Origin of the sequence: Streptomyces eurythermus, from assembly GCF_014649115.1 — a bacterium.
GTDB lineage: Bacteria > Actinomycetota > Actinomycetes > Streptomycetales > Streptomycetaceae > Streptomyces > Streptomyces eurythermus.
This window is the reverse complement of record NZ_BMSK01000022.1, coordinates 1-113,846: the sequence shown is the minus strand read 5'-3', so window position 1 is coordinate 113,846 and position 113,846 is coordinate 1. Positions and strand designations below refer to the sequence as shown.

The following is a 113,846-nucleotide window of genomic DNA, read 5'->3' as shown; positions in this document are numbered from 1 at the left end:
TAGCGCGGCGGGTCAGCCGGCTACGCGTACGGCGAGCGCGTCGCCGATCTCGGAGGTGGAGCGGGCCGGCTTTCCGGCGCGCTCGGTCAGGTCGGCGGCCACGGCCGTGTCGATGCGGTCGGCCTCCGACTCGTAGCCCAGGTGGCGCAGCAGCAGGGCGACGGACAGGACGGTCGCGGTGGGGTCGGCCTTGCCCTGGCCGGCGATGTCCGGGGCCGAGCCGTGGACCGGCTCGAACATGGACGGGAACTCGCGGCTGGGGTTGATGTTGCCGGAGGCGGCCACGCCGATGCCGCCGGAGACGGCCGCGGCGAGGTCGGTGATGATGTCGCCGAAGAGGTTGTCGGTGACGATGACGTCGAAGCGGCCGGGGTCGGTGACGAGGTAGATCGTCGCCGCGTCGACGTGGATGTAGTCGGTGGTGACCTCGGGGTACTCCTCGGCCACCTTGGTGAAGATGTTCGTCCACAGGTGCCCGGCGAAGGTCAGCACGTTGTTCTTGTGGACCAGCGTGAGCTTCTTGCGCGGACGGGCCTGGGCGCGCTCGAAGGCGTCGCGGACGACACGCTCGACGCCGTAGGCCGTGTTGACGGACACCTCGGTGGCGACCTCGTGCGCGGTGCCCTTGCGGATGGTGCCGCCGTTGCCCGTGTAGGGGCCCTCGGTGCCCTCGCGGACCACGACGAAGTCGATCTCCGGCTGGCCGGCCAGCGGGGTGGCGACACCGGGGAGCAGCTTGGACGGGCGCAGGTTGACGTGGTGGTCGAAGGCGAAGCGGAGCTTCAGCAGGAAGCCGCGCTCCAGGACGCCGGACGGCACGGACGGGTCGCCGATCGCGCCGAGCAGGATGGCGTCGTGGCCCTTGAGCTGCTCCAGGTCGGCGTCGGTGAGGGTCTCACCGGTGGCGTGGTAGCGCTTGGCGCCGAAGTCGTACTCCTTGGTCTCCAGCTTCACATCCTGCGGAAGGACGGCGGAGAGGACCTTCAGACCCTCGGCCACGACCTCCTGGCCGATGCCGTCACCGGGGATCACTGCGAGATTGATGCTGCGAGACATGTCGGCACCCTACTCCTCGTCCCAGGTGATGACACGACCTGTCCGCGATGCGGACGGACGGGGGTCGCTCGGCACGCGCCGGCCCGGCTCAGTGGCCGGTCTGGCCGCCGTTGTCCCGGCGGTCGAGGGCGCGCTGGAGGGCGGCGGCGGCGTTCTTGCGGTCGGACTCGCTCGTACGGGACACGTGGCGGACTCGGCGGCGGACGGTGGTCTCGGCCATGGCAATCGACTCCTTCGGCATGCGTGGAGCACGGCAATGAGAGGGTGCGAGACGCCGGAAGGGGCGGGGAGCGCTCGGCCGCAGGGGTTGCCTGCGCGGGCCGGCTCACGACCGCCATTCGCTGGATGGAGCGAGACGTTCGGCTTCTTTCACGTTAAGGGAGCGGCCCGCGCCTGTCTGCACAATTACTCGGACTTCCTACTATCTGAGACGACGGCCCCGCTGAGCTGGGCTTTCGCCGGGCCCCCCGACACGGCGTCAGACGATGTCGCCGTCCCGCCAGTCGAAGACCAGTTCCCCGGACGCCTCCAGCGGACCGGCGAGCGCGGGCCGCACGTACACCCCGCCCTCCTCGTCCGGCAGCCGGACGACGCCCTCCGGGGAGAGGGCGTGCACCGGTCCGGGCCAGCACTGCCAGCCCCGGGCGGCGTACAGCAGGGCGCCCTCGTCGCTCGCCGACAGCGCGCCGAGGTCGTAGGCCCGGTCGATCATCCGCTCCAGCTCGGCCATCACCCGTCCCCCGAGCCCGGTGCGCCGTACGTCGGCCCGTACGGCGACGCCCTCGACGTACCCGGTGCGCAGCCACCGCCCCCGGTGCCGCACCCGGCGCATCACGAGGGCCCCGTGCGCGGCGAGGCCCGTGCCGTCCTCGATCAGCGCGTGCGTCCCGCCCAGCCCGTGGTCCCAGTCCTCGTCCGAGAAGTCCCCGTCGAACGCGTCGTCCAACAGGGCGCGTATCTCCCGCAGTCCGGCGGGTTCGAGGTCGGCGGTGTGGACGAGTCGGCAGCGAGGAGTCATGACCGCAGTATCGCCCCCCGGACATGGCGACGGCCCGGGAGGCCCGCTGCGGAAGCGGGCGTCCCGGGCCGGGATCGCGGGGGCGGTCAGCCCATGTGCGGGTAGGCGTAGTCGGTCGGCGGGACCAGGGTCTCCTTGATGGCGCGGGTCAGGGTCCAGCGCAGCAGGTTCTGGGGGGCGCCGGCCTTGTCGTTGGTGCCGGAGGCGCGGCCGCCGCCGAAGGGCTGCTGGCCGACGACGGCGCCGGTCGACTTGTCGTTGATGTAGAAGTTGCCCGCGGCGAAGCGGAGCTTCTCCATCGTGTACGCCGCCGCGGCGCGGTCGTTGGCGATGACCGAGCCGGTGAGGGCGTAGTCCGACACCGACTCCATCTGGGTCAGCATCTCGTCGTACTTGTCGTCCTCGTAGACGTACACCGCGAGGATCGGGCCGAAGTACTCGGTGGTGAAGACCTCGTTCTCCGGGTCGGTGCACTCGATGACGGTCGGGCGGACGAAGTAGCCCACCGAGTCGTCGTAGGAGCCGCCCGCGACGATCGTGCAGGTGGGGTCGGCCTTGGCGCGGTCGATGGCGGCCTTGTTCTTGGCGAACGAGCGGTCGTCGATGACGGCGCCCATGAAGTTCGACAGGTCGGTGACGTCACCCATGGTCAGGTAGTCGACCTCGGCGGCGAACTCCTCCTTGAAGCCCGAGTTCCAGATGGAGGCCGGGATGTAGGCGCGGGAGGTGGCGCTGCACTTCTGGCCCTGGTACTCGAAGGCACCGCGGGTCAGGGCGGTCTTCAGCACCGCGCGGTCGGCCGAGGGGTGGGCGACCAGGAAGTCCTTGCCGCCGGTCTCGCCGACCAGACGCGGGTAGGAGCGGTACTTCTCGATGTTGTTGCCGACCGTCTTCCACAGGTACTGGAAGGTCTTGGTCGAGCCGGTGAAGTGGATGCCCGCGAGGTCCCGGTGCTCCAGGGCGACCTCGGAGACCGCGATGCCGTCGCCGGTGACGAGGTTGATGACGCCCTTGGGCAGGCCCGCCTCCTCCAGCAGCTGCATCAGCAGCACGGCGGCGTGGGTCTGCGTCGGGGACGGCTTCCAGACCACCACGTTGCCCATCAGGGCGGGGGCGGTGGGCAGGTTGGCCGCGATCGCCGAGAAGTTGAACGGCGTGATCGCGTAGACGAAGCCCTCCAGCGGGCGGTGGTCCAGACGGTTCCACACGCCCGGAGAGTTCGCCGGGGGCTGCTCGGCGATGATCTGGCGGGCGTAGTGGACGTTGAAGCGCCAGAAGTCGACCAGCTCACAGGGCGAGTCGATCTCGGCCTGCTGGGCGGTCTTGGACTGGCCCAGCATGGTGGACGCGGCGATCGTCTCGCGCCACGGGCCGGCCAGCAGCTCGGCGGCGCGCAGGATGATCGCGGCACGGTCGTCGAAGGACATCGCGCGCCAGGCGGGGGCGGCGGCCAGGGCGGCGTCGATGGCGTCGCGGGCGTCCTGCTGGGTGGCGTGCCGGCCGGTGCCGAGGACGGACTTGTGGTTGTGCGGCTGGACCACCTGGAACGGCTCGCCGCCGCCCAGCCGCTTCTCGCCACCGATGGTCATCGGCAGCTCGATCGGGTTCTCGGCCAGCTCCTTGAGCTTGGCCTCCAGCCGGAGGCGCTCGGGCGAGCCGGGGGCGTAGCCGTGCACCGGCTCGTTGACGGGGGTGGGGACCTGGGTCACAGCGTCCATGAGATCCGTAACTCCTTGTACGTGAGCGGGTGGTGGGCTCAGCCCTTGCTGACCATGGAACGGAGGAAGAACCGGAGGTTCGCCGGCTTCTCCGCGAGACGGCGCATGAAGTAGCCGTACCAGTCGGTGCCGTAGGCCGTGTAGACGCGCATGCGGTGGCCCTCGGCGGCCAGCCGCAGGTGCTCCTCGCTCCGGATGCCGTACAGCATCTGGAACTCGTACTCGTCGAGCTTACGGCCGGCCTTGTGGGCCAGCTCCTGGGCGATGGCGATCAGGCGGGGGTCGTGGGACCCGATCATCGGGTAGCCCGCGCCCTCCATCAGGATCCGCAGGATGCGCACGTAGGCCTTGTCGATCTCGTGCTTCTGCTGGTAGGCGACCTCGGCGGGCTCCTTGTAGGCGCCCTTGACCAGGCGGACCCGGCTGCCGGAGGCGGCGAGGCGGCGGGCGTCGGCCTCGGTGCGGAAGAGGTAGGCCTGGATGACGCAGCCGGTCTGCGGGAAGTCCTTCCGCAGCTCCTCGTGGATGGCGAACATCGAGTCGAGGGTGGTGTGGTCCTCGGCGTCCAGGGTGACCGTCGTGCCGATGGCGGCGGCGGCCTCGACGACCGGGCGGACGTTGGCGAGGGCCAGCTCATGGCCGCCGTCCAGCGCCTGGCCGAACATGGAGAGCTTGACCGACATCTCGACCTTCTCGCCCAGTTCCAGGGCCTTGAGGTGGTCGATGAGCGCCAGGTAGGCGTCCCGGGCGGCGGTGGCCTGCTCCGGGGCGGTGATGTCCTCGCCGACGACGTCCATCGTCAGCTCCAGGCCCTTGGCCGTCAGGTCCTCGATGATCGGGACGATGTCGGCGACGGTCTCACCGGGTATGAAGCGGTCGACGACCTGCTTGGTCACCGGGGCCGCCGAGATCAGGCGTCGCATCCGGTCGCTGCGCGACGCGGCGAGAATCACGGGACCCAGCACGGGGCACCTCCACAGACAAGCACCAAAAGAGGCCGCCACCCGACGATTCGGGTACGGCACGGAGAACCACCGTGAAACCTAAGGATCTCTCCGATCCTGGGCCATCGACAGCTGTCACGCATCCGTGCCCGAGATCTCAGACAGATGTATGAAGGCGGCCGGGGAATGGGGGAGAATGCCCGGGTGGCGGCGGATTTCAAGGCGTTCAAGGCGGACTACCAGGAGCTGGTGGACGAGATCTCCGAGTTGCTGGGCGTGCCCGCGACCCTGGAGAACCGCGACTTCGAGCTGATCGCCTTCGGGGCCTACGACAGCGAGGACGAGCTGGACCCGTCCGCGCTGGACCCGGTGCGCACCCGCTCGATCCTCACCCGGCGCTCCACGGCGACCGTCCGGGCCTGGTTCGAGGGGTTCGGCATCACCCGGGCGACCGGGCCGGTGCGCATCCCGCCCAGCCCCCAGGCCGGTGTCTACCGGGGCCGGATCTGCCTGCCGGTACGCCACCGGGGCGTCGTCCTCGGCTACGTGTGGCTGCTGGACGGCGACCCGGGGCCGACCGACGCCCAGCTGACCGCCGCCATGCGGGTGGCGGACCGGATCGGCGCGCTGCTCGCCGACGAGGCGGAGGCCGGGGCGGGGCTGAGCCGGGAGCTGCGGGCGGTGCTCACCGCCGACCGGGGCTGGCAGCGGGACATGGCGGTGGCCGACCTGCGCACCGCGCTCGGCCCCCGCGCCGACGGCCCGCACACGCTGGTCTGCGTCGCGCCCTGGCCGGCGGCCGACCCGGACGACGTCCCCGCGCCGCGCACGGTCCCGCACGCCACGGCCCTGTGCGCCCTGCCCTGGGGAGCGGCCGGCCTGAGCCTCGCGGTCCTGGTGCGGCTGCGCACCCCGGACACGACGGCCCCCGCGGTGGCCGCCGCCACCCGGCTGCTGAAGGAGGCCGAGGAGTCCCGGGGCACGTTGGCGCGCGGCGCCGGGGCGCGGGCGGCGGCGGCCGTGGCGGCGCGGCCCGGCGGGGCGGCCGGGCTCGCCGCCCGGGCCACCGGCCACGCCGCCGGCGTCGGGGAGCCCGGCGCGGGCCTCGCGGAGCTGGGCACGATGTGGCAGCAGGCGTTCGACGCGGCGCGCGCCGCGCTGGCCGAGCCACGGCTCGGGCCGGTCGCCCAGTGGGCACGGATCGGGGCGTACCGGCTGCTGACCGCACTGCCGCCGGAGACCGCGCGGGACCGGGTGGTCGGCTCGCTCCTCTCCCCCGCCCACGCGGAACTCGCCCGGACGGCGGAGATCTACCTGGACTGCGCGGGCCAGGCCGGGCGCACGGCGTCCGAGCTGGGCATCCACCGCCAGACGCTGTACTACCGGCTGTCCCGGGTGGAGCAGCTGACCGGCCTGGACCTGGACGACGGGGAGGACCGGCTGCTGCTGCACATGGCGCTGAAACGGGCCCGGCTGTGAGTCCTGCCCGACCGAGTGGTCACGCTGTGCCGGTGAGCGCGGCGAGGGCGCGGCGGAGGCTGCCGGCGCCGGTGGGGCGGGCGGCGATGTGGCCGTCGGGGCGGACGAGCAGCGTTCCGTGCGGGCCGAGGCCGAGGGCTTCGGCGGGCCCGGCGGGCAGGGGCGCGATGCGCAGCGGACAAGGGGTGGCGGTCGGTGGTGTCGGGCGGGCCGGATCCGCGGTGAACAGGGTGAACCACTCGCCGCAGACGTCGAGCGTGGAGCGGCCGGGGCCGAGCCAGAGGTGGGGCATGCGACGGCCGGGGTCGGTGGTGGGGACGTAGTCCGGGCCGGTGTCGTCGGTGCGGCCGCCCGCGCAGAGGACGGCGCCGGAGCGGTAGGTGACGCCGAGTACGAGGCCCAGTTGCGCGAAGTACCGCTCCGACCAGGGGGCTTCGGCCGGCGCCGGGGTCGCCGTGCCGGTACGGAGCTGTTCCCGGCGCCGGTCCAGCACCCGGGCCGCCAGCCTGGTGTTGGCCACCGCCTGGCGGAGTGTCGTACGGGCGACGGGCCGGCGTTCCGCCTCGTAGCTGTCCAGCAGGGCCGGGGAGGCCCACCCCTGGAGCACTCCGGCCAGTTTCCAGCAGAGGTTGTGCGCGTCGGCGATGCCCGCGTTCATGCCGAGCCCGCCGATGATCGGCACCGTGTGCGCGGCGTCGCCGGCCAGCAGGACGCGGCCGCGGCGGAAGCGGTCGGCGACGAACGCGGTCATCACCCAGTGCTGGACGCGCAGCACGTCGGGCCGGACACCGGCGCCGGGGCCGAGGGCGCGCGCGACGACGGCCGGCCAGTCGGCGGTGTCCGCGTCCTCGGGCGTGGGTCCGAACCAGGCCCAGCCGCCCTCGGGGTACAGCGGCAGGAACGATCCGTGCGTGGTGAAGTAGACCCCGGCGGGCTGCCGGGCGCACCAGCGGCCGAGGTCGGCGTCGAAGACGACGGTGGTGAAGGCGCCCAGCTCCCCCGGTCCGCCGGTGCCGATGCCCAGCAGCCGGCGGACGGTGGAGTGCGCGCCGTCGGCGGCGAGGAGGTAGCGGGCCCGGACCCGCATCCGGGCGCCGGGTGCGGGCCCGTCGAGCAGCGCCACCACGCCGTCCGGGTCCTCGGTCAGCCCGACGAGTTCCGAGCCGAACCGCGGCGGGGTGTCCGCCGCGCCGAGCAGGGTGGGCTCCAGCCGGTCCTGCGAGGTGACGACACCGGTGACGGGGCTCTCCGGCACCGGCGCGCGGACCCCGGTCATGGCGGCGGTGGCGAAGTCGGGGCCGCTCAGGGTGTCGCGGAAGCGGACCCGGCCGTACTCCGGCGGAAAGGCGCGGGCGGCGACGCGGCCGGCCAGTCCGAGCCCGCGGAAGATCTCCATCGAGCGGACGTTGACCAGCCGGGAGCGGGGAAACGGCGACAGCTCCCGGCGCCTTTCGACCAGCAGGGCGGGTACGCCCCAGCGGGCCAGCAGGGCCCGCGCGGTGAGCCCGACCGGCCCGCCGCCCACGATCAGCACCGCCGTCTCCGCGTCCGCTACGGGCATCCCGGACGCCGTTCCGCGCGGCGGGTCCGCCCCATGGGTTCACTCTGGCGCGCCCGCCGGCCGCCCGCAAACCGGCGGATCAGCGCGCCCGGGCCGCGTCCATCACCCGCCGCAGGCCCTCCGTGAGCTGCTCGGCGGTGGTCGCGGTGCCGGGGTCGAAGAGCCACTGGACCATGAGGCCGTTGAGCAGGGTCTGGTAGAGCCGGCCCTCGGTCTCGGCCCGCTCCGGGTCGACGTCGGTCTCCGGAATTCCGCCGATCAGGGCGACGAGCCCGCTACGGCCCTCCGCCTGCGCCTCGGCCAGCAGCTTGCGGACCTCGGCCAGCCGCTCGTCCTGGAACATCAGCTCGAAGCTGAGCAGCCAGACCGGCCGGGCCTCGGGAACGGTGCGGATGACGGCGGCCCACACCTCTTGGAAGCGTTCCAGCGAGCCGGACGGCTGGGTCATCTCCTCGGCCGGTGGCGGGGCGAAGCGCTCGCCCAAGCCCTCGATCAGCGCGATGTACGCCTGCACCAGCAGCTCGTCCTTCGAGCCGTAGTGGTAGCCGATCGACGCCAGGTTGGTGCCCGACTCCTTGACGATGTCCCGCGCGGTCGTGCGCAGGAAGCCCTTGTGCAGCAGGCAGCGCTGGGCGCCTTCGAGCAGGTCCTCACGGTGTCCCATGCGCGCCACCCTAGCCGTTTTCATACGGCCGTCCTAGACAGACGACTTATACAAACGTTCTAGACAAGCGTTTAAGACGTCCGTACAGTCCTCGCCATGACCAACCCGACGAGCACCCTCCCCCTCGGCGCCCCAGGCGCCCCCGTCCGTGCCGGGCGCCGCGAGTGGACCGCGCTCGGTGTGCTGATGCTGCCGCTGCTGCTGGTCTCGATGGACGTCTCGGTGCTGTACTTCGCGACCCCCGCGATCAGCGCCGACCTGCGGCCGACCGGCACCCAGCAGCTGTGGATCTTCGACGTCTACGGCTTCGTCCTGGCCGGTCTGCTGATGACGATGGGCTCGCTCGGCGACCGCCTCGGCAGCCGCCGGCTGCTGCTGTGCGGTGCCGCCGCCTTCGGTGCCGCCTCGCTCCTCGCGGCCTACGCGAACAGCGCCGAGACCCTGATCGCGGCCCGCGCGGTGCTCGGCGTCGGCGGCGCGACCCTGATGCCGTCCACCATGGCCCTGGTGCGCACGATGTTCACCGACCCGGCCCAGCGCGCCAAGGCGATCGGACTGTGGTCCGGCGTGATGACCGGCGGCATCGCCCTCGGCTCGGTGCTGAGCGGCGTCCTGGTCGAGCACTTCTGGTGGGGCTCGGTCTTCCTGGTCAACCTGCCCGCGATGGCGCTGCTGCTCGTCCTCGGCCCGGTGCTGCTGCCCGAGTCCAGGAACCCCGCGCCCGGCCGCTTCGACTGGCCGAGCGTCCCGCTGTCCATGGCCGCCGTGCTCCCCGTGGTCTACGGCCTGAAGGAGATCCCCTCCGAGGGCTGGCACCCCCGGTACGTCGCCGCGCTCGCCGTCGGCCTGCTCTTCGCGGCCCTGTTCGCCCGGCGCCAGCGCACCGCCGCCGCCCCGCTGATCCCGCCGGCCCTGTTCCGCGGCCCCGCCTTCACCCCGGCGCTGGTGCTGACCCTGGTCTGCGCGTTCGGGATGATGGGCTCGGCGATCTTCACCACCCAGTACCTCCAGTCGGTCCTCGGCAAGAGCCCGCTGGCGGCGGCCCTGTGGAGCCTGCTGCCGTCGGTGCTCATCGGGATCGCCGGACCGGTCGCCGCCGGGCTCGTCCAGCGGGGCGTCCACCGCGGGCACGTCGTCACCGCCGGCTTCGCGATCGGCGCGGCCGGATACGCCCTGCTCGCCCTCGCCGGCACCGACTCCCTGTGGCTGGTGCTGGCCGCGGCCGGTGTCCTGGCCTCCGGGGTGGTCATGGTGATGTCCCAGCTGGCCGACCTCGCGATGAGCGGCGCGCCGGTGGAGCGGGCCGGCACCGCCTCCGCGCTGCTGGAGACCGGCACCGAGTTCGGCGGCGCGCTCGGCATGGCGGTCCTCGGCTCCATCGGCACGGCCCTCTACCGCCACGAGATGCCGGCCGGCGCCTCGGCCCAGGCCCGCGAGACCCTCGGCGGAGCACTGGCCGACGCGTCGCGGCTGCCGGGCCCGGCGGGCGAGTCCCTGCTGGCCACGGCGCGGGAGGCGTTCACCGGCGGGATGCGCGGCGCGGCGGTCGCGGGGGCGGTGCTGCTGGCGATGGCGGCCCTGGCGGCGGGAGCGACGCTGCGGAGGTCCCGGGCCGGGGACGAGTGAGCGGGTACGGCGAAACGCCGGACGGGCCGGGGTTCCCCCCGGCCCGTCCGGCGTTTCGCGCGTTGCTCAGACCAGGTTGACCGACCGGGCCGACGCGGCCCCGATCTCCGCGGAGAGCTCGGCCAGCACGGCGGAGCCCACCGTGTCGTCGACGGTCAGCACGGCCAGCGCCTCGCCGCCCACCGTCGCGCGGGCCACCTGCATGCCGCCGATGTTGATGCCCGCCTCGCCGAGGATGCGGCCGACGGTGCCGACGACACCCGGACGGTCCTCGTAGCGCAGCACCAGCATGTGGTCGGCGAGCGCCAGGTCGACGTCGTACCCGCCGACCGCGACGATCTTCTGGACGTGCTTCGGGCCGGCCAGCGTGCCGGAGACCGAGATCTCCTCGCCGGTGCCCAGCGTGCCGCGCACGGTCACCACATTGCGGTGGTCGGCCGACTCCGAGCTGGTGGTCAGGCGCACCTCGACCCCGCGCTCCTGGGCGAACAGCGGCGCGTTGACGTAGGAGACGGTCTCGTCCACGACGTCCTCGAAGACGCCCTTGAGCGCCGACAGCTCCAGCACCTTCACGTCGTGCTGGGTGATCTCGCCGTAGACCTCGACGTCGAGGCGGACCGCGACCTCGCCGGCGAGCGCGGTGAAGATCCGGCCCAGGCGCTCGGCCAGCGGCAGGCCCGGCTTGACGTCCTCGGCGATGACACCGCCCTGGACGTTGACCGCGTCCGGCACCAGCTCGCCGGCGAGCGCGAGACGGACGGACTTGGCGACGGCGATGCCGGCCTTCTCCTGCGCCTCGTCGGTCGACGCGCCCAGGTGCGGGGTGCAGACGACCTGGTCCAGCTCGAACAGCGGGGAGTCGGTGCACGGCTCCTTCGCGTACACGTCCAGGCCCGCGCCGGCGACCCGGCCCTCCTTCAGCGCCGCGTACAGCGCCGCCTCGTCCACGATGCCGCCGCGCGCGGCGTTGACGATGCGCACGCTCGGCTTGACCTTGCGCAGCGCCTCGTCACCGATCAGGCCGAGGGTCTCGGGGGTCTTGGGCAGGTGGACGGTGATGAAGTCGGAGACCTCCAGCAGCTCGTCCAGCGACAGCACCTTGACGCCCATCTGCGCGGCCCGCGCGGGCTGCACATAGGGGTCGTAGGCGACGACCTTCATGCCGAACGCGGACATGCGCTGCGCGACGAGGGCACCGATGCGGCCCAGGCCCACGACGCCCAGCGTCTTCTCGGCCAGCTCCACGCCCGTGTACTTGCTGCGCTTCCACTCGCCGTTCTTCAGCGCGGCGTTGGCCTGCGGGATGTTGCGGGCGGTGGAGAGGAGGAGACCGCAGGCCAGCTCGGCCGCGGTCACGATGTTGGAGGTGGGGGCGTTGACGACCATCACGCCGGCCTTGGTGGCGGCGGAGACGTCGACGTTGTCCAGGCCGACGCCGGCTCGTGCGACGACCTTGAGCTTCTTCGCGGCGGCGATGGCCTCGGCGTCGACCTTGGTGGCCGAGCGGATCAGGATCGCGTCCACCTCGGCGATGGCCGGCAGCAGCTCGGAGCGGTCCGCTCCGTTGCAGTGCCGGATCTCGAAGTCCGGACCGAGTGCGTCGACGGTGGCGGGCGACAGCTCTTCAGCGATGAGTACGACGGGTTTCGAGCTCACGTGAGTCCTCACATGTGCGATGCGGACGGCCGTCCCGACGGCCGCAGGCGGTGGAGGGGGGCTAGCCGCGGAAGACGCACGACGCTGTGGGCCTGACGCGTGTTGTGCAGAAGTGTAGTGGCGCGGCGCGTTCTGTATTACGCCTCCGCGGAAGGATCACCCGGATGAGAGGCTCCACTTTGTACGGGGCCCCGGCGGGAAGCCGCGTGGCGGTGTCCCCCGGCCGGGGAACACCGCCACGCGAAGCGGAGGTCAGGCCTCCTCGTCGACCCACGACATCAGCTTGCGCAGCTGCTTGCCGGTGGTCTCCAGCAGATGCTCGGAGTCCTGCTTCTTGTACTCGTCGTACTTCTTCAGGCCGCCGTGGTACTCGTCCATCCAGTTCTGGGCGAAGGTGCCGTCCTGGATCTCGGCGAGGACCTTCTTCATCTCCGCCTTGGTGGCGTCGGTGATGATGCGCGGGCCGGTGACGTAGTCGCCCCACTCGGCCGTCTCGGAGACGGACCAGCGCATCTTCTCCAGGCCGCCCTCGTACATGAGGTCGACGATCAGCTTCAGCTCGTGCAGGCATTCGAAGTAGGCGATCTCCGGCTGGTAGCCGGCCTCGACCAGGGTCTCGAAGCCCGCCTTGACCAGCGCCGAGGTGCCACCGCACAGCACGGCCTGCTCGCCGAAGAGGTCGGTCTCGGTCTCCTCGGTGAAGGTGGTCTTGATGACGCCGGCGCGGGTGCCGCCGATGCCCTTGGCGTACGACAGGGCGAGCGCGAAGGCGTTGCCGGAGGCGTCCTGCTCCACGGCGGCGATGCACGGAACGCCGCGGCCCTCCTCGTACTGGCGGCGGACCAGGTGGCCCGGGCCCTTCGGGGCGACCATGCAGACGTCCACGCCGGCCGGGGGCTTGATGAAGCCGAAGCGGATGTTGAAGCCGTGGCCGAAGAACAGCGCGTCGCCGTCCTTGAGGTTGTCCTTGATGGACTCCTCGTAGACCTGGGCCTGGATCGGGTCCGGGACCAGGATCATGATGACGTCGGCCTCGGCGGCGGCCTCGGCCGGGGTCACCACGCGCAGGCCCTGCTCCTCGGCCTTGGCCTTGGACTTCGAGCCCTCGTGCAGACCGACACGCACGTCGACACCGGAGTCGCGCAGCGACAGCGCGTGGGCGTGGCCCTGGCTGCCGTAGCCGATGACCGCGACCTTGCGGCCCTGGATGATGGACAGGTCGGCGTCAGCGTCGTAGAACAGCTCGGCCACTTTGGGTTCTCTCCTTGTGTGCAGGTGGTGCGTCCCACCGTATGACGGCGGGCGGGAAGGAAGTTCGGGAGTCTCGGGATACGGGCGGCCATTGATCGCCGGCCGCCCGTAACGGGTCCTATGCCGACCGGTCGAGGGCGCGCAGCGAGCGGTCCGTGATCGAACGGGCACCGCGGCCGATCGCGATCGTGCCGGACTGGACCAGCTCCTTGATGCCGTACGGCTCCAGCATCTTGAGCATGGCGGACAGCTTGTCGCTGGAACCGGTGGCCTCGATGGTCACGGCCTCCGGGGAGACGTCCACGGTCTTGGCGCGGAACAGCTGGACGATCTCCACGATCTGGGAGCGGGTCTCGTTGTCGGCGCGGACCTTCACCAGGACGAGTTCGCGCTGCACGGCCTGGCCCGGCTCCAGCTCGACGATCTTCAGCACGTTGACGAGCTTGTTGAGCTGCTTGGTCACCTGCTCCAGCGGCAGGTCCTCGACGTTCACCACGATGGTGATGCGGGAGATGTCGGGGTGCTCGGTGACGCCGACCGCGAGGGAGTCGATGTTGAAGCCGCGCCGGGAGAACAGGGCGGCGATCCGGGCGAGGATGCCCGGGGTGTTCTCCACCAGGACGGAGAGCGTGTGCTTGGACATGGTGTTCTGCTCTTCCTTGCCTGTTGCCGGTCAGTCGTCTTCGTTGTCGCCGAAGTCGGGGCGGACGTCCCGGGCGGCCATGATCTCGTCGTTGGAGGTGCCGGCGGCGACCATCGGCCACACCATGGCGTCCTCGTGGACGATGAAGTCGACCACGACCGGGCGGTCGTTGATGGAGTTGGCCTCCTCGATGACCTTGTCCAGGTCCTCGGGGCGCTCGCAGCGCAGGGCCACGCAGCCCATCGCCTCGGACAGCTTCACGAAGTCCGGCACCCGGGTGCCGCGGGCGTCCGGGTTGACGTCGTCCGGGCCGCTGTGCAGCACGGTGTTGGAGTAGCGCTGGTTGTAGAAGAGGGTCTGCCACTGGCGGACCATCCCGAGGGCGCCGTTGTTGATGATGGCGACCTTGATCGGGATGTTGTTCAGGGCGCAGGTGGTCAGTTCCTGATTGGTCATCTGGAAGCAGCCGTCGCCGTCGATCGCCCACACCGTCCGCTCCGGGCGGCCGGCCTTGGCGCCCATGGCGGCGGGGACCGCGTAGCCCATCGTCCCGGCGCCGCCGGAGTTGAGCCAGGTGGCGGGCTGGTCGTACTGGATGAAGTGCGCGGACCACATCTGGTGCTGGCCGACGCCCGCGGCGAAGATCGTGCCCTCGGGGGCGAGCCTGCCGATCCGCTCGATGACCTGCTGCGGGGAGAGCGAGCCGTCCTCGGGCAGGTCGTAGCCGAGCGGGTAGGTCTCGCGCCACCGGTTCAGGTCGCTCCACCAGGCGGTGTAGTCGCCCTTGTGGCCCTCGCTGTGCTCCTTCTGCACGGCCTGGACCAGGTCGGCGATGACCTCGCGGGCGTCACCGACGATCGGCACGTCCGCGGCCCGGTTCTTGCCGATCTCGGCCGGGTCGATGTCCGCGTGGACGATCTTGGCGTAGGGGGCGAAGCTGTCCAGCTTGCCGGTGACGCGGTCGTCGAACCGGGCGCCGAGGGCCACGATCAGGTCCGCCTTCTGCAGCGCGGTGACCGCGGCGACGCTGCCGTGCATACCGGGCATGCCGACGTGCAGCGGGTGGCTGTCGGGGAACGCGCCGAGCGCCATCAGCGTGGTGGTGACCGGGGCACCGGTCAGCTCGGCCAGGACCTTCAGCTCGGCCGTGGCCTGCGCCTTGAGGACGCCGCCGCCGACGTAGAGGACGGGGCGCTTCGCGGCGGTGATGAGCTTGGCCGCCTCGCGGATCTGCTTGGCGTGCGGCTTGGTCACCGGGCGGTAGCCGGGCAGGTCCATGACGGGCGGCCAGGAGAAGGTGGTCTTCTTCTGGAGGATGTCCTTGGGGATGTCCACCAGGACCGGTCCGGGGCGGCCGGTCGAGGCGATGTGGAACGCCTCCGCGATCACCCGCGGGATGTCCTCGCCCTTGGTGACCAGGAAGCTGTGCTTGGTGATCGGCATGGTGATGCCGACGATGTCCGCCTCCTGGAAGGCGTCCGTGCCGATCGCGGAGGACACCACCTGTCCGGTGATCGCGACCAGCGGGACGGAGTCCATGTTGGCGTCGGCGATCGGGGTGACCAGGTTGGTGGCGCCGGGGCCCGAGGTCGCCATGCAGACGCCGACCTTGCCGGTGGCCTGCGCGTAGCCGGTGGCGGCGTGGCCGGCGCCCTGCTCGTGCCGGACCAGGATGTGCCGCACCCGGGCGGAGTCCATCAGCGGGTCGTACGCCGGGAGGATCGTGCCGCCGGGAATGCCGAATACCGTGTCCGCGCCGACCTCCTCGAGGGAGCGGATGAGGGACTGCGCACCCGTGACGTGCTCGACGGGGGCGGACTGCTGTCCTCCGGAACGGGGCCGCGGCTGCGGATGGTGGGCCCCGGTGGCCTGCTCGGTCATCGGCATTCTCTTCTCGATGCTGAGGGTTTTTGCGAGGTTCGGGCGGATCTGGGGCGCTGCACGAAGGGCACTCGTGCAACAAAAAACCCCTCGTGCCACAAGGCAAGCGAGGGGAGCGCGCCGGTGAGGTCGCTGGGGATTCCGGATCGTCCTCCGGTGGGTCCCAGCTCAGCCGACGCGCTGTCCAAGTACGAGAATTCGGGTGCGCATGGGACTGACCCTCCCCCCGGCACGCACCACGTGTCAAGTGGGTGGGACGGGCGTCTCAGAATGTGAGCGAAGGGCACTGCCGCCTCCGAAGACAGCGGGAACACCCCCTGTGTACACCCCGTTCGGCTCCCTCGCACTGCCCGCGAACGCGGGTTCGGCCGGGGCGTGCGGCACCGGGTAGTGGCCGGAACCGAGCGCCCGGCGCAGCCGGTACTCGTCCAGCGGACCGGCGAACGCCATGCCCTGGCCGTGGGTGCAGCCCATGGCGCGCAGCGCGACCACCTGCTCGGGCAGGTCGACGCCCTCGGCCACCGTCTGCAGGCCCAGATCGCCGGCGATCCGCAGCAGACCACTGGTGATCTTGTACAGCCGCGCGGACTCCACCACGCCCTCGACCAGACCGCGGTCGAGCTTGAGGATGTCCACGGGCAGCCGCCGCAGCGCCGTGATGGCCGCGTAGCCGCTGCCGAAGCCGTCCAGGGCGATCCGCACCCCGAGCCGGCTGAGCGCGGTCAGCCGCCGTTCCAGCTCGTCCAGCGAGACGCGGGGGTCGGTGTCGGACAGCTCCACGACCAGCGCCCCGGGCGGCAGCCCGTGCCGGGTCAGCAGCGCCTCCACCGAGCCCATCGGGGACGAGCGGTCCAGCAGCCGCCGGGCGCTCATCCGGACCGTGACCGGTACGGCGACCCCGGCGGCGGCCCGCTCGGCCGCCGTCTGCACGGCCTGCTGGAGGATCCAGCGGTCCAGCTCGGCGGTCTTGTCGGCGTCGTCGGCCACCCGCAGGAACTCCGCCGGGGTGAACAGCACCCCCTGGGAGGAGCGCCAGCGGGCCTGCGCGGAGACGGTCGTGATCCGGCCGCTCTCCAGGCACACCACCGGCTGGTGCAGCAGCGTGAACTCGCCGTCGTGCAGCGCGGCGCGCAGACGCGTGGCCAGCTCGGCCTTGCGGACGACGTCCTGCTGCATCTGCGGCTTGTACAGCTCGACCCGGCCCTTTCCGGCCGACTTCGCGCGGTACATCGCCAGGTCGGCGTTTCTCAGCAACTCGCCCGCGCCCAGTCCCGGTTCGGCGAAGGCGACGCCGATGGAGGCGGCGACCCGGACGTCGTTGCCGTCGATGACGTACGGCTGGGAGAGGGTCACCCGCAGCCGGTCGGCCAGTTCCAGGATGTTGCGCTCCCGGGCGGCCCGGTCCCGGGTGCCGTCGCCGACGATCAGGGCCGCGAACTCGTCACCGCCCAGCCGGGAGGCGGTGTCACCCTGCCGGACCGCCTCCTGGAGTCTGCGGGCGGCCTGGATGAGCAGCTCGTCCCCGGCCTGGTGCCCGATCGTGTCGTTGACCGCCTTGAACCCGTCGAGGTCGATGAAGAGCACCGCCGTACCGCGCAGCGCGGCGCCCCGGTCGGTGGACCGGCGGCCGGCCAGGGCCTGCTGCACCCGCCGGGTGAACAGCGCGCGGTTGGGCAGGTCGGTCAGCGGGTCGTGCTCGGCGTTGTGCTGCAACTGCGCCTGGAGGCGGACCCGCTCGGTCACGTCCCGGCTGTTGAAGATCAGCCCGCCGTGGTGGCGGTTGACGGTCGACTCGACGTTGAGCCAGCCTCCCCCGCTCCCGGCTTCGCTCGAGCGGGAGGTACCCCCGTCGCCGGAGCGGAACCGGCACTCGATGCGCGTGGTGGGCTCCTCCACCGGGCTCGCGGCCAGGAAGCGGCGCACCTCGTGCACCACACGGCCCAGGTCCTCCGGGTGGATGAGGGCGGCCAGCTCGGTGCCCACCAGCTCCTCTGCGGGCCGGCCGTACACGCCGGCGGCGGCCGGGGAGACGTAGCGCAGGACACCGTTGGGCGCGGCGATCATGATGACGTCGCTGGAGCCCTGCACCAGGGAGCGGAAGTGGTTCTCCTTCTGCGCCAGTTCCTGGGTGAGGGTGATGTTGTCCAGCAGCATGATGCCCTGCCGGATGACGAGCGCCAGCACCACGGCGCCCGCCGTGATCAGCACGACGTGGTCGGGCCTGCGGCCGTTGAGGACGTTGTACAGGATCCCCAGGGTGCACACGGCCGCGGCGAGGTACGGGGTGAGCGCGGCGAGGGAGCCGGTGAGCGGCCGCCCCGCCGGGTACCGGAGGTGCTCGCCGCCCGGCGCGGGCAGCGGGGGCGCGGGGTGGTGCCCCGTGCTCCACTGGCCCGCGCCCCACTGGCCCACGGCCCACTGGCCGGTGCCGCGCTGGCCCGGCACGTGTTCGTGGACCACGCGCGTGTGCCCGTCGGGCGTGTGCGCCCGCGGCCCGGCCTGCCGCCGGGGTGCGGCCCAGGGAGCGTAGGCGAGCAGCAGGGAGCCGGCGAACCAGCCCGCGTCCAGCAGCCGCCCGGAGCGATAACTGCTGTGCAGCAGCGGCGAGGTGAACAGCGCGTCGCACAGCACGGTCAGCGCGAGCGCGCCGATCGCGGTGTTCACCGCCGTGCGGTTGCCCGGGGCGCGGCGGAAGTGCAGCGCCAGCACCATGCTGACCAGGGCGATGTCGAGCAGCGGGTACGCCAGCGACAGCGCGGCGTGCGCCACGCTCGACCCGTCGATGCGGGCCGCCTGGGCGAGCGCGAGGCTCCACGAGAGGGTGAGCAGCGAGCCGCCGATCAGCCAGGCGTCCAGCCCCAGGCAGATCCAGCCCGCTCTGCTCGCCGGCCGCTTGGCGAGCACCAGCAGGCCCACGATGGCGGGCGGCGCGAAGCACAGGAAGAACAGGTCGGCGTAGCTGGGGCTGGGCACCGGCGCGCTCAGGGCGACCTCGTACCAGCCCCAGACCGCGTTGCCCAGCGAGCTCATCGTCGCCGACAGGGCGAACAGCAGCCAGGCGGACCGGAAGCGCACCCGCGGGCCGCGGGCGTACAGGAAGCAGGAGACGGCGGCGGCGGCCGCCGCCGCGCTCAGCCCGAAGTCGCCCATCACGTCGGCGACCCGGTCCGAGCCCCAGCCGAAGGCGGAACCGCCGGCGTAGGCCGCGCAGACCAGGGCGAGGACGAGCTGCTCGACCAGGCGCCTGTTCTCGCCGGCCACCGGCCGGCGCGACGGCGGCGCCTCGTGCGGGTGCGGTGCGCGCACCGCGCTGCCCAGGGGGGTCGTCACCGAGGTCGGGGCGCTCACCGGGGCCTCCCGGTGCGTGCCGTTCCCCGGTCCCGACGGTCCCGCTGCGCCGGATACGCCGGCCGGCGACGGCCGCCGTACCTGCGCTGGTGGTGACTGTGGTGGCTGGTGTGGTGGCCGCGTCCGCCCGCGGCCGTGCGCCAGGGTCGCCGTCGGCGGCTCCGCCGCGTCGGATCGTTCGTCCATAGGCCGTGCATCGCCCGTCGCCCCCCTCACAGATCTGAAATGTCCATCCCCGGCGCCGAATGTCAGCGGCGCTGCCCCTGCCCGGGACGATACACCAGGATCGTCACTCAGGGACATAGCGTCTCTACGCTCCGTGACGACCAGGGCGTATGCCGGTACAGCGAGCGTCCGAAAGATTGCGGAGGGTGCCGGAAGGCGCCTAGCGCCCGGTTGCTCCCGCCGTTTCGGGACCGGTCGTAAGGATCACGTTCCGCAGGGGTTCGCGGTTCACGAACCGGGTCAGCTGGTCGGCGATCAGCCGCTTGGCGCGCGGCAGGAAGGCCGAGGAGGGCCCGCCGACATGCGGGCTGATCAGCACGCCCGGCGCCTGCCACAGGGGGTGGCCGGGGGGCAGCGGCTCGGGGTCCGTCACGTCCAGGGCCGCCGTGATCCGGCCCCGCTCCAGTTCGGCGAGGAGCGCCTTGGTGTCCACGACGGCTCCGCGCGCCACATTGACGAGCAGCGCACCGTCCTTCATCCGGGCGAGGAAGTCCGCGTCCACGAGTCCGCGGGTGTCCTCCGTAAGAGGGGTGCACAGGATCACGACGTCCGCGTGCGGAAGCAGGGAGGGCACATCGGTGATCGGGTGCACAGGACCGCGCGCTACCGTGCGACCGGAGCGTGCGACCCGTGCGACCCGCGCTACCTCGAACGGCACGAGCCGGTCCTCGATGGCGGCGCCGATGGACCCGTAGCCGACGATCAGCACGCTCTTGTCGGCGAGGGAGGGATGGAATCCGCCGGCCCAGCGCTCCTGCCGCTGGGCGCGGACGAATTCGGGGATGCCGCGCAGCGCGGCGAGGGTCAGGGTGAGCGCCAGCTCGGCGGTGCTGGTCTCGTGCACGCCCCGCGCGTTGCACAGGCGTACGCCCGGCGGAATGTCCGAAAGCCGCGCGGTGATGTCGTCGACGCCGGCGGTGAGCGTCTGGACCACCCGGACGTTCGTCAGGTGCGGCAGCGGGCCCACCCGGACCGACAGCCGCTTCATGTACGGCACCACGTACACCGCGCACCGCTCCGGGTCGCCGGGAAACGGCTGGTCACCGTCCGCGCCACCGTCCCAGAACAGGTAACGGGGCCCCGCGGGCAGCCCCTCGATCTCCTCGGGCGGAATGGGAAGCCAGACCTCTGCACTCATGCCAGGAGGCTATGTCAGGCCCGCGTACGCGCAGAGGTTAGGTTGGTGGCCGGGCAGAGGGAGGTTCACGAGCAGGTGGAGCGCAGGACGATCGGCGCGGGGGGACTCGCGGTGGGGGCCGTCGGACTCGGATGCATGCCGATGAGCTGGGCGTACACCGCATCCCGGCAGCGGGGTGAGGAGTCGGTCAAAGCCGTGCACCGGGCGCTGGACCTCGGCTCGGACCTGCTGGACACCGCGGACATGTACGGCCCGTTCACCAACGAGCTGCTGCTGGGCCGGGTGCTCAGGGAGCGGCGCCGGGACGCCTTCGTGGCCACGAAGGTGGGGCTGCTGGTGGGCGAGCAGCACATCGTGGCCAACGGCCGCCCCGGCTATGTGCGCCGGGCCTGCGACGCCTCGCTGCGCCGGCTCCAGACGGACGTGATCGACCTGTACCAGCTGCACCGCCCCGACCCCGAGGTGCCCGTCGAGGAGACGTGGGGCGCGATGGCGGACCTGGTGCGGGCGGGGAAGGTGCGCGCGCTGGGCCTGTGTGCGCTGGGGGCGCGCGGCGGACGCCGCTCGGGCGCCGGGCTGTACGACGCGACGCTGCGCCGGTTGCAGCGGGTCCAGCAGGTGTTCCCGGTGAGCGCGGTGCAGGCGGAGCTGTCGGTGTGGTCGCCGGAGGCGCTCCAGGCGCTGCTGCCGTGGTGCGAGGCGCGCGGGGTCGGTTTCCTCGCGGCGATGCCGCTGGGCAACGGCTTCCTGACCGGCACGCTGACGCCGGGCGAGGGTTTCGAGCCGGACGACGTGCGCGCCCGGCATCCCCGGTTCACGGCCGAGATGATGGCGGCCAACCAGCCGATCGTCGCGGGTCTGCGGCGCATCGCCCGGCGGCACGGCGAGGACGTCACCCCGGCCCAGGTGGCGCTGGCCTGGGTGCTGGCGCAGGGCCGTCATGTGATCGCGCTGCCGGGCACCAAGCAGGAGCGCTGGGCCGCGGAGAACGCGGGGGCGGCGGGGCTGCGGCTGACCGCGCGGGACCTGGCGGAGGTGGCCGGGCTGCCGGCGGCGCAGGGTTCCTGGGACTGAGGTCCCGGGACGGTGTTGCTCCCGGGACCGAGGTTCTCGAGCTGTTCCTGGGACCGAGGTTCTGCGGGTTGTTCCCGGGACCGCGTCTCCGGGACCGGGATTTCCGGCCACCGTGGACCGGTGACCGGGGATCAGGGCCCGGTGGCCGGGGCGCGACGCTCGACGAGCGAGACGCGGCGTCCGGGGACCGGGACCCGGTCCCGGGAAGCCGGTCCGGCGCGGACGGCCGGTGTCCGTCGTCCGTGGCCGCGGAGTAGCGTGCGGCGTGAGGCCGCCGTGGTGTCCGCCGGCCGGAAGGGAGCGTGATCGTGCGACGTCGAGCCGTACCGGCCCTGCTGGCCGCGACCGCCCTGCTGCTCACGGCCGGCTGCTCCTCGGAGGGCGGCGACGCGCCGGGCCGGACGCCGGCCGCCACGGTCTCCGGGGGGTCCGGCGCCTCCCGGGCCACCGAGCCGGCCGCGCCCGCCAAGGGATCGGCGAAGGTGCTGCGCACGGTGGCCGAGGGGCTGAAGTCACCATGGGGGCTGGCCGCGCTGCCGGGCGGTGATCTGCTGGTCTCCTCCCGGGACGAGGGCACGATCAGCCGGATCGACACGAAGACCGGCCGGACGACGGTGCTGGGCACGGTCTCCGGGGTCTCCCCGGCCGGGGAGGGCGGGCTGCTGGGCATCGCGCCGTCCCCCGGCTACGCCTCGGACCACATGATCTACGCCTACTTCACCTCGGCCTCGGACAACCGGATCGTCCGCGTGCGCTACGACGAGCGGAAACCGGCCGGTGAGCGGCTGGGCGCTCCCGACACGGTGTTCAAGGGCATCCCCAAGGGCACCATCCACAACGGCGGCCGGATCGCGTTCGGGCCGGACGGCATGCTGTACGCGGGCACCGGCGAGACCGGGCGGCGGGGCCTGGCGCAGGACCGGTCCTCGCTCGGCGGGAAGATCCTCAGGATGACCCCGGACGGCGAACCGGCGCCCGGCAACCCCTTCCCCGGCTCCGTCGTGTACTCCTACGGCCACCGCAACGTCCAGGGGCTGGCCTGGGACGGCCACCAGCGGCTGTACGCCTCGGAGTTCGGGCAGGACACCTGGGACGAGCTGAACGCGATCAAGCCCGGCGGCGACTACGGCTGGCCCGAGGCGGAGGGCCGCGCCTCCGCCGCCGGTTTCCAGAACCCGGTGGCCCAGTGGCACACCGACGAGGCCTCCCCCAGCGGCATCGCCCATGTGAATGGCGCGATCTGGATGGCGGGGCTGCGCGGCGAGCGGCTGTGGCGCGTCCCGCTGCACGGCACGTCGGCCTCGGCCGCCCCGCAGGCGTTCCTCACCGGCACCTACGGCCGGCTGCGCACGGTGGTCCCGGCGGGCGACGGCCGGCTGTGGCTGGTGACCAGCAACACCGACGGCCGGGGCACGCCGAAGAAGGGCGACGACCGGGTGCTGGAGCTTCAGGTCCGCTGAGCCCGGCCGTCGGCCCGCCCGCCCTTCGGCCCGCCCGTCGGCCGAGGTCAGCCGGGCTCGGGACCGGGTTCCTCGTCGGCCGGTGCCGGCGGTTCGGGCGGGGACAGCCGTATGACCGCCTTGCCGGAGGCCAGGTCTATGGGGCCGCGGCCGGGGTCGTTGTCGCCGACGTCCTCGCGGGACAGTTCCAGCCGTTTGAGTTCGTCCCGGGTGTGTTTGCGGCCGGGTGCGAACAGGTCCTCGAAGACGTTGAACACGGCTCCCCCTCGACTGCCGGTTTTCTCCAGCGTAGGTCTCACCCGGACGATCCGGCAGCGAGTGTCCCGGCCACGAGCAGGCCGAGCCGGTGCGCCACCGCCGCCGCCTCGCCCCGGCCCGAGACCCCGAGCTTGCCGAGGATGTTGGAGACGTGGACGCTCGCGGTCTTCGGCGAGATGAACAGCTCCTCGGCTATCTGCCGGTTGGTACGGCCGGCCGCGACCAGGCCGAGGACGTCCCGCTCCCGGCTGGTGAGGCCGAACGCGGCGGCCGGGTCTGCGGCCGCGTCCCGCCGCCTGCCGCCGAGGGTGAGCCGGGCCCGCTGGGCGAGCCGGGCGACGGTGTCGGCGAGCGGGCGGGCCCTCAGGTGCTCGGCGACCGCCGCGGCCAGCCTGAGCAGTTCCACGGCGCGGTCCCGTTCGTCGTCGCCGCCCTCGGCCAGCAGTGCCCCGGCCAGGCGGTGCCGGACCCGGGCGAGGTCGTAGGGGCGGTCCAGGCACTCGAAGGCGGCGACCACCGGGGCCCAGGTCTCGGCGGTGTCCCGGCCCTCGGCGCGCAGCAGTTCGGCCCGGGCCCACCGGCTGTGGGCCTGCCACAGGGGGACGCCGGTGGTCAGCTTCCGTACGGCCGTGGCGAGGCGGTCGAGGATCCCGGCGCGGCCGGGCCGGGCGGCGGGCAGGGTGCGGGCGTCGGCCTCGGCGGTGGCGGCGGCCAGCAGCAGCGGCCAGCCGTACCGGTGGGTGCCGGGCGGGAAACCGGCGTCCAGGACCGGCAGCAGGAGCGCGCGGACGTCGTCGATCCTGCCTTCGGCGGCCGCTATGCCGACGGCGGTGCGGATCAGCGGCAGGGACTGCTGGGGCCGCGGGTCGTGGGTGCCGTACCAGGAGCGGGCGGTGGCGAGCTGCCGGGCGGCCTCGGCGAGGTCGCCGTGGGCCAGGGCGAGGTGGGCCAGGCGCAGGGCGCCGCCTGCCCGGGGCTTGGCGCTGTGGCCGACGCGGGTGGCGTGTGCGGCGGCCTCGGCGGCCTCGTCCCACCGGCCGAGCGCGTAGAGCGCCTCGGAGAGGTTGCCCCAGGCCCAGGCCCCGGAGTCCAGCAGTCCGTAGCGGCGGCAGAACTCGATGCCCTCGCGCAGCAGCGGGACGGCCTCCCGGTCCCGGCCGACGCTGCGCAGCGCGGACGGCAGGTTGACGTAGGCCCGGCCGGCGACCGGGTGCACGCCCTCCGCCAGGGTGTCCCGCAGCACCTGCCGCATCTGCGCCAGGCCCGCCTCCGGGTCGCCGGACTCCACCGTCAGCCCGCCCAGGGTGAGCAGGGCGTGCAGTTCGGTCTCGCGGGCGCCCACCATGCGCGCGTACTCCACGGCCCGTTCGGCGGCGGCCAGCGCCTCGGGGCCGGGCCGGTGCTGCATGGACCAGTTGGCGACGACCGCCAGCACCTCGGCGTGCACCTCGGACGGCGGCAGACCGCGCACCAGTTCCTGCGCGGTGGCCAGTTCCCGCCAGCCGTCGCCGCGGGCCTGGGCCTGCACCAGCCGGGAGCGCTGCACCCAGAACCAGGCGGCGCGCAGCGGGTCCGGGTCCTCCTCCAGCAGGCGCAGGGCCCGCTTGGTGATCTTCAGGGCGCGTTCCCGTTCGCCGCCGAAGCGGCCCGCCACCGCGGCCTCGGCCATCAGGTCGAGGTAGCGCAGCGGGGTGGTGGCCGGGTCGCAGCCGCACGGGGGGTACACCTCCGCGTAGTCGACCGGGCGCAGGGCGGCGCGCACCTCGGCCGGGGCGGAGTCCCACAGTTCCATCGCCCGTTCCAGCAGCCCGAGTTGTTCGGTGTAGGCGTGCCGGCGGCGGGCGACGACGGCGGCGGCGAGGACGGCGGGCAGGGCCTTGGCCGCGTCGTGCGCGTGGTACCAGTAGCTGGCCAGGCGCATCACCCGGGCGTCGGCGGGGACGAGCGTGGGATCGGTCTCCAGGGCCTCGGCGTAGCGGCGGTTGAGCCGGGAGCGTTCGCCGGGCAGCAGGTCGTCGGCGACGGCCTCGCGGACCAGGGAGTGCCGGAAGCGGTAGCCGTCGCCGGCGGGGGTGACGGTGAGGATGTTGGCGCCGACGGCGGCCCGCAGCGCCTCGATGAGGTCGTCCTCGGCCAGCCGGGCCACGGCGGCGATCAGCCGGTACTCCACCGTGGAGCCGCCCTCGGCGACGATCCGGGCGACCCGCTGGGCGCTCTCGGGCAGTGCCTCGACCCGGACGAGGAGCAGGTCGCGCAGGGAGTCGGTGAGACCGGTGCAGTTGCCCTGGCAGGCGGCGACGGCGAGTTCCTCGATGAAGAAGGCGTTGCCGTCGGAGCGTTCGTAGATCTCGTCGACCTGGGCGGGGTCGGGTTCGGCGGCGAGGATGCCGGCGATCTGGCGGCAGGCCTCCTCGCGGGTGAAGCGGGCGAGTTCGATCCGGCGGACGGTGCGCAGCCGGTCCAGTTCGGCGAGCAGGGGGCGCAGCGGGTGGCGGCGGTGGATGTCGTCGCTGCGGTAGCTGGCCAGGACGAGGAGGCGGCCGGCGCGCAGGGTGCGCAGCAGATAGGCGAGCAGGTGGCGGGTGGAGGCGTCGGCCCAGTGCAGGTCCTCCAGGACCAGGACGACGGTGTGGCCGGCGGCGACCCGCTCCAGCAGCCGGGCGGTCAGCTCGAACAGGCGGGCCATGCCCTGTTCGTCGTGGCGGCCGGCGCCGGCCTCGCCGAGGTCGGGCAGCAGCCGGGCCAGCTCCTCTTCCTGGCCGGCCGCGGCGGCGGCGAACTCCTCGGGCAGGGCGTCGCGCAGGGCCCGCAGCGCGGCGGAGAAGGGGGCGAACGGCAGCCCGTCGGCGCCGATCTCCACGCAGCCGCCGACGGCGACGACCGCGCCGCGGCCGGCGGCGGCCGCGGCGAACTCCTCCACGAGGCGGGTCTTGCCCACGCCTGCCTCGCCGCCGAGCAGCAGCGCCTGCGGCTCGGCGGCGTCGGCGCGGGCGAGCGCGTCGCGCAGCGTGGCCAACTCGGCGGTGCGGCCTACGAACACGGGACTGACGGACCTGGTCTCCACGGGCCCGAGCATCGCACGAGGTCCCGAGGACCCGGCACTGGTTTTCCACAGGCCCCGTGTGATGGTCGTACTGGTGGGCGGGAGAACCCCACCGGCAGCCGGAAGGGCCGTACCCGCAGCCGGGACGGCCGTACTTACAGCCGGAGGGGTCGTACCGACGGCCGGAAGGGCCGTGCGGCTCCGTCGGGAAGCCCCAAGGCCCTGGTGCCGTGAGCGGCCGACCCCCGTCCGGCCGCTCCGCTCCCCCGTCGTCACGCGGTGCGCGGCAGCCCCTGCCGGCGGGAGCCGTCGGTATGCGACTCGGCGGCCGGGGCGGCATGGCCGGATCGCCCGCGGCGGGCGGCGCGGCGGGAGCGGACGACCTCGCGGGCCAGGCGCTCCTCCCGGGCCGCGCGGCGCAGCTCGGCGGAGCGCAGGCGGTGCAGTTCGAGCTCGTACATGGCGGGTTCGTACATGGCGGGTTCCTCCCGGGATCCGGTGTCGGTGCCGCTTTCCGCGACGCCTCCCACCTTCGTCCCGCGGCCGGGTCCGCCGCATCGGGAGAGTTCCGCATCTTCGCGCGTCCGGTGGACCGTACGCGCGCGTAAGGGGCCTTAGGGCGTCCGCGCACCGGGCGGGGACGCCCTAAGGCCCCTGGGTTCCACGTCAGCTCAGCCGGCGGAGGGCACGGCCAGCAGGGCGTCGGAGTACTTCAGGACGGCCAGCAGCAGGCCGATGACGCCGAGCGAGAGGCCCGCCCAGGCCACCGACCTGATCCAGGCGGCCTGCGGGCGGCCCGGGGCGCCGAACGCGGGCCGGACCAGCACCACCACGGCGGTGATCAGCGCGGCCAGCGCGAACAGCCCGGCCCACAGGGCGGTGGTGTGCCAGGCGTCGCCGTAGACCTCCTTGAGCTGGGTGCCGACGCTCGCGCTGGTGGACGTCCGCAGCTGGCCGATGAGCTGCTCGCGGGCGGAGGCGACGGTGCCGATCCAGCCGCCGGTGAGGGAGACCAGGCCCAGCGCGGCGGAGACGACGGCGCCGGCGCCCTGGCCGACCCCGGAGGGCACCTTGCCACCGGCCCCGTCGGCCCCGTCGTCCTCCCGGACCCCGTCTTCCCCGTCTTCCCCGTCTTCCTCGCCGGCCGCGTCCACCGGCTCGGTCTTCCCGGTCTCCTCGGTCTCCGCCACGGCCCCGGGGCCGGCCGTCGTCGTCTCGTCGTCCTTGCGCGCCTCGGTGCCGGACCCGGTGCCGGCGGTCTCAGCGCCTTCCGCTGTCTTCGTTGCCATGCCCGGCACCGTACGGACGCTGTCTGAGAGGTCTCTTAATGATCGTTCCGCTCGGTACGCGCGCGTGCCGCACGCCACTCGGGTGCCAGCACCGCCCAGATCTCCGTGCTGGTGCGCACACCCCGGTGCGGGTAGTTCTCGCGGAGCACGCCCTCGCGGGTCATGCCGAGCCGCCGGGCCACGTTGATGCTCGCCTCGTTGGCCGAGGACACCTGCCACTCCACCCGGTGCATGCCGCGCTCCTCGAAGGCCCAGTCGAGCAGGATCCGCATGCCGCGCGTGACCAGCCCGCGTCCGGCCGCGCCCGGCTCCAGCCAGCAGCCGGCCTCGCAGACCCCGCTCGGGGTGTCCCAGACGCGGAACAGCAGCCCTCCGACGAGCTTGCCGTCCAGCCAGATCCCGTGCAGGCCGCCGGCGTCGGCGGCGCGCTTGTCGGCGTACGACTTCAGCCAGGCGCGGGCCCCGTCGAGATCGGACACCGCGTCCGCGAGCCCTACGTGCCGGCCGATGAACTCCCGTCCGCGGTCGATGTTCTCCAGCAGCTCACCGGCGTGCCAGACCTCCAGTGGCCGCAGTTCGGCACCGTCGTCACCGAGCGATGTCGCGTACATCAGCCGCACTTCCTTCCCGCAATTCGTCCGCCGGGACCGGTCGGTACGGCAAAAATACGTCAGTCGAACTGGTCCCCGAGCGCCATGATCATCGTCCCTGCGATCAGCGACCACAAGGCTCTGCGGGTGCGGCCCTTGGCGCCCAGCACCGCGGCGAACGCGCACACGGCGGCGCCGAGGGCGTAGGCGGCGGGCACGAGCGCCGGGGCGGCGCCGGCGGATCTCAGCAGCGCGGCGGCCAGCCCCGCGCAGGTCAGCAGCGCCCCGGTGCCGACGGCGGCCCACCGGGCCCGCCGGGCGTCCGTCACGTACTCCTCGGCGCCCCCGGACTCCAGGGCCCGCTCCTCGGCGTCCCCGGCGGCTTCCTGCCCTTCGGCGGCCTCCTTCGTCGCGGGCTCGGCATCGGATGCGGTGGTGCTTCCCCTCATGGCGGGCGAGCGTACCTCCCGCGGCGCCGAAAACCCGGTGCGGGGCGGCCGTCCCGGCTGCTAGGGATGGTTGCTTGTGACCAACACACCGACCACACCGGACGCGCTCACCCGCCGTGTCACCCACCCGCGCTACCCCCGCAGCAACGGCTACGACGCCCGCTGGACCATCGAGAACCAGATGGGCCCGCACGCGCTGTGGCTGCTGGAGTGGCTGGCCCCCGCGCTGGGGCTGGACGCGCTGCCGCCGGGCGCGCGCGTGCTCGACCTGGGCTGCGGGCGGGCGATGACCTCCGTCTTCCTGGCCCGCGAGTACGGCCTCCAGGTCACCGCCGCCGACCTGTGGGTGGACCCCGACGACAACGCCGTACGGCTCGCCGAGGCGGGTGTCGCCGACCGGGTGCTGCCCGTGCGCGCCGAGGCCCACGACCTGCCGTTCGCCGAAGGGTCCTTCGACGCGATCGTCTCCGTCGACGCCTACCAGTACTTCGGCACCGACGACCTGTATCTGCCGTCCCTGACCCGGCTGCTGAAGCCGGGCGGGCGGATCGGGGTCGTCGTCCCGTCGCTGCGCGAGGAGCCGGCGGGCGTGGAGCCGCCGGAGCACCTCGTGCCCTGGTGGGAGCCCGCCTTCTGGTGCTTCCACACCGCGGACTGGTGGCGGCGCCACTGGACCCGCAGCGGGGCCGTGGAGGTCGAGGCGGCCGACTGGCTGGAGCACGGCTGGCGGGACTGGCTGCTGTGGTGCGAGGTGGTCGCCGAGGAGAGCTCGGACGACTTCCACATCCGCATGTCGGGCCGGTGCGCGGAGATGCTCCGCGCGGACCAGGGGCGCGCGCTGGGATTCGTACGGGTCGTGGGACGCCGGGCGTAAACCGTACGCGACCATGCGTACGGCCCCGGGGAGCGTGTCCCCGGGGCCGTACGCGGGTGGGGTCAGCCCTCGGTGACGCCGAGCTTCTCCAGGATCAGCTCCTTGACGCGGGCCGCGTCGGCCTGGCCGCGGGTGGCCTTCATGACCGCGCCGACCAGGGCGCCGGCCGCGGCCACCTTGCCGCCGCGGATCTTGTCCGCGACGGCCGGGTTGCCGGCGATGGCCTCCTCGACGGCGGCGGTCAGCGCGCCCTCGTCCGAGACGACCTTCAGACCGCGCTTGTCCACCACCTCGTCCGGGGTGCCCTCGCCCGCGAGAACGCCCTCGATGACCTGGCGGGCCAGCTTGTCGTTCAGGTCCCCCTTGGCGACCAGCTCGGTGACCCGGGCCACCTGCTGCGGGGTGATCGCCAGCTCGTCCAGCGCCGTGCCGGACTCGTTGGCGCTGCGCGCGAGTTCGCCCATCCACCACTTGCGGGCGGCGGCCGCGTCGGCACCGGCGTCGATCGTGGCGACGATCAGGTCCAGCGCGCCCGCGTTCAGGATGGCCTGCATGTCGGTGGCGGAGATGCCCCACTCCGCCAGCAGACGGGTACGGCGGGCCAGCGGCAGCTCCGGCAGGGCCGCGCGGATCTCCTCGACCCACTCGCGCGAGGGCGCGACGGGGACCAGGTCGGGCTCCGGGAAGTACCGGTAGTCCTCGGCCTCCTCCTTCACGCGGCCCGAGGTCGTGGACCCGGTGTCCTCGTGGAAGTGGCGGGTCTCCTGGACGATCGTGCCGCCGCCGGAGAGCACGGCCGCGTGGCGCATGATCTCGTAGCGGGCCGCACGCTCGACCGAGCGCAGGGAGTTGACGTTCTTCGTCTCCGAGCGCGTGCCGAACTTGTCGGCGCCCTTGGGCATCAGCGACAGGTTCACGTCGCAGCGCATCTGGCCCATCTCCATGCGGGCCTCGGACACGCCGAGGGCACGGATGACCTCGCGCAGCTCGCGGACGTACGCCTTCGCCACCTCGGGGGCGCGCTCGCCGGCGCCCACGATCGGCTTGGTGACGATCTCGATGAGCGGGATGCCGGCGCGGTTGTAGTCCAGCAGGGAGTGGGACGCGCCGTGGATACGGCCGGTGGCGCCGCCGACGTGCGTCGACTTGCCGGTGTCCTCCTCCATGTGGGCGCGCTCGATCTCCACGCGGAAGACCTCGCCGTCCTCCAGCTGCACGTCGAGGTAGCCGTTGAAGGCGATCGGCTCGTCGTACTGGGAGGTCTGGAAGTTCTTCGGCATGTCCGGATAGAAGTAGTTCTTCCGGGCGAAGCGGCACCATTCGGCGATCTCGCAGTTCAGCGCGAGACCGATCTTGATGGCGGACTCGACGCCGGTCGCGTTGACGACCGGGAGCGCGCCGGGCAGGCCGAGGCAGACGGGGCAGGTCTGGGAGTTCGGGTCGGCGCCGAGCGCCGTCGAACAGCCGCAGAACATCTTGGTCTTGGTGCCGAGTTCGACATGGACCTCAAGGCCCATGACGGGGTCGTACGCCGCCAGCGCGTCCTCGTACGACACCAGGTCGGTCGTGGTGGTCACGGTGAAAACTTCCCTCTCAGCCCAGCAGGACGTCGTCGTCGCCCAACCGCTTCAGCTCGCGGTAGAGGATGGCGAGGCCGGTGACGATGCCTGCGGCGGTGACGACGGCGTCGACGAGCCTCAGCGTGTCGTTCTCGGCGCGGGCCTTCTTGATCTGCTTCGCGGCGCCGACCGCGCCGAACGCGGTGGCGGCCATGGACAGGTACGTACCGGACTTGGACTTCTTGAAGTCCTTGGCCTTCGACAGCTTGCTCACAGCGACGGTGCCTCCTCCAGCAGCGGGTGACCCCACTTTTCCACGAAGGCGGCCTCGACGGCGGCGCCCACCTTGTACAGCCGGTCGTCCTTCAGCGCGGGGGCGATGATCTGCAGGCCCACCGGGAGGTTGTCCTCCGGGGCGAGACCGCAGGGCAGGGACATGGCCGCGTTGCCCGCCAGGTTGGTCGGGATGGTGCACAGGTCCGCGAGGTACATCGCCATCGGGTCGTCGGCGCGCTCGCCGATCGGGAAGGCGGTGGTCGGGGTCGTCGGGGAGACGATCACGTCGACCTGCTCGAACGCCTTCTCGAAGTCCCGCGTGATGAGCGTGCGGACCTTCTGCGCGGAGCCGTAGTACGCGTCGTAGTAACCGCTCGACAGCGCGTACGTGCCGAGCATGATCCGGCGCTTGACCTCGGGGCCGAAGCCGGCCTCGCGGGTCAGGGAGGTGACCTCCTCGGCGGAGTGCGTGCCGTCGTCGCCGGTCCGCCGGCCGTAGCGCAGGCCGTCGAAGCGGGCGAGGTTGGAGGAGCACTCGGACGGGGCGATCAGGTAGTACGCCGACAGGGCGAGGTCGAAGGACGGGCAGTCCAGCTCGACGATCTCGGCGCCCAGCTCCTTGAGCAGCTCCACCGACTCGTCGAAGCGCTGGATGACGCCGGCCTGGTAGCCCTCGCCGCGGAACTGCTTGACCACGCCGACGCGCATGCCCTGGACGCTGCCGTTGCGGGCGGCCTCGACCACCGGCGGGACGGGGGCGTCGATGGACGTGGAGTCCAGCGGGTCGTGGCCGGCGATCACCTCGTGCAGCAGGGCCGCGTCCAGGACCGTACGGGCGCAGGGGCCGCCCTGGTCGAGGGAGGAGGAGAAGGCGACCATGCCGTACCGGGACACCGCGCCGTAGGTCGGCTTCACGCCGACCGTGCCGGTGACGGCGGCCGGCTGGCGGATGGAGCCGCCGGTGTCGGTGCCGATGGCGAGGGGGGCCTCGTAGGCGGCGAGCGCGGCGGAGGAACCGCCGCCGGAGCCGCCGGGGATCCTGGTGAGGTCCCAGGGGTTGCCGGTCGGGCCGTAGGCGCTGTTCTCGGTGGAGGACCCCATGGCGAACTCGTCCATGTTGGTCTTGCCGAGGATGACGACGTCGGCGGCCTTCAGCCGCTTGGTGAGCGTCGCGTCGTACGGCGGGATCCAGCCCTCGAGGATCTTCGAGCCGACGGTCGTGGGCACGCCCTCGGTGGTGAAGATGTCCTTGAGCGCGAGCGGGACGCCGGCCAGCGGGCCGAGCTTCTCGCCGCGCTCGCGCTTGGCGTCCACGGCCCGGGCCTGGGCGAGGGCGCCCTCGCGGTCGACGTGCAGGAAGGCGTGGACCTTCTCGTCCACGGCCTCGATCCGGGCGAGGTGGGCCTCGGTGACCTGGACCGCCGTCAGCTCGCCGGAGGCGATCTTCTCGGCGATCTGCGCGGCCGTGAGCTTGATGATGTTGCTGTCCGTCATGGTGGTCACTCCTCCCCCAGGATCTGCGGCACCTTGAAACGCTGCTGCTCCTGGGCCGGGGCGCCGGAGAGCGCCTGCTCGGGGGTGAGCGAGGGACGGACCTCGTCCGGCCGCATGACGTTCGTCAGCGGGAGCGGGTGCGAGGTCGGCGGTACGTCTTGGTCGGCGACCTCGCTGACGCGGGCGACCGCGCCGATGATGTCGTCAAGCTGGCCTGCGAAGTGGTCGAGTTCTTCGGGCTTCAGCTCCAGACGCGCCAGCCGGGCGAGGTGGGCGACCTCCTCGCGCGTGATGCCAGGCATGCAGCGATCCTCTGGGGTGAGTGTGTGTGGTTTGGGCCCAATCCTATGGGGCCGGGCCCCGTGCCCGTGAAACGGTTTCCCCAGGGGCCCGCCTCAGCGGTGCCGGCCGTCCCAGGCCGTGCTCTTCAGGAAGTGGTTGTCGTACAGCTCCTGGACCTCCAGCAGGCTCTCCGGCGTGGCCTCGCCCAGGCGGATGCGCTGGAGGTGGCGGAAGTACTCGAAGCGCTCCACGCCTGGTGCGATGACGACGAGCAGGTCGGCGGTGGCGCCGGGCGCGGCGGCGAAGGCATGGGGGCGATCCGGCGGGACGATGATCAGGTCGCCGGGTGCGGCGGTCACCACGTCGTCACCGGAGAGGACCTCGGCCTCGCCGTCGAGCAGGTAGAACATCTCGGCCGAGCGGTGGTGGACGTGCGGGCGGGCGCCGTCGGCTCCCTCGGCGAGGGTGACCCGCACGGTGGACAGCGCGCCGCCGCTCGCACTGCTGTCGGCCAGCAGCCGTACGGCCACGGGGGCGTCCCCGACCACCTCGGCCCCGGCGTCCCGGACCAGCACGGTGTCCTCGAACCTGGGCACGAACAGCGACATGGCGCGTCTCCTCGGAATGGCCTGATACCGGTTGGTCCGAATTGCGGGTGCCCGTTCAACGATCATGGTGGCCGGACGGATTCCCCGCGGTGACGCGCGCTCACGGGCCGGGGCCCGAGGGAGGGCTACTCCGCGGCCGGCAGGGCCGGGGTCGGGCGCTGCCAGCCCCGGGAGCCGCGGGCCCGCAGCCAGGCCGTGGTCTCGTCGGGCGGCATCGCCGCGGCGACCAGCCAGCCCTGCACCGCGTCACAGCCCAGGTCCCGCAGCCGCTCCCAGGTCTCGTCGTCCTCCACGCCCTCGGCGACGACCAGCAGGCCCAGCGAATGGGCCAGGTCCACCGTGCAGCGGACGATCTCGGCGTCCTCGGTGTCGACGGCGAGCCGGGCCACGAAGGAGCGGTCGATCTTCAGCTCGCTGACCGGCAGCCGCCGCAGGTGCACCAGGGACGAGTAGCCGGTGCCGAAGTCGTCCAGGGACATCTTCACGCCGTGCCCGGTGAGCCCGGCGAGGGTGTCGGCGGCCCGCTGCGGGTCCTCCAGCAGCACGTGTTCGGTGATCTCCAGCTGGAGCGCGTAGGCCGGGACCCCGTGCCGGGCCAGGCGGGCGGCGACGGAGCCGGCGAAGCCGGGCGTGTGGACGTCGCGCGGGGAGACGTTGACGGCGACCGGGACCCGCAGGCCCTGGGCGCGCCACCGGGCGACCTGGCCGAGCGCGGTCTCCAGGACGTACTCGGTGAGGTGGGGCATCAGCCCGGAGGACTCTGCTATCGCTATGAACTCGTCCGGTGGCACCTTGCCGCGCTCGGGGTGCACCCAGCGGACGAGCGCCTCCAGGCCGGCCACCTGTCCGTCGAAGCGGACCTTGGGCTGGTAGTGCAGCTGGACCTCGTGCGCGTCGAGGGCCCGGCGCAGATCGCCGAGCAGGCCGAGGCGGTCGGGGGTGTTGGAGTCCCGCTTGGACTCGTAGACCTCGACGCCGGTGCGGTCCCGCTTCGCCTGGTACATGGCGACGTCGGCGCGGCGCAGCATCCCCTCGGCGTCGAGGGCGTGATCGGGGAAGACGGCCACACCGGCGCTGGCCTCCAGGACGAGGGTGAGGCCGTCCAGGTCGAGCGGGGAGCTGAGGGCGGTGACGAGAGAGCGGGCGACGCGCGTCGCCGACGTGGTGGAGTCGGCGACGGGGAGTAACACGGCGAACTCGTCACCGCCGAGCCGGGCGGCCTCGGCCCCGCGCGGCAGGGCGAGCCGCAGCCGGTCGGCGATCTGGAGCAGCAGCCGGTCACCGGCCAGATGACCGAGGGTGTCGTTCACCGAGCGGAAGCGGTCGAGGTCGATCAGCATGAGCGCGGCGCGCGCGCCGATGCGGTCGGCGTCGTCCAGCGCGGTCCAGATGCGCTCCAGCAGCCACTGCCGGTTGGGCAGCCCGGTCAGCGGGTCGCGCAGCTGCTCCTCGGCGCGGGCGCGGGCCATCCACAGCGTGGAGTCCAGGGCGATGAGCGGGATGGCGAAGAGCGGGAGCAGGATCGGCTCGGCGTCGGCGACGACGCACAGCAGCGGCGCGATGCCGAGCAGCGCGACGGCGACCAGCCCCTGTCTGACCAGGGCGGTGCGGGCGATGGTGGGCAGTCCGCCGTCGCGCGGGGCGTTCAGGTACCACAGCAGGCCGCGGCTGACGGCGAGGTAGGCGACCGCGACCAGGACGACCTGCGGGGCGGTGGCGATGCTCCAGTGGTCGGGCCGCCAGGGGGCCTCGACGCTCGGGACCCGGCCGAACGCGCCGAGCAGCAGGGTGCCGGCGCCGATGCCGAGGATGTCCACCGCGCCGTGCAGCACCCCTTGGCGCCAGCGGTGCCGGCGGGCGATGCCGACCAGGACGACGACGGTGAGGCTGACCAGTCCGGCGGGCACCCAGCCGTACAGCAGCAGGACGGCGAGGGTGAGGGCGGCGCCCGAGCCGGTGCCGCCCCACCAGCGGGCGCGGCCCAGCATGACGAGGTGGCCGACGACGACGCCGGTGAGCAGGGCCAGCGCCCAGCCGACCGTGCCGTTCGGGAAGAGGGCGTGATGGCCGGCGCAGGCGCGGTAGAACCCTGCGCCCAGGGTGAGGCCCGCGGCGGCGACGACGGTGGCGGGCAGCGCCGGCCAGGACGGGTGCCGTTCGGTGTCGGCGCCAGCCAGGCCGGGGACGGGCTCGACGGCCGGCGGCAGCAGGGCGGCGGGCGCGGGGGCCGCGCACGGGACGGCGGCGCGCGGGGTGACGGGGCGCGGCCGCACTCCCGTACGGCCCTCGGCCCACCCGGTCCACCGGTTCTCGCGCCAGGCCCCCGCACGGCGGCGCGGGCGCAGCCGTGCGTTGGGGGCGGCGCTCTCGGTCGGTTCCATTCCCGTCCCTCTCACAGCCGGCGGTGCCCACGCCACGCGGCCCGATGCCCGACAACCATCAGCGGCTCCGCGTCGAAGAAACCCTCCCCGGGCCTGTCGAGGGCACGGAGATGCCCCAGCCGCAGCTGGGCACGGCAGGCGCACACCTCAACAGTAGGCCGCGGAAGGCATCCACGGGCAGCGGTCTCCGACGGTTGCCCGAATGCGCCCGGGCCACCCGTATGCAACTGATATGCGCCGAACGGGTGGCCTTCAACCGCTACTCCTCGGTCGGAAGCGCGACTTCGGCCGCCGCTTCGGGGCCCTGTTCCAACAGGACGTCGAAACCGTCCTCGTTCAGAACAGGAACCTTCAGCTGCATAGCCTTGTCATATTTCGATCCGGGGTTGTCACCCACAACGACGAAAGATGTCTTTTTCGAAACGGAACCGGTCACCTTGGCGCCCCGGCTCTGCAGCGCCTCCTTGGCGCCGTCCCGGGTGTGCTTCTCCAGCGTGCCGGTGACGACGACCGTGAGCCCCTCCAGCGGGCGCGGCCCCTCGTCCTCGCCGGACGCCTCGTCCTCCAGCGGCACCCCGGCGGCCTTCCACTTGCGGACGATCTCGCGGTGCCAGTCCTCGGCGAACCACTCCTTGAGCGCGGCGGCGATGATCGGGCCGACGCCGTCGGTGGCCGCCAGCTCCTCCTCGGTCGCCTGCTCGATGCGGTCGATGGAGCGGAACTCGCGCGCCAGGGCCTGCGCGGCGACCGGCCCCACGTGCCGGATGGACAGCCCGTTCAGGAAACGGGCCAGGGGACGGGACTTGGCCGCCTCGATGTTCGCCAGCAGGGCGAGGGTGTTCTTCTTCGGCTCGCCCTTCTGGTTGGCGAAGACCGTGACGACCTTCGCCTCACCGGTCTTCGGGTCGCGCTTGGGCAGTCCGCTGTCCGGGTCCAGGACATGGGCCTTGATGGGCAGCAGCTTCTCCACCGTCAGGTCGAACAGGTCGCCCTCGTCCACCAGCGGCGGGTCGGCCGGCTCCAGCGGCCGGGTCAGCGCGGCGGCGGCCACCGCGCCGAAGTGCTCGATGTCCAGGCACTCGCGGCCCGCCAGATACGACACCCGCTCGCGCAACTGGGCCGGACAGGTACGGGCGTTCGGGCAGCGCAGGTCGACGTCGCCCTCCTTCATCGGCCGCAGCGGCGTGCCGCACTCCGGGCACGTGGCCGGCATCACGAACTCCCGCTCGCCGCCGTCCCGCAGGTCCACCACCGGGCCGAGGATCTCCGGGATGACGTCACCGGCCTTGCGCAGCACGACGGTGTCCCCGATAAGGACGCCCTTGGCCTTGACGACCTCCTGGTTGTGCAGGGTGGCGAACTCCACCTCGCTGCCCGCGACCGTGACCGGCTCGACCTGGGCGTACGGCGTGACCCGGCCGGTGCGGCCGACGCCCACCTTGATGTCGACCAGCTTGGTGTTGACCTCCTCCGGCGCGTACTTGTAGGCGATCGCCCAGCGCGGCGCCCGCGCGGTGGAGCCGAGCCGCCCCTGGAGGCGGATCTCGTCCAGCTTGACCACGACACCGTCGATCTCGTGCTCGACGGAGTGCCGGTTCTCGCCGTAGTACGCGATGAACTCGCGCACCCCGTCCAGGCCGTCGACCACGCGGTTGTGCGGGGAGGTGGGCAGGCCCCAGGTCTTCAGCAGGTCGTACGCCTGGGAGAGCCGGGTCAGGCCGGTGAAGCCCTCCAGGGCGCCGATGCCGTGCACCACCATGTGCAGCGGGCGGGTCGCGGTGACTCTCGGGTCCTTCTGGCGCAGCGAACCGGCGGCGGCGTTGCGGGGGTTGGCGAACGGCTTGTCACCGGCCGCGACCAGGCGTTCGTTCAGTTCGAGGAACTTCTCCATCGGGAAGTAGACCTCGCCGCGGATCTCCACCAGGTCGGGCACCTCCTCGCCGCCCAGGCGGTCGGGGATCTCCGCGATGGTGCGCACGTTCGGCGTGATGTCCTCGCCGGTGCGGCCGTCCCCGCGGGTGGCCGCGCGGGTCAGCCGGCCCTTCTCGTAGGTGAGGTTGACCGCGAGGCCGTCCACCTTCAGTTCGCACAGGAAGTGGTACGCCTGGTCGCCCAGTTCCCGCGCGATGCGGTCGGTCCAGGCGGCCAGCTCCTCGTCGTTGAACGTGTTGTCCAGCGACAGCATCCGCTGGCGGTGCTCGACGGCGGTGAACTCCGTCTCGTAGGACCCCGCGACCTTCTGGGTGGGCGAGTCCGGGGTGCGCAGCTCCGGATAGCGCTCCTCCAGTTCCTCCAGGGACTTCAGGAGCCGGTCGAACTCCGCGTCGCTGACGACGGGAGCGTCCTTCACGTAGTACCGGAAGCGGTGCTCCTCGATCTGCTCCGCCAGGCGCGCGTGGGTCTCGCGGGCCTCGGCGGGCACCGCTGTCGTCTCCGCTTGCTTGTCGCCGGCCACCGTGTTGTCCTCCGTTACTCAGGGTTGTCCGCGAGGGATCTCGCCGCCCGGACGCAGTGGGCGAGCGCCCGGCGCGCATAGGCGGGGGACGCCCCCGCCAGACCGCACGCCGGGGTCACCGTGACCGCCTCCGCGAGCAACCCCGGATGCAGCCCCAGCCTGCGCCACAGCGTCCTGACACCCATGACGCTACCGGCAGGGTCTGACAACGGGCCGTCCGTGCCCGGCACGACACCGGCGAACAGCCGGGTACCCGCCTCGACGGCCTCGCCGATCAGATCGTCGTCACGCTCGGTGAGCAGCGCGAAGTCGAAGGAGACGGCCGCCGCGCCGGCCCGCCGCAGCAGCGCGAACGGCACGTCCGGGGCGCAGGAGTGCACGGTCACCGGACCGTCGCCGGCCGCCGCGACGACGTCCCGCAGTGTGGCCTCCACGACCTGCCGGTCCACGGCGCGGTGGGTGCGGTAGCCGCTGGCGGTGCGGACCTGCCCGCGCAGCACGGCGGTCAGGGAGGGCTCGTCGAGCTGGAGGACGAGCCGGGCGCCCGGGACCCGCCGCCGGACCTCGGCCAGGTGCAGCCGCAGCCCCTCGGCGAGCGAGGCGGCGAGGTCCCGGCAGGCACCGGCGTCCGACAGGGCGGCCTCGCCGTTCCTCAGCTCCAGCGCGGCGGCCAGCGTCCACGGCCCGACGGCCTGCACCTTCAGATCGCCCTCGTAGCCCTGGGTGAACTCCTCCAGGGCGTCCAGGTCCTCCACCAGCCAGGACCGCGCCCGCCGGGTGTCCCGGCCCGGCCGGTCCCCGATCCGCCAGCCGCTGGGCTCCACGCGCGCGTACAGCTCGACCAGCATCCCGGCGGTCCGGCCGATCATGTCGGCGCCGGGACCGCGCGCGGGCAGCTCGGCGAGGAACGGAAAGTCCTCGAAGCTGCCGGTGACGGTCTTGGCGGCCTCCCGCGCGTCGGTGCCGGGCAGGGAGCCGACGCCGGTGGCTCCCGGGAACCTGAACTGGCTGTTTTCGCTCACCAGGGAAGCCTACGGAACCCGGCGCGCCGAGTGGTACGGGCCCGGGGTCGGCCGGCCCGGGACCCGGGTCAGCGGCCCGGGCCCCGGGTCAGCGGCCCGGGCGCACCGACAGGTCGTGGACCTCGGCGTCCCGCGGCAGGTCCAGGGCCATCAGGATCGTCGTGGCGACCGACTCGGGGTCGATCCACTTCGCCGGGTCGTACTCCTTGCCCTCCTGCTGGTGCACCTTGGCCTGCATGCGGCTGGCGGTGCGGCCGGGGTAGACCGAGGTGACGCGGACACCGTTCGCGTGCTCCTCCTGGCGCAGGGCGTCGGCGAGGGCCTTCAGGCCGTGCTTGGAGGCGGCGTACCCGGACCAGCCGGCACTGGCGTTCAGTCCGGCCCCGGAGTTGACGAAGACCACGTGGCCGCGGGCCGCCCGCAGCTGCGGCAGGAAGTGCCGGGTCAGCTCGGCCGGGGCGATCAGGTTGACGTTCAGCTGGTGGTGCCAGGACTTCGGGGTGAGGTCGCCGACCGCGCCCAGCTCGACGACCCCGGCGATGTGCAGCAGGGAGTCCACCCGGTCCGGGAGCGACTGGTGGGAGAACGCCCAGGAGAGCCGGTCCGGGTCCGCGAGGTCGCCGACCAGGGTGCGGGCGCCGGGGAAGGCGGCCGCCAGCTCCTTGGCGCGGGCCGCGTCGCGCGCGTGCAGCACGAGTTCGTCCCCGCGCGCGTGCAGCCGGCGGGCCACGGCCGCGCCGATGCCGGAACCGGCCCCGGTGATCACATGTGTAGCCATGGGGCCCATGCTCGCATCAGTGCCCGGCGAGCTGCTCCTCGAGGTAGGCCAGGGCCCCGGCGGGCTCGTCGGCGAAGAAGACCAGCTCGGCCAGCGGGCGGGGCAGGAAGCCCTCGGCCTCCATGCGGCGGAACTGCTCGCGCAGGCCGTCGTAGAAACCGGCGGTGTTGAGCAGCACGACCGGCTTGTCGGTGCGGCCGTGCTTCTTCAGCTCCAGGATCTCGGTGGCCTCGTCCAGGGTGCCGGTGCCGCCCACCATGATCACCACGGCGTCGGCCTTCTCCAGCAGCAGCTTCTTGCGTTCGGCGAGGTCGGCCGCGATGATCATCTCGTCGGCGCCGGGTCGCGCCTTGTTCGCCAGGAACTCCACGGAGACGCCGAGCAGCCGGCCGCCCGCCTCCTGCACACCGTCGGCGACGACCTTCATCAGACCGCTGTCGGAACCGCCCCAGACCAGGGTGTGACCGGCCTTGCCGAGCAGTTCCGCGAACTCGCGCGCGGGGCGCGTGTAACGCTCGTCGAGGTCGGCGGCGGACAGGAAGACGCAGATGTTCATGGCCTATACCGTACGGTGCCCGCGCCGCGCGGGAGAAAGCGCGGGAAGAAGCGCGCTCCGTCCGGTGCTGTTCCGGTATGACCGATGGACACACGATCACGATCCACAAGAGCGAGCGGCACGTGCGCGCGGTGCACGACGGCCGGGTGCTGGCGGAGACCGACCGTCCGCTGGAACTGCGCGAGACGGGCTGTCCGGTGCGGTACTACATCCCCGCCGAGGACGTACGCCTCGATCTGCTGACCCCCTCCGACACGCACACCGTCTGCCCCTACAAGGGCACGGCGTCCTACTGGTCGCTGCCGGGCGCGGCCGACCTCGTCTGGGCGTACCCCGAGCCCAAGCCCGAGATGGCCGAGCTCGAGGACCACTACTGCTTCTACGACACCGAGGTCTCATGACCACCCCCGGTATCGCCGTGTCGTGACCGGTGAGCGGGGTGCCGTGCGGCAGTCTGCACGGCCATGGACAAGAAGACGACTTCCCGCGACGGCACCTCTCTCGCGTACCACGTGACCGGCCACGGGCCGACGGTGATCCTGGTGAGCGGCGCGATGTCCACCGGCGGCACCCTGCTGCCCCTGGCCGAGCGTCTCGCGGAGCGCTGCACGGCCGTCGTCTACGACCGCCGGGGCCGCGGCGAGAGCGGCGGCACGGCGCCGTACGCGGTCGACCGCGAGGTCGAGGACCTGGCCGCGCTGGCGGACGCCGTGGGCGGCGACGCGGCGCTGTTCGGGGTCTCCTCGGGCGGCGCGCTGGTGCTGCGCGCGGCGGCGGCCGGGGTGCCGGCGACCCGGGCGGCGGTGTACGAGGTGCCGTACGCCGACCGTCTGGCGGACGGCGCCGCGCGCGAGGCGGCCTACAAGGAGCGGCTGACCGAGGCGCTGGCCGAGGGCCGGCGCGGGGACGCGGTGGAGCTGTTCCTGCGCCAGACGGGCCTCGGCGAGGCGGTGATCGAGCGCGCCCGCCAGTCCCCGATGTGGGCCGGCATGGAGACGCTCGCGCCCAGCCTCGCCCACGACGACGCGGTGATGGCCGACGGCCTGCTCCCCGGGGACCTGCTCGCCCGGATCCCCGTACCCGTCCTCGCGCTCGCGGGCGGCGCGAGCCCGGAGTGGATGCACCGGGCGGGCCAGGCGGTCGCGGAGGCGGTGCCGCGGGGCACGTACCGCGTCCTGCCCGGCCAGACCCACATGGTGGAGCCGGACGTGCTGGGGCCGGTGCTGGCGGAGTTCTTCGCGGGGTAGCCCCGCCGGGAAGGACAGGGCGGCCCGGGTGGCTCAGACCGCCGTCGCCGCCGTCGCGCGCGTGGTGGACGCGATCGTCGCCGAGCCCACCACGCGCGTGCCGTCGTAGAGCACGATCGCCTGGCCGGGGGCGACGCCGCGCACCGGCTCGGTGAAGGTCACGCGCAGCTCGCCGGCCACGAGTTCGGCGCTCACCTCGGTCTCGCCGCCGTGCGCGCGCAGCTGGGCGGTGTAGGTGCCGGGGCCGGTGGGGGCGGTGCCGCACCAGCGGGGCCGGATCGCGGTGAGGGCGGTGACGTCCAGGGCCTCGGCCGGGCCGACGGTGACCGTGTTGGTGACCGGGGAGATGTCCAGGACGTAGCGCGGCTTGCCGTCGGGGGCCGGGGTGCCGATCCTGAGGCCCTTGCGCTGGCCGATGGTGAAGCCGTACGCGCCCTCGTGGGTGCCCAGCTTGCTGCCGGACTCGTCCACGATGTCGCCCTCGGCCTTGCCGAGCCGCTTGGCCAGGAAGCCCTGGGTGTCGCCGTCGGCGATGAAGCAGATGTCGTGCGAGTCGGGCTTCTTGGCCACGGCCAGGCCCCGGCGCTCGGCCTCCGCGCGGATCTCCTCCTTGGTGGTGACCGTGTCGCCGAGCGGGAACATCGCGTGCGCGAGCTGCTTGTCGTCCAGCACGCCGAGGACGTACGACTGGTCCTTGGCCATGTCGGAGGCGCGGTGCAGCTCGCGGGAGCCGTCCTCCTTCACGATCACCTTGGCGTAGTGCCCGGTGCACACGGCGTCGAAGCCGAGGGCCAGCGCCTTGTCCAGCAGCGCCGCGAACTTGATCTTCTCGTTGCAGCGCAGGCACGGGTTCGGGGTGCGGCCGGCCTCGTACTCGGCGACGAAGTCCTCCACGACGTCCTCGCGGAAGCGGTCGGCGAGGTCCCAGACGTAGAAGGGGATGCCGATGACGTCGGCCGCGCGGCGGGCGTCGCGGGAGTCCTCGATGGTGCAACAGCCCCGCGCGCCGGTTCGGAAGGACTGCGGGTTCGCGGAGAGCGCGAGGTGGACGCCGGTGACGTCGTGGCCGGCCTCCGCGGCACGCGCGGCGGCGACGGCGGAGTCCACGCCGCCGGACATGGCGGCGAGGACGCGGAGGGGGCGGGTGCGCTGCGGGGTGTCAGTCATAACCCTTCCAGGGTACGGGGGCGCGGGAACCAGCGTACGGGGGCGCGGGAACCCGGCCGGACGGCCGTCCGTTGACGGTCACATGGGGGCGACTTCGGATTCGGCGGCGGGGGCGGGCACGGGGCCGCCGGCGGGCGACGGGGACCGGCGGCTGGGGCGGCGGGCCCTGCTGGTCGGCGGGATCGCGGCGGCCGTGGGCACGGCGCTGCTGGCCCGCGAGGAGCTGTCCCGGTCGTGGTGGCGGCTGCCCGGGGTGGACAAGCCGCGAGAGGCGGGCGCGGTGGACTTCCGGGGCGCGCGCTGGGTGGCGGCCTCGGCGGCGAACTACCGGCGGGCGGACCGGCCGGCCGACTACCCGGTGGACCGGGTGGTCGTCCATGTCACCCAGGGCGGGTACGCGTCGGCGGTGCGGGCCTTCAAGGACCCCGGGCACGGCGCGGCGGCGCACTACATCGTGCGCCGCGACGGGCGGATCACCCAGCTGGTCCGCGAGCTGGACGTGGCCTTCCACGCGGGCAACCGGGAGTACAACGAACGCAGTGTCGGCATCGAGCACGAGGGCTTCGTGGAGGACCCGGCGTCCTTCACGGACGCCCTGTACGCGGCCTCGGCCCGGCTCGCGGCCGCGATATGCGGGCGGTACGGCATCCCCGTGGACCGGGAGCACATCATCGGGCACGCCCAGGTGCCGGGCACGGACCACACGGACCCGGGGCGGCTGTGGGACTGGGAGCGGTACATACGCCTGGTCGGCGCCGAGCGCGCCAAGACCCCGCCGGCCAGGTGAGCCCGGCCGGCGGGCAGGCCAGGTGAGCCCGGCCGGCGGGCAGGCCAGGTGAGCCCGGCCGGCGGGCAGGCCAGGTGAGCCCGGCCGGCGGGCAGGCTAGGTGAGCCCGGCCGCGCGGGCGCGTTCCACCGCCGGGCCGATCGCCTTCGCCACCGCCTCGACGTCCGCCTCCGTGGAAGTGTGGCCGAGGGAGAAGCGCAGGGTGCCGCGGGCCAGGTCCGGGTCGGTGCCGGTGGCGAGGAGGACATGGCTGGGCTGGGCGACGCCCGCGGTGCAGGCGGAGCCGGTGGAGCACTCGATGCCCTGGGCGTCCAGCAGGAGCAGCAGGGAGTCGCCCTCGCAGCCGGGGAAGGTGAAGTGGGCGTTGGCGGGGAGCCGGCCCCCGGGTGCCGGGTCGCCGCCGAGGATCGCGTCCGGCACCGCGCCGCGCACGGCGTCGACCAGCCGGTCGCGCAGGCCGCCGACCTCCCGCGCGAACCGCTCCCGGCGCTCGGCGGCGAGCCGCCCGGCGACGGCGAAGGAGGCGACGGCGGGTACGTCGAGCGTGCCGGAGCGGACGTGCCGTTCCTGGCCGCCGCCGTGCAGGACGGGTACGGGGGTGTACTCGCGGCCCAGGAGCAGGGCGCCGATGCCGTACGGGCCGCCGATCTTGTGGCCGGAGACGGTCATGGCGGCGAGGCCGGAGGCGGCGAAGTCGACGGGGACCTGCCCGAATGCCTGGACCGCGTCGGCGTGCAGCGGGACGCCGAACTCGGCGGCGACGTCGGCGAGTTCCCGGACCGGCATGAGGGTGCCGATCTCGTTGTTGGCCCACATCACGGTGGCCAGGGCGACATCGCCGGGGTCGCGGACGATGGCCTCGCGCAGCGCCTCGGGGTGGACGCGGCCGTAGGCGTCGACGGGGAGGTACTCGACGGTGGCGCCCTCGTGCTCGCCGAGCCAGTGCACGGCGTCGAGGACGGCGTGGTGCTCGACGGGGCTGGCGAGGACGCGGGTGCGGGCGGGGTCGGCGGCGACGCGGGACCAGTACAGGCCCTTGACGGCGAGGTTGTCGGCCTCGGTGCCGCCCGAGGTGAACACGACCTCGCTGGGGCGGGCGCCGAGCGCTTCCGCGAGGGTTTCGCGGGCTTCCTCGACCGTGCGGCGGGCTTGCCTGCCGGACGCGTGGAGGGAGGAGGCGTTGCCCGTGATGCTCAGCTGGGCGGTGAGCGCCTCTGCCGCCTCCGGGAGCATCGGGGTGGTCGCGGCGTGGTCGAGGTAAGCCATGGTGAGGCCGATTCTACGGCTCCCCCGCGGCCGGGCCGGGCCGCGAGGGGGGTTGGCCGGAACGCGGCCCGCTCCGGCGCACGCGGACCCGTCGGCGACCCGCCCGGCGGAAGAAGGGCCCCGCCCCTCACAGGCTCCAGGACACCGTCCCCGTGACCTCCATCGACACGGCCAGGATCACCAGGTCGGCGACGCCCAGGGCGAGGCCCAGGCAGGCGCGGCCCCGGCGGGCCGTGCCGCGCCAGAGGGCGGCCACGGCGAGGACGATGGCGATCGGGCCGAGGAGGAGGTTGAGGACGAGCAGGCCGAGGAGGCCGAGGATGAAGGACGCGACGGCCATGCCGTCGGCGTCCCGGGTGCGCGGACGCGTGTCGGTGCGGCCGGTGCCGGCCGGTGCGGTGAGGTGCATGGTGCTCAGCTCCCGGAAGACTGCGCGACGGTCAGTCGGACGACGTGCGGCGGCGGCCGTGGCGCTCGCGGAGCGCGAAGACGCCGAGCCAGACGGCGATGACGGCGGCCAGGACGGCGCTGACGGTCAGCGGCGCGTGGGCCACGGTGCCCAGCACCACTCCGAGCAGCATGAGCGCGGCGACGAGGAACAGCATGGGATCGAATCCCCCCTCCGGTTTGCCTCGTGTTCGGCCGGTGTGAAGTTTGGGTGAACAGTTGTAGTAACAGTTGTTCACTGACTTCGAGTCTAGCGCTTCTCGCGGCTTTCCAATTCCGGAGAACAGTTGTTAACTGGATGACATGAGTCACACCCTCGGCATCCGGCAGGCCCAGAAGCAGAAGACCCGGCAGGCGTTCCTCGACGCGGCGCTCGCCCTGCTGGAGGAGCAGAGCCTGAGCAGCCTGGGCCTGCGCGAGGTCACCCGGGCCGTCGGGGTCGCCCCGACCGCCTTCTACCGGCACTTCCGCTCGACCGCCGACCTCGGGGTGGCCCTGGTCGACGAGGCGCTGGGCAGCCTGCATCCGATGGTGCGGACGACGGTGTCCACCACGGGAGACAGCGAGGAACGCATCGCGCGCGCCGTCGAGCTGATCGCCCGTCATGTGGCCGAGTACCCCGCACACGTGAGGTTCATCGCCCGCGAACGGCACGGGGGCGTGCAGCCCGTACGGGAGGCCATCCGGGCCCAGCTGTACCGGTTCGCCGAGGAGGTGCGGGCCGAGCTGGCCAAGGACCGGGAGGCGGAGGGCTGGAGCGAGGACGACCTGCTGATGCTCGCGCACCTCTACGTCGACCAGATGCTCATCACCGCCTCGCTGTTCCTGGAGGCGCTGGAGGCCCCCGAGGACGAGCGGGAGCGGGTGACCCGGCTCGCCACCCGCCAGCTGCGGCTCATCACCCTCGGCCGCGCCCACTGGCTGGACTGAACCGCCGCACCCGCCACACCTCTTCAGTCCTCCCCCGTCCCCGCCTCCCCGTACAGCGCCAGCACCGAACGCGCCCCCGCCACCAGTTCGGCGCGCGCCTCGGGCGGGTCCAGGAGCTCCACCCGGTCGGAGAACGCGAGGAGTTGGCGTACCGCCCGGAGCGCCGGGTAGGCCAGCCGCGCGGTGACCCATGGGCTCTCGCCGTCGTCCTCGGGCTCCGCCGTCAGCTGGGCGGCGGCCATCCGCCGGAACATGTCGGCCACCTCGCGCCGGACCCGCACGGTGACCTCGACCCCGCCCTCCCGCTCCTCCACCCGCCGACGCAACTCCTCCCAGGCGTCGGCGAGTTCCACGCCGGGCCTGCGTCGTACGGGCTCGTCCAGCAGCCGTGCCCGGCGCACCCGGTCGGCGCGGAACAGCCGGGGCCGGCCGCGCCGGTCGGCGACCAGGTACCAGACCCCGGCCTTGGCCACCAGGCCGTACGGATCGACGGTGTACGTCCGCGCCTCCCGCTCCCCGCTGTGCCGGTAGCGCAGCCTCAGCCGCCGGTCGGAGAAGACGGCGTCCTGGAGCACCGCGAGGTCGGCGGCCCGCTCCGGGCCGCTCTTCCAGCGGGTGGCGTCGACCAGCACCCGGCGGCTGGTCACCTCGGCGGCGGGGCGGTGCGGGGCGGGCAGCGCGGCCATGACCTTGCGCAGGGCCGAGGCGAGGGCCGCGTCCAGGCCGAGCGCGGCGTGCGCACCCTGGGCGGCCAGCACGAACAGGGCCCGGGACTCGTCGGCGGTCAGCCCCGTGACATCGGTGCGGAAGCCGGCGAGGAGGCCGATGCCGCCGTGCCGGCCGCGCTCGGCGTAGACCGGGACCCCGGCGGCGGACAGCGCCTCGACGTCCCGGTAGATGGTGCGGACCGACACCTGAAGCCGTTCGGCGAGTTCGGGCGCGGGCACCCGGCCCCGGGTCTGCAGGAGCAGCAGGATCGACAACAGCCGGTCGGACTTCACCGCGCCAGGGTCCCGCCGGGCGGGTGACCGTGGCAAACCTGACGGCGGATGTCAGGTTTCGGCGGGAACGTACTCCCGAGCCGTCCCGGTGCGGCGGATCCGGCGCCCAGGCGCCCGTGCCGCCACCGCGGGCGCCCGCCACCCCTGTGAAGGAAGGCCGTCATGAACACCGATCCCCGTCCGCTGTACACCCGTGCCACCGCCCAGGCGGCCCGGCTCGTCGAGGCCGTGCGTCCCGAGCAGCTGACCGCGCCCACCCCGTGTGCCGAGTACGACGTGCGCGCGCTGCTCGGCCATGTCGTCGGCGGCACCCGCCGGATCGCCGTCGTCGGCGAGACCGGCGCGGGGCAGGGCGAGCCGATGACCGCGCCGGACGTGCCCGACGACGGCTGGGCCGCGGCCTACGACGAGGTCCGCCGGCGGGCGCTGAAGACCTGGGAGAGCGACGAGCGGATGGCGTCGTCGGTGACGGTTCCCTGGGGGGAGATCTCCGGGCGGGCCGCCCTGTCGGCGTACGTCATGGAGATCGTGACGCACACCTGGGACCTGTCGGAGGCGATCGGCCGGCCGCTCGCGCTCGATCCGGAGCTGGCCGAGTTCTCGCTGGCCGCCGCGCGGGAGGCGCTGCCGGAGGGGCCCAGGGAGGGCCGCCCCTTCGACGCGCCGGTGCCGGCCCCCGAGGGAGCCGGCGCCTACGAGCGGCTGGCGGCCTGGCTGGGGCGGGTGCCGCTCAGCCGAGCCTGACCCGGGCCAGCTGGCGGGACTGCGCGACCAGCCGGTCCGCGCTGTCCCACACCTCGGCGTCCTCCTCCAGGAAGCCGCCGGCCAGGTTGCGGGTGGTGATCGAGATCCGCAGCGGGCCGGGGGCCGGACGCCGGCGCACGTGGACGGTGAGTTCCACGGTCGGCACCCAGCCCTTGAGGCCCAGTTCGAAGGCGGTGGGCGGCAGGGCGTCCACGGCGAGGAGCAGCGAGAGCGGGTCGGCGTCGCGGCCGTCGGCGAGGCCGAACCAGGCGCGCATCTCGCCCTTGCCGGAGGGGGCGCCGAGGGCCCAGCCGGTGGTGGCGGGGTCCAGCTTGATCATCAGCCGGTCGGCGATGGCGTTGCTGCCGTCGATCGGGGCCGGGCCGTCCTCGGGGCCGAGGCACCGCTCCAGCGGCGGGATCGGGGGCGGGGTGGCCGTCGTGCGGACGTCGTCGGGGAGGGCGGCGAGGTCGCCGTAGGAGGCGAGGACGCGGATGCGTTCGACCTCGTTGCCCTCGTCGTCGTACTGGAAGAGCGAGGCCTGGCCGGTGGAGAGGGTGCGGCCGGCGCGGACGGTCTCGGTGCGGACGACCGCCGGACCGGGCCGCGAGGCGGTCAGGTAGTGGGCGGTGATGGAGAAGGGGTCCGGGTGCGGGAGGGTGTCCGCGAGCGCCCGGCCGAGCACGGCCAGCAGATAGCCGCCGTTGACGGCGCTGATGATGGTCCAGCCGGCCGAGAGGTCGATGTCGTAGACGCCGGGCTCGCGCCGGGTGACCGCGGTGTCGCGGTCGAACTCGCTGTCGCCGATCGCGGCCGGCGAGGCGGGAACGGTAGCTGCTTCTGCCATGCGCGAACGGTACAACATATAAATACTAAGCGGTAGCTTTCCTTGCGGGCGCCCCGTTGTGATCTCGTCCCCCGGTGAAGATCGGGCAATTTCTCGGCAAGTGTCCGGACACGTCCACAACCCGCTCCCCCGGAATCCCCTCTATGAGGACATGAGCCTCACCGGGACTCCGTTCCTCTGCACCGCCGTCCTGCTGTCCGTGGTCGCCCTCGTACTGCCGCTCGCGCTGTGGTCACGGATGCGCGGGCCCAGACCGCTGCGGGCGGCGGCCCGCGTACTGATGCTGCTGTTCGCCCAGGGCACGGCCGTCACCCTGGTCTTCGTGCTGGTCAACAACCAGAACAACCTGTACGACAGCTGGGCCGACCTGCTCGGCACCGGCGACCACGTGCAGCGGGCCGCCGACCTCGGCCGGGACGGCACCGGCGGCATCCAGGTGCAGCGGCTGCCCAGGGTCCGGCAGACCTTCCGGCCCGTCGGCGGACCCGGCATGCGCGCGGCCGGCCCCGTGCGCGTCACCCAGCTCAAGGGCCGCGTCTCCGGGGTGAACGCCGAGGTCTACGTCTGGCTGCCGCCGCAGTACGACGACCCGGCCTACCGGCACCACGAGTTCCCCGTGGTGGAGCTGCTGCCGGGCTACCCGGGCTCGGCGAAGGCATGGTTCGGCTCGCTGCGCGCCGCCGAGCAGCTGCTGCCGCTGATGCGCGAGGGCCGGGTGGCGCCGTTCGTCCTGGTCGCCCCGCGCACCAATCTGCTGGCCGGCGTGGACACCGGCTGCGCCAACATCCCCGGCCGGGTCAACGCCGACAGCTGGCTCAGCATCGACGTGCCCAAGATGGTCAAGGACAACTTCCGGGTCCAGCCCGCCCCGCGCGGCTGGGCGGTGGCCGGGTACTCGGCGGGCGCGCACTGCGCGGTCAAGCTGGCCGTGGCGCACCCCGACCGGTACCGGGCCGCGGTGAGCATGTCCGGCTACAACGACCCGATCGGCGAACGCGACTCCCTCGCCGCACAGACCCCCGCCCTGCGCGCCGCGAACAACCCTTACCTGCTGCTGCGCGGGGCGGCCGCCCCGCCGCCGGTCGCGCTGTACCTGTCCGGCCAGTCCGGCGACGGCTACCAGGCGGGCATGGCGCTGGAGTCGGCCGCCAAGGCGCCCACCACCGTGCGCGTGGTCCTCCTGCCGCGCAGCGCGGGCGGGCACACCATGGCGCTGTGGCGCCCGCAGGTCACCACCGTCTTCCGCTGGCTGACCCTCCGGATGGGCCAGAGCCACGCCGAGGGGCGGGGCACCTCCGTCGCCGGGGCCGCTACTCCTCCGTCACCGTCGAGCGCCGGTTCCACGCACGCGGTGCCCGCCAGTGGAACCGCATCGCGAGCAGGCGCAGCACGAACGCCGTGAGCGCCGCGAACCCGCTGGTGAGCGGGGTGAGCATGTCGTAGCGGATGCACAGCACCACCATCGCGGAGCCCACGATCGCCGGGACCGCGTACAGGTCGCGGTCCCAGCGCAGCAGCGAGGGCACCTCATTGGCCAGCACGTCCCGCAGCACACCGCCGCCGACGGCGGTGGCCAGGCCCAGCGTCGCCGACGCGGTCAGTCCGAGGCCGTAGCTGTACGCCTTCGTCGTGCCGCTGACGCAGAACAGGCCGAGGCCGGCCGCGTCGAAGACGAGCACCGCCGACTGGATGCGCTCCACGTGCGGATGCAGGAAGAACACGACGAGCGCGGCGAGCAGCGGGGTGACGAAGTACCCGAGGTCCGTGAAGGCCGCCGGGGGGACGGCCCCGATGATCACGTCCCGGAACAGCCCGCCGCCCAGCGCGGTGACCTCGGCGAGCACGGCGATGCCGAACACGTCGAAGTTCTTCCGGACGGCCAGCAGGGCGCCGGAGATCGCGAACACGAAGATCCCGATCACATCGAGCGTGTGCTGGACGGAGGGACTGAAGAGTTGCTGGAGCTGCACCCTGACATTCTCTACTGTCAGAGCACCCGAACCTTACAAAGCCAGGTCAGAGGGCAGGTTTCCCTGGTGTGAACAGCCAGGTGTCGAAGAGGTCGTCCAGCTGCCGCCCGCTGACCCGCTCGGCGAGGCGGATGAAGTCGGCGGTGGAGGCGTTGCCGTACCGGTGGAGCCGGGTCCAGGCCGGTAGCAGCCGGAAGAACGCCGGGTCGCCGATCCGCTCGCGCAGCATCTGGAGCGTCATCGCGCCGCGCTGGTAGACGGCGGAGGCGAACATGGTGTCCCGCTCCGGGGCACCCGGCCTGACCTGCCAGAACGTGGAGTCGGCGGGCCGGGCGTCGTATGCGGCGCGGAAGGAGTCGTGGGCGGAGCGGGTGCCCTTGTGCTCGGTCCACAGCCACTGGGCGTAGCTGGCGAAGCCCTCGTTGAGCCAGATGTCGTTCCAGTGCGCCACGCTCACCGAGTCGCCGAACCACTGGTGGGCCAGCTCGTGCACGATCGTCCCCTCGCCGCGCACCGCCGAGTACGCGGGCTTGGACTGCACCTCCAGCGAGAACCCGGCCTGCGGCATGTCGTCGACGATGGCACCGGTCTCCTCGAAGGGGTAGGGCCCGAAGACCTGCGACCAGTAGTCGGTGACGGCGGAGGTGACTCCGTAGACGTCGACGTTGTTGGCGTTCTTCAGCACCGGGTCGATCGCCACGTAGACCGGGATGCCGCCGGGGGTCCGTCCGGTGCGCACGTCGAACTCGCCGATGGTGGCGGTGGCCAGGTAGGTCGCCATCGGCTTGGACTCCCGCCAGTGGGTGTACGTCGACTCTCCCTTGTCGTACGTCGACACCAGCCGGCCGTTGGAGACCGCGGTCAGGCCCTTGGGCGCCTTGATCCGGATGTCGTAGGTGGCCTTGTCGGCGGGGTGGTCGCTGGAGGGGAACCAGGTGGAGGCGGCGTTGGGCTCGCAGGCGACGAAGACGCCGTCGGGGGTCTTCATCCAGCCGTAGTCGGAGCCGAAGACGATGGGGCCGTTGAGCGGCCGGGGGGTGCCGCCGTAGGTGACGGAGACGGTGAAGTCACGGCCCTCGGGCAGCGCCCGGCGCGGGGTGACGGTGATCTCGTCGCCGTCCCGGGTGAACTCCGCCCGTCTGCCGTTCACCTCCACCCGTGTGACCTCCAGCTGCTGGAGGTCGAGGTCGAAGGAGGCGAGGGTCTGGGTGGCGCGCGCGGTGAGCGTGGTGCGGCCGTCCAGGCGGCCGGTGCCGGGGGCGTAGGCCACGTCCAGGTCGTAGTGGCGGGCGTCGTAGCCGCCGTTGCCCAGCCGCGGGAAGTAGGGGTCGCCGATGCCGGGGGCGCCCTGGGTCGGGGGCGCGGAGGCGGCGACGGCGAGGAAGGAGGCCGCCGTGGTGACGAGGACTCCGAGACGTGCCGAACGGGAGAGTGCCATGAGTCGTCCCTTTCGAGCGTGCCGATCGGTGGTCGGGCACGGTCGACTCTGCACTCTCCCGTTCAGGCATGTGCATGACTTTGCTGAGTCGTCATGCGCTACTTCCCGGACGACTCCTCGGAGCCGGTCCCGGTGGCGGGCTTGCCGGGCGTCTTCTTCGCCGCCTTCCCGGTCGCCTTCCCGGGAGTGGACTTCGCGCCGGGGCCGGTCTTCTCCCCGGCCGTCTCCGCCGCCGCGGCGGCCTCGGCGGCTTCGGGGGCCGGGGCGGTGTCGGCGGCCTCGGCGACGGCCTCGGCGGAGGCCGCGTCCTCGGCGGGCTCGGCGGCTTCCGCGGGCTCGGCGGCGGGCGTCTTGGAAGCCGCCGTCTCCGGAACCGCCGTCTTCGAAGCATCGCCGGAAGCGGTCGCCTCGGAGCCCTCGGCCTGCTCGGAAGCGGTCGCCTCGGAGCCCTCGGCCTGCTCGGAAGCCGTGTCCTTCGCGGCCGGCTTCTCCTCCGCCGCGGGCTCCTTGTCGCCCGCCGGCTTCTCCTCCGCCGCAGGCTCGTCCCCGGCCGCCGCCGGCTTCGTCTCCGCCGGAGCGTCGGCGACGACCGCGTCCGGGACCAGTTCCGACGCCTCCTTCGCCGCCGACAGCAGGACCGTGTCCTGCGGGGCCTGGTCGGCGAAGTTCTCCGGGTGGTGGCAGGCGACCCGCTGGCCCGGCCGCAGCTCGATCAGCTGCGGCTCGGTCGTCCGGCAGATCTCCGTCGCCTTCCAGCAGCGGGTGTGGAACCGGCAGCCGGAGGGCGGGGCGATCGGGGACGGGACGTCGCCGCGCAGCAGGATGCGCTCGTTCTTCTGCCCCCGGCGCTTCGGGTCCGGCACCGGCACCGCCGACATCAGCGCCTTGGTGTACGGGTGCATCGGCGCCTCGTACAGCGAGGTGCGGTCGGCCAGCTCCACGATCTTGCCGAGGTACATCACCGCGATCCGGTCCGAGACGTGCCGGACCACCGAGAGGTCGTGGGCGATGATCACATAGGTCAGGCCCAGCTCCTGCTGGAGGTCGTCCATCAGGTTCACGACCTGCGCCTGGATCGACACGTCCAGCGCGGAGACCGGCTCGTCCGCCACCACCAGCTTCGGCTTCAGGGCGAGCGCGCGGGCGATGCCGATGCGCTGGCGCTGACCGCCGGAGAACTCGTGCGGGTAGCGGTTGTAGTGCTCGGGGCTGAGGCCGACCAGGGACAGGAGCCGCTGGACCTCCTTCTTCACCCCGCCCTCGGGCTCCACGCCCTGGAGCCGGAAGGGCGCCGAGACGATCGAGCCGATGGTGTGGCGGGGGTTCAGGGAGCCGTACGGGTCCTGGAAGATCATCTGGATGTCGCGGCGCAGCGGGCGCATCTGCCCGGTGCTCAGCCGCGTGATGTCCTGGCCCTCGAAGGTGATCTTCCCGCCGGTCGGGTCCTGGAGGCGGGTGATGACCCGGCCCATGGTCGACTTGCCGCAGCCCGACTCGCCGACCACGCCCAGGGTCTCGCCCTTGCGCACCTCGAAGTCGATGCCGTCGACGGCCTTCACGGCGCCGACCTGGCGCTGCAGGATGCCCTTCTTGATCGGGAAGTGCTTCGTCAGGCCCTCGACCCTGAGCAGCACCTCGCGGTCCGCCGAGCCCTCGGAAGCCGACGTCTGCTGAGGGATCGCGGCCTCGTCCGTCTTCTTGGTCTCACTCACAGCTTCGGCGCAATCTCTTCGGTCCAGATCCGCTGGCGGTCCTCGGTCGGGAGGTGACAGGCGGACCAGTGCCCGGTGCTCACCTGCTCCAGCTCGGGGCGCACCGTGCGGGTGACGTTCCCCTTGGGGATGTCCGCGTACGGGCAGCGCGGGTGGAAGGCGCAGCCCGAGGGGACGTTGATGAGGCTCGGCGGCTGGCCCTTGACCGGGATGAGCCGTTCGGAGGTCTCGCGGTCGATACGGGGCATCGAGCCGAGCAGGCCCCAGGTGTAGGGGTGCTGCGGCTGCTCGAAGACCTCGCCGGCCGGGCCGCGCTCCACGCACCGGCCGCCGTACATCACCAGGACCTCGTCGGCGATCTCGGCGACCACGCCGAGGTCGTGGGTGATCATGATGACCGCGGAGCCGAACTCCTTCTGCAGGTCGCGGATCAGGTCGAGGATCTGCGCCTGGACGGTCACGTCGAGGGCGGTGGTCGGCTCGTCCGCGATGAGCAGTTCGGGGTTGTTGACCAGGGCCATGGCGATCATGGCGCGCTGGCGCATACCGCCGGAGAACTCGTGCGGGTAGCCGTCGACGCGCTTGGCGGGCTCGGGGATGCCGACCCGGTCCAGCATCTCGATGGCCCGGGCGCGGGCGACCTTCTTGCTGACGTCGTGGTGCACCCGGTAGGCCTCGACGATCTGGTCGCCGACCTTGTAGTAGGGGTGCATCGCGGACAGCGGGTCCTGGAAGATCATCGCCATCTCCCGGCCGCGCAGCTTGCGCACCTCGTCCGGGGAGGCGGAGACCAGTTCCTTGCCGTCCAGCCAGATCTCGCCGGACATCCGCACGTTCTTGCCGCGCGGGCCGAGCCGGTGCAGGCCCATGACGGCCAGCGAGGTGACCGACTTGCCGGAGCCGGACTCGCCGACGATGGCGAGGGTCTTGCCCTTCTCCAGCGAGAAGCTGACCCCGTCGACGGACTTGACCAGGCCGTCGTCGGTCGGGAAGTGCACCTTGAGGTCGCGGACCTCCAGGAAGGCTTCGGGACGCTGGGCGGCGGCGGACTCGTCCACCGCGGCACCGTTCTTGGAGAGTTCGGTCACGAGAGCCTCACCCGCGGGTCGGCGGCGGCGTAGAGGACGTCCACCACAAGGTTTGCGATCACGACGAAGAAGGCGGCGAGCAGGGTCACGCCGAGGATCTTGGGCAGGTCGTTGTCGGTGATGCCCTGCACCGCGTACTCGCCGATGCCGTGCAGCGAGAACACGGACTCGGTGATCACGGCACCGCCGAGCAGCAGACCGAGGTCCATGCCGAAGACGGTGATGATCGGGGTGAGCGCGGAACGCAGTCCGTGCTTGACCACCACGCTGCGCTCGACCAGGCCCTTGGCCCGGGCGGTGCGGATGAAGTCCTCGTTCATCGTCTCCAGCATCCCCGAGCGGGTCAGTCGCGCGTAGATGGCGGAGTACAGCAGGGCGAGCGAACACCACGCCAGGAAGAGGGTGTTGGCCCACTGCGCCGGGTTCTCCGTGAGCGGGACATAGGTGCGCCCGAAGATCGGGATCTGCACGGTGAAGATCAGCTGCGCCAGCTTGCCCGTGAAGAACATGGGCAGCGAGACACCGGCGAGCGCGACGCCCATGAAGAGGCGGTCGAAGAACGACCGCGGCTTCAACGCGGAGATCACGCCGACCACCACACCGGACAGGAGCCACAGCACGGCGGCGCCCGCGGCCAGCGAGGCCGTGACCGGGATGCGGGAGGTCAGCTCCGGCCAGACCGCCTGGTGGTTCTTGAAGGAGTAGCCGAAGCACGGCGCGTCGCAGTGCACCGTGGTCGGGCCGAGGTCGTACGTGGCGCCGGCCACGATCCCCTTGATGAAGTGCCAGTACTGGACGTAGACGGGCTGGTCCAGACCGAGGTTGTGCTTGACCGCGGCGATGTCCGCCTTCGACGGGCTCTTGCCGATGTACTGCTGTGCCAGCTGGTCCGCCGTCTGGCCGGCGAGTCGCGGCAGCAGGAAGAAGATGGCGAAGGTGACCGCGGAGACGACCAGCAGCAGGATCACTGCCGCGAACGTCCGGCGGAGGATGTACGAGATCACGGGGGCCGGCGCTGGTGCCCGCGGGCCGGGGGGCCCACGGGCACCAATGCCTTCACCTGCCTTCCGGGGCTGCTACTTCGACGCGACGCCGATGTTGAGGTAGTCGTACTGACCGCTGAAGGCCGCCGTGGAAACCAGGTTGGTGTAGTTCTGCGGACGGCCCAGCAGGACCTTGAAGTAGGTCAGCGGGACGAGGACGGCGTCGTCCATGGTCTTCTTGTCGATCTGGGTGTAGAGGCTGTTGCGCTCGCTGGTGTCCTGAGTGGCGATCGCCTTGCCCAGCAGGTCGTTGACTTCCTTGCTGTCGTACTGCGACAGGTTGGTGCTGCCGGACTGGCTGATCGCCTTGCCGTTCAGGATCTGCTGCAGGAAGCCGTAGCCGGAGGGCCAGTCGGCGCCCCACTGCATCATCATCAGGCCGATGTTCTGCTTCTGGGTGAACTTCGGCACGCCCGCGTAGTCCGTGAAGTACTTGCCGGACGGGTACTGCTTGAGGCTGGCGTTGATGCCGACCTTCTTCAGCGAGTTGATGATCGCGGTGGCCGCGTCGATCTCCTGCGGACGGTCCGAGCGGGCCGTGATGTTGGTGGAGATCGAGGTCTGGCCGCAGGCCTTCAGCTGGTCCTTGGCCTTGGCGATGTCGCCCTTGCTGTCCTTGGTGGCGTAGGCGTCGGCCTTGGCGTAGCCCGGGATGTCCGGGGGCAGGACGGTGGAGGCGATCTCACCGCGGACCGGGCCGCCCTCGGCGGTCTGCACGGAGACCTTGTCGATGGCGTACTGCACGGCCTTGCGGCACTCGGGCTTGTCGAACGGCTTCAGCTTGCTGTTGATCGCCAGGTAGACGAGACGGCCGCCGTAGGTGTTGTCGGTGCCGGCCTTCTTGTCCGGGTCCGTGAGCACCTCGGCCTGGGTCGAGGCCTGGACACCGGTGCCGACCAGGTCGATGGCGGTGCCGGCCATGACGTCCTGGTCGATGGTCTCCGGGTTGACCTTCAGCTTGACGACGATCTTGTCCGGCAGCTGCTTGCGCAGCGGGTCGGTCTTCGCGTCCCAGTTCTCGTTGCGCACGAGCACGGCCTGCTTGCCGTCCTCGTAGCTCTGGAACTTGTAGGAACCGGAGGACACGATGTGCTTGACGTAGTCGACGCCGGTGTCCTTCGCCTTCGGCACCGGAGCCGTCTGCGGGGTGGCGACCAGGTAGTCGAACTCCTGGAAGGCCTGCTTCAGGTGGAAGACGATCGTGGTGTCGTCCGGGGTCTCGATGGAGGACAGGCCCTTGTCGCTCTTGTCCTTGTACGGGCCCTTGTACTTGTCGCCGCCGGCCATGAACTGCTGGAAGTAGTTCGGGCCGAGGGAGAGCACGTCACGCGCGAAGTTGGAACGCTCGACGGCGTACTTGACGTCCTTCGAGGTGATCGGCGTGCCGTCCTCGTACTTCAGGCCCGTGCGCAGCTTGTACGTCCAGGTCTTGCCGCCGTCGCTGGGCTGGCCCTTGCTCGCCGCGAGGTCCGGGACCAGGGTGTTGCCCTCGTCGCCGGGGCCGGGCTTGAAGGTCATCAGCGGACGGGCGTACAGCCGGCTGAGGTTGTACATGTACGCGTAGTACGTGTTGCCCGGGTCGAAGGAGTCCGGGACGTCGGACATCTCGTAGGTGACCGTGCCACCCTTCTTGTCCGACGCGTTCACGACGCCCTTGGTCGCGGCGTTGGCCCCGGCCGACTTGGTGCCGTTGTCGTTGGTGTTGTCATCGGCCTTGCTGCAACCCGAAAGAAACAGGCTGGCGGAGCCGATGGCCGCGATCGCGGCCAGCGCTGACCTTCGCATGATGGGCGCTTTCCCCTCCATTGATTGGAAACTTGTCGGACTCTCCGCAGCAGGCTTCAGCGGCTGCGCGGGTCGAGAGCGTCGCGGAGACCGTCACCGAGCAGGTTGAACGCCAGGACGGTGACGAAGATGGCGAGTCCGGGGACGATCATGTACTGGGGGTCGACCTGGTAGTAGGTGACCGCCTCGCGGAGCATGCCGCCCCAGGACGCCTGCGGGGGCTGGATGCCGACGCCGAGGAAGCTCAGCGACGCCTCGAAGATGATGTTGGTCGGGATCAGCAGCGTCGAGTAGACGATGATCGGGCCGACCAGGTTCGGCATCAGTTCCCGGAACAGGATGTACGGGGCCTTGGCGCCCATGCCCCGGGCCGCGTCGACGAACTCGCGCTCGCGCAGGGCGAGGGTCTGACCGCGCACGATCCGGCCCAGATACGGCCAGTTGAAGAAGCCGATGACGAAGATGAGCACGCTCAGGTGGAGCGGCAGGCCGTTGAGGCCGAAGGCGCCGCCCTGGAGGGTGGCGGAGATGGCGATCGCGAACAGCAGGAGGGGGAAGGCGAGGAAGGTGTCCATCAGCCGGCTGATGATCGAGTCCACCCGCCCGCCGTAGTAGCCCGCGATGACACCCATGATCGCGCCGATGACGTTGGACAGGATGGTGGCGCCGAAGGCGACCACCAGCGACACCCAGGAGCCCTCCAGGATGCGGGTGGCGATGTCCCGGCCGAACTTCGGGTCCACGCCGAGCGGGTGGTCCGCGCTCATGCCGCCCCAACTGCCCGTGGGCAGCGAGGTGTCCGGGGTGATCAGGTCCTGGTGGAAGGCGTTGGGGTCGAGGCCGAACAGGGCCTGGATGGGGCGTGAGAGGACGGCGAGGAGGATCAGCAGGATCACGATGACGCCGCCGGCGACGGCGGCCTTGTCCTTCTTGAACCGGGTCCAGGCGATCTGGCCCAGGGAACGACCCTCGATCTGCCCCTTACCGGCACCCTCCAGCACAGCCTCCGGCTGCGCCTCGGCTGCCGCCCCGGTGGTCTCGATCGGTGCGGTCACGGTGAGCGACCCCTCTCGCCGGTGGTGACCGGCCTGCGCCTGCCGCGGATTGCGGCTTTGTCGACTTGCCATCGATCACAAGGCCCTCGGCCTCGTGTCTGAGTCGCGAGTCTTCAGCGTCGTTGCGATCACCCGCCAGAGCTGACGGCGAAAGTATGCGCAACCGTGATGCAGTGCGGGGGATTCCGTTATCCGAACAGTGGGTAACGGCCCCCGGACGCGGGCCAGTTGGGACAGAACGGCGAATCTACGCGGTTCGGGAGGTTCGGCCGAAGTCTACGCGCGCAGAAGCGTCCCGCTTCCGTGCATTGTGCGGGCGGGTCGACAAACCTGTCACCGCGGCTGGTTGGTCAGTAGCCGCCGTGCGCCGGCGGATAGCCGTAGCCGCCGGCCGGGGCCTGCGGCGGGGCCGGCACCTGGAGCGGGGGCTGCGGCGGGGGCACCGGGGCGTGCGCCTCGCGGTCGTAGAAGGGGCGCGCGTTGGCCCGCATCCACATCACCACCGGGTCGTGGTCGTCGGTCATGGCGACCGTCGAGACCGGCAGGCCCTCCGGGACCGCGCCGATGGACTGCTGCATCATGGCGCGCACCGAGTCGACCGCGGCGGGCGAGGTGTCGTACACGTCGAGGCCGATGGCGAGGTAGGGCGCCCCGAGCGCGGGCTGCACCCAGGCGCGGCGCAGCGAGCGCAGCGCGGGCGTGCGGTGCGCGTTCTGCGCCAGCAGGGCGTAGAACTGCGGGATCTCGATGCCGGGCTCGGACAGGCGCAGCGGGCCGGCGGGCTGGCGGTCCAGACCGGTGGCGATGCGGCGCAGGTCCGGCCAGGGGATGCCGACGCCGCCGCCCGGCGCGTGCGGGTTGAGCCAGAGGCCGTAGTGGTCGGGGTAGAGGGTGCGGGCCACGTCCAGGCCGTCGGCCACCTCGTAGGAGCGGTTCCAGCCACTGGCCGACAGCTCCTGGGCGGAGGTCACGCAGGGGGCGTAGTGGAAGCCGTCCACCTCCATGTTCCCGTACTGGGCGTCCGGGGCGCCGGCCTGGCCGTGCCACAGGAGCATGAAGATCTGGCCGGTGGTGGGGGTGGCGAGGGCGCGCAGCAAGGCCTCGTAGGCGTCGTAGCGTCCGGGCGTGACCTGGCGCAGCATGTGCTCGACGCTGCCGCTGTGGCTCGCGCTCACCTGGTGTGCCCCTTCTTTTGTGTGACCCGGCGTTTGAGCACAGCTTATGCGCCTACCAGCTCGGGGCCTTGGCGTCCGTACGCGTGTGCGGGTGCGTTGTGGCTTGTCGCGCCCCGCGGCGGAGCCGCATATCGGACACGGTCCCGCGCCCCTTCGGGGCGCTTTCAGTGGGCGTACGTGTAGAACGGGCGGACGTTCGTCTTCAGCCATGTCGCCACCGGGTCGTCCGTCACGTCCAGCAGGACCAGGTTGACCGGCCACTTGACGGGGACCTTGGCGAGGGCCTTGCCGAGGGCCTGGAGAGGGAGGGCGCGCAGGTCGCCTTCCCACTGGGAGAGTTCGACGCCCACGAACATCGCCGGGTCGGCCGTCTCGACGGCGGCCAGACAGCGGCGGGCGGTGAGGACCACGCCGGTCTCGGTGAACTCGGCGGAGGCGGCGGCGAGGAAGTCCACCGGGTCGTCCTGCCAGTCGGGCTCGAAGAGGCGGACCCGGCCGCCCGTGTTGGGCCCGTCCAGCGGGGTGCGACCCACCCGGCACAGCTCGGCCACGGCCTGGGGCGGCAGCGGTATGCCGACCACGCCCTCGGGGTTGACGGCGATGCCCACCTGCGGGGGCAGGCCGCGGGCGAACTCCACCGCCGGGGCGATGGTGTACGCCATGTGGGAGCCGGCCACCTGGCGGAGCTGTTCCTCGGAGCTGAACACCGGGACGTACGCCTGGCCGTCGATGTCGAGCGTCGGCAGGTCCAGCGTGCCGCTGTCCGGGCCCCCGCCGCCCGGCAGCGGGATCCACAGGAAACTGCGGCCGAGGACCTCGACGATCCGGCCGCCCGCCGCGGGGATGCCGAGGGAGGCCGACAACACCTCCTCCAGCTCGTTGCCGGGCCAACCGCCGTGCGGGTGCGGGTGCGCCTGTGCCGGGAAGTCCGCCGGGAAGTCCATGTGCCTACCGCCTGCTGGGAACCACTGCTGTGACCATGAAGGCTAGCGGGTGGCGGTGACAGTGCCTCACCGAGTGAAGCCGACGCGGGCGAGGACGTCCGCCGCGTCCCGGTCCAGCAGCACCGCCCCGCCGCAGCCGGCCGGCAGCTCCCCCCGCTCCACCGCGCGCAGCAGCCGGGCGGTGGCGCGGCGGTGCCGGCGGAAGGCGTAGCGCGAGACGCCCCGGCCGCGTTCGCGCTGGCCCCGCCGGGCGGTCTCGGGGCTGACGTCGAGGAGGAGCAGGTGCAGGGTGCCGCCCCGGCGCCGGGCCGCGCGGGCCAGCCAGGCGCGCACCCACGGCTGGGTGCCGCAGTCGTGCACGACGAGCCCCTCCCCGGTGCGCAGGGCCCGGCGCAGTCCGGCGTAGTGGGCGAGGCGGACCAGGGGGCGGTAGAGCGCGTACGGCAGGAAGCCGGGGACGCGGGCCTGCCAGCGGTCCCGGGTGTCCTGGGAGTCGACGCGGCGGCCGGTGACCGCGCGGTGCATCAGGGTGGACTTGCCGCTGCCGGGCAGACCGGTGACGACCACCAGGTCCCGGGGGCCGAAGAGCAGGGCGTGCGGGCTGCGGCCGCCCCGGTCGCGCAGATCGCGGACGACCGGCGCGGGGCGGTCCGCGCCGCGCTCGCGAACCCCCGCGGAGGGCTGTCCCGGCACCGCGAGGCCGGCGTGGGCGGCGTAGGCCGAGGTCCTGTTCACCGTGATCGTCCTCCCGAGGGCTCGGTCAATCCCATGCCCGTTCTATGTAAAGGGAAGGTAATGGAGAACGGTCGGCGGTTCGTGTGCGTACGGCCACAGGTCGGTCACAACCGGCGGGCTCTGGATGGCCGGGGTGCGGCGTGCAATGATGAGCCCGCCAACTGCATACCGGCCGTTTGAATCCGCGCGGGAGAGTCCCCGGGCCCCCCTCGGGGCCGCCTGGGGCGCCGAAGGAGCAAGTCCCTCCCTTGAATCTCTCAGGCCCCGTTACCGCGCGGGCGAGGCACATCTGAAAAGCGGGCCGCCGTCGCCGGCGGCTCCACCCAAGGTGCAAGCCGTGATCGTCCCCGTGGCGGTGGCGGCGAACCTCTCAGGTTCCGATGACAGATGGGGAGGAACGTTCCTCGCCCGTCCTTTGCCCTGGGAGACGACCGACCGATGAGCAGTACCGAACCCCGTCATACCGCGCTCGACGCCGTGCACCGCTCGCTGGGCGCGACGATGACCGACTTCGCCGGCTGGGACATGCCCCTGCGCTACGGCTCCGAGCGCGACGAGCACATCGCCGTGCGCACCCGGGCCGGTCTGTTCGACCTCTCCCACATGGGCGAGATCACCGTGACCGGCGCCGAGGCCGCCGCCTTCCTGAACCACGCCCTGGTCGGCAACATCGCCTCGGTCGGCGTCGGCCGCGCCCGCTACACCATGATCTGCCAGGCCGACGGCGGCATCCTGGACGACCTGATCGTCTACCGGCTGGCCGAGACCGAGTACATGGTCGTGGCCAACGCCTCCAACGCCCAGGTGGTGCTGGACGCCCTCACCGAGCGCGCGGCCGGCTTCGCCGCCGAGGTCCGCGACGACCGGGACGCCTACGCGCTGATCGCCGTGCAGGGCCCGGAGTCCCCCGGCATCCTGAAGTCCCTGACCGACGCCGACCTGGACGGCCTGAAGTACTACGCGGGGCTGCCCGGCACGGTCGCCGGCGTCCCGGCGCTGATCGCCCGTACGGGGTACACCGGCGAGGACGGCTTCGAGCTGTTCGTGAAGCCGGAGCACGCCGTCGGCCTGTGGCAGGCGCTCACCGAGGCCGGCGAGGGCGTCGGGCTGGTCCCGTGCGGGCTGTCGTGCCGGGACACGCTGCGCCTGGAGGCGGGCATGCCGCTGTACGGGCACGAGCTGAGCACCTCCCTGACCCCCTTCGACGCCGGGCTGGGCCGTGTGGTCAAGTTCGACAAGGAGGGCGACTTCGTGGGCCGCGCGGCGCTGGCCGAGGCCGCCGAGCGCGCCGCGCAGAACCCGCCCCGGGTGCTGGTCGGGCTGGTCGCCGAGGGCCGCCGGGTGCCGCGCGCCGGGTACGCCGTGGTGGCCGGCGGCGAGGTGATCGGCGAGGTCACCTCCGGCGCTCCCTCCCCCACCCTGGGCAAGCCGATCGCCATGGCCTACGTCGACGCGGCGCACGCCGCGCCGGGCACCGAGGGCGTCGGCGTGGACATCCGGGGCACCCACGAGCCGTACCAGGTCGTGGCGCTGCCGTTCTACAAGCGCCAGAAGTAACCGCCGCCCGCGCCCGCGCCGGCCCGGGGCACCGGTCCGAGGGCGGCGCGTGAGCCTGCACACATTCGCCCGCTCACCAGCGGTTTCCTTAGTCCCCCCGTCACCATCACTCCCGCGCGTACAGGAGAATTCAGGCCATGAGCAACCCCCAGCAGCTGCGCTACAGCAAGGAGCACGAGTGGCTGTCGGACGCCGAGGGCGGCGTCTCGACGGTCGGCATCACGGAGCACGCGGCCAACGCGCTCGGCGATGTCGTCTTCGTCCAGCTCCCCGAGGCCGGCTCCACGGTGACCGCGGGCGAGTCCTGCGGCGAGCTGGAGTCCACGAAGTCGGTCTCCGACCTGTACTCGCCGGTCACCGGTGAGGTCACCGAGGTCAACGAGGACGTCGTCAACGACCCGTCGCTGGTGAACTCGGCCCCCTTCGAGGGCGGCTGGCTGTTCAAGGTACGCGTCTCGCAGGAGCCGGCCGAGCTGCTCTCCGCCGACGAGTACACCGCCTTCACCGCCGGCTGAGGAGTCGTAGCCCCATGACTGTCCTGAACACGCCCCTGCACGAGCTGGACCCGGAGATCGCCGCCGCGGTCGACGCCGAGCTGAGCCGCCAGCAGTCGACGCTGGAGATGATCGCCTCCGAGAACTTCGCGCCGCTCGCGGTCATGGAGGCCCAGGGTTCGGTCCTCACCAACAAGTACGCCGAGGGCTACCCGGGCCGTCGTTACTACGGCGGCTGCGAGCACGTCGACGTGGCCGAGCAGATCGCCATCGACCGGGTCAAGGAGCTGTTCGGCGCCGAGTACGCCAATGTGCAGCCCCACTCCGGCGCCTCCGCGAACCAGGCGGCCCTGTTCGCGCTGGCCCAGCCCGGGGACACCATCCTCGGTCTGGACCTGGCGCACGGCGGCCACCTGACCCACGGCATGCGGCTGAACTTCTCCGGCAAGCAGTTCAACGTGGTCGCCTACCACGTGGACGCCGAGTCCGGCCTGGTCGACATGGCCGAGGTGGAGCGGCTCGCCAAGGAGCACCGCCCGAAGGTGATCATCGCGGGCTGGTCGGCGTACCCCCGGCAGCTGGACTTCGCCGAGTTCCGCCGGATCGCCGACGAGACCGGCGCGTACCTGTGGGTCGACATGGCGCACTTCGCCGGCCTGGTCGCCGCCGGTCTGCACCCGAACCCGGTGGAGTACGCCGACGTGGTCACCTCCACGACCCACAAGACGCTCGGCGGCCCGCGCGGCGGCATCATCCTCGCGAAGAAGGACTTCGCGAAGAAGCTGAACTCCTCCGTCTTCCCGGGCTTCCAGGGCGGTCCGCTGGAGCACGTGATCGCGGCCAAGGCGGTGTCCTTCAAGGTCGCGGCGGGCGAGGACTTCAAGGAACGCCAGCGCCGTACGGTGGAGGGTGCCCGCATCCTCGCCGAGCGGCTGACCGCCGCCGATGTGCGCGAGGCCGGGGTGAACGTGCTGTCCGGCGGCACGGACGTGCACCTGATCCTGGTGGACCTGCGCGAGAGCGAGCTGGACGGGCAGCAGGCCGAGGACCGGCTGCACGAGGTCGGCATCACGGTCAACCGCAACGCCGTCCCGAACGACCCGCGCCCGCCGATGGTCACCTCGGGTCTGCGCATCGGCACCCCGGCGCTGGCCACGCGCGGTTTCGCGGCCGAGGACTTCGCCGAGGTCGCGGACGTGATCGCCGAGACGCTGAAGCCGTCGTACGACGCCGAGGCGCTCAAGGCGCGCGTCAAGGCGCTCGCCGACAAGCACCCGCTGTACCCGGGTCTGAGCAAGTAAGTCACGTTTCGCGGGGCACCGCGCACACTGGGAGTACCGGCGTGCGCGGTGCCCGCGCCCCTGTACCGACCCTTTCGCACCACCCCCGTATTGAGGAGTCCTCCGTGGCCATCTCGGTCTTCGACCTGTTCTCGATCGGCATCGGCCCGTCCAGCTCCCACACGGTCGGCCCGATGCGCGCGGCGCGCATGTTCGCCCGCCGGCTGCGCAACGAGGACCTGCTCGGCTCCGTCGCCTCCCTGCGCTGCGAGCTGTACGGCTCGCTCGGCGCGACCGGCCACGGCCACGGCACCCCGAAGGCGGTGCTGCTGGGCCTGGAGGGCGCCTCGCCGCGCACGGTGGACGTGGAGACGGCCGACGAGCGGGTGGACAAGATCCGGCAGGCGGGCCGGATAGCGCTGCTCGGCGAGCACGAGATCCCGTTCTCCTACGACGACGACCTGGTCCTGCACCGCCGCAAGGCGCTGCCGTACCACGCGAACGGCATGACCCTGTGGGCGTACGACGCCTCGGGCGCCGAGCTGCTGACGAAGACGTACTACTCGGTCGGCGGCGGTTTCGTGGTGGACGAGGACGCGGTGGGCGCGGACCGGATCGTGCTGGACGACACGGTCCTGAAGTACCCGTTCCGCACGGGTGACGAGCTGCTGCGCCTGACGAAGGAGACGGGCCTGTCGATCTCCTCGCTGATGCTGGAGAACGAGCGGGCCTGGCGCACCGAGGAGGAGATCCGCGCGGGCCTGCTGGAGATCTGGCGGGTGATGCGCGAGTGCGTCCAGCGCGGCATGTCCCGCGAGGGCATCCTCCCCGGCGGACTGAAGGTGCGCCGCCGCGCGGCCGTCTCGGCCCGCCAGCTGCGCGCCGAGGGCGACCCGCTGGCGCACGCCATGGAGTGGATCACGCTCTACGCCATGGCGGTGAACGAGGAGAACGCGGCCGGCGGCCGGGTGGTGACGGCCCCCACCAACGGCGCGGCCGGCATCATCCCGGCGGTCCTGCACTACTACATCAACTTCGTGCCGGGCGCGGACGAGGACGGCGTGGTCCGCTTCCTGCTCGCCGCCGGCGCGATCGGCATGCTCTTCAAGGAGAACGCCTCCATCTCCGGCGCCGAGGTCGGCTGCCAGGGCGAGGTGGGCTCCGCCTGCTCCATGGCGGCGGGCGCGCTCGCCGAGGTGCTCGGCGGCTCCCCCGAGCAGGTGGAGAACGCGGCCGAGATCGGCATGGAGCACAACCTGGGCCTGACCTGCGACCCGGTCGGCGGCCTGGTCCAGATCCCGTGCATCGAGCGCAACGGCATGGCCGCGGTGAAGGCGGTCACGGCCGCGAAGATGGCGATGCGCGGCGACGGCTCCCACAAGGTGTCCCTGGACAAGGTCATCAAGACCATGAAGGACACCGGCGCCGACATGAGCGTGAAGTACAAGGAAACGGCCCGGGGCGGCCTGGCGGTGAACATCATCGAGTGCTGAACCGGTACGATTTCCGACCACACCGTCACAAATAGCTTTTTTCGCGTCACTCATCGCTACCATCGGTGGCGTGATCGACCTGTACCCCGCGCTGTGGGGACTGCTCGGCAGCAGTGTGGCCGAAGCGCTCAACCTCTCGGCGCTGATGCGTCCCACGGGTCCGCGCAGCCGGTGGCGTTGGCCCTGGCGCACCCGCGCCGACCGGCCGGTGATGCTGGTGGCCATCGGGCTGCGGCTGTTCGCCGGGTTCGGTCTCACTGCGGCGCTGGGGAACTCCGGTCAGCTGCCGAACGCGACCGCCGCGTTCGCCGTGGGGGTGACCACGCCGCTGGTCGTGGCGAAGTTCTTCCAGGCGATCCCGATCACCGGCGCGGGCGCGGGTCAGCAGCCCGAGCCCCCGCTGCCCACCGCCCGGCAGGCCGGCGCGGATGCCGAAGAGGCGCTGTCGCAGCCGAGGGGGTCCAGTGCTGCGAGCTGACAGCGCGCTCGGCCGTTTGGTGCTGGCGCTGGCCGTACGCCCTGCCGACTTTCCGCCGGTGCGGCACGCGGGCCCCGGCATGCGGCTGATCGCCGCCCTGGGGACGCGCCCGGTGCCGGTGGCGGCGGCGCCGGTGCCGGCCCGGCACCGGCCGGGGTGGCGGGGCCGGTGGTTCCCGGGGCTGCTCACCGCCTGGCTGATCGCCCTGACGTGCCTGACGGCCGCCGCGGTGCTGCCCGGCCCCTGGCGGGGGGTGGCGCCGGGGCAGGTCCGGGCGCCCGGCCCGGAGCACTGGAGCCTGACCGCCGCCGGCCGGCTCGGTCCGCGCGGGCGGGCCGAGGCGCTGGCGTTCACCCCGGACGGCCGGCTGCTGGTGACGGTCACCCGGTCCTCGGCCAGCACCTGGGACGTGGCGGATCCCGGACATCCCGAGCGGGTCCCGGTCCCGCCGGGCGTGCGCCGGGTGACGGCCGTCACGACGAGTCCGGACGGCCGCACGCTGGTGGCGGCCGGAGGGGCCGACGTGCGGGCGCTCGCCGTCGGCTCGGGGGTGACCCGGTGGTCCGTCGACGGTGCCCCGATGGAGGTGAAGGCGGTGGCGGCGGGCCGGGACCGGGTCGTCTTCGCCGACTCGGGCACGACCGGCTCCGCCCGGCTGGCGGAGCTGCGCCTGGACGCGGGACGGCCGCTGCGGCTGACCACCCTGAGCCGGCTGCGCCAGGCGGTCGCCGCCGCCCAGTTCTCCGCCGACGGCCGCACCCTCGCCGTCGCCGGCGCCGAGGGGTCGGTGCGGTTGTGGGACGTGTCGGATCCCCGGCACCCCGAGGCGGCGGGTCCCGCCTTCGGCGGCCCAAAGGGGCGCACGACCTCGCTCGCCTTCAGTCCCGACGCCCGGCTGCTGGCGACCGTCGACTCCGCGCGGACCGTGCGGCTGTGGGACGTCACCGACCGCGCGCGTCCCCGCCCGCTGGGCCGTCCGCTCGGTGACCGGACCGAGCGCGTCACCGCGCTCGCCTTCAGTCCGGACGCCCGCCTGGTGGCCACCGTCGGGGCCGACGGGACGGCCAGCCTGTGGTGGCGCTCGCCGGGTACGGAGGCCGATGTTCCCCCAGGGGCTACCACGCGGTAACCGATCAGCCCTAGGCTGCCGCCAACTCGGCGTCGGCGAAAGGGAGTTCGGACATGCGTGGGGTGAGAGGGATGGTGGCGCTCGCGGGGGCCGCCGCGGTACTGGCGGCGGCGCCGGTGAACGCCCAGGCGGCGTCACCGAAGTTCTCCCAGACGACGGCCATCGGCACGCACAACGCGTACGAGAAGGACAAGTACCCGTACTTGGCACAGGCGCTGGACTCCGGGGCCTCGCTGCTGGAGCTGGACGTGTACGTCGACAGCATCAGCCACCGCTGGCGGGTCAGCCACAGCAACCCGCTGGGCAACGACAACAACTGCGAGGCCGCCAAGACGCCGAGCGAGCTGTACAGCAAGAGCCGTAACCAGGACCTCGGCAGCTGTCTGGACAACATGGCCGCCTGGAACCGGCTCCACCCCGACCATCCGCCGATCGTCGTCAAGGTGGAGATGAAGGTCGGCTTCAACGACAAGGCGGGCATGGGCCCGGACGAGTTCGACACGCTCGTCGCACAGAAGCTGGGCGGCGATGTCTACAAACCGGCGGATCTGCTCGGCGGCACGTACGCCACGCTGGACGCGGCGGCGAAGGCCGACGCCTGGCCGGCCCGGGACTCGCTGAAGGGCAAGTTCCTCTTCGATCTGATCCCCGGCACGGTGGAGCAGGCCAACCCGTTCGACAGCTACTGGACGGACGAGGAGTACGGCGACCACCTGCGCGACCTGTCCGCGGCCGGGAACATCTCCGCTGCCCAGGCCTTCCCCGCGGTGTTGGGCGCCGAGAACGGCGACCCGCGCACCAGCCGCTACGACGCCTCGATCCGCCCCTGGTTCGTCTTCTTCGACGGTGACGCGGCGACCTACGTCAACAACGGCTACGACACGTCGTTCTACTCCGCGAACCACTACATCCTGATCGCCACCGACGCCCACAACGTGTCCCCGGCGATCTCCTCCACCGACCCCACGGACGCCGAAGTCGCCGCCCGGCTGGCACTGTTGGCCAAGGGCCATGCCAGCCTGATCACTTCGGACTGGTCGGCGAAGTCCGCGTCCGTACTCGGTTCGGTGACGACCCGGGGCTGAATGTTCCGGCCACGGGCGCACCGGGCACAACCCCTGCATGCTCCATGGCATCGACGTCAGCGCCTTCCAGTCCTCCTATGCCACGGACGGCCTCTCCTTCGTCTTCATCAAGGCGACGGAGGGCCGTTCGTACGTCAATCCCAGGCTCGCGGCCCAGACCAAGCGGGGGCGCGACGCGGGCCTGGTCGTCGGCTTCTACCACTTCCTGTGGCCGGGCCACATCACCGCCCAGGCCGAGTACTTCCTGCGGCACGCCCCCGACCGCCCCGGCGACGTCCTCGCCGTCGACTGGGAGAACACCGGTGAGGGGACCCACGCGAGCAACGCGGAGAAGGACCGCTTCATCCGCAAGCTGAAGGAGATGCGGCCGGACAACCGGGTCGTGCTCTACTGCAACCGCCACTTCTGGCTGAACATCGACACCACGTCCCACGCCGGGGACGGGCTGTGGATCGCCGACTACGTCGCCGCGGGCAAGCCCCGGATCAAGGCCAAGTGGCGGTTCCACCAGTACACCAGCGAGCCCCACGACAAGAACGTGGCCCATTTCGCGGACAGGGACGACCTGCGCGACTGGGCCACGCCCTAGCTGCCGGGCGGCGGGCTTTCCCGGTACCTCCCGGTACCGCTGGTACCTCTCAGTACCGGAAGTCCGCCGGGCGCTCCGGGGACGCCTTCCGCAGCGCCTCCCGTACCGCGTCCACGCCGGCCCGCAGGCCGTAGACCGGGGTGTTCGGCTGCTGGCGCCAGGAGTCGTCGATGCCGCCGGCGTCGACCGTGTCGAAGCCGAGTTCGTCGATCAGGGCGCGCACCTTCGCCTTGGCGGCCTCGTCGTCCCCGGCGACGGGCAGCGCCATGCGGTCGGGGTGACCGGCGGGCAGCGGGCGCTCCAGGATGTCCTGGGCGTAGGTGCCGTTGAACGCCTTGATCACGGGGTGGCCGAGGTGCTGCCCGACCCAGCGGCTCTCGGTCAGGCCCCCGTCCTCGATGGCGTCGATCCGGCCGTCGCGCCGCTTGGGGTAGTAGTTGTTCGTGTCGATCACCGCGACCCCCTCGGCCGCCCCGTCCAGCAGACCCGCGGGCAGGTCGGGGACCGCCTTCAGGGGGACGGTGACGATGACGACCTCGGCGCCCTCGGCCGCGTCCTCGGCGCGCACCGGGGTGGCGCCGGTCTCCTGCGCCAGGTCCTTCAGCGTCTCGGGGCCGCGGGAATTGGCGACGGAGACGTCGTGGCCGAGGGCGGCGAGCCGCCGGGTGAGGTTGCCGCCGATGTTTCCCGCGCCGATGATGCCGATCTTCATGGCCGGCCTTCCGCCTATTGATGCACGTGCATGCTTCTGTCGTCCCGGTCAACCGCGCGGGCGGCCCACCTATTCCGGCAGCCGGCCCCCGGGGGGCGTCGACTGCCGGACCATCGGGTGTCTCAGACCCGTACGACGATCTTGCCCGTGTGGGTGTTGGAATCCATCAGCCGGTGGGCGTCCGCCATGCGCTCCAGGCCGTCGAAGACCTCCCCGATCACCGGGCGGAGGGAGCCGTCGGCCAGGCCCGAGGCGAGGTAGTGGACGGCGCGGTCGCGGCCTTCCGGGGTGCCGGTGAGGGCGAGGTTGCTGTAGCCGTGGACGGTCAGCGGCCACTGCATGGGCAGTTCCGTGGGGCGTTCGGACAGCCAGCCGTAGCTGATCAGCAGGGCGTCCTCGGCCGCCGCCGCGCCCAGTTCCCGCAGGTAGGGGCCGCCGATCGCGTCCAGGACGAGGTCGGCACCCCGGCCGCCGGTCAGCCGCCGGGTCTCCTTGGTGACCTCCTCGCTCCCGGTCACGATGACGTGCTCGGCGCCGAGGTCGAGCAGCGCCTGCCGCTTGGCCTCGGTGCGGGTGGTGGCGATCGGCACCGCCCCGGCCCGCCGGGCCACCTGGATCGCGGCGGTGCCGACGCCGCTGGACGCCCCGGTGATCAGCACCCGCCGGCCGGCCGCCAGCCGGCCCCGCTCGACCAGGGCGCCGTAGGCCGTGGTGTAGGTGAGCCAGACGGCCGCGGCGGTGACCGCGTCGAGGCCGGCCGGGCGGGGCACCAGAGCGGACTGCGGCAGCAGCACGTGGTCGCCGTACACGCCGTGGGCGCAGAGGTGGAAGTTGGCCGCCGACAGCACGAGGTCGCCCGGGGCGAACGCGGTCACCTCCGCCCCGGCCGCCGTCACCACGCCGGCCGCCTCGTAGCCGTTGCGGGAGCCGGGCAGCGTCGGCTGGTAGAAGTACGTGCCGGAACGGAGCATCGCCTCGGCGCGGTTGAGGCCGAGCGCCTCGACGCGCACCAGGACCTCGTCCGGGCCGGGATCGGGCAGGACGGTCTCCTCGACGGTGAAGACGTCGGGGCCGCCGATTTCGTGAAACAGCACTGAACGCGCAGTAGTTGGCATGTCGTCGACGCTACGGCGGCCTGTGGAGACGTTCCATGTCCCTCGGTCTCGGTTTTCTGTCCGATCGTCTTTCCCCGGTGGACCGCCGACGGCTAGGGTCGCCGCATGGACGTGCTGAGCGATGTCGTCGCCGCCATGCGCACCGGCCGGCCGCACTCCGCGCGCCGCTACAAGTACGCGCCCTGGGGACTGCGCTGGGGCGACTCCGACCAGGCCGGGTTCCATGTGATCCTGCGCGGCTCGGCCTGGCTGCTCCCCCGGGACGCCGAGCCGGTGGCGCTGGCGCCGGGCGATGTCGTCTTCCTCGCGCACGGGCAGGGGCACGGGCTGGCGAGCGGTCTCGACGTGCCGCTGCGGGACGCGCGGCTGCTGCCCGACGGCACCTGGGACGGTCCGCCCGAGCCGGCGAGCGAGGGCTGCCCGGACACCATCACCCTGTGCGGGACGTACCACCTGGACCGGGACCGCTCGCACCGGCTGCTGGCGGAGCTGCCCGAGGTGGTGCACCTGCCCGCCCGGGTGGGCGGGCACCGCTCGCTGCGGGCGGCGGTGGAACTGCTCGGGATGGAGCTGGAGGAGCAGCGGCCGGGCACCGACGCGATCGTCACCTCCCTGCTGGACACCCTGCTGCTGTACATCCTGCGGGCCTGGTGGGAGAGCGAACACGCGGCGGGCCGGGCCCGGGGCTGGGCGGCGGCGCTGGCCGACCCGGCGGTCGCGGCGGCGCTGCGCGCGATCCACGCCGACCCGGCCCGCCCCTGGACGGTGGCCCGGCTGGGCGTGGAAGGCGGGCTTTCCCGGGCGGCGTTCGCCCGCAGGTTCACGGAGCTGGTGGGCGAGCCGCCGCTGACGTATCTGACCTGGTGGCGGATGACCACGGCGGACCGGCTGCTGCGCGGCGAGGGCCTGTCCCTGCGCGAGGTCGCCGAACGGACCGGCTATACCTCGGAGTTCGCCTTCGCCAAGGCGTTCAAGCGGGAGTTCGGGGTGTCCCCGGGCCGGTACCGCCGGGCGGCGGCGGGGTGAGCCGGCCCGTACCGGCTACGGATGTTCCTCGCACCCCGCCCGCAACAGGGCGAGCGTCGACTCCAGTTCCGTCTGCAGGATGGCCGCCGCCGTCTCCGGGTCGCCGGCGACGACGGCCTCGACCAGGCCCGTGTGGGTGTGGTCCCCGGTGCCGGGGTCGGTCTCGCGGAGGCTGGTGAGGTCCAGGACGGCGATCAGGCCCTCGCGCAGGACGGGGACGAACTCGGTGAACAGGTCGGACAGGACCGGGTTGTGGGCGGCGGTGACCACGGCCGCGTGCAGGGCGATGTCGGCCTCCACGAAGGCCGTGTCGTCGGCGGTGGCGGCCGCGCGGCGGCCCTGCACCGCGGCCCGCAGCGCGGTGATGTCCTCGGGGGTGCGGCGGCGGGCGGCGAGCCGGGCGGCCTGGACCTCGACGCCCATGCGGACCTCGTACACGTCGGTGACCGCGGCCCGGCGCAGCCGGGCCGGCCAGTCCTCGGCGGGCTCGGTGGCGGTGACGAAGACGCCGGCGCCGTGCCGGGCCCGGACCAGCCCCGCGCCGGCGAGGGCGCGCAGGGCCTCGCGGACCGTGGAGCGGCCCACCCCCAGCTCCTTGGCCAGCGTGGTCTCCCCTGGCAGCTTGCCGCCGACCGGCCAGTGTCCGGCGGCGATCTGTTCGCGCAGGCGCTGCGCCGCCTGTTCGACCAACGGGCTGGGCCGGAGGGCACCGAGCGGCATCGACGTCACCAACTTGTCCGGGGGGTAGGGGGCTTGCGCATCGATTCTCACTTGTCTGAGGAGCTGAGGAGTCGCTAGCGTACCCCGCATGTTCCGCGGTCTGCTTCTTCTCGGCTGCCGCGGCGGGGTCTGACGCGACCGGCGCCCCGCCGCGGGGCTCCGCGCTGCCGGTCACCGTCCGACCGAGCCGAAGGCCACAGCCGACGATGACCACCGCACCTCCCGTCTGGAATCCGCAGCGGCCCAGCCGCATGCCGTACCACCGCTACCGCCCCTACCAGGACCGTGTACACGTCCCCGCCGGGGACCGCCGCTGGCCCTCCGCCCGTGTCGAGCGCGCCCCGCTGTGGGTCCCCGTCGACCTGCGCGACGGCAACCAGGCGCTCGCCGAACCGATGGACACCCCCCGCAAGCGCCGCTTCTTCGATCTGCTGGTGGCGCGGGGCTTCAAGGAGATCGAGGTCGGCTACCCCTCCGCGAGCCGCACGGACTTCGACTTCGTACGGCACCTCGTGACGGAGGGGGCCGTACCGGACGATGTGACGCCCGTGGTGTTCACGCCCGCCCGGACCGACCTGATCGACCGGACCTTCGACGCGATCGCCGGGCTGCCCCGGGCGGTCGTGCACCTGTACATCGCGACCTCGCCGGTGTGGCGGGACGTGGTGCTCGGGCGGGGCCGGGACGAGGTGTGGCGGACGGTGCGGGAGGCGGCCGGGCACATGGCCCGGCGGGCCGGCGACACCCCCGGCGTCCGCTTCCAGTTCTCCCCCGAGACCTTCAACCTCACCGAGCCCGACTTCGTGCTCGAACTGTGCGACGGGCTCACGGAGTTGTGGGACGCGAGCCCTGACCGGCCGGTGATCCACAATCTGCCGGCCACGGTGGAGATCGCCACCCCGAACGTCTACGCCGACCAGATCGAGTACATCCACCGCAACCTGTCCCGCCGAACGTCCGTCATCCTCTCCGTCCATCCGCACAACGACCGCGGTACTGGGGTGGCCTGCGCCGAACTCGCCGTGCTGGCCGGGGCGCAGCGGGTGGAGGGCTGCCTCTTCGGCAACGGCGAGCGCACCGGCAACGTCGACCTGGTGACCCTCGCCCTCAACCTCTACGCCCAGGGCGTCGACCCCATGGTGGACTTCGGCGACATCGACGCCGTACGGGAGACGGTGGAGCACTGCAACCGGCTGCCCGTGCACCCCCGGCACCCGTACGCCGGCGAGCTGGTCCACACCGCCTTCTCCGGCACCCACCAGGACGCCATCAGCAAGGGGCTGGCCCACCACGCCCGGCGGGCGGCCGAGGCGGGGCTGAGCGAGCGGGAGGCGCCGTGGGAGGTGCCGTACCTGCCCGTCGACCCGGCCGACCTCGGGCGGTCCTACGAGGCGGTGATCCGCGTCAACTCCCAGTCCGGCAAGGGCGGGATGGCGTATCTGCTGAACCGGTACGCGGGGATCGACCTGCCGCCGGACATGCGGCCGGAGTTCGCGCGGATCGTGCAGGAGGCGACGGACGACAGCGGGCGGGAGGCCACGCCCAAGGAGCTGTACGAGCTGTTCCGGACGGCCTACCTGAGCGAGGGCGCGGTACGGCTGCACGCCTGGACCGCGCACGAGGAGGCACCCGGCGTCCACCGCTTCGTGGGCACGCTGGAGGCCGGCGGCCGCGTCGGCGACCACGAGGGCACCGGCGCCGGTGTGGCGACCGCGTTCGCCGACGCGCTGGCAGGGGCCGGTGTGACGGTGGAGATCCTGGACTTCGCCCAGGGCCCGGCGGCGGCCTTCGCCCGGTGCCGGGTCGACGGGGTCACGGCGTGGGGCGCGGGCACGGGACCGTCGGCCACGGTGCGGGCGGTGCTGTCCGCGGTGAACCGGGCGGTGCGGTGAGGGAGGTACTGCGCGCCGAGGACGTCCATGTCGTCCGGGACGGGCGGCCCCTGCTCCAGGAGGTGTCGCTGACCGTGCGGGCCGGTGAGCACTGGGCGCTGCTCGGCCCCAACGGAGCGGGCAAGTCCACGCTGCTCGGGCTGCTCGGCGCGGTGGTGCATCCGACCCGGGGCACGGTGGAGGTGCTCGGGCACCGGCTGGGCCGGGTGGATCTGCGGCAGCTGCGGACGCTGGTCGGACATGTCGACCCGCGCCATCCGCTGACCTCGCCGCTGCGGGTACGGGACGTGGTGCTGACCGGGGTGACGAACACGGTCGAGCCGGTTCCCCGGTGGCGGCCGGCCCCCGAACAGCGGGAGCGGGCCGAGGCGTTGCTGGCCACACTCGGACTGGGCGCGCTGCGGGACGCGCGGTGGCCCACGCTGTCGCAGGGGCAGCGCGGCCGGACGCTGATCGCGCGGGCGCTGATGCCCGAACCGCGGCTGCTGCTCCTGGACGAACCGGCGACCGGCCTGGACCTGCCCGGCCGGGAGCTGCTCATCGAGGCCCTGGAGAAGGTGCGGGCGGAGCGTCCGGAGCTGGCGACGGTGCTGGTCACGCACCATCTGGAGGAGTTGCCGGCGAACACCACGCACGCCGTGCTGCTGCGCGGGGGGCGGGTGCTGGCCTCGGGTCCGGTGGGCTCGGTGCTCACCGGCGACCGGGTCGGCGCGTGCTTCGGGCTGCCGCTGACGCTCCAGCGGCACGAGGGCCGCTGGAGCGTGCGGATCAGGCGCACGCGGTGACGGGGTGACGAAGGGGGCGCCTGTTCCGTCCGGGACGGGCACCCCCTGCCGTCCAGTGGTCACTTGTTCAGGTAGGCCCAGAACTCGTCGAACGACAGGACCTTGTCGCCGTCGAGGTCGCGGGACTTGATGATGGCCTCCGCGACCGCCTCGGTGACGTTCCAGTCCCCCTGCTGCGCCAGGGCGGACTTGAACTCCGCGGCGGTGATGTATCCGTCACCATCCGCGTCCATCCGCTGGAACTGCTTGCGTGCTTCCTCGATGTCCGCCACCGATCCGCCCCTTTTGCTCGTGTTTCTTATGCCGTACTGGCGTACTGACGCTGGTCAGATTAACGGCCCGCACGAGCGCGCAGTGCGGCGACCACCCACGCGAAGTCCTCGGCGTGCGGCGGGGCGGGCTGCCGGTTCACCACGGCGAGCAGTTCCCGGTAGCGGGCCACACGCTCGTCGAAGCCGGCCGTCATGCGCTCCAGGACGTCGGCCCGGTCGGCGTCGCCGAACAGGTCGTCCAGCACCTCCTCGGCACCGGGGCCCGTGGGCTCGATGCCGCGCTCCCGGGCCGGAGCCACCAGTTCCACGAGCCGCTTGGCGAACCACAGGGACCGCCCGCCCGGCTCGCCGGGCCGCCGGTCGGCCGCGTTGAACTCGACGGCCCGGCGCATCTGCGCCCGGAACCCCGGGTCCTGGAGCAGCTCGGCCAGCTCCACCCAGGCGTCGACCTCCTCGGGTGTGGGGTCCTCCGCCAGGTCGACGGCGGTGCGCCGGATCCGCTCCTGGATGTCGGGGTCCACGGTGTCCAGTCCGTGCAGCGTCTCCGCCACGAACTCCTCCATGATCCGCTGCCGTTCGGCGGCGGACAGCCGCGCGAGCTTGTTCACGAGTGTCATCTCCTCTGCCTCGGCGCCCCTTCGGGCCACGGTCGACAGCACCGCGCGGGTCACCTTCAGCGCCCGGATCCGCGCGTCCAGCGCCGCCACGTGCGTGGCCGCGACCTCCGCCACGGTCCGCTCACCGGCCAGCACCGTGCGCACCTCCTCCAGGCCGAGCCCGAGTTCGCGCAGGGTGCGGATCAGCTCCAGCCGGGCCGCGCTCGCGGTGTCGTAGAGCCGGTAGCCCCCGGAGGAGCGGGCCGCCGGGGCGAGCACGCCCTCGTCGGACCAGAAGCGGATGGTGCGCACGCTCAGCCCGGTGGCCCCGGCCAGCTCGCCGATGGTGAACAGCCTGGTGCCGTCGTCGTTCATGTCTGGGAGTCTGGGCCTTCCAGTGGGTGGAGACTCAAGGGAGGACGGGGACGTGGAGACTCTGCGGGACATTCTCGACGCGGCGGCGGCGGGCCGCTTCCCGCCGGCGGACGGCGCCACGACGGTGCTGCCGCAGCCCTCGCCCCGGGACGCCGGAGTGCTGTCCTTCACCGCGCACACGGTCGTCTTCACCGACGAGGACCCGGACTGGGTGTACGAGACCCTGCGTTCGGTGGACTCCGACCCGCTGGCCGCGTCGATGAGCCCGCGCTTCCTGACGGCCCTGCTGGACCGGACCGGGCGCACGGCCGAGACGATCGACGCGTTGCTGGTGGGCGACCCGCTGCCGGGCGAGCCGCCGTGCGCGCTGCGCGAGATCGAGCACCCGGAGCATCCCCGGGTCGCCTATGCCCGCCGGCGCCGGGACGGGGTGCGGGCCTGGGCCGCCGACGGCGGGGTGCTGACGCTGGGGCGCGGGGTCGCCGGGCGGCTGGAGGTGTCGGTCGAGGTGGACGCCGGCGCCCGGCACCGGGGGCTGGGGCGGCTGCTGGTGACCGCCGCCCGGCAGCTGGCCGGGGAGCCGCTGTGGGCGCAGGTCGCCCCGGGCAACGCCCGTGCTCTGCGGGTGTTCCAGGCGGCGGGATACCGGCCGGTGGGCGCGGAGCTGCTGCTTCAGCGCGGGGCGCCGGTGTGACCGGGTAGGCCGGGGGTGGGCGGCCCGGCCCACGCGATGGTTCCCTCACGCTGGTCATAAGTCCGAGCGGGCCGTCGCCGGCCTGGACGCGGGCCAATTCGGCACCGGTACGGAGCTCGCGGGCGCTCGGCTCGTCCCCGGCGCCGGGGATCAACGGACGTTGGCTCAGCGCCGGTGCGGAGGGCGCGGGCATTCAGACCGGTGCCGGTGCGAAGGACACGGGGGCTCGGCTCGGCCCCCGTGCGGGGTTCGACGGCATCCGGCTCCACGCCGGTGCGAGGGCCGACGGCGCTCGGCTCCACGCCGGTACGAGGATCGACGGCATCCGGCTCGACGCCAGTACGGGGATCGCGAGCATTCGGCTCAGCGCCGGGGCCCACGGCGTTCGGCTCAGCGCCGGCACCACGGCCGACGGCGTTCGGCTCAGCGCCGGGGCCGGGGATCAACAGCCGTCAGCTCAGCGCCAGCGCGAAGGGCGCGGGCATTCATGCCGGTGCCGGTGCCGGGATCGATGGCAGTCGGCTCGGCGCCGGTGCGGGGTTCGACGGTGTTCGGCTCGGAGCCGTAGCGGCCGGGCAGCCGCGGTGCCTGGCCGTCGGCCCGGGAAGCGGTGCGCTCGCCGTCGGCGGCTACCGGTCGGCGACGCGCATCTCGAACCACGTGGTCTTGCCGCGTGGCAGCAGGTCCACGCCCCACCGGTCGGACAGCTTGTCCACGAGGAACAGTCCGCGTCCGCTGACATCGGTCTCCTGGACCGGCATCAGACAGGGCAGGGCGCGCGAGGGGTCGCGGACCTCCACCCGGATCCAGCCGGGGCGGCGCCGCATGCGCAGGCCGAAGAGTCGGGCGCCGGTGTGCCGTACGGCGTTGCCGACGAGTTCCGACACCAGCAGTACGGCGTCCTCGGCCAGTCGGGGGCTGAGCCGCCAGGTGTCGAGGACCACGACCTGTGCGAGCCGGCGGGCGCTGGCCGCGGATTCCGGGCGGGACGGCAGCGGGACCTCCGCCTCCGTCGGGTCACCGAACAGTTCGATCGCTTTGAGCGCTTGTTCGTCCGTGACCGCGGGCGACCAGCGTGCCGCGGCTGCGCGGCCGTGTCCCCGCGGCTGTTCGTTGCCCTCCAGCCCCGCCATGCCCCCATGATGGCCGTCCGGAGCCGTCTTGGGGGGCGTTCCGAAGGAATACCCCCGCCGGGCATCATCGATCCGGCCCTGGCCGGGAGCATATGCCGGTGGCATGGAAAGGTCCGACAGGGCCCCGCTGACCTGCGGCGACGGCTCACTTTCCGGCAAGCGTCGGACTCCCTCGGCGGCACGGTTCCAGGGCTGCCCCAAGGCTCCCACAAACCGCCCCAACGGGGGACTCGGGAATCAGACAACGCGTCAGCTGACGGCGGCCCGGGCGGGGCCGGCGGAGCGGGACACGCCCGGACCACCGGCCGTTCACCGATCCGTCAGACGAACTTCGCCTTGCCGGGCCCCTCCTCCACGAAGCTGCGCATGCCCCGCTCGCGGTCCTCGGTGGCGAACAGGCCCGCGAACCAGTTCCGTTCCACGGCGAGCCCGGTGTCGATGTCGGTCTCCAGGCCGGTGTCGACCGACTCCTTGGCCGCGCGCAGCGCGATCGCCGGGCCCTTGGCGAGCCGGGCGGCCCAGGCGTGCGCCTGCTCGTACACTTCGGCGGCCGGGACGACCCGGTCCACCAGGCCGATCGCCAGGGCCTCCTCGGCCCCCACCTGACGGCCCGTGAAGATGAGGTCCTTGGCCCGGGAGGGGCCGATCAGCCGGGGCAGCCGCTGGGTGCCGCCGGCGCCCGGGATCAGCCCGAGCAGGATCTCGGGCTGGCCGAGCTTGGCGTTGTCGGCGGCGATGCGGTAGTCCGCGCACAGGGCCAGTTCGCAGCCGCCGCCGAGCGCGTAGCCGGTGACGGCGGCGACGACGGGCTTGGGGATGCGGGCGACGGCGGTGAAGGCGTCCTGGAGGGCACGGGCGCGCCGGATCATCCCGGCGTGGTCCATGTCCTGCATCTCCTTGATGTCCGCGCCCGCCGCGAACACCCGCTCGCCGCCGTAGACGACCACGGCGCGTACCTCGTCCCGGCGGCCGGCGTCTTCGGCCAGTTCCTTCAGCCGGTCCTGGGTGGCGATGTCCAGCGCGTTCATCGGCGGCCGGTCCAGCCGCAGGGTGCCGACGCCTTCGGCGACTTCGAGAGTGACGGTCATGGGGGTCAGGTTAACGGGCACTAACGGGGACGGGCCCGGTGCCGTAGGTCACAGCACCGGGCCCGTCGGGTCGGTCGAAGGTCACTTCTTCCATTCCGCCCAGGACATGTTCCAGCCGTTGAGGCCGTTGTCCGGGGCCACCGTGCGGTCGTGGGAGTTCTTGACGATCACCACGTCACCGACGATCGAGTGGTTGAAGAACCAGGCCGCCGGGACGGAGCTGTCGTAGCCGCCGCGCACGTCGCGCAGGCCCACGCAGCCGTGGCTGGCGTTGTAGTTGCCGAAGGCGCCGCCGCCCCAGTAGTTGCCATGCAGGAAGGTGCCGGAGGTGGTCAGGCGGATGGCGTGCGGGACGTCCTTGATGTCGTACTCGCCGCCGTAGCCGACGGTCTCGCCGTTCATGCGGGTGACGGTGAGCTTCTCGCTCATGACCATCTGGCCGTTCCAGGTGTCGTAGCCGGGCTTGCCGGTGGTGACCGGGATGGTCTTGACGACCTTGCCGTCCTGGGTGACCTTCATCGTGTGCTTGGCCGCGTCCACGATGGAGACCTGGTTGCGGCCGATGGTGAACCTCACGGTCTTGCGCTGCTTGCCGTAGACGCCGTCGCGGCCCTCGACGCCGTCCAGGTAGAGGTCGACGGTGACCTTGGTGCCGGGCTTCCAGTACTTCTCGGGGCGGAAGTCCAGGCGGTCGTTGCCGAACCAGTGGCCCTCGACCTCCACGGCGGGCTCGGTCTTGACGCGGATGGCCTTCTCGACGTCCTCGGGGTGCGTGATGCCCCGGGTGAAGCGTATGGAGAACGGCATGCCGACGCCGACGGTGGAGCCGTCCTCGGGCGTGAAGTAGCCCATGAAGGTGTTCTTCGGGGTCAGCGTGGTGAACGTGGAGTCCTCGGCGGCCCGGCGGCCCGCGGAGTCCTCGGCGACCGCGTGCACCGAGTACTTGGTGCCGGCGGCCAGATGGGTCGACGGCGTCCAGGTCGCGCCGCCCGCGCCGATGGCGCCCTCGACCCTCGTGCCCTTCTCGTCCTTGACGGTGACCTCGGTCAGCTTGCCCTGGGTGACGCCGACCTTGAGGGCACCGCTGGTGTCCACGCCGGTGGCGCCGGCCTTGGGCGCGATGCTCACCGCGGCCGTGGACTGCGCCTCCTTCCCGTCCCCCGCGCCCTTCCCCTTGCCGGAACCGGCCCCGGAGTCTCCGCCTCCGCCGCACGCGGCGAGCGACAGCACCAGGGCCCCGGCTATCAGCACCAGTCCCCTACGGCCCCGCCGCCCCCGAGTCGACGCCCCCGCTACAGGCCGCATGTTCAAGTTGTTCTCCCCTCGCCGGACCAGGTCGTCCCCGGCCCGCTCCCCACCACTTATGTGCGCGCATATTAACTGCCTGGATGCGCGCCGGGCGCGGGGCGAACGTCACCGTTCCGTCGCGATTTTCCCCCGTGACCTGCACCTCGGCCGCCGGGTGCCCCCCCTCACCGGCCGTCACTTCACCGCGGTGCCCGCCGTCCAGTCCTTCCAGTCCATGTTCCAGCCGCCGAGGCCGTTGTCCGGGGCGACCGTCTTGTCCTTGCTGTGGACGACCTCGATGACGTCGCCGACGAGGCTGCGGTCGAAGAACCAGCCCGCCGGGGTGTCCGAACCACCGCCCTTGACGTCCCGCAGGCCGACGCAGCCGTGGCTGACGTTCACCGTCCCGGGGGCGTCCGGGGCCCAGTAGTTGCCGTGCAGGAAGGTGCCGGAGTCGGTGAGCTTCATGGCGTGCGGGACGTCGGGGATGTCGTACTCGCCGCCGAAGCCGACCGTGCGGCTGTTCATGCGGGTGACCTCCAGCATGTCCATCACCACCATCCTGCCGTTGTAGGTGGGGTGTTGGGGGGCGCCCGCGGTGATGGGGACGGTGGCCAGCAGCACCCCGTCGCGCCGCACCTCCATCATGTGCCGGGCCGCGTCGACCACGGAGACCTGGCCGCGGCCGACGGTGAAGGTCACCGTCTTGTCCTGGAGGCCGTACACGCCCCGAGCGCCCTCCACGTCGCGCAGGCCGAGGTCCACGGTGACCTCGGTGCCGGGCTTCCAGTACCGCTCCGGGCGGAAGTCCAGACGGTCCTTGCCGAACCAGTGCGGGCGGATCTCGACCGGCGGCCGGGCGGTGACCTTCACGGCGCGCTCGACGGCGGCCCGGTCGGTGATCTCCCGGCTGAAGGAGAGCGAGACGATCATCCCGGTGCCGACGGTGGCACGGTTCTCCGGGGTGACGTAGGCGATGAACCGTTCGTCGGGGACGTGGGTGGTGAAGGCGGTGTGCCGGGCCGAGCGGTGGCCCCGGGCGTCCAGCGCCACCACGTCGACGGTGTACCGGGCGGCGAGCGCCAGCCGTGCCTCGTCGGGGCGCCAGGTCACCCCGTCGGCGCCGATCCGCCCGGGCACCGGCTCCACCCGCGCGTCCTGCTCCTTGACGACCGTCACCTTCTCCAGGCGCCCGCCGGGCACCTGGATCCGCAGCCGCTCGTCCGGGCGTACGGCCCGGCTCCCGTCGGCGGGGGTCACCCGGATGACGTCCTCGGGGGCCGGGGAATCCCCCCGTGTCCCGCCCATGCCCAGCGGTCCCGGGCCGTCGGCGGAGCAGCCCGCGAGCAGCCCCGCCCATGTCAGTACGGCGGCCAGCGCGGCCCCCGCGCGCCGTGCGCGTCCAGTTGCGTGCCTCACACGGGTCCCAACGACCGGGCACGCCCCGGGGAAACGTGAGTGCGAGCCACCCGCTGGGCAGAACAGAGGGAAGGACGGGCACGACGGGGAGCCGCGGACGCGGGCGGACACCCCGGCGCCCGCGTCCGGGCCACGGACGAGCCGCCGGGAAGAGGGGCCGACAGTGACGAGCGCAGCCGAGCAGCGGGCACCGGCCGGGGAGCCGGCCGCCGGGAGCGGGCAACCGTCGGCGGTGGACGGCGCCCGGCGGCCGGTACCGCCCGCCCCGGTCGTGTGGCCGGGTACGCCCACCCCGCTGGGGGCCCGGTTCCGGACCGGCCCGGACGGGGTGGCCGGCACCAACTTCGCGCTGTGGGCGGCGGGCGCGGAGGCGGTCCGGGTGTGCCTGTTCGACGAGGCCGGGCGGGAGACCCGGATCCCGCTGACCGAGCTGACGCACGAGATATGGCACGGCTTCGTGCCGGGGGTGATGCCCGGGCAGCGGTACGGCTACCGGGTCGACGGCCGCTGGGACCCGTGGACCGGCGCCCGCTGGAACCCGGCCAAGCTGCTGCTCGACCCGTACGCGCGGGCGGTGGACGGCGAGTTCGCGCTGCCGCCGGAGGTGTACGGGCACGTGCGGGACTGGCCGGACCAGTCGGTGGCCGACACCGTGCGCGACGAGCGGGACTCGGCGCCGTACGTCCCGAAGGGGGTCGTCGTGCACGATGACGACGACTGGTCCGACGACCGCCGCCCCAAGACGCCGTGGGCCGACTCGGTGATCTACGAACTGCACGTGCGCGGCTTCACCAAGCTCCACCCGGGCATCCCCGAGGAGCTGCGCGGCACCTACGCGGGGCTCGCCCACCCGGCCGCGGTCGAGCACCTGGTGAGGCTGGGCGTCACGGCCGTGGAGCTGCTGCCGGTGCACCAGTTCGCGCACGAGGACCACCTGCTGCGCCGGGGCCTGACCAACTACTGGGGCTACAACTCCATCGGCTACTTCGCCCCGCACGCCGGCTACGCCGCCTCCGGCACGACGGGCGGTCAGGTCGGCGAGTTCAAGCGGATGGTGCGCGCGCTGCACGCGGCCGGCATCGAGGTCATCCTCGACGTGGTCTACAACCACACCGCGGAGGCGGGCGAACTGGGCCCGACGCTGTCCCTGAAGGGCATCGACAACCGCGGCTACTACCGGCTCCAGGACGACGCCCGCCGCTACGCCGACTACACCGGCTGCGGCAACACCCTGCACGTCGTCCAGCCGCAGGTGCTGCGGCTGATCACCGACTCGCTGCGCTACTGGGTGACCGAGATGGGCGTGGACGGCTTCCGCTTCGACCTGGCGGCGGCGCTGGCCCGCTCCATGCACGACGTCGACATGCTCTCGCCGTTCCTGGCGGTGATCGCCCAGGACCCGGTGCTGCGCCGGGTGAAGCTGATCGCCGAACCCTGGGACATCGGCTCCGGCGGCTACCAGGTGGGCGCCTTCCCGCCGCTGTGGACCGAGTGGAACGACCGCTACCGCAACGCCGTGCGGGACTTCTGGCGGGGCGCGCTGCCCGACGTACGGGAGATGGGCTACCGGCTGTCCGGCTCCAGCGACCTGTACGCCTGGGGCGGCCGGCGCCCCTACGCCTCGGTCAACTTCGTCACCGCGCACGACGGCTTCACCCTGCGCGACCTGGTGTCGTACCAGACCAAGCACAACGAGGCCAACGGCGAGGACAACCGGGACGGCACCGACGACAACCGCTCCTGGAACTGCGGGGCGGAGGGCGAGAGCGACGACGAGGGCGTACGGGCGCTGCGCCGCCGGCAGCTGCGCAACCTGCTCACCACCCTGCTGCTGTCCACCGGCGTGCCCATGCTGGTCGCGGGCGACGAGTTCGGCCGCACCCAGCGCGGCAACAACAACGCCTACTGCCAGGACAACGAGATCGGCTGGGTGGACTGGTCGCTGCTCGAGGAGCCCGGCTGGCGGGCCCTGTCGGAGCTGACCGCGCGGCTGATCGCGCTGCGCCACCGGCACCCGGTGCTGCGCCGGCGGGCCTTCTTCTCCGGCCGCGCGCAGACCGCGGACGGACTGCGGGACCTGGCCTGGTTCACCCCGCGGGGCACGGAGATGACCGAGGGCGACTGGTACGCGCCCGCCTCCACGCTCGCCATGTATCTGTCCGGGCGGGACATCCCGGGCCGGGACGAGCGGGGCGCGCCGGTGGTCGACGACAGCTTCCTCGCCGTGCTGCACGCGGGCGGACGGCCCACCGGGTTCGTGCTGCCGGGGCCGCCGTGGGCGGACCGGTACGAGGTGGTCGTGGACACCTCGGCGGAGGAGCAGGCCGGCGCGCCGGGCACCGTCCACCGGGCGGGCACGCGGATCACGGTGCCGGAACGGACGGTCCTGCTGCTGCGGGTCGCGTGAGCCGGGCCGACCACTCCGTGGCATTGCGGGGCGCCTGAGCCGTCCCGAGGGCACGGTTCCGAGCCGGTCAGGGGCCTGTGTGACACTGCGCGGGGCCTGTGTGCCGGCTGTGCGTGACGCGGATCACGCCCGTCGAGTGCAGCGCGGGCGGGGGTCCAGGGCCTTTCTCCTGGTGTGGACAGCCGGCGAGAACGGGGACCGTGGGGATGGAGCAGGCCAGGGCCGGTGAGTACGACGCGTTCGTGGCGGCCCGCTGGTCGGTGTTGTTCCATCTGGCCCGTCTGCTCACCGGGGGCGACCGGCACCGGGCCGAGGACCTGTTGCAGGAGTCCTTGGTCAAGCTGTGGTTCGTCTGGCCGAAGGTCGCCGACGAGGCACCGGAGGCCTATGTGCGCAAGGTGCTCGCGCGGGCCGCGGCCCGCTCGGCCCGCCGTCGCTGGTGGGGCGAGCGGCCCGTGGAGGAGCTGCCGGAGACGGCGGCGGCCGGGGACCTGTCGGCGACCGTCGCCGAACGGTCCCGGTTGGAGGCGGCGCTCGCCGAACTGCCCCCGCGCCAGCGGGCCGCCGTGGTGCTGCGCTACTACCAGGACCTGCCCGACCGGCAGGTCGCCGAGGCGCTGGGCTGCCCGGTGGGCACGGCCCGGTCCCACGCCGCGCGCGGGGTGGCCCGGCTGCGCCGGCTGCTGGCCGACGTCATCGAGCCGGTGGGGTGAGGAAGAAACATGGACCACTTCGAACGGCGGCTGGCCGGGCTGCTGCGGCAGGACCCGGAGCCGGTGCCCTTCGAGCCCCGGCACCGGGAGGCGCTGCGCGCCGGGGTGCGCGCCCGGCGCCGGGCGCGCGCGGCGCGCCGGGCCGCCGGCTATGTGCTGGCGGGGGCCGGGCTCGGCCTGGCGCTGACGCTGTGGCCGCACGGCCCCACCGACGACCGCCCGGCCGCGCCGCCGCGGCCCGCGTCCAGTCCGGCGCCGACGCCGACCACGACGCCGGCACCCGGTGCCTCGGTGTCCGAGCCGCCGTCGCGGTCACCGGACCACACGCCGTCCTCGCCGTCCATGACGCCGACGGACACCGCCGACTCCGCGCCCCCGGAAGACACCTCGAGCACTTCCCTGCCGCCCACGGCCACCCACGAGCCGCAGTTCGCCACGGCCACCGGCCGGGACCACGGCGGTACCACGCCACCGGCCACCACGCCCGTGACCGAGCCCGCCGGAACACCGTCGGCGACGGCCACCGGCTAGCCCTCGACCCTCCGCCCGCCCCGGTGTGCCCCCGGCACACCCGACCGACCAGAGACAAACGGGGTTCATGTGACGCACATCCGATCCAGCCGGCCGAGCCGGCAGCCCGCCGGCAAGCCGGCCTTCCGCCGGATACCCCGGCCCGCCCCGCTGCCGGCGGCCCACGAGGCCGCCGAGCCGGTCCTGGACGTGGCCGTGCCGGTGTACAACGAGGAGAAGGACCTCGAGCCCAACGTCCGGCGGCTGCACACACATCTGCGGGACACCTTCCCCTATCCGTTCCGGATCACCATCGCCGACAACGCCAGCACCGACGGAACCCCGGACATCGCCGCCCGGCTGGCCGCCGAACTGGACGAGGTGACCTCGCTGCGGCTGCCGGAGAAGGGCCGGGGCCGGGCCCTGCGGGCCGCCTGGTCCGGGTCCCGGGCGCCCGTGCTGGCCTACCTCGACGTGGACCTGTCCACCGGGCTGGCCGCGCTGCTGCCGCTGGTCGCCCCGCTGATCTCGGGCCACTCCGACCTGGCGATCGGCACCCGGCTGGCACCGGGGTCGCGGGTGGTGCGCGGCACCAAGCGCGAGGTCATCTCCCGCTGCTACAACGTCCTGCTGCGCTGCACGCTCGCAGTGGGCTTCTCCGACGCCCAGTGCGGTTTCAAGGCGGTCCGGCGCGAGACGGCCGAGCGGCTGCTGCCGCTGGTGCGGGACGGGGAGTGGTTCTTCGACACCGAGCTGCTGGTGCTCGCCGAGCGGGCGGGCCTCAGGATCCACGAGGTGCCGGTGGACTGGGTCGACGACCCGGACAGCAGCGTGGACCTGGTCGCCACCGCGCTGGCGGACCTGCGCGGGATCGTCCGGATGCGGCGCACCCTGGCCCGCCGCCCGGGGCCGGTGGTCCGGTGACCGCGACCCTGCCCGGCATAGGGACGCCGGACACCGAGGCCGCGCCGGACTCCCGGCTGCGGGCCGCCGCCCGCCGCCACGGCCCGGTCCTCGCCCTGTTCGGCACCCTGAAGCTGGCCGGCTTCTGCTCCTTCATGTACCTGCTGTCCTCCACCGGGGACTACCGCACCAAGCACCCCCGGTTCGGCGGCGGCGCGCACGCCTGGGACGTGCTGGCCACCTGGGACGGCTGGTGGTACCAGCAGATCGCGCTGCACGGCTACGACCCGAAGCTGGTCCCGGTCCCGGGCGCCACAGGCCTCATCACGCTGGAGGGCAACTCGGCGGCGTTCTTCCCGCTCTACCCGGCGCTGATGCGGGGGACCTCGTCGGTCACCGGCCTCGGCTCCTACGGCGCCGGGCTGCTGGTCTCCATCGTCGCCTCCTTCGCCGCCGCCCTCGGCATCTACGCCGTCGCCGAGCGGTTCGGCGGCCGGCGCGCCGGGCTCGCGGCGGCCGGGCTGTGGGCGGTGTGGCCGGGCTCGGGCGTGGAGTGGGCGGTCTACTCCGACTCCCTGTACGTGGCCCTGGCGGCCTGGGCCTGCCATGCCGTGCTCGCCCGGCGCTGGCTCACCGCCGGGGTGCTCACCTTCGCGGCCGGGCTGAACCGGCCCACCGCCGGCGCGCTCATCGCCGCGCTCTGCGTGTCCGCGCTGCTGTCCCTGCGCCGCCGGGAGGACGGGGTGCTGCGCCCGGTGCTGGCCATGGCCCTGGCCCCGCTCGGGCTCCTCGGCTATCTGCTGTGGGTCGGCAACCGCATGGGCGACCTGGGCGGCTACTTCAAGCTCCAGTCGGGTGCCTGGGCGCACAGCTTCGACTACGGCAAGCAGACCCTGGACGTGCTGACGTCCGTGCCCGTCGGCAAGTTCGACTACCTCTTCGCCTACCCGTTCACGGACGTCATCTCGGTCGGCGTCATCCTGCTGGTCTGCGCGCTGCTGCCGCTGCTGCTGCGGCTGCGCCCGCCGGCGGTGCTGGTCCTGTACACCGTGATCACACTGGTCCTGGTCCTCGGCAGCCAGCAGATCGTCGCCAACATCTCCCGCTATCTGCTGCCCTGCTTCCCGCTGTTCGTGCCGCTCGCGGTCGCGCTGCGCCGGCTGAGCCTGTCGGTGCTGTGCACGCTGCTGGGCATCGCGGCGCTGGCCTCCGGCTCGTACGCCGGGTACGCCCTGTTCGAGCTGGGGGTGCCGTGATCCCGCCTGCCGGACGGTGTCTTGACGGCGCGCGCGCCTTCCTGGCACCGTCCTGTGATCATGAGGCCTGCCACGGAACACACCTACGCGCGCATCGCGCTCGTGGCACGGCGGCATGTGGATCTGTGCCGGCAGTCCAGCGCCCTGTGTCGCTGACCCGCACCCTCGTTCCCCTTCTTCTTCCCTCCTTCCCCCCGCCGTGCCCCGTCCCGGGGCACGGCCGTTTCGAGGATCCCGCATGTCCGACATGTCCCGCCGTGCCTTCGGCGGTCTGCTCGGCGGCGGCGCGGTCTCCACTGTCACCGGTGCCGCGTCGCCCGCCCAGGCCGCCCCCGCCGAACACCCCTTCCGCTCCCGCGCCGCCGCCGCTCCCGGGCCCCGCCCCAACTTCCTGGTCATCCTCGGTGACGACCTGGGCTGGGCCGACCTCTCCGCGTACGGCGCACCGCACATCAAGACCCCGAACCTGGACCGGCTGGCCCGCCAGGGCGTGCGCTTCACCGACGCCTACTCCGGCTCGGCGACCTGCTCGCCGACCCGCTTCAGCCTCTACACCGGCCGCTACCCGGGCCGTACCGAGGGCGGCCTCGCCGAACCGGTGGCGGACCGGTCCCAGGGCCTGGACCCGAACCACCCCACGCTCGCCTCCCTGCTGAAGAAGGCCGGCTACGACACGGCCCTCATCGGCAAGTGGCACTGCGGCTGGCTGCCCGACTACAGCCCCACCAAGTCCGGCTGGGACGAGTTCTTCGGCAACTTCGGCGGGGTCCTCGAGTACTTCTCCAAGCTGGGCCAGCTCGGCGACTACGACCTGTACGAGGGCGACGCCGAGTACCGCGACCTGCGCTACTACACCACCGTGCTGACCGAGCGGGCCGTCGAGTACGTCGGCCGCAGGCACCGCCGGCCCTGGCTGCTCAACCTCAACTTCACCACCCCGCACTGGCCGTGGCTGGCCGAGGGCGACGCGGAGACCGGCGCGGAGATCGCCGCGCGGGTCCGGGCGGCGAGGACACCGGCGCAGGCCACGGCGGCCCTCAACCACCGTGACGGGGGCTCGGTCGCCAAGTACACCGAGATGGTGCAGAGCCTGGACGCGGCCGTCGGCGAGGTGCTGGCCGCGCTGCGCCGCTCCGGGCAGGAGGAGAACACGCTGGTGCTGTTCGCCAGCGACAACGGCGGTGAGCGCTGGTCGTACCAGTGGCCGCTGAGCGGTCAGAAGGCCGGTCTCCAGGAGGGCGGCATCCGGGTGCCGGCCATCCTGCGCTGGCCGGCCCGGATCGACGGCCACCAGGTCAGCCACGAGCCGAACTTCTCCCCCGACTGGACCGCGACCCTGCTGGAACTCGGCGGCGCCCGCCCCGACCCCGCCCACCCCCTGGACGGCACCAGCCTCGCGGGCTACCTGCTGCGCGGCGAACCCCTGCCCGAACGCGACCTGTTCTGGCGGGTGCGGGGCAACCGGGCGCTGCGCCGGGGCGGCTGGAAGTACTACCAGGACGCCACCGGCACCGACCACCTCTACCACCTGGCCGCCGACCTGCGCGAACAGGCCGACCTGGCCTCCGACCGCCCGGACCTGCTGGCGGAGCTGAAGAAGGCGTGGGAGGAGATAGCACGGGGGCTGCTGCCGTATCCCACCGGCTCCTGACGGCCGCCCTTTCCGACCCCCGGAAAGCAAAGGGGAATCCCGGGACCGGGGCTGGAAAGGCGTACGGCACCGAGGTACGGTTACCGCGTGGTCAACAGCGATCGAAACATGCCTGGGATCGAGATCATCAACACCGCGGCACTGCGCCGGGAAAAGGATCCTTTGGTCCCGATTTCCGGGGACTCGGGGTCGGTTGACGAGATCGCGCGCATGCTGCCGGTCGACACGGCGGGACTCCGCCGCTGCACCGGTGATGAGAAAGCCTTCATCGCCGATGTCTGGGGAAAACGCGTCCGTCTCACGACCGGCGGAATACCGGCCGACGATCTCATCAGCGTGCGTGACATCGACCGGATGCTCACCAGCCAGCCGCTGCTGCGCGCCGATATGATCCGCCTTGTGCGGCAGGGGGAAATTCTGCCGCGCAAGGCGTATCTCCGGTCGATGCGGGAGATTTATCCGCGCCCCGTCGACCACGAGATGACGGAGAACGAGCATCTCTTCGAGATGCTGACGCGGGGCGTCGCGAGCGCGGCGGAGGTCACCGCCGCCGTGCGCGCGGGCGCGACCCTGATTCTTCAGTCGGCACACTGGTACCACCCGCCGCTGACCGAGTTCTGCCGTTCCCTCGAACTCGCCCTGGGGCGGCGGTGCCGGGCGAACATCTATCTCACGCCGGTGTCGTCCCAGGGGTTCGGGCTGCACTCCGATCCGCATGACGTCTTCGTGCTCCAGGCGTTCGGCGAGAAGCAGTGGCACGTCGGCGCGACGCCGTGGGAACGGCGGCACGGCATCGCGGACACCGCCCCCGACGAGACCGAGGAACTGCTGCTGCGCCCCGGTGACGTGCTGTATCTCCCGAAGGGCACGCCGCACCGGGCACAGACCCTGAGCGCCCGGTCGGGACATGTCACCATCAGCGTCGAGTCCAATTCCTGGCGCGAGGTCCTGCGCACCACGCTGACCCAGCTCGTCGAGGACAGCCTCCCCGCGGAGCTGCTGGACGCCGAGCTGCCCGCCGGCTGGCCGCACGACGGCGGTGTGCTCGACGAGGCGGCCGGGCGGTTCCTGGCCGAGGTCCGGGCGGCCCTCGCGGAGCAGGAGCCCGAGCAGGTGCGCTCCGCCCATCTGCGCACCTTCCTGACCCAGCTCACGGACAGGATTCCCGGCGCTTTCGAGACGGACTCCGCTCTCGGCATTCTCGGCGTGCTGGACACGACACCGCTGCGGCGGCGGAAGACGGTGCCGTGCGCGCTCTTCTCGCAGCCGGCGACCCGGCGCCTGTACGCGGTCCTCGGCCGCCGCAGTGTCGCCATGCCGGAAAGCCACGAGAAAGCCATGCGGTTTATCGCGGGGCGCACGGAGTTCACGCCCGAGGAACTTTCCGCCGAGTTGGGCGAGCGGGAGCGGCTGGAACTCTGCCAAGCCCTCGTCGATGCCCATCTATTGTACACGCTAGAGTGACCGGATGATCATTCCTGACGAAGTGCTGCCCGGCGGGATCCGGTTGCGGCTCGTTTCCCTCGGCGACGCGGAGGCACTGTATTCCGCGTATGCCGCGAACCGGGATCATCTGGCTCCGTGGGAACCCCGTCGCCCCGACAGCTTCTTCACGGTCGAAGGTCAGGCCGAACGCATCCGTGAGCAATTGAGGCAGTTCACGGAACAGCGTGCGGTGCCCTGGGTTTTCGAGAGCCACGGCGCCATCATCGGCACGATCACCCTCTCGGGAATGGCGTTCGGGCCTTTCTGCAGCGCCTATCTGGGTTATTGGGTGGCCGCCGACCAGCAGAACCGGGGGCTGGCCAGTGCGGGGGTGGCGAGCGTCTGCCGCGCGGCCCGCGCCATCGGCCTGCACCGCATCGAGGCCACCACGCTCCTCGACAACGCGCCGTCACAACGCGTGCTGAGCAAAAACGGTTTCGAGCCGATCGGCATGGCCCCCCGTTATCTGCACATCAATGGGGAATGGCGAGATCACCGTCTTTTCCAGAGGATTCTGCACGACGGTCCGCCGTCGGGCTGACGCCCGCCGAGGGTCCCGGGACGGCCCGCCGGGCCACGGTGTGCGCGCCCAGCCCGGCGGCCAGGAAGAGCAGCGCGAGGGCCGTCCAGCCGGCCGAGCCCGCGGCCACCACCCCGCCGGCGATCAGGGACGGTCCGACCATCCCTTCCGCGGTCGGACCGAGGCTGTACGCGGCGGCGTAGTTGCCGCGCTCGGCCTCGGGCGACAGTGCGAACTGAAGCCCCCAGCCGCCCGAGGAGTGCCAGATCTCGCCCAGCGTGTGCAGGACGACGGATGCCACCATGAGCGCCGCGGCGAGGGCGGACGGTGTCCAGGACGCCACGATCAGCGTCCCGCACATCAGGGCGAACGACAGCCCCGCCCGGCGCATGTGACGGCCGGCCCCCGGCACCGTCTCGGCTCCCCGGCTCAGCAGGACCTGGAGCGAGATCGCGATCACGGTGTTGACCGCGATCAGCAGCGGAGCCACGGCCTCGGGCGCCTCGGTGGCCCGGGTCACCCACAGCGGCATGCCGATCACCAGCACCGAGAGGTTCAGCTGGAGCACACCGTTGCAGCAGGTCAGCACGAGGAACTTGAGGTTCCTCAGGGGTGCGAGGGGCGAGTGCCGCTCGCCCCTTCGCCGCCCGCCGCCCACATTGCGCACGGTCGTCATCAGCACGGCGGCGACGAAGAACGACAGCCCGTCGCCCAGCAGCAGCATCCGGTAGCCCGCGTCCGTCCCGCTGCCCACGGCCACCGCCGCCAGCAGGGCGCCCACCAGGAAGCCGGTGTTCTTCAGCACCTGCACCCGGGCCATGACGCCGACGCGCTCGGCGTCGCCGAACGCGGAGCCCACGTACGCCTGGAGGGCCGGCATTCCGGCGTGCTCCGCGAGCCCCAGCAGCACCAGCACGGCGAGGAACTGCCAGAAGGAGTGCACGAAGGCCAGCGCACAGCACCACACCCCGCGCCACACGTGCAGCACGATCAGGGCGTGCCGCGGGCCGATCCGGTCGACCAGGAGGCCGTTGGGAAGGGTCGCGGCCAGCGCGACGATCCCCAGCACGGAGAGCCCGATGCCGATCTGCCCGGCGGACAGCCCGGCCACCCGCGAGTAGAACAGCGTCGCACCGGCCAGGAACAGGCCGCCGCCGGTCGCGTCGATCGCGACAGTGGTCAGCAGCCTCCGCTCGGCCGGCCCGGTGGTGCGGATCCCGAGCCGGCGGGCGATGGTCGTCAGCATCCCTGGTGGTTCCCTTCGTGGCCCGCGGGGCGGGCCCGCCGCGGGGCGGGCCCTGCCTCACAGGCAGGTTTCGTGTGCCTCGGAGACGCAGGTGGGGCAGAACAGCACGCCCGCGGCGAGAGGTTCCTGACAGGCCGGGCAGCGGCGGCCCTCCGCGGCCTGGTCGCCGAGCCAGTCACGCGCCAGCACCGCGCGCAGGGCCGCGTCGGCGTCGCGCACCTTGGGATGCAGCCGGGGTTCCCGGCCGAGCCGGAGGATGGCGGAGAGCACCGTGGGGGTGATCCCCAGGTCGCTCCACGCCGCCCGGCAGGCCGTCCAGGACCGCTCGGTCCAGTGGATGTCCTCGGCGGCACGGGCGAGTTCGGTCCGCCGGGCGGGGGCGAGCAGGCCCGCCTCGACGGCCGCCGCGAGCACGGCCCGCACGTGGACCGTGGAGACGGTCAGTTCGCGGTGGCCGTCGTCGGGATCGAGGGCGACGGCGACATCGGCGTCGGACGTCAGGGTGCCCAGCCGGTACAGGGTGAAGATGTCTCCGATGCCTATCGCGCCGAGCGGCCACAGGTCCGCCGCCCGCAGGGCTCCCATGCTGGAACAGCCCACCAGGGTCCAGCCGGCGTCCATCAGCTGCCGGCACTCGGTCGGCGTCACGGCCATCGTCCCGCCGAACAGGCCGTCGACGAGGACGACGGTGCCGGGCTTCTCGTCGAGCAGCGGCAGCAGGTCGCCGCGGCGGACGGGGGGCCGCAGGTCCACCGCCGCCAGCAGGGCGGGGTCCAGCGAGCGTACCGACGCCGCGCCGAAGACGACGGGCCTAGGCCTGGACGGGCTGATGGGCCACACGATGGCTCCTGAGGGGTTCTACGACGGAGTCGACCATGCCGGGCACCACCACATGGGCGACGGGCAGGCCGAGTTCCGCGATGGTCAAGTCGGTGTGCACGACCCGGTCGTAGCCGCCGGCCTCCAGCGCGGCGGCCACGTGCCGCAGCGCGGCGCGCGTCGACCGCGGCGGCGGGTCGGGCAGCGTACGGAAGTCCGTGACGCCCTCCGCCCTGGCCCGTATGGCGCGGTGCAGGAACGCCGACCGCTGGGCGGCGGGGTCCGCGCGGTAAACGTCGGCGACCCGGTCGAGGTCCTCCCGGCTGCCCTGGATCGCGGTGGCACGGGCCTGGGCGGCCTCGGTCAGAGCCCGGCGCAGGGCGACGCCCGCGTTGGGGTGGGCGCCGAATCCGGAGACCGCCAGGTGGGCCTGGTGGGCGCCCGGGTCGGAGAGGAACACCGCGAAGGTGGGCAGCACGGTGGTGTGGGTCAGGTCGACCACGACGGTGTCGATCTCGGCCTTGGCGTACTTGAGCAGCAGCTCCGACTCGGCGGGGCCGGTGATCGTGTCGAGCGGGACCAGCCGGCCCGGCCCGCCGTGGAGGTAGCGGGAGGTGGCATCCCGCTCCACGACCTCGTAGAGGGCGTGCAGCACCGCCTCGCTCAGGGTGGCGCCGGACGCCAGGCCCGTGGTGCTCGGGCGCACCGGCCGCAGGCAGCCGGGCGGTGCCGTGTACGGGAAGATCACCTCGGCGGCGGGCACCAGCACGGCACTCCCGTCCCCGCTGTCCCGGCCCTCGATCCACTCCAGCGGCTGGTCGTCGGGCAGCTCGGCGAGGCCCAGGTCGGGGGCGCCCAGATGGGGCCGGCCCATGGCCCGCAGCTCGGCCGGGGCGGCCGTCAGGACGGGCCGGGCGAGGGAGCCGCAGTGCCGTTCCAGCGCCTCGAACAGTGCCGAGGCGAGGGCCTCGTCGGGCGCGTTGCCCTTGCCCTGGCAGAGGGTGATCTGGCCGGTGCGGGCGTTCGGCCGGGTGACGCTGAAGACGGGGATGCCGACGACGTCGAGCGGGGTGAGGTCCGCGACCCGGCTGATGCCGAGCCGGTGGCGCAGCGGCCAGACGCGGGCGATGGCCTCGGCGGCCGGCACCGACCGGTGGGAGGTGCCGCACGGCAGCATGGCGGGGTCGTCGGTCATGGTCTCCAGCCACGCCAGGGCGTGCGCGGCAGGGCCGTTGTCCAGGTCAGTCATGCGGTGTCTCCCGGGTGACCACCAGCAGGCAGCGGGCGCGGAGCGCGGTCAGGAACGCCAGCGCCGTGTCGGTGCTGGTCTGCGTGCCCTCGAGGCAGTTCGGCAGGTAGGCGCCGAGGGGCCGGCCGGGCCCGGCCTGGGACAAGGCGGTGAAGGCCCACACCGGCAGTTCGAGGCCGCCCGGTTCGGCGCCGCCGGTGATCCGCAGCCGGCTGCCCTCGGCGTCCTGCTCCCACCCCAGCCGTACGCCGGGGGCGAGGACGATCCGGGAGCGCAGGGAGAGCGGCGCCTCGTGCTCGGGGGCACGGCGGACCAGCCGGTCGCCGAGCACCATGGCGCTCAGCCGGGTGCCCAGCAGCATGTCGAGGGCCTGGCCGGGGGTCTCGATCATGGGCTCGCCGCGGCGGTTCAGCGAGGTGTTCACGAGGACGGGGAAGCCGGTGCGTTCACCGACGAGGTGCAGCAGCTCGTGGATGCGCGGGTTGGCCGTCCGCGAGACCGTCTGCACGCGGGCCGTGCCGTCGACGTGGGTGACGGCCGCGAGCCGCTCGCGGTACTTCTCCCGGACCGGGACCACCCGCAGCATGTGCGGCGACGGCTCGTCGAGGTCGAAGTACTCGGCGGCGACCTCCTCGGGCACGATCGGCGCCAGCGGGCGGAAGTCCTCCCGGAACTTGATGTGCGCGTTGATGAAGTCCCAGGTGTCCCGGCTCCTGGCGTCGGCGAGGACCGACCGGTGCCCCAGCGCGCGGGGCCCGAACTCCGAGCCGCCCTGGAACCAGCCGATGACCTCGCCCGCGGCGATCCGGTCCGCGACGGCTTCCGCCGACAGCGGTTCCACGACCACCCGGTCACCGACCAGCCGGATGGCCGCGTCGTGGTCGTCCTGGGTGTAGGGATGGCCCAGGTAGTCGTTGAACTCGCCTCGTTCACGCCGGGTGGAGCCGGTGAGCCGGAAGTGCGCGGCGGCCGCGGCGCCCAGCGAGACCCCGGCGTCGCTCGCCGCCGGGAACACGAAGAGGTGGTCGGCACCGCTCTCACGGGCGATGCGGTCGTTGGCCACGGAGTTGAGCGCGATGCCTCCCGCGTAGGCGAGGTTGCCGCAGCCGGGCACCAGCGACATGGCGTACCGCATGCGGGCCACCAGTGCCTCCTCGAGGTCGGCCTGGATCCGGGCCGCGAGGTCGGCATGGTCCAGCGGGCGGCCGGAGCCGGGGGCGCGGTAGGCGTCCTTCCAGTCGTCGCGGAAGCGGGGCAGGCCGTCGGGGCCCGGCTCCAGGAAGCTCGGCCCCGCGTTGCCGGGTTTGCCCCAGGGCGCGAGGCCCATCAGCTTGCCGCTGCCCTCTTGCCAGTCGCCGAAGACATACTGGCTCACGGCCGCGTAGGTCTCGCCGATCGAGGAGGAGCCGACGCGGACGTTGAAGGAGTCGGCGTACTCGCGGAACAGCAGCCGGTAGCCGTCGCGGTCGAAGTGGTAGACGGAGAAGACGTGGACGCGGGGCAGCCGGTCCTCGGTCTTCCGGTCCAGGTACGCGCGCAGTCCGGGGCCGTCGACCAGGAGGTCGTCGGCGCCGAGCACGGAGCCGCCGGAGCCGTCGCAGACGGCGACCACCGCCTCCTCGAACGGGGAGCCCCAGAACGCGGAGAAGGCGTGGGCGAGGTGGTGCGAGACGTAGACGGCGCGCTCGTCGAACGGGTCGAAGAGGTCGAACGCCTGCGCGGCGGACGGCACCGAGAGCCCCACGTAACCCGGCAGCAGCGGCTGCGCGTTGAAGGCGAACACGTCCACGTCGTCGGCGCGCAGGCCGGCCGAGGTGAGGCAGTAGTCGGCCGCCGCCCGGGAGGCGAGGTGGCCGGCGCCGTCGTGCTTGCGGCGGGTGACCCGCTCCTGTTGCACGGCGACCTGGGGGGTGCCGTCGCGCAGAAGGCAGGCGGAGGCGTCGTGGCTGGCCGACAGGCCGAGGATGACGGGACGGTCCGCGCGGGTCCGCTCGGCGCGCCGGGCCGCCGGGGCGGTGCCGGCGGGCTGGTCGGCACGCTCCTCGGTCTCTTCCACGGCGCCGGCACGCTCCTCGGTCTCCTCGACGGTGTCGGCACCGCCGACGGACACGAAGGCGGTGGCCGCTTCGGGGCATTCGACGGTGATCACCATCTCGCCCTCCGCGCCGGGCGGGACGTCGAGCACCAGCCATCCGGTGCCGGTGGCCCGCCGGCTGGTGCCGGCGCCCGCCACGGACACCGACAGTCCGGCGGCACGCGGCAGCCACAGCGGCGCGCCGTCCCCGCTGACGGTCTCCTCCGCCCCGGCGGTGACGACCGCGATCCGCACGGCGGTGCCATCGGTGCGGGCCCGCAGCCGCGTGACCGCCCGGGACAGGCGGAGGCAGGACGGCCCGGGGCCGCCGGCGGTCAGCCGCCGCGTCAGCGGCGCGTCCGCCACCGCTCCGCCCGGCCCGGCCGAGGCCAGCAGCGCGGCGCGCAGCGCCGCCGAGGGGACAGCGCGCCCGTCACGGCCCAGCAGGCCGGCCAGCCCGGCGGCGAGACCGGCGACGACGCCGACGGCGGCCGAGGTGCCGCGCATCGGATCGGGCCCGGCCGAGGAGCGGGTGGCGTACAGGGTGTCGGGGACCAGCAGCTGCGGCTTGCGGCCCACGCCGTCGGTGCCGCAGTACGCCGCCGGTCCGCCGTCGCCGGAGCCGACGCCGACGGCCAGCACCGAGGGGCAGGAGGCCGGGAACCTGAGCCGTCCCGGCCCGTCGTGCCCGGCGGCCGCGACGAACAGCGGCATGGCCGGGTCCCGGGCCACCTCCTCGAAGGCGCGCCGGACCCCGAGCCGTTCGGCGTCGGGCTCCGGTGACGACCACGGCATGGCCACGATGTCCCAGCCGCCGTCCGCCGTGACCATGGCGCGCAGATCGGCGGCGAGGGTACGGGACTTCAGGTGCGCGGCCGTGGCGTAGCCCAGCTCCGCCCGGCCGGCCAGCTGCCGGCACAGCTCGGCGACCCGTTCGGTGTGCGGGTCGGCCGGGGCGTCAGCGGGCGCGGGGGTGCCGTCGGACACGACCAGTATCCGTACGCCCGCCCCGAGTCCGGCGGTGCGGTCCGGTTCCGGGGTCAGCGCGCTCCACGGCGGCGTCGCGGGCCCGTTCGCGTCCGTCATGCGGTACCTGCCGTGGCCAGGTCGGAGGGGCGGGCGATGGTCGGCGTCCAGTCGGCCTCGGCCAGCAGGCCCTCGATGCGCTCGAAGTCGCTGTCCAGTTCCTCGGCGCCCAGGCCCACCCCGATCTCGTAGGTGACGGCGCGCAACCGGGGCGCGTTCGCGACCGCTTCCTGGAGCAGGTCGATGACGGCGGGCGTCACGGCGTGGCTGTGGGTGTCCAGGTACCGGTTGTCGAAGGTCGGGTCGATGTAGCCGCCCGCCACATGGATCTCCACCACCCTCTCCAGGGGCAGCGACCGCAGGACGTCCTCGTAGGACCGCCGTACGGCGACGGCGTACGAGAAGACGTGGGCGACGTCCAGCAGCAGGTCGCAGTCGGCGCCGTCGGTGACGCGGTGGAAGAACTCGCCGAGGCTCATGCGGCCGGCCGCGAGGGTGCAGGAGGGGATCTCCGGCACGAACGGGTAGCGGCTCACCTCGCGCATGCGGCGGATGCCGTCGACGACGTGGTCGGCGACCTCGCGTTCGAAGAGCGGAGGGGTGAAGTACGGCAGCGGGTACGGGCCGATCGACCACAGGCCGATGTCCTCGCACGTCCAGACGGCGCCCAGGACGTCGCTCACCGCTTCGAGGCGGGTGAACAGCTCCAGATTCGGGCCGCCGGGCGCGGCGGGGGCCACTCCCGGCAGGTGGTGCACCACGGGCAGGTCCCCGGCGCACTCGTCCATGAAGGTCCGCGCGTCGGCGGCGCTGGGCAGGGAGACACAGGACAGGTGGCTGAGCCGGCCGGCGTACTTGGCGCACAGGTCGGGCATCTTCTGCGGGTAGTTGTCCCGGTACTGCCAGTCGAGTCCGAAGCCGAGCCTGCCGACGGAGTTCGTCTTCTCGTTCGTCATGCGCACCTGCTTCAGAGCGGAAGGGCCGCGGCGGAGACCTTGCGGCCGGGGAAGGCGGCGACCACGATCTGATACTCGCCGGGTTCGCCGAGGGCGTCGGGTTCCAGGGATCGCGGCAGCCTTCCGCGGTCGTCCACCAGGCGCCATGCCGAGGGGAACGACTCGGCCTGGAGGGCGCCCGGGACGTCCGGGGGGACCAGGCCGCCGTCGTCCCAGGGGGAGAAGGCGGCCTTCGTCAGGTCCATGCCTTCGCCGGGGATGCCGGTGGTGCAGGCGCAGACGTCCTCGGGGGGCGCGATCAGTTCGGGGGCGGAGAAGCGGCTCACGAGGCCGAACAGATGGAAGACGTCGGCAAGCAGCCGGGACCGTTCCGCCACCGCCTCGTGGGCGAACAGGCAGAAGTTCTCGAAAAGGGTGCGGCCGGCGCTCTGCCAGAAAGCGTCGGAATCCGCGTAGGCGTCGACGAGCGGAGTGATGGTCTCCTTGTCGAGGCACTCCCACAGAGGCGGGCAGGTGCGTTGCAGATGGCGCTTCAAATTACGCAGACGAGCCGCTCGCTCCACCGAGAGCGCATGGAAATCGACGGTCGCGAGAACGGACAGCGTCGTTTCGCACACTTTCCCGGAAGGGTCCTTCAGTGCGTCGGCGACCAGGTCCGCGGAGCTTTTCGAGTACAGCAGGCGGAGCAGCAACTCTGTGCGGGCTTCTCTGTCGTCGCGCAACAGGAGTCTCTGCGTCACGCCGGGGGAAAGGGTGCGCAAGGAGTTACCGCCGTTCGGTCGAGGGTGTCCTACGGAGCAACCGGCCGGACCCCGGTCGGGACCCGGCCGGACCTGGTGTTACTCCTGCCACTCCTTGTTGGAGTTGACCGACGCCAGGGCGATGTCGTCGTTGCCGCGGAACTCGGCGCGCAGCGGGCTGACGAACTCGTTGGCGTGGGTCGTGGCGAGGTGCCGGATGACAGCCGAGCGCAGGGCCTTGTCGCTGTCGATGGCGGACAGAACCGCAGCGGTGTTGTCGGACATGAACCTCTCCCTTTCGCAGAAATGACCGACGGCATTTCCGCCGGTCGACCAGCTCTGGGACGGCTAACCGCGAGTGACCGGGTATCGGCACTCCGTCAGCGCAGCATTAGGCGACCATGGAACGAAGTCGATCTTCAAGATCGGTGCACGCAGAAAGCATGTGACGTATCTCACCTTGCGAAATCGACTCGGCGCACCTGAAATTCGAAGCGGGCCGTCGGTCGTGAAAGGCCCGCGTCCGTCCCCGTGCCGGCCGGTCAGGCCAGGCTGTCCCGCCACGCCCGGTGGAGGTCCGCGAACCGGCCCGTGCCCGCGATGAGTTCGTCCGGGGCGCCGTCCTCGACGATCCGGCCGCCCTCCATCACCAGGACCCGGTCCGCGATCTCCACGGTGGACAGCCGGTGGGCGATGACCACGGCGGTACGGCCCCGCAGCACCGTCGCCATCGCCCGCTGCACCGCCCGCTCCCCCGGCACGTCCAGCGAACTGGTCGCCTCGTCCAGGATCAGCACCGCCGGGTCGGCGAGCAACGCCCGCGCGAAGGCGACCAGCTGGCGCTGCCCGGCGGAGATGCGGCCGCCGCGCTTGCGGACGTCGGTGTCGTAGCCGTCGGGCAGCGCGCTGATGAACTCGTGCGCGCCGATGGCCTTCGCCGCCCGCTCGATCTCCTCCCGGCCGGCGTCGGGCCGGCCGAGGGCGATGTTGTCGGCGACCGTGCCGGAGAACAGGAACGCCTCCTGAGTCACCATCACCACCCCGCGCCGCAGTTCGGCCGTGGACAGCTCGCGCAGGTCCACGCCGTCCAGCAGCACCCGCCCGGCGGAGGGGTCGTAGAACCGGGCGAGCAGCTTGGCCAGCGTGGACTTGCCCGCGCCGGTGGAGCCGACGACGGCGACCGTCTGTCCGGCGGGCAGGGTGAGGTCGAAGCGGGGCAGCACCTCGCCGCCGGTGCGGTAGCCGAACCGGACCCCGTCGAACACCACCTCACGCCCCGGGAAGTCGCGTTGGGTAGACGGGAGTCGGCGCGGCACGTCCGGTTCGGGCACGGTCGGCTCCTGGGCCAGCAGCCCGGCGATCTTCTCCAGGGACGCGGCGGCCGACTGGTAGGAGTTCAGGAACATACCGAGCCGGTCGATCGGGTCGTACAGCCGGCGCAGATACAGCACCGCCGCCGCCAGCACACCCAGCTCCAGCGAGCCGGCGGCCACCCGGTGGGCGCCCCACAGCACGATCGCCGCGACCGCCGTGTTGGCCACCAGCCGGGAGCCGACCACATAGCGGGCCATCTCCAGCAGCGCGTCCCCGTTCGTGCGCTCGTGCCGGGCGTTCAGGATCGCGAACTCGGCGTCGTTCGCGGTCTCCCGGCGGAAGGCGCGCACCGGGCGGATGCCGTTCATCGTCTCCGTGAACTTCACGATCACCGCCGCCATCGCCGTGGACTTGGCGCCGTACACCCGCCCGGCGCGCCGCCGGTAGAGCCGGACGAGCAGGTACAGCGGCCCGAAGGACGCCACCGCGACCGCGCCGAGGCCGAGGTCCAGCCAGAGCAGCAGGGCCGAGACGGAGATGAAGGACAGGATGACGGTCACCAGTTCCTGGAGCCCCTCGTCGAGGAGTTCGCGCAGCGACTCCACGTCCGTGGTGGCCCGGGAGATCAGCCGGCCCGAGGTGTACCGCTCGTGGAAGTCGATGCCGAGCGCCTGCGCGTGCCGGAAGATCCGGCCCCTGAGGTCCAGCAGCACGTCCTGGCTGACCCGCGCGGAGACCTGGATGAACGCGAACTGCAAAGCCCCCGAGGCGAGGGCGCACAGCAGATAGCCGGCGGCGACCGCGATCAGCGGGCCGTCACGGTCGTTCCGGAACGCCGGTACGGCGGTGTCGATGGCGTACGCCACCAGCAGCGGCCCCGCCTGCACCGCCGCCTGCTGGAGCAGCAGCAGGAGGGTGGTGAGCGCGACCCGGGCCTTCATGGGCGCGAGCAGCGAACGCAGCAGGGCGGCGGTGGCGCCGGGCGGGGTGGGCAGGACGTCCCGGTCGAAGGCGTCGTCCTTGCCGCCCGCGCCGCCGCTTCCGTCCACGTCCCGGGAGCGGTCGGGGTCGTCGTCGGCGACGGCGGGGGTGGAAGCGGACGTGGTGGTCATCGGGACTCCTCCCGTCGCCCGGACATCAGATGGGCGTACTCGGCGTTGTCGCGCAGCAGTTGCCGGTGGGTGCCGACGGCCGCGATCCGGCCGCCCGAGAGCAGGGCGACCCGGTCGGCGAGCAGCACCGTGGACGGGCGGTGGGCGACGATCAGCGCGGTGGTGTCGGCGAGGACCTGCCGCAGCGCGGCCTCCACGGCGGCCTCGGTGTGCACGTCCAGGGCGGACAGCGGGTCGTCCAGCACGAGGAACTCCGGCCGGCCGACCACCGCGCGGGCCAGCGCGAGCCGCTGGCGCTGGCCGCCGGACAGGCTGAGTCCCTGCTCGCCCACGCGGGTGTCGGTGCCCTGCGGCAGCGCGTGCGCGAAGTCGGCGCGGGCGATGGCGAGGGCCCGGTCCAGTTCGGGTTTCCCGGCCCCGTCCGGGGCGCCCATGAGCACGTTCTCGCCGACGCTCGCCGAGAACAGGGTGGGTTCCTCGAAGGCCACGGCGACCCTGGAGCGCAGCTCCTCGCGGGGGATCTCCGCGATGTCCACGCCGTTCAGCGTGATCCGGCCGGAGGTGACCTCGTACAGGCGCGGGACGAGGGCGGTGAGCGTGGTCTTCCCACTGCCGGTGGCGCCGACGAGGGCCATGGACTCCCCGGCCCGTATGTGCAGGTCGACGCCGTCGAGGAGGGGCGGGGAGCCGGGGGGCGCGTCGGGATACCGGAACCGCACCCCCTCGAACCGGATCCCGGCCCCGGCCCCGGCCCGTACCTCGGCCCGGGGCACCGGGAGGGATCCGGAGGCGGTCGCGGCCCCGCTCACCCCTACGGCCCCCGGTGCCGTGCCCTCGCCGCTCCCCTCCGCCGCGTCCTCCGGTGCCTCGTCCATCACCTCGAAGTAGCGTTCCGTGGCCGTCGCCGCCTCCTGGGTCATGGCCAGCAGGAAGCCGATGGAGTCGACGGGCCAGCGCAGCGCGAGCGCCGTGCTGAGGAAGGCGACCAGCGTGCCCGCGGTCAGTTCGCCGTCGGCGACGCGGACCGCGCCGAGGACCAGGGCCGCCCCGATGGCCAGCTCGGGCAGCGCCACGATGACGCCCCAGATGGTGGCGAGCAGCCGCGCCTTGCGCAGTTCCGTGCCCCGCAGCCGGCCGGCGAGTTCCCGGAAGGCGCGCGCCTGGCTGCGGTGCCGGCCGAAGCCCTTGACGACGCGGATGCCGAGCACGCTCTCCTCGACCACCGTGGTCAGGTCCCCGACCTGGTCCTGGGCGCGCCGGGCCACCCGCGCGTACCGCCGTTCGAAGACCGCGCAGGTCCACATCACGGGGACGGCCGGACCGAGGATGACCAGGCCCAGCATCCAGTCCTGCACCAGCATGATGATCACGCCGACCAGGATCGTCACCCCGTTGACCAGCAGGAAGGTCAGCGGGAAGGCGAGGAACATGCGCAGCAGCATCAGGTCGGTGGTGCCGCGCGAGAGCAGCTGGCCGGACGCCCAGCGGTCGTGGAAGGCCACCGGCAGACGTTGCAGCCGGCGGTACAGACCCGCCCGCATCTCCGCCTCGACACGGGACAGCGGCCGGGCCACCAGCCAGCGCCGGATACCGAACAGGACCGCCTCGGCGATGCCGAGCAGCAGCAGGTAGAGCGCGCCGAGCCACACACCGGCCGGGTCGTGGCCGGCGACCGGCCCGTCCACCAGCCACTTCAGAACGAGCGGGATCACCAGCCCGGTGCAGGAGGCGACGACCGCGACGGCCGCCGCGGTGAACAGCCGGGCGCGCACGGGACGGACGTACGGCCACAGGCGCAGCAGGGTGCGTACGGCGGAACGGTCGGCGGTGGTACGTGTCGTGGACATCATCGCGAGCGTACGGACCGCCACCGGCGAGGCCCATCGAGTTTTGGCCGTACCTCACCGGGACAACGGCCCCGGGGCCGGGGCGCAGAAGGCCGTCGTCCGCGGAACACCGCACCCCAACAGTTCGCATACCGAACATGAACATCCGGTCAACGAACCATTTCCGGCCAAGTTTGTGATGCGCTCCTGACAGGCAGTGAGATCTCCTGCCACTCTTCCCAGGCCGACTCACAGCGACCCCACAGCCCACCCGTACGCGCGTGGGCCGGCCGAGCACCCGCACCTGGTTCCGCGTAACGCCCTGTTCTGCCCGGACGCCCCAACCCACCGTCCGGTCTCCCCCGGCCGCGCGACCCGCGGTCTCGCAGAAGGAGTCAGTGTTGAGAAGCAGTTCCTCTCGCGGACGCACCTCCCACACAGCACGACGCCGCACGGCGCACCGCCGCACCGCCTCCGTCGCCCTCGCCGGCGTCGCCGCCCTGATCGCCGCCGCCGTCCAGGCCGGTGCCGCCACCGCGGCCCCGCAGGCACCGCGGCCGGGCCAGGCGAACCCGGCGCACACGGCGGTCAAGCTGACCCCCTCGCAGCGCGCCGAACTGATCCGGAACGCCGACGCGGACCGGGCCGCCACCGCCCGCCGGCTCGGCCTGGGCGACCAGGAGAAGCTGGTCGTCAAGGACGTGGTCAAGGACGCCGACGGCACCCTGCACACCCGGTACGAGCGCACCTACGCGGGCCTGCCGGTGCTCGGCGGTGACCTGGTCGTGGCGACGGACTCCGCCGGCAAGACCATGGAGGTGGTGCGGGCCACCAACGCCACGCTGAAGGTCGCCGGCCTCACCCCGGCGGTGCCGAAGGCGGCCGCCGAGCGGCAGGCCGTGGGGCGGGCGAAGGCGCTCGGCGGGACGAAGCCGGCCGCGGACAGCGTCCGCCAGGTGATCTGGGCCGCGACCGGCAAGCCGGTGCTGGCGTACGAGACGGTGGTCGGCGGGCTCCAGGAGGACGGCACCCCGAACGAGCTGCACGTCATCAGCGACGCGGCCACCGGCGCGAAGCTCTACGAGTACCAGGGCGTCAAGAACGGCGTGGGCAACACCCAGTACAGCGGGCAGGTCACGCTGACCACGACCCAGTCGGGCACCACGTACACCCTCACCGACGGGGCGCGCGGCGGCCACAAGACGTACAACCTCAACCGCGGCACCTCCGGCACCGGCACGCTGTTCTCGCAGTCCTCGGACACCTGGGGCAACGGCACCAGCTCCAACGCGGCCACCGCGGGCGCGGACGCCCACTACGGCGCCGCGCTCACCTGGGACTTCTACAAGACCACCTTCGGCCGTACCGGCATCAAGAACAACGGCGTCGGCGCCTACTCCCGGGTCCACTACGGCAACGCGTACGTCAACGCGTTCTGGACCGACAGCTGCTTCTGCATGACCTACGGCGACGGCTCCGGCAACACCAAGCCGCTGACCTCGATCGACGTCGCCGGCCACGAGATGAGTCACGGCGTCACCTCGGCCACCGCGAACCTCAACTACAGCGGTGAGTCCGGCGGTCTGAACGAGGCCACCAGCGACATCATGGCCGCGGGCGTGGAGTTCTACGCGAACAACACAACCGACGTCGGGGACTACCTGGTCGGCGAGAAGATCGACATCAACGGCAACGGCACCCCGCTGCGCTACATGGACAAGCCGAGCAAGGACGGCGCGTCCAAGGACAACTGGTACTCGGGCATCGGCGGCGTGGACGTGCACTACTCGTCCGGCCCCGCGAACCACTTCTTCTACCTGCTGAGCGAGGGCAGCGGCGCCAAGGTCGTCAACGGCGTCAGCTACAACTCGCCGACCGCGGACGGCCTTCCGGTCACCGGCATCGGCCGGGACAAGGCGCTGCAGATCTGGTACCGGGCGCTGAGCACCAAGTGGACGTCCACCACCAACTACGCGGGCGCCCGCACCGGCACCCTCGCGGCGGCCGGCGAGCTGTACGGCACCACCAGCGCCGAGTACAAGGCGGTGCAGGACGCCTGGGCGGGCGTCGGGGTCGGGGCCCGCTCCGGCGGCGGTGGCGGGGGCGGCGGCACCTCGTACGAGAGCAGCACGCCGGTGTCGATCCCGGACGACGGTCCGGCGGTCACCTCGGACATCGCCGTCTCCGGCCGGACCGGGAACGCGCCGGGCAACCTCCAGGTGAGCGTGGACATCTCGCACACCTGGCGGGGTGACCTGGTGATCGATCTCGTCGGCCCGTCGGGCACCGCCTACCGGCTGAAGGACTACAGCTCCTCGGACTCGGGCGACGGCGTCAACGAGACCTACACGGTCAACGCGGCGGCGGAATCGGCCAACGGCACCTGGAAGCTGCGGGTACAGGATCAAGCCACCTACGACACGGGAACGATCAACGGCTGGAAGCTGACCTTCCCGTAAGCCGTAAGCCTCCAGACCCGAGTTGACGGCGCTGCCCGGGGGTCGGACCCCCTCGGGCGGCGCCGGTTAACACCGCCGAAACGTTCATCGGTTGGTCGATTTTCGGCCAACATCACTTCAGGGTCCTGACATGTACGCGCCCTTGATGTCACTCTCTCTCCACCCGCCGCAGCAGCACAGCAACTTCACAACGCCACACATGCCGGCCAGTAACCCCACACTGCCCGGTCTCCCCCACGAGAAGGAGCTTTCGTGAGCCCCCTCTACGCGCGTCACAAGCGCACCACGCTGGCCATCGCCACCGCTGTCGCCGCCGGAGCCCTGCTCTCCACCGGTCTGACCACCAGTGCGAGCGCGCAGACCCCGACCGGAGCCGCCGCCAAGCCCCTGGCCGCCGCCCCGACCGCGCTGTCCGCCGCGGCCCGCACCTCCCTGATCCAGCAGGCCCAGACCGACGCGGCCGACACCGCGCGGCACATAGGCCTCGGCGCCCAGGAGAAGCTGGTCGCCAAGGACGTGGTCAAGGACGCCGACGGCACCCTGCACACCCGCTACGAGCGCACCTACGCGGGCCTGCCGGTGCTCGGCGGCGACCTGATCGTCCACACGGCCGCGTCCGGCAAGACCCAGGGCGTCACCAAGGCCAACCCGGCGGCCCTGAAGCCGGCCACGCTCACGCCGCGGGTCACCGCCGCCAAGGCCGAACAGCAGGCGGTGTCCGCCGCCAAGACGCTCGGCTCCGCCAAGACCACCGCGGACGGCGCCCGCAAGGTGATCTGGGCCGGCTCCGGCAAGCCCGTCCTCGCCTACGAGACGGTCGTCGGCGGCTTCCAGGACGACGGCACCCCGAACCAGCTGCACGTCATCACCGACGCGGCCACCGGCAAGAAGCTCTTCGAGTACCAGGGCATCGAGAACGCGACCGGCAAGACGCTGTACTCCGGCACGGTCACCCTCAACTCCGTGCAGTCGGGCTCGACGTACCAGCTCACCGACAGCGCGCGGGGCAGCCACAAGACCTACAACCTGGCCCGCAAGACGTCCGGCACCGGCACCCTGGTCGCCAGCTCGACCAACGTCTTCGGCACCGGCACCGCCTCCACCTCCTCCTCGGACCAGACGGCGGCCGCCGACGCCGCCTACGGCGCGGGCGTGACGTGGGACTTCTACAAGAGCACCTTCGGCCGCAACGGCATCAAGAACAACGGTGTCGGCGCCTACTCCCGCGTGCACTACGGCAACGCGTACGTCAACGCGTTCTGGGACGACAGCTGCTTCTGCATGACGTACGGCGACGGCTCGGGCAACGCCGACCCGCTGACCTCGCTGGACGTGGCCGGCCACGAGATGAGCCACGGCGTCACCTCGAACACCGCGGGCCTCAACTACTCGGGTGAGTCCGGCGGCCTGAACGAGGCCACCAGCGACATCTTCGGCACGGGCGTGGAGTTCTTCGCCAACAACGCGTCCGACCCCGGTGACTACCTCATCGGCGAGAAGATCGACATCAACGGCGACGGCACCCCGCTGCGCTACATGGACAAGCCCAGCAAGGACGGCGGCTCGGCGGACTACTGGTCCTCCACGGTCGGCAACAAGGACGTCCACTACTCGTCCGGCGTCGCGAACCACTTCTTCTACCTCCTCGCGGAGGGCAGCGGTTCGAAGACGATCAACGGCGTCACCTACAACTCGCCGACGTACAACGGCGCCGCCGTCACCGGCATCGGCCGCGCCAAGGCGCTGCAGATCTGGTACAAGGCGCTGACCACGTACATGACGTCGACGACCAACTACAAGGCCGCCCGCACGGCGACCCTGAACGCGGCGTCCGCGCTGTACGGCTCCACCAGCACCGAGTACAAGGCGGTCGCGGCGGCCTGGGCCGCCGTCAACGTCAACTAGCACCTGCCCGACCGGCACAGCGGGGCGGCACCCGGGACCAGCGCGTCCCGGGTGCCGCCCTACTCTTGTGACCCATGTCCTCGGCGCCCTTCACCTACGAGCCGGTCGGCGTGACCCGCGACGACCCCTCCTTCTGCCCGCCCGGCTTCCGTCCCCTGTTCGTGCGCACCCGCCTCGGCGAGGGCCACGCGGTGTTCCGGCGGGCCGCCGAGGCGGTCCTGACCTGGGAGATGCACCGCGCGCTGGGCGTCGGCATCGACGCCACCGCCGACCGCGCGGCCCCCGGTGTCGACGTCACGGTCACCCTGGCCGGTGTCGTCAAGGCACCCTGCCGGATCATATGGACCACCGAGGAGACCCGCCGCGCCGGCTGGGCCTACGGCACCCTCGAGGGCCACCCCGAGTGCGGCGAGGAGGCCTTCGTGGTCGACCGCACCGGCGACGGCACGGTCTGGCTCACGGTGTCCGCCTTCAGCAGGCCGGCCAAGTGGTACGCGAAGGCGGGCGGTCCGGCCACCAGGGGCCTCCAGCACGCCTACGCCCGCCGCTGCGGCACAGTCCTCAAGCACCTGTGCGAAGACCAGCCGGAACCGTGATCCGGCCGCTGACGGCGTGAGCCGCGCGATCCCCGCCGGTCCGGCGCCCGCGTGCCCCGTCGCAGCTCACCGCAGCACCACCCCCGCTCCCTCCACCACCTCCTCCGACGGGATCGTCATCAGGCCCGTCTCCGCGGGGGAGGCCAGGAGGGGGTGGGTGGGGAGGATGCGGACCGTGTAGCCGTAGGGGCCGGTGCGGTCCAGGGACAGGGGCCCCTCGTAGAGCACGCGGCCCTCCAGGTCGGCGGTGCCGGCCGGCTTCAGCGGGACGACCGTGGCGTCCGTGATGCGGTCCTGTTCGTCCACCCGGCCCGACACCGCCTGGACCTCCACGTCGTCGGGGGCCAGCTCGCCGAGGGCCACCCGGACCCGCAGGCCCACCGTCGCCCCCAGTTCCGCCGTGGGCGTGGTCGCCGTCGTCTCCACGTGGTCCACGCTCACCCCGGGCCAGGCGGCCCGCACCCGGGCCTTCCAGCCGGCCAGGTCCCGGGCGGTGTCCGGGGTCAGCGCGCGGTGGGCCCGGGCGGCGGGGGCGTAGAGGCGGTCCACGTACTCGCGGACCATCCGGCCGGCCAGCACCTTCGGGCCGAGCAGGGAGAGGGTCCGGCGGACCATCTGGATCCAGCGGTCGGGCAGGCCCGCGCGTCCGCGTTCGTAGAAGCGGGGCGTGATCCGCTGTTCCAGGAGGTCGTACAGGGCGGCCGCTTCGATGTCGTCACGGTGGTCCGGGTCGGTGCCGGCGCCGTCCGCCGTCGGGATGGCCCAGCCGAAGTCCGGCTGGAACCACTCGTCCCACCAGCCGTCCAGCACCGAGAGGTTCAGGCAGCCGTTCAGGGCCGCCTTCATGCCCGACGTACCGCACGCCTCCAGCGGGCGCAGCGGGTTGTTCAGCCAGACGTCGCAGCCCGGGTAGAGCCGCTGCGCCATCGCCATGCCGTAGTCGGGGAGGAAGACGATGCGGTGGCGCACCCGTGGGTCGTCGGTGAACCGGACCAGCTCCTGCACCAGCCGCTTGCCGCCGTCGTCCGCCGGGTGTGCCTTGCCCGCGACCACGATCTGCACCGGACGGTCGGGGTGCAGGAGCAGCTCCGTCAGCCGGTCGCGGTCCCGCAGCATCAGCGTCAGCCGCTTGTACGACGGGACCCGGCGCGCGAAGCCGATCGTGAGCACGTCCGGGTCCAGGACGCCGTCGATCCACCCCAACTCGGCGTCCCCCGCCCCGCGTTGCCGCCACGACGTGCGCAGTCGCTCCCGTACCTCCAGCACCAGCCGTTCCCGCAGGGTGCGGCGCAGCTCCCAGATGTCCTGGTCCGGGATGTCCGCGACCGAGTCCCAGCGCTCGGAGCCGCCGACGCTCAGCGCGTCCTCGGCCCGCTGGGCGCCGACCTGCCGGGTGGCCATGCGCAGCACCTCCGGCGCCACCCAGGTCGGGGCGTGCACCCCGTTGGTCACCGAGGTGATCGGCACCTCCTCGGCGTCGAATCCCGGCCACAGGCCCGCGAACATCTCCCGGCTGACCTGGCCGTGCAGCAGCGAGACCCCGTTGGCGCGCTGGGCCAGCCGCAGCCCCATCACCGCCATGTTGAACAGGTTCGGCTCGCCCCCCGGGTAGGTCTCCCGGCCCAGCTCCAGCACCCGCCGCACGTCGATGCCGGGCAGTTCGGCGTCGGGGCCGAAGTGCCGGCCGACCAGGTCACGGTCGAAGCGGTCGATGCCGGCCGGGACCGGGGTGTGCGTGGTGAACACCGTGCCGGCCCGCACCGCCTCCAGGGCGGCGTCGAAGTCCAGCCCGTCCGCGCAGAGTTCGGCGATCCGTTCCAGGCCGAGGAACCCGGCGTGCCCCTCGTTGGTGTGGAACACCTCCGGCACCGGGTGCCCGGTGAGCCGGCAGTACGTCCGCACCGCCCGCACCCCTCCTATCCCGAGCAGCATCTCCTGGAGCAGCCGGTGTTCGCTGCCGCCGCCGTAGAGCCGGTCGGTGACCCCGCGTTCGCCGAGGTCGTTCTCCTCCACGTCCGAGTCGAGCAGCAGCAGCGGCACCCGGCCGACCTGTGCCAGCCAGATCCGGGCGCGCAGCTCCTTGTCGCCGGGCAGGGCGAGACGGACGTGCGCGGCGGTGCCGTCGGGCTCCTTCAGCTGGGTGAGCGGCAGTTCGTTGGGGTCGAGCACCGGGTAGTGCTCCTGCTGCCAGCCGTCCCGGGAGAGGGTCTGGCGGAAGTAGCCGTGCCGGTAGAGGAGTCCGACGCCGATCAGGGGGACGCCGAGGTCGCTGGCCGCCTTCAGGTGATCGCCGGCCAGGATGCCGAGGCCGCCGGAGTACTGCGGGAGGGCGGCCGTGATGCCGAACTCCGGGGAGAAGTAGGCGATGGCGGCGGGCAGGCCGTCCGCCTGCGCCTGGTACCAGCGTTCACCGGTCAGATAGTCGTCGAGGTCGTCGGCGACGGCGGTCAGGCGGCGCAGGAACCGCCGGTCACCGGCCAGTTCGGCCAGCCGGGCCGGGCGTACCCGGCCCAGCAGCCGCACCGGGTCGCCACCGGCCGCGGCCCAGGCCTCGGGGTCGACGGACTGGAACAGATCGCGCGTCTCCGCGTGCCAGGACCAGCGCAGATTGCGCGCGAGGTCGCTCAGTGGCCGCAGGGGGTCGGGGAGCACGGGACGGACGGTGAACCGACGGATCGCCTTCACATTCCACCTCGGGACGCGTCGCGGGGTGAGCCGCACGGAGCCGTGCGTCTCGTCGTCTCCTTCGACGGTAGTGGTTACCGCGCGGTCGGTGGGGACGTACCGGCCGGGGGTGTCGGTGCGTCAGGCGCCGGTCACCGGGCACCCGGAAACAAGGGGAACCGGTCTTGTGTGCGGACGTACGCATGAGTAGTTAACACAGTGCCGGATTGCCCACCCGAACCCAGGGGGAAGGCTCTTCGGTATCCACCCCACAGGCGTACCACAGCACACCGCAGGACCCACCTCCCCATGTCCATCCGCCCACACCCACGTTGCAGCGGACAGGAGCGGTCATGCCCGCCAGGCACCACTCGTCACCACCCCCGACCGACAGCAAGGCCAAGGCAGCAGGAAGGAAGCCGACGGGCGGGAGGGGCGGTACGCCTGCCCATGCGCCCACCCCCGAGAAACGATCCACCCCGGCGACCACGCCCGCCACCGCGGAACCGCCCGCCACGGGAGAACGGCCCGCCACCGGAGCACCACCGGCCACCGCCCTGGGCCGTATCCCCATCCTCGACGTACGCCCCGTGGTGCAACACGGCCGCAGGCCCGCCAAGGCCGTGACCGGGGAGTCCTTCGAGGTCACGGCGACCGTGTTCCGGGAGGGCCACGACGCCGTGGGCGCGAACGTCGTGCTGCGGGACCCGGCGGGCCGGCCCGGGCCCTGGACGCCGATGCGGGAACTCGCCCCGGGCACCGACCGCTGGGGTGCCACCGTCACGGCGGGCGATACGGGCCGCTGGACCTACACGGTGGAGGCGTGGTCGGACCCGCTCACCACCTGGCGCGAGCACGCCCGGATCAAGATCCCGGCCGGCATGGACACCGAACTGGTCCTCGCGGAGGGCGCGCGGCTGTACGAGCGGGCCGCCGCCGGGGTGCCGGAGGCGGAGCGCGGGACCGTCCTGGACGCGGTGGCGGCCCTGCGGGACCGCGACCGCCCGGCCGCCTGGCGGCTGGCGTCGGCGCTGGCCCCGGAGGTGACACAGGTGCTGGCCCGGTATCCGCTGCGGGAGCTGGTCACCGCCTCCGACGCGATGCCGTTGCTGGTGGAACGCGAACGCGCCCTGTACGGCTCCTGGTACGAGTTCTTCCC

At 72.6% G+C, this 113,846-nt stretch carries 99 protein-coding genes, 1 pseudogene and 2 riboswitches; of the genes and pseudogenes, 36 read left to right on the top strand and 64 right to left on the bottom strand.

Going from position 1 to position 113,846, the window contains the following annotated elements; all coding sequences use genetic code 11:
- Positions 1-12 precede the first annotated feature (12 nt).
- The 5 genes from IE251_RS33555 to IE251_RS33540 form a co-directional block, all read right to left on the bottom strand.
- Complete coding sequence (locus IE251_RS33555; RefSeq protein ID WP_030793102.1) at positions 13-1,056, bottom strand: 3-isopropylmalate dehydrogenase; 1,044 nt, start codon at positions 1,054-1,056, stop codon at positions 13-15.
- A gap of 88 nt (positions 1,057-1,144) precedes the next feature.
- On the bottom strand, positions 1,145-1,276 hold the full coding sequence (locus IE251_RS41790; protein ID WP_086025501.1) for a hypothetical protein: 132 nt from the start codon (positions 1,274-1,276) through the stop codon (positions 1,145-1,147).
- Between the two features lie 258 nt (positions 1,277-1,534).
- Positions 1,535-2,074: a GNAT family N-acetyltransferase gene (locus IE251_RS33550; RefSeq protein WP_189756714.1), complete on the bottom strand. Its 540-nt coding sequence runs from the start codon at positions 2,072-2,074 to the stop codon at positions 1,535-1,537.
- A gap of 86 nt (positions 2,075-2,160) precedes the next feature.
- Complete coding sequence (gene pruA, locus IE251_RS33545) at positions 2,161-3,792, bottom strand: L-glutamate gamma-semialdehyde dehydrogenase (protein WP_189756713.1); 1,632 nt, start codon at positions 3,790-3,792, stop codon at positions 2,161-2,163.
- 38 nt (positions 3,793-3,830) lie between these two features.
- Positions 3,831-4,757 carry a proline dehydrogenase family protein gene (locus IE251_RS33540; RefSeq protein WP_189756712.1) on the bottom strand — a complete coding sequence of 309 codons (927 nt, stop codon included), beginning with the start codon at positions 4,755-4,757 and terminating at the stop codon, positions 3,831-3,833.
- Between the two features lie 165 nt (positions 4,758-4,922).
- On the opposite strand from IE251_RS33540, the gene IE251_RS33535 reads away from it, so the two are divergent.
- Positions 4,923-6,215: a PucR family transcriptional regulator gene (locus IE251_RS33535; RefSeq protein WP_229897042.1), complete on the top strand. Its 1,293-nt coding sequence runs from the start codon at positions 4,923-4,925 to the stop codon at positions 6,213-6,215.
- 19 nt (positions 6,216-6,234) lie between these two features.
- Here IE251_RS33535 and IE251_RS33530 read toward each other — a convergent pair whose 3' ends face one another.
- Both IE251_RS33530 and IE251_RS33525 read right to left on the bottom strand, forming a co-directional pair.
- On the bottom strand, positions 6,235-7,776 hold the full coding sequence (locus tag IE251_RS33530) for an FAD-dependent monooxygenase (protein WP_189756710.1): 1,542 nt from the start codon (positions 7,774-7,776) through the stop codon (positions 6,235-6,237).
- Between the two features lie 79 nt (positions 7,777-7,855).
- On the bottom strand, positions 7,856-8,440 hold the full coding sequence (locus tag IE251_RS33525; protein ID WP_189756709.1) for a TetR/AcrR family transcriptional regulator: 585 nt from the start codon (positions 8,438-8,440) through the stop codon (positions 7,856-7,858).
- Between the two features lie 96 nt (positions 8,441-8,536).
- On the opposite strand from IE251_RS33525, the gene IE251_RS33520 reads away from it, so the two are divergent.
- A complete protein-coding gene (locus IE251_RS33520; protein ID WP_189756708.1) occupies positions 8,537-10,066 on the top strand; it encodes an MFS transporter in 1,530 nt (509 codons plus the stop codon).
- 66 nt (positions 10,067-10,132) lie between these two features.
- On the opposite strand, the gene serA is transcribed toward IE251_RS33520, so the two are convergent.
- The 6 genes from serA to IE251_RS33490 all read right to left on the bottom strand — a co-directional run bounded on the left by serA (position 10,133) and on the right by IE251_RS33490 (position 20,208).
- Positions 10,133-11,722 carry a phosphoglycerate dehydrogenase gene (gene serA, locus IE251_RS33515; RefSeq protein ID WP_189756707.1) on the bottom strand — a complete coding sequence of 530 codons (1,590 nt, stop codon included), beginning with the start codon at positions 11,720-11,722 and terminating at the stop codon, positions 10,133-10,135.
- Between the two features lie 252 nt (positions 11,723-11,974).
- Positions 11,975-12,973: a ketol-acid reductoisomerase gene (gene ilvC, locus IE251_RS33510; RefSeq protein ID WP_030793129.1), complete on the bottom strand. Its 999-nt coding sequence runs from the start codon at positions 12,971-12,973 to the stop codon at positions 11,975-11,977.
- A gap of 118 nt (positions 12,974-13,091) precedes the next feature.
- On the bottom strand, positions 13,092-13,616 hold the full coding sequence (gene ilvN, locus IE251_RS33505; protein WP_030614411.1) for an acetolactate synthase small subunit: 525 nt from the start codon (positions 13,614-13,616) through the stop codon (positions 13,092-13,094).
- Between the two features lie 30 nt (positions 13,617-13,646).
- Positions 13,647-15,497, bottom strand: coding sequence for an acetolactate synthase large subunit (locus IE251_RS33500; protein WP_189756706.1), 1,851 nt, complete (start codon positions 15,495-15,497; stop codon positions 13,647-13,649).
- A 243-nt stretch (positions 15,498-15,740) separates the two neighbouring features.
- A complete protein-coding gene (locus IE251_RS33495) occupies positions 15,741-18,845 on the bottom strand; it encodes a putative bifunctional diguanylate cyclase/phosphodiesterase (RefSeq protein WP_189756705.1) in 3,105 nt (1,034 codons plus the stop codon).
- A 385-nt stretch (positions 18,846-19,230) separates the two neighbouring features.
- Positions 19,231-20,208, bottom strand: coding sequence for a 2-hydroxyacid dehydrogenase (locus tag IE251_RS33490; RefSeq protein ID WP_189756704.1), 978 nt, complete (start codon positions 20,206-20,208; stop codon positions 19,231-19,233).
- Positions 20,209-20,283: 75 nt separating this feature from the next.
- Here IE251_RS33490 and IE251_RS33485 point away from each other — a divergent pair, with 75 nt between their 5' ends.
- Together IE251_RS33485 and IE251_RS33480 are read left to right on the top strand one after the other, a co-directional pair.
- On the top strand, positions 20,284-21,282 hold the full coding sequence (locus IE251_RS33485; RefSeq protein WP_189756703.1) for an aldo/keto reductase: 999 nt from the start codon (positions 20,284-20,286) through the stop codon (positions 21,280-21,282).
- A gap of 302 nt (positions 21,283-21,584) precedes the next feature.
- Positions 21,585-22,742, top strand: coding sequence for a PQQ-dependent sugar dehydrogenase (locus IE251_RS33480; RefSeq protein WP_373302087.1), 1,158 nt, complete (start codon positions 21,585-21,587; stop codon positions 22,740-22,742).
- A gap of 47 nt (positions 22,743-22,789) precedes the next feature.
- On the opposite strand, the gene IE251_RS33475 is transcribed toward IE251_RS33480, so the two are convergent.
- The 6 genes from IE251_RS33475 to IE251_RS33450 form a co-directional block, all read right to left on the bottom strand.
- A complete protein-coding gene (locus tag IE251_RS33475; protein ID WP_030793151.1) occupies positions 22,790-22,999 on the bottom strand; it encodes a DUF6191 domain-containing protein in 210 nt (69 codons plus the stop codon).
- Between the two features lie 38 nt (positions 23,000-23,037).
- Positions 23,038-26,076, bottom strand: a complete 3,039-nt coding sequence (locus IE251_RS33470) for a helix-turn-helix transcriptional regulator (RefSeq protein ID WP_189756701.1) — start codon at positions 26,074-26,076, stop codon at positions 23,038-23,040.
- Positions 26,077-26,315: 239 nt separating this feature from the next.
- Positions 26,316-26,519: a hypothetical protein gene (locus IE251_RS33465; protein WP_373302086.1), complete on the bottom strand. Its 204-nt coding sequence runs from the start codon at positions 26,517-26,519 to the stop codon at positions 26,316-26,318.
- Positions 26,520-26,714: 195 nt separating this feature from the next.
- Positions 26,715-27,332, bottom strand: coding sequence for a hypothetical protein (locus IE251_RS33460; protein ID WP_189756700.1), 618 nt, complete (start codon positions 27,330-27,332; stop codon positions 26,715-26,717).
- A 35-nt stretch (positions 27,333-27,367) separates the two neighbouring features.
- Positions 27,368-27,943, bottom strand: a complete 576-nt coding sequence (locus tag IE251_RS33455) for a GNAT family N-acetyltransferase (protein WP_189756699.1) — start codon at positions 27,941-27,943, stop codon at positions 27,368-27,370.
- A gap of 59 nt (positions 27,944-28,002) precedes the next feature.
- Positions 28,003-28,371, bottom strand: a complete 369-nt coding sequence (locus IE251_RS33450) for a hypothetical protein (protein ID WP_229897041.1) — start codon at positions 28,369-28,371, stop codon at positions 28,003-28,005.
- Positions 28,372-28,447: 76 nt separating this feature from the next.
- On the opposite strand from IE251_RS33450, the gene IE251_RS33445 reads away from it, so the two are divergent.
- Positions 28,448-29,245, top strand: a complete 798-nt coding sequence (locus IE251_RS33445) for an SAM-dependent methyltransferase (protein WP_373302085.1) — start codon at positions 28,448-28,450, stop codon at positions 29,243-29,245.
- 62 nt (positions 29,246-29,307) lie between these two features.
- On the opposite strand, the gene gatB is transcribed toward IE251_RS33445, so the two are convergent.
- From gatB to IE251_RS33395, 10 genes are all read right to left on the bottom strand, one after another.
- Positions 29,308-30,822: an Asp-tRNA(Asn)/Glu-tRNA(Gln) amidotransferase subunit GatB gene (gene gatB, locus IE251_RS33440; RefSeq protein WP_189756697.1), complete on the bottom strand. Its 1,515-nt coding sequence runs from the start codon at positions 30,820-30,822 to the stop codon at positions 29,308-29,310.
- Between the two features lie 16 nt (positions 30,823-30,838).
- Positions 30,839-31,078, bottom strand: coding sequence for a hypothetical protein (locus IE251_RS33435; protein WP_030614455.1), 240 nt, complete (start codon positions 31,076-31,078; stop codon positions 30,839-30,841).
- Positions 31,075-32,574 (bottom strand): Asp-tRNA(Asn)/Glu-tRNA(Gln) amidotransferase subunit GatA, encoded by a 1,500-nt coding sequence (gatA, locus tag IE251_RS33430; RefSeq protein WP_189756696.1) that lies wholly within the window; start codon positions 32,572-32,574, stop codon positions 31,075-31,077. Before gatA ends, IE251_RS33435 begins: the two co-directional genes overlap by 4 nt.
- A 5-nt stretch (positions 32,575-32,579) precedes the next feature.
- On the bottom strand, positions 32,580-32,876 hold the full coding sequence (gene gatC, locus IE251_RS33425) for an Asp-tRNA(Asn)/Glu-tRNA(Gln) amidotransferase subunit GatC (protein ID WP_004925108.1): 297 nt from the start codon (positions 32,874-32,876) through the stop codon (positions 32,580-32,582).
- A 93-nt stretch (positions 32,877-32,969) separates the two neighbouring features.
- Complete coding sequence (locus IE251_RS33420) at positions 32,970-33,464, bottom strand: cupin domain-containing protein (RefSeq protein WP_189756695.1); 495 nt, start codon at positions 33,462-33,464, stop codon at positions 32,970-32,972.
- 125 nt (positions 33,465-33,589) lie between these two features.
- A complete protein-coding gene (locus tag IE251_RS33415; protein WP_189756694.1) occupies positions 33,590-35,845 on the bottom strand; it encodes a putative bifunctional diguanylate cyclase/phosphodiesterase in 2,256 nt (751 codons plus the stop codon).
- Between the two features lie 259 nt (positions 35,846-36,104).
- On the bottom strand, positions 36,105-38,300 hold the full coding sequence (gene ligA, locus IE251_RS33410) for an NAD-dependent DNA ligase LigA (RefSeq protein ID WP_189756693.1): 2,196 nt from the start codon (positions 38,298-38,300) through the stop codon (positions 36,105-36,107).
- Between the two features lie 14 nt (positions 38,301-38,314).
- On the bottom strand, positions 38,315-39,322 hold the full coding sequence (locus tag IE251_RS33405) for a methionine synthase (RefSeq protein ID WP_189756692.1): 1,008 nt from the start codon (positions 39,320-39,322) through the stop codon (positions 38,315-38,317).
- Between the two features lie 88 nt (positions 39,323-39,410).
- Positions 39,411-40,109, bottom strand: coding sequence for an SDR family oxidoreductase (locus IE251_RS33400; protein WP_189756691.1), 699 nt, complete (start codon positions 40,107-40,109; stop codon positions 39,411-39,413).
- Positions 40,110-40,116: 7 nt separating this feature from the next.
- The gene (locus IE251_RS33395; protein WP_189756690.1) at positions 40,117-40,656 is read right to left on the bottom strand and encodes an LOG family protein; all 540 of its coding nucleotides are present in this window, start codon (positions 40,654-40,656) and stop codon (positions 40,117-40,119) included.
- 77 nt (positions 40,657-40,733) lie between these two features.
- On the opposite strand from IE251_RS33395, the gene IE251_RS33390 reads away from it, so the two are divergent.
- Together IE251_RS33390 and IE251_RS33385 are read left to right on the top strand one after the other, a co-directional pair.
- On the top strand, positions 40,734-41,057 hold the full coding sequence (locus tag IE251_RS33390) for a DUF427 domain-containing protein (RefSeq protein WP_189756689.1): 324 nt from the start codon (positions 40,734-40,736) through the stop codon (positions 41,055-41,057).
- Between the two features lie 63 nt (positions 41,058-41,120).
- Entirely contained in the window at positions 41,121-41,903 is a 783-nt protein-coding gene (locus tag IE251_RS33385; protein ID WP_189756688.1) for an alpha/beta fold hydrolase, read from the top strand.
- 33 nt (positions 41,904-41,936) lie between these two features.
- Here the strand turns inward: IE251_RS33385 and mnmA are convergent, their stop codons facing one another.
- Entirely contained in the window at positions 41,937-43,070 is a 1,134-nt protein-coding gene (mnmA, locus tag IE251_RS33380) for a tRNA 2-thiouridine(34) synthase MnmA (RefSeq protein ID WP_189756687.1), read from the bottom strand.
- An 82-nt stretch (positions 43,071-43,152) separates the two neighbouring features.
- Here mnmA and IE251_RS33375 point away from each other — a divergent pair, with 82 nt between their 5' ends.
- Positions 43,153-43,857, top strand: coding sequence for an N-acetylmuramoyl-L-alanine amidase (locus tag IE251_RS33375; protein ID WP_051816126.1), 705 nt, complete (start codon positions 43,153-43,155; stop codon positions 43,855-43,857).
- A gap of 96 nt (positions 43,858-43,953) precedes the next feature.
- Here the strand turns inward: IE251_RS33375 and IE251_RS33370 are convergent, their stop codons facing one another.
- From IE251_RS33370 to IE251_RS33360, 3 genes are all read right to left on the bottom strand, one after another.
- On the bottom strand, positions 43,954-45,123 hold the full coding sequence (locus IE251_RS33370; protein ID WP_189756686.1) for a cysteine desulfurase family protein: 1,170 nt from the start codon (positions 45,121-45,123) through the stop codon (positions 43,954-43,956).
- Between the two features lie 127 nt (positions 45,124-45,250).
- The gene (locus IE251_RS33365; protein WP_189756685.1) at positions 45,251-45,532 is read right to left on the bottom strand and encodes a DUF4190 domain-containing protein; all 282 of its coding nucleotides are present in this window, start codon (positions 45,530-45,532) and stop codon (positions 45,251-45,253) included.
- Positions 45,533-45,563: 31 nt separating this feature from the next.
- Entirely contained in the window at positions 45,564-45,728 is a 165-nt protein-coding gene (locus tag IE251_RS33360; protein WP_030614499.1) for a hypothetical protein, read from the bottom strand.
- A 145-nt stretch (positions 45,729-45,873) separates the two neighbouring features.
- Here IE251_RS33360 and IE251_RS33355 point away from each other — a divergent pair, with 145 nt between their 5' ends.
- Positions 45,874-46,500, top strand: coding sequence for a TetR family transcriptional regulator (locus IE251_RS33355; protein ID WP_189756684.1), 627 nt, complete (start codon positions 45,874-45,876; stop codon positions 46,498-46,500).
- 23 nt (positions 46,501-46,523) lie between these two features.
- Here the strand turns inward: IE251_RS33355 and IE251_RS33350 are convergent, their stop codons facing one another.
- A complete protein-coding gene (locus IE251_RS33350) occupies positions 46,524-47,501 on the bottom strand; it encodes a helix-turn-helix transcriptional regulator (RefSeq protein WP_189756683.1) in 978 nt (325 codons plus the stop codon).
- Between the two features lie 162 nt (positions 47,502-47,663).
- Between IE251_RS33350 and IE251_RS33345 the strand changes: the two genes are divergently transcribed.
- Positions 47,664-48,245, top strand: coding sequence for a TIGR03086 family metal-binding protein (locus IE251_RS33345; RefSeq protein WP_189756682.1), 582 nt, complete (start codon positions 47,664-47,666; stop codon positions 48,243-48,245).
- Here the strand turns inward: IE251_RS33345 and IE251_RS33340 are convergent.
- Complete coding sequence (locus IE251_RS33340; RefSeq protein ID WP_189756681.1) at positions 48,232-49,092, bottom strand: thioesterase family protein; 861 nt, start codon at positions 49,090-49,092, stop codon at positions 48,232-48,234. The two genes, IE251_RS33345 and IE251_RS33340, sit on opposite strands and share 14 nt — an antisense overlap.
- 151 nt (positions 49,093-49,243) lie before the next feature.
- Here IE251_RS33340 and IE251_RS33335 point away from each other — a divergent pair, with 151 nt between their 5' ends.
- Entirely contained in the window at positions 49,244-50,494 is a 1,251-nt protein-coding gene (locus tag IE251_RS33335; protein ID WP_189756680.1) for an alpha/beta hydrolase, read from the top strand.
- Here IE251_RS33335 and IE251_RS33330 read toward each other — a convergent pair.
- The 10 genes from IE251_RS33330 to IE251_RS33285 form a co-directional block, all read right to left on the bottom strand.
- Entirely contained in the window at positions 50,403-51,062 is a 660-nt protein-coding gene (locus IE251_RS33330) for a trimeric intracellular cation channel family protein (protein WP_189756679.1), read from the bottom strand. The genes IE251_RS33335 and IE251_RS33330 overlap by 92 nt on opposite strands.
- 46 nt (positions 51,063-51,108) lie before the next feature.
- Positions 51,109-52,500 carry a M1 family metallopeptidase gene (locus IE251_RS33325; protein WP_189756678.1) on the bottom strand — a complete coding sequence of 464 codons (1,392 nt, stop codon included), beginning with the start codon at positions 52,498-52,500 and terminating at the stop codon, positions 51,109-51,111.
- 98 nt (positions 52,501-52,598) lie between these two features.
- Positions 52,599-54,212 carry a dipeptide ABC transporter ATP-binding protein gene (locus IE251_RS33320; protein WP_229897040.1) on the bottom strand — a complete coding sequence of 538 codons (1,614 nt, stop codon included), beginning with the start codon at positions 54,210-54,212 and terminating at the stop codon, positions 52,599-52,601.
- Positions 54,209-55,300, bottom strand: a complete 1,092-nt coding sequence (locus IE251_RS33315) for an ABC transporter ATP-binding protein (protein WP_189756677.1) — start codon at positions 55,298-55,300, stop codon at positions 54,209-54,211. Before IE251_RS33315 ends, IE251_RS33320 begins: the two co-directional genes overlap by 4 nt.
- Positions 55,297-56,304, bottom strand: a complete 1,008-nt coding sequence (locus tag IE251_RS33310; protein WP_030791792.1) for an ABC transporter permease — start codon at positions 56,302-56,304, stop codon at positions 55,297-55,299. Before IE251_RS33310 ends, IE251_RS33315 begins: the two co-directional genes overlap by 4 nt.
- A gap of 72 nt (positions 56,305-56,376) precedes the next feature.
- On the bottom strand, positions 56,377-58,128 hold the full coding sequence (locus IE251_RS33305; protein WP_444545178.1) for an ABC transporter substrate-binding protein: 1,752 nt from the start codon (positions 58,126-58,128) through the stop codon (positions 56,377-56,379).
- A gap of 56 nt (positions 58,129-58,184) precedes the next feature.
- Positions 58,185-59,183, bottom strand: a complete 999-nt coding sequence (locus tag IE251_RS33300; RefSeq protein WP_030791778.1) for an ABC transporter permease — start codon at positions 59,181-59,183, stop codon at positions 58,185-58,187.
- A 350-nt stretch (positions 59,184-59,533) separates the two neighbouring features.
- Positions 59,534-60,325, bottom strand: a complete 792-nt coding sequence (locus tag IE251_RS33295) for an enhanced serine sensitivity protein SseB C-terminal domain-containing protein (protein WP_189756732.1) — start codon at positions 60,323-60,325, stop codon at positions 59,534-59,536.
- Positions 60,326-60,522: 197 nt separating this feature from the next.
- Positions 60,523-61,302 carry an enhanced serine sensitivity protein SseB gene (locus IE251_RS33290; RefSeq protein WP_189756675.1) on the bottom strand — a complete coding sequence of 260 codons (780 nt, stop codon included), beginning with the start codon at positions 61,300-61,302 and terminating at the stop codon, positions 60,523-60,525.
- 66 nt (positions 61,303-61,368) lie between these two features.
- The gene (locus tag IE251_RS33285; RefSeq protein ID WP_189756674.1) at positions 61,369-62,037 is read right to left on the bottom strand and encodes an AAA family ATPase; all 669 of its coding nucleotides are present in this window, start codon (positions 62,035-62,037) and stop codon (positions 61,369-61,371) included.
- A gap of 177 nt (positions 62,038-62,214) precedes the next feature.
- Positions 62,215-62,320, top strand: a riboswitch (glycine riboswitch).
- Positions 62,321-62,434, top strand: a riboswitch (glycine riboswitch).
- A 41-nt stretch (positions 62,435-62,475) separates the two neighbouring features.
- Between IE251_RS33285 and gcvT the strand changes: the two genes are divergently transcribed.
- The 8 genes from gcvT to IE251_RS33245 all read left to right on the top strand — a co-directional run bounded on the left by gcvT (position 62,476) and on the right by IE251_RS33245 (position 70,142).
- Positions 62,476-63,594: a glycine cleavage system aminomethyltransferase GcvT gene (gene gcvT, locus IE251_RS33280; protein WP_189756673.1), complete on the top strand. Its 1,119-nt coding sequence runs from the start codon at positions 62,476-62,478 to the stop codon at positions 63,592-63,594.
- A gap of 137 nt (positions 63,595-63,731) precedes the next feature.
- Positions 63,732-64,109, top strand: a complete 378-nt coding sequence (gcvH, locus tag IE251_RS33275; RefSeq protein WP_189756672.1) for a glycine cleavage system protein GcvH — start codon at positions 63,732-63,734, stop codon at positions 64,107-64,109.
- Between the two features lie 14 nt (positions 64,110-64,123).
- On the top strand, positions 64,124-65,389 hold the full coding sequence (gene glyA, locus IE251_RS33270; protein WP_189756671.1) for a serine hydroxymethyltransferase: 1,266 nt from the start codon (positions 64,124-64,126) through the stop codon (positions 65,387-65,389).
- Positions 65,390-65,493: 104 nt separating this feature from the next.
- Entirely contained in the window at positions 65,494-66,861 is a 1,368-nt protein-coding gene (locus IE251_RS33265) for an L-serine ammonia-lyase (protein WP_189756670.1), read from the top strand.
- A 70-nt stretch (positions 66,862-66,931) separates the two neighbouring features.
- A complete protein-coding gene (locus IE251_RS33260) occupies positions 66,932-67,339 on the top strand; it encodes a hypothetical protein (RefSeq protein ID WP_189756669.1) in 408 nt (135 codons plus the stop codon).
- The gene (locus tag IE251_RS33255) at positions 67,326-68,468 is read left to right on the top strand and encodes a WD40 repeat domain-containing protein (protein WP_189756668.1); all 1,143 of its coding nucleotides are present in this window, start codon (positions 67,326-67,328) and stop codon (positions 68,466-68,468) included. The genes IE251_RS33260 and IE251_RS33255 overlap by 14 nt, the downstream gene beginning before the upstream one ends.
- A 53-nt stretch (positions 68,469-68,521) precedes the next feature.
- A complete protein-coding gene (locus IE251_RS33250) occupies positions 68,522-69,553 on the top strand; it encodes a phosphatidylinositol-specific phospholipase C domain-containing protein (protein WP_189756667.1) in 1,032 nt (343 codons plus the stop codon).
- 37 nt (positions 69,554-69,590) lie between these two features.
- A complete protein-coding gene (locus tag IE251_RS33245) occupies positions 69,591-70,142 on the top strand; it encodes a GH25 family lysozyme (protein ID WP_189756666.1) in 552 nt (183 codons plus the stop codon).
- A gap of 49 nt (positions 70,143-70,191) precedes the next feature.
- Here the strand turns inward: IE251_RS33245 and IE251_RS33240 are convergent, their stop codons facing one another.
- Complete coding sequence (locus tag IE251_RS33240) at positions 70,192-70,854, bottom strand: NADPH-dependent F420 reductase (protein WP_189756665.1); 663 nt, start codon at positions 70,852-70,854, stop codon at positions 70,192-70,194.
- Between the two features lie 122 nt (positions 70,855-70,976).
- The gene (locus IE251_RS33235) at positions 70,977-71,969 is read right to left on the bottom strand and encodes a zinc-dependent alcohol dehydrogenase family protein (protein ID WP_189756664.1); all 993 of its coding nucleotides are present in this window, start codon (positions 71,967-71,969) and stop codon (positions 70,977-70,979) included.
- A gap of 105 nt (positions 71,970-72,074) precedes the next feature.
- Here IE251_RS33235 and IE251_RS33230 point away from each other — a divergent pair, with 105 nt between their 5' ends.
- The gene (locus tag IE251_RS33230; RefSeq protein ID WP_189756663.1) at positions 72,075-72,995 is read left to right on the top strand and encodes an AraC family transcriptional regulator; all 921 of its coding nucleotides are present in this window, start codon (positions 72,075-72,077) and stop codon (positions 72,993-72,995) included.
- Positions 72,996-73,010: 15 nt separating this feature from the next.
- Here IE251_RS33230 and IE251_RS33225 read toward each other — a convergent pair whose 3' ends face one another.
- Positions 73,011-73,715 carry a FadR/GntR family transcriptional regulator gene (locus IE251_RS33225; protein ID WP_189756662.1) on the bottom strand — a complete coding sequence of 235 codons (705 nt, stop codon included), beginning with the start codon at positions 73,713-73,715 and terminating at the stop codon, positions 73,011-73,013.
- A 206-nt stretch (positions 73,716-73,921) separates the two neighbouring features.
- On the opposite strand from IE251_RS33225, the gene IE251_RS33220 reads away from it, so the two are divergent.
- Entirely contained in the window at positions 73,922-75,607 is a 1,686-nt protein-coding gene (locus IE251_RS33220) for a 2-isopropylmalate synthase (protein ID WP_189756661.1), read from the top strand.
- Entirely contained in the window at positions 75,604-76,392 is a 789-nt protein-coding gene (locus IE251_RS33215; RefSeq protein WP_189756660.1) for an ABC transporter ATP-binding protein, read from the top strand. Before IE251_RS33220 ends, IE251_RS33215 begins: the two co-directional genes overlap by 4 nt.
- Before the next feature lie 59 nt (positions 76,393-76,451).
- Here the strand turns inward: IE251_RS33215 and IE251_RS33210 are convergent, their stop codons facing one another.
- Together IE251_RS33210 and IE251_RS33205 are read right to left on the bottom strand one after the other, a co-directional pair.
- The gene (locus IE251_RS33210; RefSeq protein ID WP_189756659.1) at positions 76,452-76,664 is read right to left on the bottom strand and encodes an EF-hand domain-containing protein; all 213 of its coding nucleotides are present in this window, start codon (positions 76,662-76,664) and stop codon (positions 76,452-76,454) included.
- A gap of 59 nt (positions 76,665-76,723) precedes the next feature.
- Positions 76,724-77,635 carry a MerR family transcriptional regulator gene (locus IE251_RS33205; protein ID WP_189756658.1) on the bottom strand — a complete coding sequence of 304 codons (912 nt, stop codon included), beginning with the start codon at positions 77,633-77,635 and terminating at the stop codon, positions 76,724-76,726.
- 52 nt (positions 77,636-77,687) lie between these two features.
- On the opposite strand from IE251_RS33205, the gene IE251_RS33200 reads away from it, so the two are divergent.
- Positions 77,688-78,329 carry a GNAT family N-acetyltransferase gene (locus IE251_RS33200; protein ID WP_189756657.1) on the top strand — a complete coding sequence of 214 codons (642 nt, stop codon included), beginning with the start codon at positions 77,688-77,690 and terminating at the stop codon, positions 78,327-78,329.
- A gap of 629 nt (positions 78,330-78,958) precedes the next feature.
- On the opposite strand, the gene IE251_RS33195 is transcribed toward IE251_RS33200, so the two are convergent.
- The 4 genes from IE251_RS33195 to IE251_RS33180 all read right to left on the bottom strand — a co-directional run bounded on the left by IE251_RS33195 (position 78,959) and on the right by IE251_RS33180 (position 83,256).
- Positions 78,959-79,567 (bottom strand): ATP-binding protein, encoded by a 609-nt coding sequence (locus IE251_RS33195; RefSeq protein ID WP_189756656.1) that lies wholly within the window; start codon positions 79,565-79,567, stop codon positions 78,959-78,961.
- Positions 79,568-79,782: 215 nt separating this feature from the next.
- The gene (locus IE251_RS33190; RefSeq protein ID WP_189756655.1) at positions 79,783-80,550 is read right to left on the bottom strand and encodes an enoyl-CoA hydratase/isomerase family protein; all 768 of its coding nucleotides are present in this window, start codon (positions 80,548-80,550) and stop codon (positions 79,783-79,785) included.
- Between the two features lie 81 nt (positions 80,551-80,631).
- Complete coding sequence (locus IE251_RS33185) at positions 80,632-81,855, bottom strand: L,D-transpeptidase (RefSeq protein ID WP_189756654.1); 1,224 nt, start codon at positions 81,853-81,855, stop codon at positions 80,632-80,634.
- Between the two features lie 177 nt (positions 81,856-82,032).
- Positions 82,033-83,256: a L,D-transpeptidase gene (locus tag IE251_RS33180; RefSeq protein ID WP_189756653.1), complete on the bottom strand. Its 1,224-nt coding sequence runs from the start codon at positions 83,254-83,256 to the stop codon at positions 82,033-82,035.
- 163 nt (positions 83,257-83,419) lie between these two features.
- On the opposite strand from IE251_RS33180, the gene glgX reads away from it, so the two are divergent.
- The 9 genes and pseudogenes from glgX (at position 83,420) to IE251_RS33140 (ending at position 92,722) form a co-directional block, all read left to right on the top strand.
- Positions 83,420-85,663 (top strand): glycogen debranching protein GlgX, encoded by a 2,244-nt coding sequence (glgX, locus tag IE251_RS33175; RefSeq protein WP_189756652.1) that lies wholly within the window; start codon positions 83,420-83,422, stop codon positions 85,661-85,663.
- Positions 85,664-85,869: 206 nt separating this feature from the next.
- Positions 85,870-86,376, top strand: a complete 507-nt coding sequence (locus tag IE251_RS33170; RefSeq protein WP_189756651.1) for a SigE family RNA polymerase sigma factor — start codon at positions 85,870-85,872, stop codon at positions 86,374-86,376.
- A gap of 9 nt (positions 86,377-86,385) precedes the next feature.
- Entirely contained in the window at positions 86,386-86,907 is a 522-nt protein-coding gene (locus IE251_RS33165; protein ID WP_189756650.1) for a hypothetical protein, read from the top strand.
- Between the two features lie 132 nt (positions 86,908-87,039).
- Positions 87,040-87,786 (top strand): annotated as a pseudogene (locus IE251_RS33160) (dolichyl-phosphate beta-glucosyltransferase); the annotation flags it as partial.
- 20 nt (positions 87,787-87,806) lie between these two features.
- The gene (locus IE251_RS33155) at positions 87,807-89,045 is read left to right on the top strand and encodes a putative hexosyltransferase (protein WP_189756649.1); all 1,239 of its coding nucleotides are present in this window, start codon (positions 87,807-87,809) and stop codon (positions 89,043-89,045) included.
- 60 nt (positions 89,046-89,105) lie between these two features.
- Positions 89,106-89,201: a putative leader peptide gene (locus tag IE251_RS42210; protein ID WP_350969273.1), complete on the top strand. Its 96-nt coding sequence runs from the start codon at positions 89,106-89,108 to the stop codon at positions 89,199-89,201.
- Between the two features lie 82 nt (positions 89,202-89,283).
- Positions 89,284-90,696 (top strand): sulfatase family protein, encoded by a 1,413-nt coding sequence (locus tag IE251_RS33150; protein ID WP_189756648.1) that lies wholly within the window; start codon positions 89,284-89,286, stop codon positions 90,694-90,696.
- 87 nt (positions 90,697-90,783) lie between these two features.
- The gene (locus IE251_RS33145) at positions 90,784-92,160 is read left to right on the top strand and encodes a cupin domain-containing protein (RefSeq protein WP_189756647.1); all 1,377 of its coding nucleotides are present in this window, start codon (positions 90,784-90,786) and stop codon (positions 92,158-92,160) included.
- A 4-nt stretch (positions 92,161-92,164) separates the two neighbouring features.
- Entirely contained in the window at positions 92,165-92,722 is a 558-nt protein-coding gene (locus tag IE251_RS33140) for a GNAT family N-acetyltransferase (protein ID WP_189756646.1), read from the top strand.
- On the opposite strand, the gene IE251_RS33135 is transcribed toward IE251_RS33140, so the two are convergent.
- From IE251_RS33135 to IE251_RS33095, 9 genes are all read right to left on the bottom strand, one after another.
- The gene (locus IE251_RS33135) at positions 92,655-93,947 is read right to left on the bottom strand and encodes an MFS transporter (RefSeq protein ID WP_189756645.1); all 1,293 of its coding nucleotides are present in this window, start codon (positions 93,945-93,947) and stop codon (positions 92,655-92,657) included. The genes IE251_RS33140 and IE251_RS33135 overlap by 68 nt on opposite strands.
- A gap of 57 nt (positions 93,948-94,004) precedes the next feature.
- Complete coding sequence (locus IE251_RS33130) at positions 94,005-94,787, bottom strand: TfuA-like protein (RefSeq protein ID WP_189756644.1); 783 nt, start codon at positions 94,785-94,787, stop codon at positions 94,005-94,007.
- Positions 94,759-96,015 carry a YcaO-like family protein gene (locus tag IE251_RS33125; protein WP_189756643.1) on the bottom strand — a complete coding sequence of 419 codons (1,257 nt, stop codon included), beginning with the start codon at positions 96,013-96,015 and terminating at the stop codon, positions 94,759-94,761. The genes IE251_RS33130 and IE251_RS33125 overlap by 29 nt, the downstream gene beginning before the upstream one ends.
- Entirely contained in the window at positions 96,008-99,175 is a 3,168-nt protein-coding gene (locus IE251_RS33120) for a carbamoyltransferase C-terminal domain-containing protein (protein ID WP_189756642.1), read from the bottom strand. Before IE251_RS33120 ends, IE251_RS33125 begins: the two co-directional genes overlap by 8 nt.
- Positions 99,172-100,071 (bottom strand): multinuclear nonheme iron-dependent oxidase, encoded by a 900-nt coding sequence (locus IE251_RS33115; protein WP_189756641.1) that lies wholly within the window; start codon positions 100,069-100,071, stop codon positions 99,172-99,174. Before IE251_RS33115 ends, IE251_RS33120 begins: the two co-directional genes overlap by 4 nt.
- An 11-nt stretch (positions 100,072-100,082) precedes the next feature.
- The gene (locus IE251_RS33110) at positions 100,083-100,832 is read right to left on the bottom strand and encodes a hypothetical protein (protein ID WP_189756640.1); all 750 of its coding nucleotides are present in this window, start codon (positions 100,830-100,832) and stop codon (positions 100,083-100,085) included.
- 78 nt (positions 100,833-100,910) lie between these two features.
- The gene (locus IE251_RS33105; protein WP_030791666.1) at positions 100,911-101,096 is read right to left on the bottom strand and encodes a hypothetical protein; all 186 of its coding nucleotides are present in this window, start codon (positions 101,094-101,096) and stop codon (positions 100,911-100,913) included.
- A gap of 257 nt (positions 101,097-101,353) precedes the next feature.
- Positions 101,354-103,237: an ABC transporter ATP-binding protein gene (locus IE251_RS33100; protein ID WP_189756639.1), complete on the bottom strand. Its 1,884-nt coding sequence runs from the start codon at positions 103,235-103,237 to the stop codon at positions 101,354-101,356.
- Positions 103,234-105,084: an ABC transporter ATP-binding protein gene (locus IE251_RS33095; RefSeq protein WP_189756638.1), complete on the bottom strand. Its 1,851-nt coding sequence runs from the start codon at positions 105,082-105,084 to the stop codon at positions 103,234-103,236. Before IE251_RS33095 ends, IE251_RS33100 begins: the two co-directional genes overlap by 4 nt.
- 380 nt (positions 105,085-105,464) lie before the next feature.
- Here IE251_RS33095 and IE251_RS33090 point away from each other — a divergent pair, with 380 nt between their 5' ends.
- The 3 genes from IE251_RS33090 to IE251_RS33080 all read left to right on the top strand — a co-directional run bounded on the left by IE251_RS33090 (position 105,465) and on the right by IE251_RS33080 (position 110,023).
- Positions 105,465-107,522 (top strand): M4 family metallopeptidase, encoded by a 2,058-nt coding sequence (locus tag IE251_RS33090; protein WP_189756637.1) that lies wholly within the window; start codon positions 105,465-105,467, stop codon positions 107,520-107,522.
- Between the two features lie 252 nt (positions 107,523-107,774).
- Entirely contained in the window at positions 107,775-109,427 is a 1,653-nt protein-coding gene (locus tag IE251_RS33085) for a M4 family metallopeptidase (RefSeq protein ID WP_189756636.1), read from the top strand.
- Positions 109,428-109,501: 74 nt separating this feature from the next.
- Positions 109,502-110,023, top strand: coding sequence for a DUF1990 domain-containing protein (locus tag IE251_RS33080; protein WP_189756635.1), 522 nt, complete (start codon positions 109,502-109,504; stop codon positions 110,021-110,023).
- Between the two features lie 66 nt (positions 110,024-110,089).
- Here the strand turns inward: IE251_RS33080 and IE251_RS33075 are convergent, their stop codons facing one another.
- Complete coding sequence (locus IE251_RS33075) at positions 110,090-112,708, bottom strand: glycosyltransferase family 1 protein (protein WP_189756634.1); 2,619 nt, start codon at positions 112,706-112,708, stop codon at positions 110,090-110,092.
- A gap of 332 nt (positions 112,709-113,040) precedes the next feature.
- On the opposite strand from IE251_RS33075, the gene IE251_RS33070 reads away from it, so the two are divergent.
- On the top strand, positions 113,041-113,846 hold an 806-nt coding region (locus IE251_RS33070), incomplete at its 3' end, for a maltotransferase domain-containing protein (protein ID WP_189756633.1).

What these genes read in the sequence shown, in the direction of transcription:
- IE251_RS33345 (WP_189756682.1), top strand. Translation starts at nt 47,664, where the DNA reads ATGAACACCGATCCCCGTCCGCTGTACACCCGTGCCACCGCCCAGGCG.
- IE251_RS33525 (WP_189756709.1), bottom strand. Translation starts at nt 8,440, where the DNA reads ATGGGACACCGTGAGGACCTGCTCGAAGGCGCCCAGCGCTGCCTGCTG.
- IE251_RS33395 (WP_189756690.1), bottom strand. Translation starts at nt 40,656, where the DNA reads ATGAACATCTGCGTCTTCCTGTCCGCCGCCGACCTCGACGAGCGTTAC.
- glyA (WP_189756671.1), top strand. Translation starts at nt 64,124, where the DNA reads ATGACTGTCCTGAACACGCCCCTGCACGAGCTGGACCCGGAGATCGCC.
- IE251_RS33190 (WP_189756655.1), bottom strand. Translation starts at nt 80,550, where the DNA reads ATGACCGTCACTCTCGAAGTCGCCGAAGGCGTCGGCACCCTGCGGCTG.
- gcvH (WP_189756672.1), top strand. Translation starts at nt 63,732, where the DNA reads ATGAGCAACCCCCAGCAGCTGCGCTACAGCAAGGAGCACGAGTGGCTG.
- IE251_RS33470 (WP_189756701.1), bottom strand. Translation starts at nt 26,076, where the DNA reads ATGCTCGGGCCCGTGGAGACCAGGTCCGTCAGTCCCGTGTTCGTAGGC.
- IE251_RS33360 (WP_030614499.1), bottom strand. Translation starts at nt 45,728, where the DNA reads ATGCTGTTCCTCGTCGCCGCGCTCATGCTGCTCGGAGTGGTGCTGGGC.
- IE251_RS33550 (WP_189756714.1), bottom strand. Translation starts at nt 2,074, where the DNA reads ATGACTCCTCGCTGCCGACTCGTCCACACCGCCGACCTCGAACCCGCC.
- IE251_RS33450 (WP_229897041.1), bottom strand. Translation starts at nt 28,371, where the DNA reads ATGAGGGGAAGCACCACCGCATCCGATGCCGAGCCCGCGACGAAGGAG.
- IE251_RS33455 (WP_189756699.1), bottom strand. Translation starts at nt 27,943, where the DNA reads ATGTACGCGACATCGCTCGGTGACGACGGTGCCGAACTGCGGCCACTG.
- IE251_RS33420 (WP_189756695.1), bottom strand. Translation starts at nt 33,464, where the DNA reads ATGTCGCTGTTCGTGCCCAGGTTCGAGGACACCGTGCTGGTCCGGGAC.
- IE251_RS33250 (WP_189756667.1), top strand. Translation starts at nt 68,522, where the DNA reads ATGCGTGGGGTGAGAGGGATGGTGGCGCTCGCGGGGGCCGCCGCGGTA.
- IE251_RS33340 (WP_189756681.1), bottom strand. Translation starts at nt 49,092, where the DNA reads ATGGCAGAAGCAGCTACCGTTCCCGCCTCGCCGGCCGCGATCGGCGAC.
- ilvN (WP_030614411.1), bottom strand. Translation starts at nt 13,616, where the DNA reads ATGTCCAAGCACACGCTCTCCGTCCTGGTGGAGAACACCCCGGGCATC.
- gatA (WP_189756696.1), bottom strand. Translation starts at nt 32,574, where the DNA reads ATGACGGACAGCAACATCATCAAGCTCACGGCCGCGCAGATCGCCGAG.
- IE251_RS33185 (WP_189756654.1), bottom strand. Translation starts at nt 81,855, where the DNA reads ATGCGGCCTGTAGCGGGGGCGTCGACTCGGGGGCGGCGGGGCCGTAGG.
- IE251_RS33535 (WP_229897042.1), top strand. Translation starts at nt 4,923, where the DNA reads ATGGGGGAGAATGCCCGGGTGGCGGCGGATTTCAAGGCGTTCAAGGCG.
- IE251_RS33400 (WP_189756691.1), bottom strand. Translation starts at nt 40,109, where the DNA reads ATGGGCCCCATGGCTACACATGTGATCACCGGGGCCGGTTCCGGCATC.
- IE251_RS33325 (WP_189756678.1), bottom strand. Translation starts at nt 52,500, where the DNA reads ATGGCACTCTCCCGTTCGGCACGTCTCGGAGTCCTCGTCACCACGGCG.
- mnmA (WP_189756687.1), bottom strand. Translation starts at nt 43,070, where the DNA reads ATGACTGACACCCCGCAGCGCACCCGCCCCCTCCGCGTCCTCGCCGCC.
- IE251_RS33305 (WP_444545178.1), bottom strand. Translation starts at nt 58,128, where the DNA reads ATGCGAAGGTCAGCGCTGGCCGCGATCGCGGCCATCGGCTCCGCCAGC.
- IE251_RS33500 (WP_189756706.1), bottom strand. Translation starts at nt 15,497, where the DNA reads ATGACCGAGCAGGCCACCGGGGCCCACCATCCGCAGCCGCGGCCCCGT.
- IE251_RS33170 (WP_189756651.1), top strand. Translation starts at nt 85,870, where the DNA reads ATGGAGCAGGCCAGGGCCGGTGAGTACGACGCGTTCGTGGCGGCCCGC.
- IE251_RS33205 (WP_189756658.1), bottom strand. Translation starts at nt 77,635, where the DNA reads ATGAACGACGACGGCACCAGGCTGTTCACCATCGGCGAGCTGGCCGGG.
- IE251_RS33555 (WP_030793102.1), bottom strand. Translation starts at nt 1,056, where the DNA reads ATGTCTCGCAGCATCAATCTCGCAGTGATCCCCGGTGACGGCATCGGC.
- IE251_RS33100 (WP_189756639.1), bottom strand. Translation starts at nt 103,237, where the DNA reads ATGACCACCACGTCCGCTTCCACCCCCGCCGTCGCCGACGACGACCCC.
- IE251_RS42210 (WP_350969273.1), top strand. Translation starts at nt 89,106, where the DNA reads ATGAGGCCTGCCACGGAACACACCTACGCGCGCATCGCGCTCGTGGCA.
- IE251_RS33520 (WP_189756708.1), top strand. Translation starts at nt 8,537, where the DNA reads ATGACCAACCCGACGAGCACCCTCCCCCTCGGCGCCCCAGGCGCCCCC.
- IE251_RS33115 (WP_189756641.1), bottom strand. Translation starts at nt 100,071, where the DNA reads ATGACGAACGAGAAGACGAACTCCGTCGGCAGGCTCGGCTTCGGACTC.
- IE251_RS33245 (WP_189756666.1), top strand. Translation starts at nt 69,591, where the DNA reads ATGCTCCATGGCATCGACGTCAGCGCCTTCCAGTCCTCCTATGCCACG.
- IE251_RS33465 (WP_373302086.1), bottom strand. Translation starts at nt 26,519, where the DNA reads ATGTACGAACCCGCCATGTACGAGCTCGAACTGCACCGCCTGCGCTCC.
- IE251_RS33240 (WP_189756665.1), bottom strand. Translation starts at nt 70,854, where the DNA reads ATGAAGATCGGCATCATCGGCGCGGGAAACATCGGCGGCAACCTCACC.
- IE251_RS33390 (WP_189756689.1), top strand. Translation starts at nt 40,734, where the DNA reads ATGACCGATGGACACACGATCACGATCCACAAGAGCGAGCGGCACGTG.
- IE251_RS33335 (WP_189756680.1), top strand. Translation starts at nt 49,244, where the DNA reads ATGAGCCTCACCGGGACTCCGTTCCTCTGCACCGCCGTCCTGCTGTCC.
- IE251_RS33290 (WP_189756675.1), bottom strand. Translation starts at nt 61,302, where the DNA reads ATGGACTTCCCGGCGGACTTCCCGGCACAGGCGCACCCGCACCCGCAC.
- IE251_RS33230 (WP_189756663.1), top strand. Translation starts at nt 72,075, where the DNA reads ATGGACGTGCTGAGCGATGTCGTCGCCGCCATGCGCACCGGCCGGCCG.
- IE251_RS33295 (WP_189756732.1), bottom strand. Translation starts at nt 60,325, where the DNA reads ATGCTGCGCCAGGTCACGCCCGGACGCTACGACGCCTACGAGGCCTTG.
- gcvT (WP_189756673.1), top strand. Translation starts at nt 62,476, where the DNA reads ATGAGCAGTACCGAACCCCGTCATACCGCGCTCGACGCCGTGCACCGC.
- IE251_RS33165 (WP_189756650.1), top strand. Translation starts at nt 86,386, where the DNA reads ATGGACCACTTCGAACGGCGGCTGGCCGGGCTGCTGCGGCAGGACCCG.
- IE251_RS33135 (WP_189756645.1), bottom strand. Translation starts at nt 93,947, where the DNA reads ATGCTGACGACCATCGCCCGCCGGCTCGGGATCCGCACCACCGGGCCG.
- IE251_RS41790 (WP_086025501.1), bottom strand. Translation starts at nt 1,276, where the DNA reads ATGGCCGAGACCACCGTCCGCCGCCGAGTCCGCCACGTGTCCCGTACG.
- IE251_RS33235 (WP_189756664.1), bottom strand. Translation starts at nt 71,969, where the DNA reads ATGCCAACTACTGCGCGTTCAGTGCTGTTTCACGAAATCGGCGGCCCC.
- IE251_RS33080 (WP_189756635.1), top strand. Translation starts at nt 109,502, where the DNA reads ATGTCCTCGGCGCCCTTCACCTACGAGCCGGTCGGCGTGACCCGCGAC.
- IE251_RS33150 (WP_189756648.1), top strand. Translation starts at nt 89,284, where the DNA reads ATGTCCGACATGTCCCGCCGTGCCTTCGGCGGTCTGCTCGGCGGCGGC.
- IE251_RS33220 (WP_189756661.1), top strand. Translation starts at nt 73,922, where the DNA reads ATGACCACCGCACCTCCCGTCTGGAATCCGCAGCGGCCCAGCCGCATG.
- IE251_RS33490 (WP_189756704.1), bottom strand. Translation starts at nt 20,208, where the DNA reads ATGAGTGCAGAGGTCTGGCTTCCCATTCCGCCCGAGGAGATCGAGGGG.
- IE251_RS33365 (WP_189756685.1), bottom strand. Translation starts at nt 45,532, where the DNA reads ATGCACCTCACCGCACCGGCCGGCACCGGCCGCACCGACACGCGTCCG.
- IE251_RS33105 (WP_030791666.1), bottom strand. Translation starts at nt 101,096, where the DNA reads ATGTCCGACAACACCGCTGCGGTTCTGTCCGCCATCGACAGCGACAAG.
- IE251_RS33415 (WP_189756694.1), bottom strand. Translation starts at nt 35,845, where the DNA reads ATGGAACCGACCGAGAGCGCCGCCCCCAACGCACGGCTGCGCCCGCGC.
- IE251_RS33195 (WP_189756656.1), bottom strand. Translation starts at nt 79,567, where the DNA reads ATGCCACCGGCATATGCTCCCGGCCAGGGCCGGATCGATGATGCCCGG.
- IE251_RS33530 (WP_189756710.1), bottom strand. Translation starts at nt 7,776, where the DNA reads ATGCCCGTAGCGGACGCGGAGACGGCGGTGCTGATCGTGGGCGGCGGG.
- IE251_RS33355 (WP_189756684.1), top strand. Translation starts at nt 45,874, where the DNA reads ATGAGTCACACCCTCGGCATCCGGCAGGCCCAGAAGCAGAAGACCCGG.
- IE251_RS33120 (WP_189756642.1), bottom strand. Translation starts at nt 99,175, where the DNA reads ATGACGGACGCGAACGGGCCCGCGACGCCGCCGTGGAGCGCGCTGACC.
- pruA (WP_189756713.1), bottom strand. Translation starts at nt 3,792, where the DNA reads ATGGACGCTGTGACCCAGGTCCCCACCCCCGTCAACGAGCCGGTGCAC.
- IE251_RS33125 (WP_189756643.1), bottom strand. Translation starts at nt 96,015, where the DNA reads ATGACTGACCTGGACAACGGCCCTGCCGCGCACGCCCTGGCGTGGCTG.
- IE251_RS33460 (WP_189756700.1), bottom strand. Translation starts at nt 27,332, where the DNA reads ATGGCAACGAAGACAGCGGAAGGCGCTGAGACCGCCGGCACCGGGTCC.
- IE251_RS33375 (WP_051816126.1), top strand. Translation starts at nt 43,153, where the DNA reads ATGGGGGCGACTTCGGATTCGGCGGCGGGGGCGGGCACGGGGCCGCCG.
- IE251_RS33140 (WP_189756646.1), top strand. Translation starts at nt 92,165, where the DNA reads ATGATCATTCCTGACGAAGTGCTGCCCGGCGGGATCCGGTTGCGGCTC.
- IE251_RS33370 (WP_189756686.1), bottom strand. Translation starts at nt 45,123, where the DNA reads ATGGCTTACCTCGACCACGCCGCGACCACCCCGATGCTCCCGGAGGCG.
- IE251_RS33385 (WP_189756688.1), top strand. Translation starts at nt 41,121, where the DNA reads ATGGACAAGAAGACGACTTCCCGCGACGGCACCTCTCTCGCGTACCAC.
- IE251_RS33225 (WP_189756662.1), bottom strand. Translation starts at nt 73,715, where the DNA reads ATGCCGCTCGGTGCCCTCCGGCCCAGCCCGTTGGTCGAACAGGCGGCG.
- gatC (WP_004925108.1), bottom strand. Translation starts at nt 32,876, where the DNA reads ATGCCTGGCATCACGCGCGAGGAGGTCGCCCACCTCGCCCGGCTGGCG.
- IE251_RS33095 (WP_189756638.1), bottom strand. Translation starts at nt 105,084, where the DNA reads ATGTCCACGACACGTACCACCGCCGACCGTTCCGCCGTACGCACCCTG.